86 protein-coding genes, 5 tRNA genes and 1 pseudogene are annotated in these 95,452 nt (G+C 66.8%); 45 read left to right on the top strand and 47 right to left on the bottom strand.

Annotated elements, in window-relative coordinates; genetic code table 11:
* Positions 1–419 precede the first annotated feature (419 nt).
* On the top strand, positions 420–1,064 hold the full coding sequence (locus tag CKJ85_RS09555) for a DUF1707 domain-containing protein (RefSeq protein ID WP_095545551.1): 645 nt from the start codon (positions 420–422) through the stop codon (positions 1,062–1,064).
* Here CKJ85_RS09555 and CKJ85_RS09550 read toward each other — a convergent pair.
* Positions 1,061–1,813 carry a hypothetical protein gene (locus tag CKJ85_RS09550; protein ID WP_095554175.1) on the bottom strand — a complete coding sequence of 251 codons (753 nt, stop codon included), beginning with the start codon at positions 1,811–1,813 and terminating at the stop codon, positions 1,061–1,063. The genes CKJ85_RS09555 and CKJ85_RS09550 overlap by 4 nt on opposite strands.
* A 245-nt stretch (positions 1,814–2,058) precedes the next feature.
* Between CKJ85_RS09550 and CKJ85_RS09545 the strand changes: the two genes are divergently transcribed.
* From CKJ85_RS09545 to CKJ85_RS09530, 4 genes are all read left to right on the top strand, one after another.
* A complete protein-coding gene (locus CKJ85_RS09545; protein ID WP_095554174.1) occupies positions 2,059–3,024 on the top strand; it encodes a methylenetetrahydrofolate reductase in 966 nt (321 codons plus the stop codon).
* Positions 3,025–3,068: 44 nt separating this feature from the next.
* Positions 3,069–5,339, top strand: a complete 2,271-nt coding sequence (gene metE / locus CKJ85_RS09540) for a 5-methyltetrahydropteroyltriglutamate--homocysteine S-methyltransferase (protein ID WP_095554173.1) — start codon at positions 3,069–3,071, stop codon at positions 5,337–5,339.
* 104 nt (positions 5,340–5,443) lie between these two features.
* On the top strand, positions 5,444–5,968 hold the full coding sequence (locus CKJ85_RS09535; protein WP_095537976.1) for a peptidylprolyl isomerase: 525 nt from the start codon (positions 5,444–5,446) through the stop codon (positions 5,966–5,968).
* A 63-nt stretch (positions 5,969–6,031) separates the two neighbouring features.
* Positions 6,032–6,685, top strand: coding sequence for a rhomboid family intramembrane serine protease (locus tag CKJ85_RS09530; RefSeq protein WP_095535823.1), 654 nt, complete (start codon positions 6,032–6,034; stop codon positions 6,683–6,685).
* Positions 6,686–7,037: 352 nt separating this feature from the next.
* On the opposite strand, the gene CKJ85_RS09525 is transcribed toward CKJ85_RS09530, so the two are convergent.
* The 9 genes from CKJ85_RS09525 to CKJ85_RS09485 form a co-directional block, all read right to left on the bottom strand.
* Positions 7,038–8,483, bottom strand: coding sequence for a hypothetical protein (locus tag CKJ85_RS09525; protein ID WP_095554172.1), 1,446 nt, complete (start codon positions 8,481–8,483; stop codon positions 7,038–7,040).
* 317 nt (positions 8,484–8,800) lie between these two features.
* Entirely contained in the window at positions 8,801–9,073 is a 273-nt protein-coding gene (gene crgA / locus CKJ85_RS09520; RefSeq protein ID WP_095275316.1) for a cell division protein CrgA, read from the bottom strand.
* 11 nt (positions 9,074–9,084) lie between these two features.
* On the bottom strand, positions 9,085–11,256 hold the full coding sequence (gene pknB / locus CKJ85_RS09515) for a Stk1 family PASTA domain-containing Ser/Thr kinase (RefSeq protein ID WP_095554180.1): 2,172 nt from the start codon (positions 11,254–11,256) through the stop codon (positions 9,085–9,087).
* A complete protein-coding gene (locus tag CKJ85_RS09510) occupies positions 11,256–12,845 on the bottom strand; it encodes a serine/threonine-protein kinase (RefSeq protein WP_095554171.1) in 1,590 nt (529 codons plus the stop codon). The genes pknB and CKJ85_RS09510 overlap by 1 nt, the downstream gene beginning before the upstream one ends.
* A 54-nt stretch (positions 12,846–12,899) precedes the next feature.
* Complete coding sequence (locus CKJ85_RS09505; RefSeq protein WP_095554170.1) at positions 12,900–14,345, bottom strand: penicillin-binding transpeptidase domain-containing protein; 1,446 nt, start codon at positions 14,343–14,345, stop codon at positions 12,900–12,902.
* Complete coding sequence (locus tag CKJ85_RS09500) at positions 14,342–15,706, bottom strand: FtsW/RodA/SpoVE family cell cycle protein (protein WP_095554169.1); 1,365 nt, start codon at positions 15,704–15,706, stop codon at positions 14,342–14,344. The genes CKJ85_RS09505 and CKJ85_RS09500 overlap by 4 nt, the downstream gene beginning before the upstream one ends.
* Position 15,707: 1 nt before the next feature.
* Positions 15,708–17,096, bottom strand: coding sequence for a PP2C family serine/threonine-protein phosphatase (locus CKJ85_RS09495; RefSeq protein ID WP_095554168.1), 1,389 nt, complete (start codon positions 17,094–17,096; stop codon positions 15,708–15,710).
* Positions 17,093–17,542: an FHA domain-containing protein gene (locus tag CKJ85_RS09490; protein ID WP_095275311.1), complete on the bottom strand. Its 450-nt coding sequence runs from the start codon at positions 17,540–17,542 to the stop codon at positions 17,093–17,095. The genes CKJ85_RS09495 and CKJ85_RS09490 overlap by 4 nt, the downstream gene beginning before the upstream one ends.
* 25 nt (positions 17,543–17,567) lie before the next feature.
* Positions 17,568–18,476, bottom strand: coding sequence for a DUF3662 and FHA domain-containing protein (locus CKJ85_RS09485; protein WP_095535829.1), 909 nt, complete (start codon positions 18,474–18,476; stop codon positions 17,568–17,570).
* A gap of 171 nt (positions 18,477–18,647) precedes the next feature.
* On the opposite strand from CKJ85_RS09485, the gene CKJ85_RS09480 reads away from it, so the two are divergent.
* Positions 18,648–18,732, top strand: a tRNA-Leu gene (locus CKJ85_RS09480).
* A 306-nt stretch (positions 18,733–19,038) separates the two neighbouring features.
* Positions 19,039–19,662: an NYN domain-containing protein gene (locus tag CKJ85_RS09475; RefSeq protein ID WP_158221636.1), complete on the top strand. Its 624-nt coding sequence runs from the start codon at positions 19,039–19,041 to the stop codon at positions 19,660–19,662.
* A 124-nt stretch (positions 19,663–19,786) separates the two neighbouring features.
* Here CKJ85_RS09475 and CKJ85_RS09470 read toward each other — a convergent pair whose 3' ends face one another.
* Both CKJ85_RS09470 and CKJ85_RS09465 read right to left on the bottom strand, forming a co-directional pair.
* Complete coding sequence (locus tag CKJ85_RS09470) at positions 19,787–20,683, bottom strand: FAD-dependent monooxygenase (RefSeq protein ID WP_095554166.1); 897 nt, start codon at positions 20,681–20,683, stop codon at positions 19,787–19,789.
* 76 nt (positions 20,684–20,759) lie between these two features.
* A complete protein-coding gene (locus CKJ85_RS09465; protein WP_095545542.1) occupies positions 20,760–20,924 on the bottom strand; it encodes an NAD(P)-binding protein in 165 nt (54 codons plus the stop codon).
* A 563-nt stretch (positions 20,925–21,487) separates the two neighbouring features.
* Between CKJ85_RS09465 and CKJ85_RS09455 the strand changes: the two genes are divergently transcribed.
* The 10 genes from CKJ85_RS09455 (at position 21,488) to CKJ85_RS09410 (ending at position 34,461) form a co-directional block, all read left to right on the top strand.
* Positions 21,488–24,835 (top strand): SdrD B-like domain-containing protein, encoded by a 3,348-nt coding sequence (locus tag CKJ85_RS09455; RefSeq protein WP_143340194.1) that lies wholly within the window; start codon positions 21,488–21,490, stop codon positions 24,833–24,835.
* A gap of 107 nt (positions 24,836–24,942) precedes the next feature.
* Positions 24,943–25,683, top strand: a complete 741-nt coding sequence (locus CKJ85_RS09450; RefSeq protein WP_233127029.1) for an NUDIX hydrolase — start codon at positions 24,943–24,945, stop codon at positions 25,681–25,683.
* 5 nt (positions 25,684–25,688) lie between these two features.
* On the top strand, positions 25,689–26,930 hold the full coding sequence (gene nadA, locus CKJ85_RS09445) for a quinolinate synthase NadA (RefSeq protein ID WP_095554162.1): 1,242 nt from the start codon (positions 25,689–25,691) through the stop codon (positions 26,928–26,930).
* A complete protein-coding gene (gene nadC, locus CKJ85_RS09440) occupies positions 26,924–27,817 on the top strand; it encodes a carboxylating nicotinate-nucleotide diphosphorylase (RefSeq protein ID WP_095554161.1) in 894 nt (297 codons plus the stop codon). The genes nadA and nadC overlap by 7 nt, the downstream gene beginning before the upstream one ends.
* Positions 27,814–28,932, top strand: coding sequence for a cysteine desulfurase family protein (locus tag CKJ85_RS09435; RefSeq protein WP_095554160.1), 1,119 nt, complete (start codon positions 27,814–27,816; stop codon positions 28,930–28,932). Before nadC ends, CKJ85_RS09435 begins: the two co-directional genes overlap by 4 nt.
* A complete protein-coding gene (locus tag CKJ85_RS09430; protein WP_095554159.1) occupies positions 28,929–29,930 on the top strand; it encodes a S66 peptidase family protein in 1,002 nt (333 codons plus the stop codon). Before CKJ85_RS09435 ends, CKJ85_RS09430 begins: the two co-directional genes overlap by 4 nt.
* Before the next feature lie 89 nt (positions 29,931–30,019).
* Positions 30,020–31,405, top strand: a complete 1,386-nt coding sequence (locus CKJ85_RS09425) for an MFS transporter (protein ID WP_095554179.1) — start codon at positions 30,020–30,022, stop codon at positions 31,403–31,405.
* Positions 31,406–31,597: 192 nt separating this feature from the next.
* Entirely contained in the window at positions 31,598–31,924 is a 327-nt protein-coding gene (locus CKJ85_RS09420) for a hypothetical protein (protein WP_095554158.1), read from the top strand.
* Between the two features lie 37 nt (positions 31,925–31,961).
* A complete protein-coding gene (locus tag CKJ85_RS09415) occupies positions 31,962–33,266 on the top strand; it encodes a copper oxidase (protein ID WP_095554157.1) in 1,305 nt (434 codons plus the stop codon).
* 115 nt (positions 33,267–33,381) lie between these two features.
* Positions 33,382–34,461 carry an HNH endonuclease signature motif containing protein gene (locus tag CKJ85_RS09410; protein WP_095554156.1) on the top strand — a complete coding sequence of 360 codons (1,080 nt, stop codon included), beginning with the start codon at positions 33,382–33,384 and terminating at the stop codon, positions 34,459–34,461.
* On the opposite strand, the gene CKJ85_RS09405 is transcribed toward CKJ85_RS09410, so the two are convergent.
* Together CKJ85_RS09405 and CKJ85_RS09400 are read right to left on the bottom strand one after the other, a co-directional pair.
* The gene (locus tag CKJ85_RS09405) at positions 34,400–35,599 is read right to left on the bottom strand and encodes a multicopper oxidase domain-containing protein (RefSeq protein WP_095554155.1); all 1,200 of its coding nucleotides are present in this window, start codon (positions 35,597–35,599) and stop codon (positions 34,400–34,402) included. The genes CKJ85_RS09410 and CKJ85_RS09405 overlap by 62 nt on opposite strands.
* The gene (locus CKJ85_RS09400) at positions 35,596–36,651 is read right to left on the bottom strand and encodes a beta-carotene 15,15'-monooxygenase (protein ID WP_143340193.1); all 1,056 of its coding nucleotides are present in this window, start codon (positions 36,649–36,651) and stop codon (positions 35,596–35,598) included. The genes CKJ85_RS09405 and CKJ85_RS09400 overlap by 4 nt, the downstream gene beginning before the upstream one ends.
* A 96-nt stretch (positions 36,652–36,747) precedes the next feature.
* Here CKJ85_RS09400 and CKJ85_RS09395 point away from each other — a divergent pair, with 96 nt between their 5' ends.
* Positions 36,748–37,428 carry a metalloregulator ArsR/SmtB family transcription factor gene (locus CKJ85_RS09395; protein WP_095535842.1) on the top strand — a complete coding sequence of 227 codons (681 nt, stop codon included), beginning with the start codon at positions 36,748–36,750 and terminating at the stop codon, positions 37,426–37,428.
* Here CKJ85_RS09395 and CKJ85_RS09390 read toward each other — a convergent pair whose 3' ends face one another.
* From CKJ85_RS09390 to CKJ85_RS09380, 3 genes are read right to left on the bottom strand one after another with little or no spacing between them, the layout of a single operon-like run.
* Positions 37,429–38,601 carry a globin domain-containing protein gene (locus CKJ85_RS09390; RefSeq protein WP_095554153.1) on the bottom strand — a complete coding sequence of 391 codons (1,173 nt, stop codon included), beginning with the start codon at positions 38,599–38,601 and terminating at the stop codon, positions 37,429–37,431.
* Between the two features lie 52 nt (positions 38,602–38,653).
* The gene (locus CKJ85_RS09385; RefSeq protein WP_095546915.1) at positions 38,654–39,136 is read right to left on the bottom strand and encodes a hypothetical protein; all 483 of its coding nucleotides are present in this window, start codon (positions 39,134–39,136) and stop codon (positions 38,654–38,656) included.
* Between the two features lie 6 nt (positions 39,137–39,142).
* Complete coding sequence (locus tag CKJ85_RS09380; RefSeq protein WP_095535845.1) at positions 39,143–39,355, bottom strand: helix-turn-helix transcriptional regulator; 213 nt, start codon at positions 39,353–39,355, stop codon at positions 39,143–39,145.
* Between the two features lie 128 nt (positions 39,356–39,483).
* Between CKJ85_RS09380 and CKJ85_RS09375 the strand changes: the two genes are divergently transcribed.
* Positions 39,484–41,151, top strand: coding sequence for a glutaminase (locus CKJ85_RS09375; protein ID WP_095554152.1), 1,668 nt, complete (start codon positions 39,484–39,486; stop codon positions 41,149–41,151).
* Positions 41,152–41,155: 4 nt separating this feature from the next.
* Here CKJ85_RS09375 and CKJ85_RS09370 read toward each other — a convergent pair whose 3' ends face one another.
* Positions 41,156–41,749, bottom strand: coding sequence for a TetR/AcrR family transcriptional regulator (locus tag CKJ85_RS09370; RefSeq protein ID WP_095554151.1), 594 nt, complete (start codon positions 41,747–41,749; stop codon positions 41,156–41,158).
* An 87-nt stretch (positions 41,750–41,836) separates the two neighbouring features.
* Between CKJ85_RS09370 and CKJ85_RS09365 the strand changes: the two genes are divergently transcribed.
* Positions 41,837–43,012: an alpha-amylase family protein gene (locus CKJ85_RS09365; RefSeq protein WP_095554150.1), complete on the top strand. Its 1,176-nt coding sequence runs from the start codon at positions 41,837–41,839 to the stop codon at positions 43,010–43,012.
* Here CKJ85_RS09365 and CKJ85_RS09360 read toward each other — a convergent pair.
* Entirely contained in the window at positions 43,009–43,578 is a 570-nt protein-coding gene (locus tag CKJ85_RS09360) for a hypothetical protein (protein ID WP_095554178.1), read from the bottom strand. The genes CKJ85_RS09365 and CKJ85_RS09360 overlap by 4 nt on opposite strands.
* 50 nt (positions 43,579–43,628) lie before the next feature.
* The gene (locus tag CKJ85_RS09355; protein ID WP_095554149.1) at positions 43,629–44,951 is read right to left on the bottom strand and encodes a M20/M25/M40 family metallo-hydrolase; all 1,323 of its coding nucleotides are present in this window, start codon (positions 44,949–44,951) and stop codon (positions 43,629–43,631) included.
* Between the two features lie 228 nt (positions 44,952–45,179).
* On the opposite strand from CKJ85_RS09355, the gene CKJ85_RS09350 reads away from it, so the two are divergent.
* Positions 45,180–45,764, top strand: coding sequence for a TetR/AcrR family transcriptional regulator (locus tag CKJ85_RS09350; protein WP_143340192.1), 585 nt, complete (start codon positions 45,180–45,182; stop codon positions 45,762–45,764).
* Between the two features lie 22 nt (positions 45,765–45,786).
* Entirely contained in the window at positions 45,787–46,380 is a 594-nt protein-coding gene (locus CKJ85_RS09345; RefSeq protein WP_095546911.1) for a TetR/AcrR family transcriptional regulator, read from the top strand.
* On the opposite strand, the gene CKJ85_RS09340 is transcribed toward CKJ85_RS09345, so the two are convergent.
* Both CKJ85_RS09340 and CKJ85_RS09335 read right to left on the bottom strand, forming a co-directional pair.
* Positions 46,361–47,242 (bottom strand): hypothetical protein, encoded by an 882-nt coding sequence (locus CKJ85_RS09340; protein ID WP_095554147.1) that lies wholly within the window; start codon positions 47,240–47,242, stop codon positions 46,361–46,363. The two genes, CKJ85_RS09345 and CKJ85_RS09340, sit on opposite strands and share 20 nt — an antisense overlap.
* The gene (locus tag CKJ85_RS09335; protein ID WP_095546909.1) at positions 47,239–48,231 is read right to left on the bottom strand and encodes an App1 family protein; all 993 of its coding nucleotides are present in this window, start codon (positions 48,229–48,231) and stop codon (positions 47,239–47,241) included. The genes CKJ85_RS09340 and CKJ85_RS09335 overlap by 4 nt, the downstream gene beginning before the upstream one ends.
* 20 nt (positions 48,232–48,251) lie before the next feature.
* On the opposite strand from CKJ85_RS09335, the gene amn reads away from it, so the two are divergent.
* From amn to CKJ85_RS09320, 3 genes are read left to right on the top strand one after another with little or no spacing between them, the layout of a single operon-like run.
* Complete coding sequence (gene amn, locus CKJ85_RS09330; RefSeq protein WP_095554146.1) at positions 48,252–49,643, top strand: AMP nucleosidase; 1,392 nt, start codon at positions 48,252–48,254, stop codon at positions 49,641–49,643.
* A 26-nt stretch (positions 49,644–49,669) separates the two neighbouring features.
* Positions 49,670–50,575, top strand: a complete 906-nt coding sequence (locus CKJ85_RS09325; RefSeq protein ID WP_095554177.1) for a Sir2 family NAD-dependent protein deacetylase — start codon at positions 49,670–49,672, stop codon at positions 50,573–50,575.
* Positions 50,576–50,631: 56 nt separating this feature from the next.
* The gene (locus CKJ85_RS09320; protein WP_095554145.1) at positions 50,632–51,549 is read left to right on the top strand and encodes a hypothetical protein; all 918 of its coding nucleotides are present in this window, start codon (positions 50,632–50,634) and stop codon (positions 51,547–51,549) included.
* Positions 51,550–51,552: 3 nt separating this feature from the next.
* On the opposite strand, the gene CKJ85_RS09315 is transcribed toward CKJ85_RS09320, so the two are convergent.
* A complete protein-coding gene (locus tag CKJ85_RS09315) occupies positions 51,553–52,839 on the bottom strand; it encodes a dicarboxylate/amino acid:cation symporter (RefSeq protein ID WP_095554144.1) in 1,287 nt (428 codons plus the stop codon).
* 164 nt (positions 52,840–53,003) lie between these two features.
* On the opposite strand from CKJ85_RS09315, the gene CKJ85_RS09310 reads away from it, so the two are divergent.
* A complete protein-coding gene (locus CKJ85_RS09310) occupies positions 53,004–53,534 on the top strand; it encodes a gamma carbonic anhydrase family protein (protein WP_095554143.1) in 531 nt (176 codons plus the stop codon).
* On the opposite strand, the gene CKJ85_RS09305 is transcribed toward CKJ85_RS09310, so the two are convergent.
* On the bottom strand, positions 53,490–54,560 hold the full coding sequence (locus CKJ85_RS09305; protein ID WP_095554142.1) for an ROK family transcriptional regulator: 1,071 nt from the start codon (positions 54,558–54,560) through the stop codon (positions 53,490–53,492). The two genes, CKJ85_RS09310 and CKJ85_RS09305, sit on opposite strands and share 45 nt — an antisense overlap.
* A 169-nt stretch (positions 54,561–54,729) precedes the next feature.
* Here CKJ85_RS09305 and CKJ85_RS09300 point away from each other — a divergent pair, with 169 nt between their 5' ends.
* Positions 54,730–56,433 carry a DUF885 domain-containing protein gene (locus CKJ85_RS09300; RefSeq protein ID WP_233127028.1) on the top strand — a complete coding sequence of 568 codons (1,704 nt, stop codon included), beginning with the start codon at positions 54,730–54,732 and terminating at the stop codon, positions 56,431–56,433.
* On the opposite strand, the gene CKJ85_RS09295 is transcribed toward CKJ85_RS09300, so the two are convergent.
* A complete protein-coding gene (locus CKJ85_RS09295; RefSeq protein ID WP_095554140.1) occupies positions 56,430–57,443 on the bottom strand; it encodes an AbrB family transcriptional regulator in 1,014 nt (337 codons plus the stop codon). The genes CKJ85_RS09300 and CKJ85_RS09295 overlap by 4 nt on opposite strands.
* Positions 57,444–57,469: 26 nt before the next feature.
* On the opposite strand from CKJ85_RS09295, the pseudogene CKJ85_RS09290 reads away from it, so the two are divergent.
* Together CKJ85_RS09290 and CKJ85_RS09285 are read left to right on the top strand one after the other, a co-directional pair.
* A pseudogene (locus tag CKJ85_RS09290) lies at positions 57,470–58,144 on the top strand (TSUP family transporter).
* Positions 58,145–58,166: 22 nt separating this feature from the next.
* On the top strand, positions 58,167–58,769 hold the full coding sequence (locus tag CKJ85_RS09285; RefSeq protein ID WP_095535862.1) for a TetR/AcrR family transcriptional regulator: 603 nt from the start codon (positions 58,167–58,169) through the stop codon (positions 58,767–58,769).
* Here the strand turns inward: CKJ85_RS09285 and CKJ85_RS09280 are convergent.
* Both CKJ85_RS09280 and CKJ85_RS09275 read right to left on the bottom strand, forming a co-directional pair.
* Positions 58,762–60,225, bottom strand: a complete 1,464-nt coding sequence (locus tag CKJ85_RS09280) for a basic amino acid/polyamine antiporter (RefSeq protein WP_095535863.1) — start codon at positions 60,223–60,225, stop codon at positions 58,762–58,764. The genes CKJ85_RS09285 and CKJ85_RS09280 overlap by 8 nt on opposite strands.
* A 34-nt stretch (positions 60,226–60,259) precedes the next feature.
* Positions 60,260–62,431, bottom strand: coding sequence for an ATP-dependent RNA helicase (locus tag CKJ85_RS09275; protein WP_095554139.1), 2,172 nt, complete (start codon positions 62,429–62,431; stop codon positions 60,260–60,262).
* 25 nt (positions 62,432–62,456) lie between these two features.
* Here CKJ85_RS09275 and thpR point away from each other — a divergent pair, with 25 nt between their 5' ends.
* Positions 62,457–62,999, top strand: a complete 543-nt coding sequence (gene thpR, locus CKJ85_RS09270; RefSeq protein ID WP_095275281.1) for an RNA 2',3'-cyclic phosphodiesterase — start codon at positions 62,457–62,459, stop codon at positions 62,997–62,999.
* Here thpR and CKJ85_RS09265 read toward each other — a convergent pair.
* The 3 genes from CKJ85_RS09265 to CKJ85_RS09255 all read right to left on the bottom strand — a co-directional run bounded on the left by CKJ85_RS09265 (position 62,987) and on the right by CKJ85_RS09255 (position 66,120).
* A complete protein-coding gene (locus CKJ85_RS09265) occupies positions 62,987–64,270 on the bottom strand; it encodes an esterase-like activity of phytase family protein (RefSeq protein ID WP_095554138.1) in 1,284 nt (427 codons plus the stop codon). The genes thpR and CKJ85_RS09265 overlap by 13 nt on opposite strands.
* 84 nt (positions 64,271–64,354) lie before the next feature.
* Positions 64,355–65,701: an HNH endonuclease signature motif containing protein gene (locus tag CKJ85_RS09260; RefSeq protein ID WP_095554137.1), complete on the bottom strand. Its 1,347-nt coding sequence runs from the start codon at positions 65,699–65,701 to the stop codon at positions 64,355–64,357.
* Positions 65,702–65,817: 116 nt separating this feature from the next.
* Entirely contained in the window at positions 65,818–66,120 is a 303-nt protein-coding gene (locus CKJ85_RS09255; RefSeq protein WP_095538008.1) for a hypothetical protein, read from the bottom strand.
* Between the two features lie 168 nt (positions 66,121–66,288).
* On the opposite strand from CKJ85_RS09255, the gene CKJ85_RS09250 reads away from it, so the two are divergent.
* Genes CKJ85_RS09250 through CKJ85_RS09235 form a run of 4 tightly spaced genes read left to right on the top strand, consistent with a single transcriptional unit; the run spans position 66,289 to position 68,351 of the window.
* Positions 66,289–67,002, top strand: a complete 714-nt coding sequence (locus CKJ85_RS09250; protein ID WP_095554136.1) for an SDR family oxidoreductase — start codon at positions 66,289–66,291, stop codon at positions 67,000–67,002.
* A gap of 19 nt (positions 67,003–67,021) precedes the next feature.
* Positions 67,022–67,315: a heavy metal-binding domain-containing protein gene (locus CKJ85_RS09245; RefSeq protein ID WP_095554135.1), complete on the top strand. Its 294-nt coding sequence runs from the start codon at positions 67,022–67,024 to the stop codon at positions 67,313–67,315.
* Positions 67,308–67,601, top strand: a complete 294-nt coding sequence (locus tag CKJ85_RS09240; protein ID WP_165765822.1) for an RNA-binding S4 domain-containing protein — start codon at positions 67,308–67,310, stop codon at positions 67,599–67,601. The genes CKJ85_RS09245 and CKJ85_RS09240 overlap by 8 nt, the downstream gene beginning before the upstream one ends.
* 24 nt (positions 67,602–67,625) lie before the next feature.
* Positions 67,626–68,351, top strand: a complete 726-nt coding sequence (locus tag CKJ85_RS09235; RefSeq protein ID WP_095546895.1) for a VOC family protein — start codon at positions 67,626–67,628, stop codon at positions 68,349–68,351.
* On the opposite strand, the gene CKJ85_RS09230 is transcribed toward CKJ85_RS09235, so the two are convergent.
* The 7 genes from CKJ85_RS09230 to CKJ85_RS09200 are packed head-to-tail and all read right to left on the bottom strand — an operon-like array spanning position 68,340 to position 78,424.
* Positions 68,340–69,071: an alpha/beta hydrolase gene (locus CKJ85_RS09230; RefSeq protein WP_233127027.1), complete on the bottom strand. Its 732-nt coding sequence runs from the start codon at positions 69,069–69,071 to the stop codon at positions 68,340–68,342. The genes CKJ85_RS09235 and CKJ85_RS09230 overlap by 12 nt on opposite strands.
* The gene (locus CKJ85_RS09225; protein WP_095554133.1) at positions 69,035–70,885 is read right to left on the bottom strand and encodes a M13 family metallopeptidase; all 1,851 of its coding nucleotides are present in this window, start codon (positions 70,883–70,885) and stop codon (positions 69,035–69,037) included. The genes CKJ85_RS09230 and CKJ85_RS09225 overlap by 37 nt, the downstream gene beginning before the upstream one ends.
* Positions 70,886–70,903: 18 nt before the next feature.
* Positions 70,904–71,773, bottom strand: coding sequence for a cutinase family protein (locus CKJ85_RS09220; protein ID WP_095554132.1), 870 nt, complete (start codon positions 71,771–71,773; stop codon positions 70,904–70,906).
* Positions 71,774–71,778: 5 nt separating this feature from the next.
* The gene (locus tag CKJ85_RS09215) at positions 71,779–75,126 is read right to left on the bottom strand and encodes an arabinosyltransferase domain-containing protein (protein WP_095554131.1); all 3,348 of its coding nucleotides are present in this window, start codon (positions 75,124–75,126) and stop codon (positions 71,779–71,781) included.
* A gap of 28 nt (positions 75,127–75,154) precedes the next feature.
* On the bottom strand, positions 75,155–77,098 hold the full coding sequence (locus CKJ85_RS09210; protein WP_095554130.1) for a galactan 5-O-arabinofuranosyltransferase: 1,944 nt from the start codon (positions 77,096–77,098) through the stop codon (positions 75,155–75,157).
* Between the two features lie 31 nt (positions 77,099–77,129).
* Positions 77,130–77,783 (bottom strand): response regulator transcription factor, encoded by a 654-nt coding sequence (locus tag CKJ85_RS09205; protein ID WP_095554129.1) that lies wholly within the window; start codon positions 77,781–77,783, stop codon positions 77,130–77,132.
* Complete coding sequence (locus tag CKJ85_RS09200) at positions 77,780–78,424, bottom strand: sensor histidine kinase (protein ID WP_369825038.1); 645 nt, start codon at positions 78,422–78,424, stop codon at positions 77,780–77,782. Before CKJ85_RS09200 ends, CKJ85_RS09205 begins: the two co-directional genes overlap by 4 nt.
* 141 nt (positions 78,425–78,565) lie before the next feature.
* Between CKJ85_RS09200 and CKJ85_RS09195 the strand changes: the two genes are divergently transcribed.
* The 3 genes from CKJ85_RS09195 to CKJ85_RS09185 are packed head-to-tail and all read left to right on the top strand — an operon-like array spanning position 78,566 to position 81,002.
* Positions 78,566–79,231: an ABC transporter ATP-binding protein gene (locus CKJ85_RS09195; RefSeq protein ID WP_095554127.1), complete on the top strand. Its 666-nt coding sequence runs from the start codon at positions 78,566–78,568 to the stop codon at positions 79,229–79,231.
* A complete protein-coding gene (locus CKJ85_RS09190) occupies positions 79,228–80,601 on the top strand; it encodes an FtsX-like permease family protein (RefSeq protein ID WP_095554126.1) in 1,374 nt (457 codons plus the stop codon). The genes CKJ85_RS09195 and CKJ85_RS09190 overlap by 4 nt, the downstream gene beginning before the upstream one ends.
* 11 nt (positions 80,602–80,612) lie before the next feature.
* A complete protein-coding gene (locus tag CKJ85_RS09185; protein WP_095535880.1) occupies positions 80,613–81,002 on the top strand; it encodes a hypothetical protein in 390 nt (129 codons plus the stop codon).
* Positions 81,003–81,047: 45 nt separating this feature from the next.
* Here the strand turns inward: CKJ85_RS09185 and CKJ85_RS09180 are convergent, their stop codons facing one another.
* The 3 genes from CKJ85_RS09180 to CKJ85_RS09170 all read right to left on the bottom strand — a co-directional run bounded on the left by CKJ85_RS09180 (position 81,048) and on the right by CKJ85_RS09170 (position 83,551).
* Positions 81,048–81,812, bottom strand: coding sequence for a decaprenylphospho-beta-D-erythro-pentofuranosid-2-ulose 2-reductase (locus tag CKJ85_RS09180; protein WP_095275263.1), 765 nt, complete (start codon positions 81,810–81,812; stop codon positions 81,048–81,050).
* A gap of 13 nt (positions 81,813–81,825) precedes the next feature.
* Positions 81,826–83,205, bottom strand: a complete 1,380-nt coding sequence (locus tag CKJ85_RS09175; protein WP_095538021.1) for an FAD-binding oxidoreductase — start codon at positions 83,203–83,205, stop codon at positions 81,826–81,828.
* Positions 83,206–83,314: 109 nt separating this feature from the next.
* A complete protein-coding gene (locus CKJ85_RS09170) occupies positions 83,315–83,551 on the bottom strand; it encodes a hypothetical protein (RefSeq protein ID WP_095538022.1) in 237 nt (78 codons plus the stop codon).
* A gap of 44 nt (positions 83,552–83,595) precedes the next feature.
* Here CKJ85_RS09170 and CKJ85_RS09165 point away from each other — a divergent pair, with 44 nt between their 5' ends.
* Both CKJ85_RS09165 and CKJ85_RS09160 read left to right on the top strand, forming a co-directional pair.
* Positions 83,596–84,357, top strand: coding sequence for a hypothetical protein (locus CKJ85_RS09165; protein ID WP_095554125.1), 762 nt, complete (start codon positions 83,596–83,598; stop codon positions 84,355–84,357).
* A gap of 11 nt (positions 84,358–84,368) precedes the next feature.
* The gene (locus tag CKJ85_RS09160; protein WP_233127026.1) at positions 84,369–84,800 is read left to right on the top strand and encodes a GtrA family protein; all 432 of its coding nucleotides are present in this window, start codon (positions 84,369–84,371) and stop codon (positions 84,798–84,800) included.
* Here CKJ85_RS09160 and CKJ85_RS09155 read toward each other — a convergent pair.
* Positions 84,797–85,711, bottom strand: coding sequence for a glycosyltransferase (locus CKJ85_RS09155; RefSeq protein WP_369825037.1), 915 nt, complete (start codon positions 85,709–85,711; stop codon positions 84,797–84,799). The two genes, CKJ85_RS09160 and CKJ85_RS09155, sit on opposite strands and share 4 nt — an antisense overlap.
* A gap of 157 nt (positions 85,712–85,868) precedes the next feature.
* Between CKJ85_RS09155 and CKJ85_RS09150 the strand changes: the two genes are divergently transcribed.
* Positions 85,869–86,759: a Fic family protein gene (locus CKJ85_RS09150; RefSeq protein WP_095554124.1), complete on the top strand. Its 891-nt coding sequence runs from the start codon at positions 85,869–85,871 to the stop codon at positions 86,757–86,759.
* Here the strand turns inward: CKJ85_RS09150 and CKJ85_RS09145 are convergent.
* Together CKJ85_RS09145 and CKJ85_RS09140 are read right to left on the bottom strand one after the other, a co-directional pair.
* Entirely contained in the window at positions 86,756–87,550 is a 795-nt protein-coding gene (locus CKJ85_RS09145; protein WP_095554123.1) for an ABC transporter ATP-binding protein, read from the bottom strand. The two genes, CKJ85_RS09150 and CKJ85_RS09145, sit on opposite strands and share 4 nt — an antisense overlap.
* Before the next feature lie 37 nt (positions 87,551–87,587).
* Entirely contained in the window at positions 87,588–88,436 is an 849-nt protein-coding gene (locus CKJ85_RS09140) for an ABC transporter permease (protein ID WP_205691161.1), read from the bottom strand.
* A 168-nt stretch (positions 88,437–88,604) separates the two neighbouring features.
* On the opposite strand from CKJ85_RS09140, the gene CKJ85_RS09135 reads away from it, so the two are divergent.
* Positions 88,605–89,816 carry an aminotransferase class V-fold PLP-dependent enzyme gene (locus CKJ85_RS09135; protein ID WP_095554122.1) on the top strand — a complete coding sequence of 404 codons (1,212 nt, stop codon included), beginning with the start codon at positions 88,605–88,607 and terminating at the stop codon, positions 89,814–89,816.
* Positions 89,817–89,831: 15 nt separating this feature from the next.
* On the opposite strand, the gene CKJ85_RS09130 is transcribed toward CKJ85_RS09135, so the two are convergent.
* Entirely contained in the window at positions 89,832–90,794 is a 963-nt protein-coding gene (locus CKJ85_RS09130; RefSeq protein WP_095554121.1) for an NAD(P)H-quinone oxidoreductase, read from the bottom strand.
* A 54-nt stretch (positions 90,795–90,848) separates the two neighbouring features.
* Between CKJ85_RS09130 and CKJ85_RS09125 the strand changes: the two genes are divergently transcribed.
* Positions 90,849–90,936: transfer RNA gene (locus CKJ85_RS09125), tRNA-Ser, on the top strand.
* Positions 90,937–90,942: 6 nt separating this feature from the next.
* On the opposite strand, the gene CKJ85_RS09120 is transcribed toward CKJ85_RS09125, so the two are convergent.
* Positions 90,943–92,070 carry an aminotransferase class V-fold PLP-dependent enzyme gene (locus CKJ85_RS09120; protein WP_095554120.1) on the bottom strand — a complete coding sequence of 376 codons (1,128 nt, stop codon included), beginning with the start codon at positions 92,068–92,070 and terminating at the stop codon, positions 90,943–90,945.
* Between the two features lie 47 nt (positions 92,071–92,117).
* The gene (locus CKJ85_RS09115; protein WP_095554119.1) at positions 92,118–92,534 is read right to left on the bottom strand and encodes a hypothetical protein; all 417 of its coding nucleotides are present in this window, start codon (positions 92,532–92,534) and stop codon (positions 92,118–92,120) included.
* A gap of 83 nt (positions 92,535–92,617) precedes the next feature.
* Between CKJ85_RS09115 and CKJ85_RS09110 the strand changes: the two genes are divergently transcribed.
* Positions 92,618–92,709: transfer RNA gene (locus tag CKJ85_RS09110), tRNA-Ser, on the top strand.
* Positions 92,710–92,711: 2 nt separating this feature from the next.
* Positions 92,712–92,787 (top strand) — tRNA-Arg (locus CKJ85_RS09105).
* Between the two features lie 44 nt (positions 92,788–92,831).
* On the opposite strand, the gene CKJ85_RS09100 is transcribed toward CKJ85_RS09105, so the two are convergent.
* Positions 92,832–94,880: a right-handed parallel beta-helix repeat-containing protein gene (locus CKJ85_RS09100; protein WP_095554118.1), complete on the bottom strand. Its 2,049-nt coding sequence runs from the start codon at positions 94,878–94,880 to the stop codon at positions 92,832–92,834.
* A gap of 274 nt (positions 94,881–95,154) precedes the next feature.
* On the opposite strand from CKJ85_RS09100, the gene CKJ85_RS09095 reads away from it, so the two are divergent.
* Positions 95,155–95,227: transfer RNA gene (locus CKJ85_RS09095), tRNA-Arg, on the top strand.
* Positions 95,228–95,452: the final 225 nt, after the last annotated feature.

Below are 95,452 nucleotides of genomic sequence, written 5' to 3'. Positions count from 1 at the left end.
TGCGCATCGGAAGCATCGGGAGATGATGTTGGCGGATTCGCTTACGTGTACGTGGAAGGATTGTGATGTGCCGGCGTCACAGTGCGATGCGCATCATATGGTGGAGCATCAGCATGGGGGTGAGACTGAGGTGGGGAATTTGGGGTGGTTGTGTCGGTATCACAATTATCAGGCGGGTAGGCCGTCGCGTGGGCGGACGCAGCGTCGGGATGGGCGGATTGTGTGGGTCTCGCCGTCGGGTCGGGTCACACCGACTGGGGCGGATCACGCCGCGCGGGCGCCGTTTCGTACCCCGGACCCGCCGGATGAAGGGTAGCGTGTCGTCGCTTTCGAGTTAGCGCCAGTGCCCCTGGCGCCAACACGCATGCCTGCCTGTGAAAACGGCCGCAGAAGACGGCGCCGGGCGTTAGAATCAAGGTATGAGCATTCGGTGTAACCACGACGACCGCAACCGCACGGCCGAGGTCCTGTCCGCTGCGCTTGGCCAGGGGCAGATTGACGTGAACGAGTTCGAGGAGCGTTCCTCGAAGTGCGAGGCGGCCACGACTCGCGACAACCTCGTGGCCCTCATCGCCGACCTTGTCGATGACCCCCAGAACCGCCTCTTCGGCCACCGCGAGCCGGCGCAGATCCCGGGCGCCGAGCTCGCCCCGCCTGTTGAGGCTGCGCTCGCACAGGTGCAGGCGGTCGAGCGCGGTCGGAGCGTCTCGCTCGGCGTGTTCGGCGGGTCGAAAGTCCGCGGCGACGCCATCGCGGCCACGCACACGGCGGTGGGCGTCTTCGGCGGCGTAGACATTGACCTGCGCGGTGCGCAGTTGGCGCAGCCGGTGACCACCATCAATGCGGTCGGCGTCTTCGGCGGTGTCGACGTGTACGTGCCCGAGGGCTTCCGCGTGCGCGTCAACGGGGTCGGGCTCTTCGGCGGCCACGACATGCAACTGGCGCCCGGCGTGATCGACCCGGCGGACCTGCCGGATTCCGCGCCCGAGATCGTGGTGCGCTGCTTCAGCCTGTTTGGCGGCGTCGACGTCCACGTGGTCAGGCGCGGCGACCCGCGCCTTTAGTCCTCGCGCAGCGAGTGGCGGCTCTTGCGGGTGGAGGTGCCGCGGGTGGCCTTGCGCTGGTCGTCCTCGAGCGTGTCCAGGGTGGACAGGCCCTCACCGGTGCCCTCGGTGTGGTCGCGGGTGCCGTCGAGGCTGGTGGTCAGCACGGTCGAGCCAGTCGAGCCGGCGGAGTCCTTCGCGTGCGCGCCGGTGGCGGTGTCAGGGGAGTACACGCCGGTGCTCTCCTCGGCGTGCAGGTCGTCCTCCGTGGTGGTGGAGTAGACCAGCTTCGCTTCGCCGGTGCTGGTGCGCGGCTGGGGGGCGGGCTCGGGGGCGTCGTTAAGCTTGTCCTTGAGCCAGAACTGCCAGCACGCCCAGCCGGCGCCGGCGAGCGCCGCGAGGCCGAAGATGCCGGCCGCGATCTTGCCGCCGTTGCCCTTGGCCTTCTTCTTGTGCTGCTTCGCCTCGGCCTTCCAAGCCTTGCGCTGCTCCTCGCGGGCCGGCAGCGCGGCGTTGAAGGCGGCGCGGCGGCGGTCCAGGCGTTTGTGGGCGGCGCGGGTGACGTCGCCGGCTTGGGTACGGGCGGCGTCGTAAAGCTCCTCGAGCTGCTCCTTGTCCGCAAGGTCGTGCAGGGAGTCGATGTTGTTGTTCTTCAGCGTGTCAACAAGCGAATCGTACAGCTCGCGCTTCTTCTTCTCGTCCTGCCCGCGCAGGTACTTCACGGTGTCGGAGATGCCGGTGAGCAGGACCTGGAAAATTTGCGTGTTCATTGTCGCTCCTCTGTGTAGGGGGTCGAGGTCGGTTCGCCCCAAGGCTACCCAAACCGCCGCCGCGCGTGCCCGGACCAAGCGTTACGCAAAAACATACCAAGCTGTTCATTTCTGCGATTAATATTCACGAATTTAACGCGCGTGGCCTGCCCGGATGCGCCCCCTCGTTGTGCCCCGAAAAACCGGCCCCTAGATTCTTGGACACCGTTGAAAAACGGCCCCAACACAGAGAAAGGCGGAAACCAATGCGCGGCACTTTTGCACCGACGCGGCTGTCTGCCTCCGCGCCGATCGACCGCGTCGGCGAGGACACCACGCAGCAGCGGCGGCGCACGCGCACCGCGTTGAGCTTCGAGCTGATCCCGCCCCGCCACGGCGCGGACGAGGGCAAACTCGACGAGCTCATCGCCGGCCTCGCGGCCTACCGCCCCGACTACGTCTCCGTGACCAGCTCACGGCGCAGCGACTGGCTCACCGGCACGGCCGCGCTCATCGCGCGCGTCGCCGAAACGACCAACCTGCGCCCGATCGCGCACCTCGCCTGCACCGCGGGCACGCGCGAGGAGCTGGTCACGTGGATTCGCACGCTCATCGACGCCGGCGTCCGCGGCTTCCTCGCCCTCCGGGGCGACCTGCCCGAGACCGGCATGCCAGCGGACCACCTCCAACACGCCACGGACCTGCTCAACCTGATCCAGGACGTGGAGGACGAGGAGGCGTTCCGCCTGGCCGCCGGCAAGCTGGCGCTGTCGGTGGCGTGCTACCCGTCGGGGCACGCGGAGTCCAAGAACTTCGACGAAGACCTGGACGTGCTGCTGTCCAAGCAGCGGCTGGGCGCGGATTTCGCCATCACGCAGCTGTTTTTCAACGCGCAGGACTACCTCGACTTTGTTGAGGTGGCCCGACTCGCCGGGGTCCGCATCCCGCTCATCCCCGGCATTATGCCCATGACCAGCCTGAAGCGTGTGCAGCGGATGGGCGAGCTCTCCGGCATCGAGGTGCCGGAGCGCGTGGCCCGTACGCTCGCGCAGGCCACGACGCCGGAGGAGGAGTACGAGCTGGGCATGCAGATGTCCGCGCGGCTCGCCAACACCATCCTGGACGCCGGCACCGGCGGCCTGCACGTGTACACGCACAACAACCTCGCTGTGACCCAGGACCTGTTGTCCCGCATCGGGATCCCGCAGCGGGCAGACCACTCACCCCAATAAACCCGAATTACCCGACCCACCCGTTTCCATTGAAAGGACCTACTGTGTCATCCTCGTCACCGTTCCCCAAGGCCACAATCGAGGGCTACCCGCGCATCGGCGCGAACCGCGAGCTGAAGCGCGCGCTGGAGAGCTACTGGGCGGGCCGCATCGACGCGGACACGTTCCGCTCCACCACGCACGCGCTGCGCATTGACAACTACAACCACCTGCGCGACCTCGGGCTCACCGAGGATTACGCCATCGCCGCCGACGTGGCCTACTACGACCAGGTCCTGGAGACGGCGCTGACCGTCGGCCTGATCCCGGGCGGCACCGACCTGGACGAGGAGTTCGCCCTCGCCCGCGGCAACGACACCCGCGTCCCGCTCGAGATGACCAAGTGGTTCGACACCAACTACCACTACCTCGTCCCGGAGATCGCCGCTGGCCAGGACATCGCGCCCGCCGCGGAGCGCATCGTGCGCATCTTCGAGGAGGCCAAAGAGGCCGGCCACACGGTCCGTCCGTTCCTGGTCGGCCCCGTCACCCTGATCGCCCTGTCCAAGCCGGCCGAGTGGTCGCTGTTGCCCTCGCTTATCGACGCCTACGCCACCGTCCTCGCAGCCCTCAAGGACGCCGGTGCCGAGTGGGTCCAGCTGGCGGAGCCCGCCCTGGTCGCCGACCTGTCCACCCCGGACGCGGAGCTGGCGCAGCACCTGCGCGAGGCGTACACGACACTCCTCGGCGCGGACAACCGCCCGGCCGTGTACCTGACCACCCCGTACGGCGCGACCCGCGAGGCGCTGCCGGTCCTGGCGGAGCTCGCCCCGGAGGCGCTGCACGTGGACCTGGCGCCGTGGACCCTTGACCAGGACGCCGACTACCCGCAGCGCGTGGCCAAGGCGATCCCGGCGGAGACCCACCTGGTGGCGGGCCTGGTCGACGGCCGCAACGTGTGGGCCGCGAACCTGCGCGAGCGCACCGAGGTCCTCGAGGCCGTGGCCGCCGGCCGCGACGCCGTCTCGGTCTCCACGTCCACCTCGCTGCAGCACGTGCCGCACACCCTGAAGGCGGAGAAGAACCTGCCCGTGGACGTCGCGACCTGGCTGTCGTTTGCCGACGAGAAGGTCGCCGAGATCCAGGCGCTCGTCGCCGGCCCCGAGGCCGCCGAGGAGGCGTTCGCCCAGTCGGATCGTGCGGTCCGGACGAGGGCTGAGAGCGAGAAGATCCACAACGCGGGCGTCGAGAAGCGTGTGCAGGCGCTCCCCGAGGGAGCCGTGCAGCGCCAGCCGGAGTTCTCCGCGCGCCAGGCCGCGCAGCGCGAGGCGCTCGGCCTGCAGACGCTGCCCACGACCACGATCGGCTCGTTCCCGCAGACCCCGGAGATCCGCAAGGCGCGCGCCGACCACAAGGCGGGCGAGCTCGACGACGCCGCCTACCAGGAGGCGCTGCGCACCGAGATCAAAAACGTCATCGAGCTGCAGGAAGAGATCGGCGTCGACGTGCTCGTCCACGGCGAGGCCGAGCGCAACGACATGGTGCAGTACTTCGCCGAGCTGCTCGACGGCTTCGTTGTCACCGAGAACGGCTGGGTCCAGTCCTACGGCTCCCGCTGCACCCGTCCGCCGATCGTCGTCGGCGACGTCTCCCGCGCCGCCGCGATGACGGTCGAGTGGGCGAAGTACGCGCAGTCGCTGTCCGACAAGCCGGTCAAGGGCATGCTCACCGGCCCGGTGACCATCCTGGCCTGGAGCTTCAAGCGCGACGACGTCCCGCTCGCCGTCTCCGCCGACCAGATCGCGCTCGCGCTTGCCGACGAAGTCCGCGACCTCGAGAACGCCGGCATCAAGGTCATCCAGATCGACGAGCCCGCGCTGCGCGAGCTCCTCCCGCTGCGCGCCGACGAGCGCGCCGCCTACCTCGACTGGGCCGTCCGCGCGTTCCGCCTGGTCGCCCTGGAGGCGCAGCCTGCAACCCAGATCCACACCCACCTCTGCTACTCCGAATTCGGGCAGATCATCGACGCCGTCGCTGCCCTCGACGCCGACGTCACCTCCATCGAGGCCGCGCGCTCCAAGATGGAACTGCTGGAAGACCTCGACGAGTCCTTCCACTCCGAAATCGGCCCGGGCGTGTGGGACATCCACTCCCCGCGCGTCCCGTCGCAGGAGGAGATCGCGGGCCTGCTGCGCGCCGCGCTGCAGCACGTGCCCACCGACCGCCTCTGGGTCAACCCGGACTGCGGCCTGAAGACCCGCGGCTACGCCGAGGTCGAGCCGTCACTGCGCAACCTGGTCGCCGCGCGCGATGAGGTCGTCGCTGGCCTGAAGTAGGCGCCGCGCCGAACACGCGACCCGGTGGTGTGGGAACGCACCCCGGGTCGCTTTCGTGTGCCACCCTCCGCCACCCGCGCGCGAAAATGCGTATCCTTGGACCCATGACTGATAAGACGCAGACGATGACCCTGCACACCAACCACGGCGACATCGTGATTGACCTGTTTGGCAACCACGCGCCGAAGACCGTGGAGATCATCACCGGCCTGGCCAAGGGCACCCAGGAGTACTCGGCGGCCAACGCCTCCGGCTCCAACGAGGGCCCGTTCTACGACGGTGCGATCTTCCACCGCATCATCCCCGGCTTCATGATCCAGGGTGGCGACCCGACCGGCACCGGCACCGGCGGCCCGGGCTTCAACTTCGCCGACGAGTTCCACCCGGAGCTCACCTTCGACCGCCCGTACCTGCTCGCCATGGCGAATGCGGGCCCGGGCACCAACGGCTCCCAGTTCTTCATCACCGTCGCCGAGACCCCGTGGCTGAACAACCGCCACACCATCTTCGGCGAGGTCACCGACGAGGCTTCGCGCAAGGTCGTCGACGAGCTGGCGAACGTGCAGACCGGCCGCATGGACCGCCCGGTCGAGGACGTCGTCATCAAGTCCGTCGAGGTCTCCGAGTAAGACCGCTTCGACCCTTGCCCCCGCTCAGTGCAGCGGGGGCACTTTTGTATTTGGAGGCCTGACATGCAGAAGATTGCCCAGCAGTTCTTCCGCGGCGCGCCCGTGAGCGTGGCCATCACCGCGCTGTGCACCCTCGTGTACGCGGTGATGGCGGTGCAGTCGCGCTCGCTGGACAGCGTGGTGTGGGATTCGGTGGGCGCCGAGCTCGTGCTGTGGGGGCCGGAGACGCGGGGCGCGGGGCTCGTGCGCGCGCTCACAGCCGGGTTCGTGCACTTAAGCGCCACGCACCTCGTGCTCAACATGCTCATGCTCGCCGTGATCGGCACCGAGGTCGAGCGCGCCGTGGGCAGCGGCCCCTACGCGGTGGCGTACGCGGCGGGGATCCTGGGGTCCTCCGCCGCGGTGCTCCAGTTCGCGTTCCTCACCCCGACCGCGGGGGCGTCGGGCGCGCTCTACGCCCTCATGGCGGTGTTCGTCGCCATCGCCTATCGACGCCACGTCGACCCCCGCCCCGCCCTCATCCTCCTCGCGGGCAACGTGGTGTACACGCTCGTCGCCTCGGACGTAAGCGTGTGGGGGCACGCCGGCGGGCTGGTTGCGGGGGCGCTGATGGCGTGGCCACTGACGTCGCCAAGCGTGCGTACGCGGTGGGTGGCGGCGTGGGTCGCGCTGGCGGTGTGCACAGTGTGCACAGTGAGCGCGGGGTACGCGGGGTAGCTGACTTGGGGATTGTGGAGAAGTGCGGCGTGTTGTCCACCGGTTATCCCCATGGGGAGTTTTCCACAGATCTATTCACATTGTGGATAGTTACGGGCGTGTAATTCCTCGAACTGGGGGCGGGGTGGCGTCGATTAGCGAGGGCAAAGAGCGTTCGAACAGCCACTTTGTTCGGGTTGTGGAAGTAGTGCACAGGTTTATCCACAGGCTGTGGAATGTGGGGTATGCACAGAGGGATCCACAGCCTGTGGATAACTTCGCCGTTGTGGGCGCAGCAAGAAGCCCGGGCCTCCGTGGTGGAGAGCCCGGGCGGGAGAAGAAATTTCGAAGCGGAACCGCTTAAGCGGTCAGCTTAGAAGGTGCCGTCCAGCTTGCGGCCGAAGTCGGTGACGGTTGCCTCGCGGGAGTCGACGTCCTGGTCGTTGTCGTCGGACTCGTCGCCATCGAGACGGCCGGTCTGGGTCGCGGTGATGTAGTTGTGGATGCGGCCCTCGGAGGTGTTGCCGTCGCCGAAGTTGAAGGAAGCAACTGCAACCTCCTCGCCGGACTTGATCGGGTTAGCCAGGGTGACCTCGAAGGTGCGGACGCCCTTCTTGCGGTCGAAGCCCAGGTCGCGGACGTGAGCGCCCTTGTGGCTGTTGGCGGTGATCAGGCGGTCGACGCCCTCCGGGCCCTCAGCGGTCTTGACGTCAACGCGGAAGGTGACAGCCGGGAACTCGCCGTAGTAGCGGTCCTTGCCAACGTTCTTGATGCGCAGCGCGGTGGTGCCAGCGAAGCCGGAGGACTTCCAGGAAGAAGAGGTGAAGTACGGCTCGAGGTCCAGGTCCTGCTGCTCGCGGTCAGCAGCGTCCTCGGCGGTCTCGCCCTCGGTCTCGGTCTCCTCGATGGTCTCCTCGACCTCGGTGTTCTCCTTGTCAGCAACCTCGGTAGCCTCGTCGTCCTCGACGACCTCGGTGCCCTCGTCGGTGATGTCCTTGTTGGTGACGTCAGCGGCCTCGTCGTCGTTGACCTTGGTCACGTCCTCGAGGTCCTCGCCCTCGCGGAGCTTGTTGACCTCGTCCTCGAAGTTCGGGTTTGCATCGTCGACAGGCTTGGTGACCTGTGCGCCCTTGTTCGGAGCCCAGGAAGCAGCCGGGGTGTCGTAGTTCTTGACGCGGACCTCGTTCTTGACCGGCATGTTTGCGATCCACGCGGTCGGGGTCGCCCAGGTGCCGTTCGGGCGGCAGCGCTGCTGGGTACCGGTCATGGTGACGGTGCGGAAGCCGTAGGTAGCCTCGCCGGTGTTGCCGGCCGGAACCTCGTACGGGCCGATCTTCTGGCCGACGGACCAGGACAGGGAGCCGGAGACGTCCCAACCGAGGGACTTGGCCAGGGTGTAGCCGATGGTGCCCTGCAGGCCGTCCTTGGAGCCGGTGCCGCCGATGTTCAGGGTCTCCGTCTTGGAACCGTTGACGGATGCGGAGATCTGCTGGGTGCGGGACAGGTCCTGGGTCAGGTTGACCGGGCTGTCAGACAGGTTAGTGGTGGAGATGGTGCCGACCGGCAGGAAGTTGTCGGTGACCTTGTAGACCACCGTGCGGTAGTCCTCGGTGGAGTTGCAGACCGGGCGAGCGTTGAGCACGTTGGCCTTGATGTGGTCGGAGCCACGGTAGGTGTGGATGATCGGGAGGGAGTCGTTGGTTGCCGGGGTCTCCGGGCGGGACTCCTCGTTGGTCATTGCGTGAGCGGGGGCGGTCAGTGCGCCACCAGCGATGGCGACGGTAGCCACTGCGGCGAAGGCGGTACGGAAGGCGCGCATGTGGTTTTCCTTTCTGAGATTCGAAGTAAGTGCGATTTCGACGCGGTTGACGTCCTGGTAAATATTTATAGCGACTAAACTGAGATTGCGCTTAATATAGTACGAATATACCCCCAACCGGGGGTGGCGAGGACTTGTAGAAACATCCATAGGAATACTAACTGTGCAGGTCAAGGGATTTTCGGGAAAATCCGCGAATATTAATGATCACCGCGTTTGCTTACCTATCAATTACTCAAATTCTCAGGTTCGTGCTGAAGGCGAGCAAAAAAGAAGCGGATACCCGCGAGGGGTATCCGCCTGCAGCGTGGCGTCGATTAGCGCCAGCCCATTGTCATGAGCAAACCGACGATCATCCCGGCGAAGCCGATGGCGTAATTCCACGGGCCCAGCTCCGCGAGGAACGGGATCTGGTCCGCGGCAAGGTAGAAGACGATCAGCCAGGCCAGGCCCAGGATCATCAGGCCAAACATGATGACCTTGTACCACATCGGGGTACCGCCGGTGTTGATCTTGACCGGGGTGCGGGTGGCGCCGGAGGAAGCGGTAGTGACCGGCTTCGCGTCCTTGGTGACTTTTGCTTTCGGCATATTCTTGCTCCTTACAGGCCGAGCCCGCGGATTGCGTCGCCCAGCTGGTTCCCGTTGGCGTTCTGGGGCGATACCTTACCAGGCGACTGCGAGGCGGCATTATTGTTCAGCGGGTTGAGCTGGGCCGCGTCGAACTCCCACAGGTTGTAGCCGATGGCCTGGTCCTTGCGGATCGTCTCACCCGCGCCCACGCCTTGGTGGCCGATCATGCCGGCGTCCACCATCGCGCCCGTGGGCACCGGCGGGCCGGCGACGAGGCGGCCGTTCCAGCCGGCCTCGCGCAGCTTCTCATCAGCAGCGTTGACGTCCAGGCGCGTGATCTCCGGCATGGTCATCAGCATCCCGTTGGACACGCGCAGCTCCACGGTCGTGCCCGCGTTGACCTCGGTGTTCTCCCCGGCTACGGCGAGGACCTCGCCGTCGGGGCGCTCCGAGTCGATCTTGGTTACCGTTGCGCGCAAGTCTAACGACGACAGCGTCGCCGTCGCCTGGTTCACGTCCAAGCCCACCAGCGACGGGATCTCCACCTGCTTCGGGCCCGAGGACACGGTGATGGTGACCTTGCTGCCCTTGGACAGCTGCGTGCCCGCGGCCGGGTGCTGGGAGATGATCGCGCCCTCCGGGACGTCCTCGGACGCCTCGTGGCGGATCTCCTCGTTCAGCTCCAGGCCGCTCTCCTCCAGCAACGCCTGCGCCTCCTGCGGCGCCATACCAGTGAGGTCCGGCACGTCCGTGACCTCCTTGCCCGTGGACACGCTCACCGTGATCAGGGTGCCGCGCTGCAGCTCGGAGCCGGCGGTGGGGTTGGTGCCAATCACGTCGCCGCGCGCGAAGTCCGGGCTCGGCTCGTCGCTCACAGCGACCTGGAAGCCCAGGCCCTCGAGCTCGGAGACGGCCTCGTCGCGGTGCTTGCCGGTCACGTCCGGGACCTGCACCATCGACTCCTCCACCGGGGCGTCGGACGAGGTGTCAGACGTGGAGAAGTACTCGTACGCCAGCCAGGACGCGGCGCCGAGCAGGATGAGGCCCAGCAGGGCGGCGATCCACTTCATCCAGGAGATGCGGCGCTTCTCGAGCGAGCGGCGGTGGTCCTCGTAGCGGGTCGTGCCCTGCGGGCGCGGCACTGCACCTTGCGGGCCCTGAGGGCCCTGCGGCGACTGGGGAGCGTGAGGGCCGGGCACGGCCGTCGCGCCGACGACGGTCGCGTCGGCGGCGTGCGCGCCAGGCTGCTGCTGGCCCAGGTCGTGCTCGGCCGCCGCCAGGTGGGTGCGCGCGGCGTGCGTGACACTGCCGCGCTCCAGCAGCGTGAGGTCCTCGCACATCTGGGTGGCGGACTGGTAGCGGTCGGCCGGGTGCTTCGCCATCGCGGTGAGGATGACGGAGTCGAGGTTCACGGCTTCGTCGTCAGTCAGCGCGTTCGCGGCGTCGGCCGCATTGGCCACGGTGCCGTGCGCGCCGTTGGTGCGGCCCAGCGCGGCGAGGCGCTCGCTCGGCGGCTCCGGGTCCTCCTGAACGTGCATGTACGCCACGCCAAACGGGGACTCGTTCTCAAACGGCGGGGTGCCGGTCACGGCCTCGTACATCACGCAGCCGAGCGCGTAGATGTCGGAGCGGGCGTCCACCGGTTTCCCGCGCGCCTGCTCGGGGGAGAGGTACTGGGCGGTGCCGATCACCGCGGAAGTCTGCGTGTGGACGGAGGAGGAATCGTCCACCGCGCGCGCGATGCCAAAGTCCATCACCTTCACCTCGCCGGTGTTGGTGACCATGATGTTGGCCGGCTTGATGTCGCGGTGGATAATGCCCGCGTCGTGGCTGGCCTGCAGGGCGCGCGCCACCGGGATCAGCAGCGACGCCGCCCGATTCGGCGGCAGCGGCCCGTCCTCGCGCACGATGTCGCGCAGGTTCCGGCCGTTGACCCGCTCCATCACGATGAAGGGGACGGCCACGCCGTCGACGTTTTCCGCGCCCGTGTCGTACACCGCCACGATGTTCGGGTGGTTCAGGCGTGCGGAGTTCTGCGCCTCCAGACGGAAGCGCTCGCGGAAGCTCTCGTCCCGCGCCATGTCCATCTTCAGCATCTTGACCGCTACGCCGCGGCCCAGCACTGTGTCGGTCGCCGCGTAGACATCGCTCATGCCGCCGGTGCCAATTACGTCACCGAGCTCGTAGCGATCCGCGATCATCATTGCGCATTACCTCCGAGGATGGAATCAAGGTCAGGCAATTCTATCTCACCTGCGCCGCTGTCCGTTCCGGTGTCGGTGCCTGCGGACGGGGCGGCGGGTGCCGATGGCGCCGGCGTCGCCGCACTTGGCACCTCCTGCGCGCTCGTCGGCGCGTCGGCCGTCTTCGAGCCCTGCGGCACCGACGGGCGCGCCGCCGAGGTCGGGGCCTCCCGAGAGTGCTTCGGCTGCGTGGGCTCGTCGCTAATGGTCAGCGTCTCGGGGCTCCGCTCGTGGCGCGTCACAGTCTCGCGCTCGCGCGTCGTCGTGTCAGTCTCCGTGTCCTCGTCCTCGCTGGGCGACGGCGTGGATTCCACCGTCTCCGTCTGCGTGACCACGGTCGGGGCCGTGGAAGAGCTCGACGACGCGCCACCGCCGATGCCGTCGAGGACGCCGCTGGTCATCGCCCACGCCGCCGCGCCGCCGACGAGTATCAGGCCGAGGATGCCGGCCACGATCGGGCCGGCCTTGGAGGACTTCTCCGGCTCCCGCGCCGGGGCGGGCGCCTCCCGGTAGGTGCCGGCGCGGGAGGAGGCGGGGGCAGGGGGGCGTCGAGAAGCGACTGCTCGAGCGGCGGAAGGCGGGTACGCACCCGCGGGACGGGTGGTGCGCTCCTCCGCCACGTCGGCGAGCATTTGGGTCGAGGCGGTGGGGGAGGGCTCCGTGGCGATCACCGCGGTCTGGCCGCCCGGCTGTGCGGGGCGCAGGCCCTGGCGGACCTGCTCGACGGCCAGCTGCATCTCGTTGCCGTCGCGGAAACGCTGGCGCGGGTCCTTGCGCAGCGCGATCTCGATGAGCTCGCGCGCCGGGGCGGAGACGGCAATCGGCAGCGCGGGCGGCTCCGCGGACACGTGCGCGAGCGCGACGGACACGGAGGAATCGCCGGTGAACGGGCGGTTGCCCGAGAGCATCTCGTAGCCCACCACGCCCAGCGAGTACACGTCGGAGGCGGCGGTGACCTTCATGCCCTGCGCCTGCTCCGGCGACACGTACTGCGCGGTGCCCACGACCATGCCGGTGCGGGTGAGCGGGACCGCCGCCGCGGCTTTCGCGATGCCGAAGTCGGTGATCTTCACCTGCCCGTTCTGCGTGATCATGAGGTTGCCCGGCTTCATGTCGCGGTGGACCAGGCCCATGCGGTGGATCACGGCGAGGCCGTGCGCCGCCTGCTCGAGCACGTCGAGCGCCAGGTTCTCGTCCAGCGCGCCCTCGCGCGCGATGAGGTCCGCGAGCGACTCGCCGCGGATGTACTCCATGACGATGAAGCACATCTGCGCGCCGCTCGGCGACTCCAGCTCGCGGTAGTCGTAGGTGGCCACGACGTTGGGCGAGTTGATGCCTTCCGCCGCGAGCGCCTCGTTGCGGAAGCGGGCGAGGAACTCGTCGTTGGAGCTGAACTCCGGCCGCAGGACCTTGAGCGCCACCTCGCGGTCGTGCGCGGGGTCGTCGGCAAGCCACACCGTGGACATGCCGCCGTGGCCGATTACCCACTGCAGTTGGTAATCGTCGCCGATGAGCGACTGCAGTGCTTCGCGGTTCTCAGTGTTCATCGTTCGTATCCTTCTGCTGGGTTGTATTGCTTATCGACGCTACGCAGCCATCCATCACTGCCCCTCCTCCGGAGCCGGCGCCGCGGGTGCCGCGCGCAGGACCGCGCGCCCGAGCGGGCCGGAGACCTGGCCGCCTGTGGCGCCGTTGCCCAGGTGCCCGCCGTTCTTGACCACGACGCCGACCGCGACGTCCTTCGCCGGGTCGAACGCCACGTACCACACGTGCGGGGCGGCGCCCTCGGCGTGCTCGGCGGTGCCCGTCTTGGAGGCGAAGCTGTTGCCGTCGTAGCCCCAGGTGGCGCGCTCGGAGGCGTACATGAGCTCCGTGAGCGTGCCCGCCTCCTCGGGGGTGAGCGCCTCGTTGAGCAGCTCCGGTTTGGTCTCCTCCACGGTGCGCAGGTCCGGGGTGACCACGCGGTTGACCACGTACGGCTTCATCCGTTTGCCGCCGTTGGCCACCACGCCCGCCATGACGGCGGCCTGCAGCGCGGTCATGGTGACGTCGCGCTGGCCGATGGCGGACTGGCCCAGCTCGGCGGCGCCGGGGATGTCGCCCAGCGAGCCGTCCGCGTTGGGGATGCCCAGGTCGTAGTGCTCGCCCACGCCGAAGTCAGCGGCCGCCTTGCGCAGCGGGTCCGTGCCCATGTTCAGCGCCATCTGCACGAAGGCGGTGTTGCAGGACAAGGAGAACGCGGTGGTCAGCGGCACCTGGCCGCCGCCCGCGCAGGCCTGCCCGCCGTAGTTGGTCAGCGGCACGTTGGTGCCCGGCAGCGTGATCTGCGCGTCGCCGGTGAGCATGGACTGCGGCGTGTAGCCGGAGCGCAGGCCCGCGGCGGTGGTGATGATCTTGAAGATGGAGCCCGGCGGCAGCTGCTCCTGCGACGCGTGGTCCAGCAGCGGCTGGCCGGGGTCGTTGGTGAGCTGGGCCCAGGCGTCGTTCGCGGTGGCCGGGTTGGCAATCTGGTTCGGGTCGAACGAGGGCGTGGACGCCATCGCGAGCACCTGCCCGCTCGAGGGGCGCAGCGCCACGATCGCGCCGTTGTAGCCGTTGTTGGACAGCTGCTCGTAGGCGAAGGCCTGCAGATTGGGGTCCATGGACAGCTCGACGGAGTTGCCCACGGCGTCCTCCTCGTGGCCGGTGCGCATGAAGCGGGAGTTGCCCTGGCCGTCGCCGGTCAGCGCGCCGTTGTAGGCGGACTCGACCTGCGAGGTGCCGTAGGTGTCGGACACATAGCCCACGATCGGGCCGAACGAGTACGGCATGTTGGGGTAGGTGCGCTGGTAGAAGCCGTTGTCGTCGCGGTGGGACTCGGCGAGCACCTGCCCGCCCGCGCTGATCTGGCCGCGGTTGATCTGCTTCAGCTCCAGGAACGTGCGGGAGTTGTGCGGGCTCTGCGCGTACTCTTCCTCGCGGAAGTTCTGGACCACGGTGAAGTTGACCAGCAGCGCCACGGTGAGCAGGAGCGAGAGGATCGCCCCGTATTTCAGTGACTTGTTCATCGGGCGCTCACCGCCTCGGCCACGCCGGTGCCCGGGTGGGACGCCACGGCGGAGGCGTCGTACTCGGTGGGCGTGTTCGCGCTGTTGGAGATGCGCAGCAGCAGCCCGACCAGGATGTAGTTGGCCATAATGGACGACCCGCCCGCCGACATGAACGGCGTGGTCAGACCGGTCATGGGCAGCATCGCGGAGATGCCGCCCGCCACCACGAAGATCTGGATGGCCAGGGTGAGCGCGAGTCCGGAGGCGAGCAGCTTGCCGTAGGAGTCGCGCAGCTGCATCGCGGCGCGGAACCCGCGGGTGACCAGCACGGCGAACAGGCACAGCACGGCGGCGATGCCCACGAAGCCGAGCTCCTCGCCCAGCGCGGCGAGGATGTAGTCCGAGTGCGCGACGGGGACGAGCTCGGGGTGGCCGTAGCCCAGGCCGGTGCCGGTCATGCCGCCCCAGCTCAGGCCGATGAGCGCGTTGGCTGGCTGGTTGCCGGCGCCGTCGAAGTCCTCGAACGGGTTGATGAAGTTGGTAAAGCGCGTCTGGATCTTCTCGCTGACCTGGTAGACGGCGTAGCCGCCCACGGCCACAAGCCCCAGGCCGATGACCAGCCAGGACGTGCGGCCGGTGGCAAAGTACACCATCCCCAGCACGGTGGCGAACAGCAGCAGCGCCGGGCCGAAATCGTTGGACACGCCCATGATGAGGATGGCGATGGCCCACACCGCCAGAATCGGCGCGAGGTCGCGCAGGCGCGGGAACGTCATGCCCAGGAAGCGCTTGCCCGCCACGGTGAACAGGGCGCGCTTCTGCGCGAGCAGCTGCGCGAAGAAGATGAGCAGCAGGATCTTGGAAAACTCGCCCGGCTGGATGGAGAACGGGCCCAGCCACAGCCAGATGCGCGCGTCCGCGTAGCCCTCCGGCTGCGGCCACACGAGCGGCAGCGCAAGCAGGATCAGCCCGGCCAGGCCGAGCAGGTAGGAGTAGCGCGACAGCGACTTGTGGTCGCGCACGATCGCCAGCGTCAGCACCATGAGCACGACGCCGACCAGCGACCACAGCACTTGCCGCTCCGCCAGCGGCCCGTAGCCTGGTCGTTCCGCCAGGTCGAGGCGGTAGATGATGACCAGGCCGAGCGCGTTGAGCAGCGAGACCACCGGCAGCATCACCTGGTCGGCCCGCGGCGCGAGCAGCGTGAGCGCGACGTGCGCGATCGCGTACACGCCGACGAAGCCGCCGACCAGGTAAAGCATGTCCTTCGACAGCGTCCGCCCCTGGCTCATCTCCAGCCCGAACACCATGAGCAGCAAAAGCCCCGCCGAGCACAGCAGCAGGAGGAGCTCGAGGTTTCGCGAGAATAGCCGCTTCACGTCAGCTCACCGTCCTGCAGGTCTCGGGGTCTTCATGCTTATCGACGCACACCGGCAACGCCTCACCCGCCATGCGATAAAGCAGGCCGAGGACGTCGTCGTAAGTGCCGCCGCCAAAGTTCTCCGGCACGGAGCGCTGGCTCTCGGGCAGGTCGGACTGGTTGAACACGTGGCAGTCCTCCGGCGTGGAGTCGGCCGAGACGATGCGCAGCCGGTTCCGGTTGTCCAGGCAGGCCTGCTGGATCGGCGCCCGGTCGTCGCGGGAGCCGTGCTCGATGACGTAGTGTCCGTCGCTCGCCGCGGAGACGAAGTACTGGTCAGTCGCGCGGTGCTGCACGAACATCAGCCCGGCAGCCACGAGCGCGATCGCCAGCACGAGCGCGCCGACTACCCACGGCCAGACGGTTCGTTTGCCTCGAGGATGATCCTCCTCGTCGGCATCTTCGGCACCGTCGGAGCCGCCAGCGCCGCCGGAGCCTCCTGCGCCGCCGCGGTCGCCCGCGCTGCCGGCCATCTTGGTGGCCTCGCGGTGCTGGTTCGGCGGGATGGTCTCGGACTTGCGCATGATCGCCGCGGCGCGGCTCGCGGACGAGTCCGGGTGGGACTGCTCGAAGTCCGGCGCCAGCGCGCCGGCCTGCACGGGCGCGGTCGGCAGCTCGGGCGCGTCCTTGTCGTCGGCCGCGACGACGTCCGCGACAACCACGGTGATGTTGTCCGGGCCGCCGGAGCGCAGCGCTAGCTCGATGAGCCGCTGCGACGCGACCTCCGGGGTGCCCTGCCCGAGGGCCACCGCGATGGTCTCCGGGGTGACCGGGTCGGACAGGCCGTCGGAGCACAGCAGGACGCGGTCGCCCGGCTGGGTGTTGATCATCTCCAGGTGCGGCTCCACCGGGCGCCCGGTGTACGCCTTCAAGATCAGCGACTTCTGCGGGTGGCTCGACACGTCGGCCGGGTTGAGCTTGCCTTCGTTGACCAGCGACTGGACGAATGTATCGTCTTCGGTGATTTGGGTCAGCGTGCCGTCGCGAAGCAAATAGCCCCGGGAGTCGCCCACGTGGATCATGCCGAAGCCGAGGCCGTTGAACATGAGCGCGGTGAGCGTCGTGCCCATGCCCGCCTGCTCCGGGTGGTGCTTCACTGACTCGGCGATCGACGCGTTCGCGTCCTCCGCCGCCGCCCCGAGCAGGGCGAGCATGTCCGCGTCGCCGGGGTCGCGGTCCAGGTGCTCCATGTGCTCGACCATGAGCTGGGAGGCGACCTCGCCCGCTGCGTGGCCACCCATGCCGTCGGCAAGCACGAGCAAGTTGGGGCCCGCGTATGCCGAATCCTCGTTGTTGCCCCTGACCAGGCCGCGGTCGGACGCGGCGACGTAGTTTAAGCGCAAACTCATGGCATCAGCCTCACAATCGTGCGTCCCATCTTTATATCCGTGCCCACAGACACCCTTTCCGGCTGGTCAATGCGTGTGCCGTTGACAAACGTGCCGTTGCGCGAGTCCATGTCCTCGATGAACCACTCGCTGCCGCGGCGGAACAGGCGCGCGTGCGTGGAGGACGCGAAATCGTCGCCGAGCTGGAAGTCGTTGTCACCGGCCCGCCCGATAGTTAAGTCCTCCAGGCTGGCAATTTCCATGTGGGAGCCTTTGAGGGGCCCCTCAACTACCGCAAGCTCTCGTGCCTTCTCGCGGCGGATGGGAGCGGAGCTCTTCGCTTGTCGACGCACCGCCCCCGCAGCCCGCACCACATCCTTCCGCTGCACCCACAGGACGAGCAGGATGAACACCCACAGCAGTGCGAGCAGGCCGAAGCGGGCGCTGAGAATCACAGCGGAATCCATGGGGCTCCTTTACGGGGTTGCGGTGTTAGGGGCGGAAGAACTCGGTGCTCGGGTGGGCGTCCACCTGGGCCTCCGGGACGTCCTGGTGCGCGTCCGCGGCGGCCGCAGCCTGCGCGAGCGGCTCCACGATGCGCACCTCGATGTGCGAGTGGCCCAGCGTAATCACGTCGCCGTCCGCGAGCATCCAGTTTTCCACCGGTTCCTCGTTGACGGTGGTGCCGTTGGTGGACTGCAGGTCCACCAGGACGGCGACCTCGCCGTCCCACGTGATCTCCGCGTGCTGGCGGGATACCCCGGTGTCCGGCAGGCGGAAGTCCGCGTCGTTGGAGCGGCCCAGGATGTTGGAGCCCTCGTGCACGAGGTAGGTGCGCGAAGACCCGTCCTGTAGCAGCAGGCTCACCGTCGGGGTGCCGCCGGTGGCGGCGGCATCTGTCGTCGGCTCATTCATGTGATCCTCCTGATGGTTGTGATCCGTGGGAACCTGGCTGGCTGCGTGGCGGCGCCGCTTCTTTTTCGGCTCCGCCACGATCGCGTCGAAGCCGCTGACCACGTCGGGCTCCTGGTCGATGTAGGACGACACGCGCAGCTGGCCGGTCCGCAGCCCAGACTCCTCGGCGATACGCACGACGGCGGGCCCGTCCAAAAACCAGCCCAGGTTGCGCACGTACCGCATGAGTTGCTCTGCGAGGTCCGCGGGCAGGTCGCGCTGCTGCGACAGGTTCTCCAGGTCCTTCGACGACACGCCCACCGCAAACACGTTGGGGGAGACGTACTCGTCGCGGTCCGTGACCACGACGGAGTCCTGCGCCTCCTGCTTCACCAGCTCTTCAATCTCGGCCGGCACGACCTTGCCGCCAAACAGCGCGGCCATGGAATTGTCCAGGCCACGCTGCATGGATGAGTCCAGCTTGGCCAAACGATCCATGACACCCATACTGCCCGCACCTCCTTCCCAGCGGCTCTCATTTTGTTCTCACTGATGTCCTATAACCAAGCAAGTATAAGTGCGCAGCGCCCGCAGACCTAGTTCAAAACGCGAAAATGCGGTGTGAACTGGCGATTTGGAGGTATGTTGGGGCGTGGTGTTATATTAATCAAGTCGCCCGCCCGGGTGGCGGAATTGGCAGACGCGCTGGCTTCAGGTGCCAGTGTTCGATAAGGACGTGCGGGTTCAAGTCCCGCCCCGGGCACAACCGGAAGGCCCCGCGAGAGCGGGGCCTTTTCGCTTGTCGACGTCTGCGTGGGGGATTCGCCGCGTCCCCGGGATCTGTCTCCTGGATCCGGTCCGAATGGAGCTAGCTCCGTTTAGGGGTTCCGGATTCCCGCGACCTGGGGTTTGTCGGTACGGGGAGGTCTACATGGAGCTAGCTCCGTTTGGGGCAATCGCGTAATGCGGTGGGGGTGCTGGTGCCGCTGAACTCACGATGGCGGAGGGGTACTCCAGGCTGAAAATTGCGGCTCAGATCGAAGTGCCTCTTCCTCGGTATATTGGCCGCATGGCTACAAATGTGTATATAGACGGCTTTAATCTTTACTATCGCGCATTGGCTGGAAAGGCTGATAAGCGCTGGCTAGATCTTCAGAGGCTTTGTGCTGAGTGTCTACCACGTGAATCGATCAACCAAATTCGATATTTCACCGCCCGGGTTTCGGCCCGGTACCCCGGTGACACTGATCCTCAACGCCAAGAGCTCTATCTCAGAGCGCTAAGCTCAATACCAAATCTCACCGTTCATCTGGGAACCTTCCTTACAAACACAAAGACGATGAAGAACGCTTCACCCCCTCCTGATTTCGTGACGGTTTTGAAAACAGAGGAGAAGGGCTCAGATGTGAATCTGGCAAGCTATCTACTTCTCGATGCTTTCCAAGGCAATGCAGATACTTTCGTCGTGGTGAGTAACGACACTGACCTAGTGACGCCACTCAGGATGGTTCGTGAAGACCTTGGTCAGCGCACCGGCGCTCTTTACCCGCATCAAAGTGCCTCGGGAGCGCTCTACCAGGCGAACCCGTCATTTTCCCGTGTGATTAACCCCGGTAGAATTTCAAAATCACAGTTCCCTAACGTTGTCCCTCTGCCTGATGGTAGCCAAGTGGAGAAGCCACAAAATTGGTAGCGGAATCGGCAGGTAAGGCGTGTCGGTTGCTTTCTTAAACTAACTCGTGTAAATATATCTTCTACCGAACCGATTCCCTTCGAGGGTCGGCCTAGAGCCCCGCTTCATGTGGGGCTCTAATTTTTTAACGCTTCTTGCCGCACACACCCCCCAATTCCGGCACCTCCCACGCAGTCACCGCTTGTACCTGCCTGTCGGATACCGCATCCGGCACGTGCTTGAGTATCCAGTTGCGGGCGGTGCCCACACGCTTGCCGCCGAAATGTAGCGCGCGCCCGATGAGCCGCGACTGGCGCGCAATCTGTTGGCTGCGGCGGTGCCGGTGGACGTCGTAGATAGCGAAGTCCGTTACCCCTGCGCGTAGCAGCCGCGCGAGCACCGCGGCGTCTTCGAGACCCTGGCACGCGCCCTGCCCGATGTTTGGCGTCATGGCGTGCGACGCATCCCCAACCAGCACGACCTTGTCGCTGTAGTAGCTCGCGAGCGGTTTCGCCAACTCGTGGATGGGAAGGTACTGAACCGAGTCCTCTGGGGTGGCGCGCAGCAGCGCGGGGATCGGGTCGTGCCACTGCTCGAAGGTCGCGTGCAGCTGGTGGAGCGCTTGGGCTCCGGGCTGGGCTACTGGGCCGGAGGTGACGGCGAACCAGTAGGTGTGGCTGTCGTGAAGCGGGACGGCCCCGAAGCGGGCGTGCGCTCCCCAGGTCTCGAACCCGGCGTCAAGCGGTACCCCTTCGGTGATTGCGCGCCACGTGTTGTAGCCGGCGTAGGTCATGCCGGGATCGTCGAAGCAGCTGGCCCGCACTGCGCTGCGGATCCCGTCCGCGCCCACCACGACGTCGAAGCGCACTTCAGTGCCGTCGGCGAAGGTGACTGTGCCGGATCTGGCGTCGACGCCCACCGCTTCCGCCGAGGTGTGGACGCGGGGGCCCGGGATGCCTGCGAGCAGCAGCGAGTGGAGTGTGGTGCGGTCGAGCGCGAGGGTTAAGCGCGCGTGATTTCCGGGGAGATGCGCGTGAGCCAATCTCCCCGTGGGTTACGGATCCCGCCTTGCAATGGCGCTTGTTGCTGCTGCAGCGCGCGGAAATCTGCGTCTATACCTAAGGCGTCGAGGGCGGCAAGATCGTTCGGCGCGAGCGTGTGCCGGCGCCTCCGCTGCGGATCTGCGCATGCTCTTCGTAAACCTGCACGTCCATGCCCGCCCGGTGCAGCGCCGCCCCCAGCGCGAGACCGGCAATGCCAGCGCCGATGATGCCTATCCTCATGGGCTACGAGCCTAGTGGCCGTGGAGCGGAGTCCGCGGCCGCAGACTATTCACACGCGAATCAGTTTGCATGGATGCTGGTTGCGGATGCTAAGCACAGATTCTCGATACAAAAAGGTGCGCCTTTCGTGAATGCAGGACAATTAGGTCCGCTGTGAGGCTGATTGGGAGACGTAAGCCTGTCACGCCCGACGTGTTCGTCAAATGTGCCGCGGTAGGCTCGGGCGAGGTGATTGAATTGTGCGTTCACGCCGATTTCCAGCCTGTTTATGCTCTTCAATGGCGTTGCATCGATAGCGCATCCAAATACCTGAAGTGGTGGATCTTCGCGACGGAGACCGTGGAACTTAGTTTCAGCGAATACTTTTCTGCTCTGTCTCTGGGCAGGGCCGGGAATCTATAATCAAACGCACACGTTTTGTCTCTCGCCCCTGGAATACGTGGGTTTCTGAATGTGTCATGCGGAGAGTTGTACTTTTAATTACTCTGATCTTTGTCTTGAAAAGCTTGGAATTTCGCTGTGAATCCCTTGTTAGGGTTTGGATGGATCGAGAGGACATATACATGAGTACATCGGGAAATGAGCGCCGGGGCTTCCGTCGGAAGCTGATTGCCGCACTGAGCACTGTGACGCTTGCGGTAGCGGGGGGAGTTGCGCCTCACGCGCACGCCTACGTTGTGAAGGATGATTCCTTCCTCAACGGCAACCCCGACAATAAGAATCAAGAGCTACAGCCGAAGGTGTCGGTCAACGTTACTCCGACCGACAAAGAGGTGGAGCCTGGGGAAACGGTGGAGCTTGAGTTCACCGGTTCCTTCGAGGCTCCTTTCCCACCTAGTGGTAACCAGCTGGGGCCGGGCGAGTCTGACGTCAAAGGGGCGACAATCGCCCTGCAGTTTTCTGACCAGCTTGAAGCGGAACCGCAGATTGACCCGTCGGCGTTTGTTTGGAAGAGCGGCGAGAAGCGGAACGCTGAGGTGAAGCCCGCAGGCGGAGGCTACATCGTAGACTTTGGTTACATCAGCGCGAATGACTCCTTCACTTACAAGGTGCCGGTCAAGGTTTCTGAAGACATTGAGCCAGGCACAGAGTTCTCCCCTGCGACGATTGAGGCTACGGCGCGTATCGCGCCCGAGAACCAATTCCCAGACCGGAATGATGCCCGTTTTATCGCCGACCCGAATGACCGCTGCACACTCATTTCGAAGTCCTCTTACGTGTCTCAGAACGGCAAATATGGTGGGTGGCTGAGTGACCTTTGGCTTGGGACTCGCTCCCCGAATGCGGAGCTCGGCGAGGCTGAGTTGAAATTCATCGTGGATGGCCAAGACGTTACTTCCCAGATTATGAAGCGCGCTCAGCTTCATACTCCGGACTCACCCGAGCACCAAGACATGCCGCAAATTGTTGAGGCGCGTGACGCGGGATTGCCGGGCCGCGACTGGCGTCAGGTGTACGACTGGGGTTTGAAACCAAGCGACGCCGTCGTCCCCAAGGATTGGCCCGGTGAGTTCTTCCTGCCCAGCGGTACTATTGTTGAGGTCACCCAGCCGGTGAAGGATACTTCTCCGCAGTGCGCGGCGGGTGCAGACCCGGTTGTTACTCACGACGTCTATATCGGCCAGGTAGTCACTGACCAGGTGGCTTTGGTCGAAAAAAGCAACACGCTTCGCGTGGTGGAGCCGGATGAAAAGCCGACCCCTCAGCCGGAACCGACAACGTCGACGTCGACGGAAACCACTACGGAGACCACCACCGAAACGACCACTACCACCGAGACTTCGACGACCACCGCAGCGACGACCACGGTGACTCCGACGGAGACTGCCTCCACGGTTACGACGACGCTGACAAAGACCGCCCCGGCGGTCACGAGTACGCCGACTGAAACGGCCCCGGCGGTCACGACTACGCCGACTGAAACGGCCCCGGCGGTCACGACTACGTCGACGGAGACGGAGTCGGAAAAGACCACGACCACCGCGACCTCCACTGAGACTGAAACCGCGACCTCCACTGAGACTGAAACCGCGACCTCCACTGAGACTGAAACCACGACCGCCACTGTCACCGAAACCGAGGGCTGCGACTGCGAGCCGACCACGGTGACGGAGACGACCACGGTGAAGGAGCCGGTGGCACTGGAGCGCGGCACCATTGGTGACCGCGTGTGGCTGGATGAAAATGGTGATGGCAAGGAGGATTCGGGCGAGAAGACTGGTGTCCCTGGCGTCACGGTGGTCGTTACCGATAAGGACGGCAACGAGGTCACTCGTACTGTTTCGGACGAGGACGGCAATTGGAAGGTTGACGTTGATCCGGGTGAGTACACCGTCACTTACAAGCCGGGCAATTACGTCGCTAGCGACGAGCGCCTCATCGAGCGCACCGTGAAGATTGAGCCGGGCGAAGAGAACTTCGACATTGACCTCGGCGTGCTGCCGGGCGGTGCCATCGGCGACCGCGTCTGGAACGACGAGAACGGCGACGGCGTGCAGGACGAGGGCGAGAAGGGCGTGCCGAACGTCATCGTCGAGGTCTCCCGTGAGGGTGAGTCGGCCCGCACTACCTACACGGATGAGCAGGGCGATTGGCGTATCGACGGCCTGACCCCGGGCGTGGACTACGAGGTTCGCTTTATCAAGCCGCAGGGTTGGGAAGTCACCGGCAAGGTGCCGGGTGCGACCGACGAGGAGGGCCTGGTTGCAAAGGCAACCCTGAAGCCCAAGGAGTATAACGACACCTATGACCTGGGCCTGAAGGCAGTGAAGCCGGATTGCGACTGCGAGCCGGAGACTCCGGGCACCATTGGTGACCGCGTGTGGCTGGATGAAAATGGTGATGGCAAGGAGGATCCGGGCGAGAAGACTGGTGTCCCTGGCGTCACGGTGGTCGTTACCGATAAGGACGGCAACGAGGTCACTCGTACTGTTTCGGACGAGGACGGCAATTGGAAGGTTGACGTCACTCCGGGCGAGTACACCGTGGAGTACCTGCCGGGCGATCACACCCCGTCGGATCCGAGCCAGGTGAAGCGCACTGTCACGATCGAGAAGGGCGAGAAGCGTCTCGACGTTGACCTGGGCGTCCTGCCGAAGGGCACTGTTGGTGATCGCGTCTGGAACGACGAGAACGGCGACGGCGTGCAGGACGAGGACGAGAAGGGTCTTTCCGACGTCACCGTGCAGGTCATTCGCGACGGCGAGCCGACCCGCACTACCACGACTGACCAGAACGGAAACTGGTTCATCGAGGGGCTCGACCCGAACAAGGAGTACGAGGTCCGTTTTATCAAGCCGCAGGGTTGGGAAGTCACCGGCAAGGTGCCGGGCGCAACCGACGAGGAGGGCCTGATTTCCAATGTCACCCTGAAGCCGGGCGAGCGCAACAACTCCTACGACCTTGGCCTGCGCAAGACCAAGAAGATCGTGGAGGAGGAGCCGACGGTGCCGGCCACCCCGACTCCGGGCGTGCCGTCCGCGCCCGGCGGTGTGCTTGATCGTTGTGTGGCCAACGCGGTCGCCTCGCCAATTCTCTACCTGGTGCCGGTCGCACTGCTCGCGGCAGTAGGCGGCCAGGTGGGTGCGCCGTACATGGACGCGATCAACCAGCAGGTTGCCAAGATCAACGCCGAGATCCAGGCGCAGTTCAGCCGCAACACCCCGGACTGGGGCACTGGCAACCGTGGCAACGACAATGACCAGTTCGGCGAGCTGCGCGCGCAGATCGACGCTGCAAACCGCCAGCTGCAGCAGCTCGCAGCCGACCCGAACGTTCGACAGGTCGGCACCATCGCCGCCGCGATCCTGGGCGTAGCTGCCCTGGGCGGCGTGCTCTACGACTGGTGCTCGAACGAGAAGGGTGAGGCCTTTACCTCGCTGAAGGGCTCCTCTGCTGGCAAGCAGGACTAAACCGTTCCTCCCCAAACCGGCCCGGTGCGCAATGCACCGGGCCGGTTTTGCGTGAAACCAGTGCTTGCCTGGACCCGACACCTCGCCTAAGCTCACTTAAAGTCATCATGACTATAAGTGACGCGGGAGGTGAGTCCATGTTCGGCTTGCAAAGGCTCAACGTGGCCGAGCGCCAGAGGCTCGGGCCGATGGTGGCGGTGTCCACAGTCGCGTTTGCGCTGCACAACCCAACTGGAACACCCACTGAACTCAACGCAGACAGTGGGCTGTGGATCCCGCTGGTGCGCCGCGTGCGCGACCCGTTTTACGGTGCGTGGGCGCTGCCCGGCGGGCCGACGCAGTGGAACCAGACGTTGGGCGAAACCGCGCGCGAGACGCTCGTTGCGGCCAGTGGTGCCACGCCGAACTACCTGGAGCAGCTCTACGCTTTCGGTTCTGTGGAGCGCTCCGCGGAGGCGCAACGCATGGTCACCATCGCGTACTGGGCGCAGTTTCGACCCCAGGATTTCGCTGGCACCGAGCTTCCCGACGACCCGAACATCGCCTGGTGGAACACGCGCGAGCTGCCGGAGCTGGCCTTCGACCACGCGGAGATCATCCGCGCCGGGATCACGCGCCTGCAAAAGCGCGCAGAACAAACCCTGATCGCCCACCGCTTCCTCGAAGAGTCCTTTACCCTCACGCAGCTGCGCCGGGTGCACGAGGCGATCGGGGGGAAGGGGCTGGATCCGGCGAATTTTCGTCGGCAAGCATTGGCGGGCGGAGAGCTCGAGGCCACCGGCACCACCGAAGCCGGTACCAAGCACCGACCGGCGAAGTACTACAGATTCATTAGCGAGAAAGAGTAAGAACCATGCCTTCAGTTGCCGATTTGATCACGCAAAAGGCGGCCCAGGAAGCCACCTGCGACACGGAGCTGCCCGCCGAGCCGTGGCAGACCGCCCAGAACGCCTCCTACGGGCCGGGCGCCTCGCGCGGCGACACGTTCGCGCCGCTGCCCACACCGCAGGCACCGCTGCCTGCACGGTATACGCAGGCGGGCCCGGAGGAACTCGACGCGATGATCACCGCGGCGAAGGAGAAGCTGGGCGAGCGGGTGAAGATTCTGGGGCACTTCTACCAGCGCGACGAGATCGTGAAGTTTGCGGACTTCATCGGGGACTCTTTCAACCTCGCCCAGCAGGCGAAGGCGCACCCGGAGGCGGAGGCCTTCGTCTTTTGCGGGGTGCACTTCATGGCGGAGACCGCCGACATCCTTTCCGGGGCGGACCAGGCCGTGGTGCTGCCGAACCTGAACGCCGGATGCTCGATGGCGGATATGGCCAACCTCGCGCAGGTCGAGGCGTGCTTCGACCAGCTGCACGAAGCGCTGCCCGGCGAGCAGATCGTGCCGGTGACGTACATGAACTCGGCCGCCGACATCAAGGCCTTCTGCGGCCGCAACGACGGCGTGGTGTGCACCTCCTCGAACGCGGCGACCGTGCTCAAGGAGGCGTTCGAGCGCGCCGAGCGCGTCGTCTTCCTGCCGGATCAGCACCTAGGCCGCAACACGGCGCGCGCGATGGGCATTACGGACGAACAGATGTGCATGTGGAACCCCAACGAGCCGCTCGGCGGCAACACCGCGCAGCAGCTCGCGCAGGCGAAGGTGATTCTGTGGAACGGCATCTGCTCCGTCCACCGCCGCTTCACAGTGGAGCAGATCGAAAAGGCGCGCGCGGAGTACCCGGGCGTGCACGTCGTGGTGCACCCGGAGTGCCCTGCGCCGGTTGTCGACGCCGCCGATTCCTCCGGTTCCACCGAAGTCATCCGCCGCGTGGTGGAGAACTCCGCACCCGGCGATGTGATCGCCATCGGCACCGAGATCAACATGGTCAACCGCCTCGCACAACAGTACCCGGATCGCACGATCTTCTGCCTGGACCCGGTAGTGTGCCCGTGCTCGACGATGTACCGCATCCACCCGGCGTATCTGGCGTGGACGCTCGAGTCGCTGCTCGAGGGCCGGGTGGAAAACCAGATCGTGGTGCCGGAAGCCACCGCGTCTGACGCACGCGTGGCGCTCGAGCGGATGCTGGCGGCGAAGCCATGCTGACTCCGGAACTCATCAACGCCGCTGTCTGCGCCGCGCTCGCAGAGGACATGCCGTGGGGTGATGCGACCGTTGAGGCCGCGATTGCTCCCGACGCCCGCCTGCGCACCGCGCTGGTGGCCCGCGAAGAGGGCGTCTTCGCCGGGGGAGAGGTGGTCCGCGCGGCGTTCGCGGCCGCGGATCCCCAGATCACGGTCACCGAGCTTTCGCCCGAGGGCACGCATTTCGACGCCGGCCAGCGCCTCGCGCTCATCGAGGGCCCGGCCCGCGGCATCTTGAGCGCGGAGCGCGTCGCACTGAACTTCGCGCAGCGGATGTCGGGCATCGCCACGCTGACAGCCCGCTACGTCGCCGCGGTCGAAGGCACCGGCACCCGCATCGTGGATACGCGTAAGACCACCCCTGGCCTGCGCGCCTTTGAGAAGCACGCGGTGCGCGCCGGCGGCGGCCACAACCACCGGTTTAGCCTCTCGGATGCGGTGATGATCAAGGACAATCACCTCGCCGCGCTCGGCGCCACGGGTCCGCGCGGGATCACGGAGGCGCTGCGCACGATCCGCGCTCGCGTCAGCCACACCACGCACATTGAGGTGGAGGTCGATTCGCTTGCGCAGATCGAGCCGGTGCTCGCCGCGGGCGTGGACAGCATCATGTTGGATAATTTCTCGCCCGCCGAGTTGCGCGAGGCAGTCTCGTTTATTGACGCCCACGTGCCCACCGAAGCCAGCGGCAACGTCAACCTCGACACCGTCGCCGAGCTCGCCGCCTGTGGGGTGGACGTGATCTCGGTGGGCAAGCTCACCCACAGCGCCCGCGCGCTCGACCTGGGCCTCGACAGCGTCGATGAGGTCGATGAGGTCGATGAGGTCGATGAGGTCGCAGACGAGTGAGCGCCTACCTCGACGCCGCCGCCACCGCCCCGCTTCTGCCCGAGGCCCGCGCCGCGATGCTGCAGGTCTATGATGCGGCCTGCGCGAACCCCTCGAGCGTACATTCCGCGGGCGAGCGCGCCGCGAACGTCCTCGAGTCGGCCCGCGCCACGATCGCCGAGGCCTTCGGCGTGCACCCGGCGGGCGTGGTGTTCACCTCCGGCGGCACCGAAGCCAACACCCTCGGCATCATCGGTCGCGCCCTGGCCGCCCCGCGCGGCCGCCACATCATCACCTCAGCCATCGAGCACTCCTCGGTCCTGCAAAGCTGCGCCGCACTCGAGCGGATCCACGGCTTTGCGGTGGACTACGTGCCCGTCGACAAGCATGGCCGGATCGCACAGACCGACCTGGACCGGCTTTTGCGCCCGGATACCACGCTCGTCGCGCTTGGCCTGGCCAACAGCGAGGTCGGCACGGTCGCCAATGTGCCCGAAGTCCCCGCGCAGGTGGCGCTGCACCTCGACGCCGTGCAAGCCGCCGCGAACTTGCCGGTCGATCTCTCCGCGGGCGGCTGGCCCGGTCCGCGTGCGACCACGGTGGCGCTGGCCTCGCACAAGTTCGGTGGCCCGGCCGGTGTCGGCGCGCTGCTTCTGCCGCGCGACGTGCCGCTCGAACCCGTCATCTACGGCGGCGGACAGGAGGGTGGGCGCCGCGCCGGCACGCAGAACGTGGCGGGGATCGCCGGGTTCGCCGCGGCGGTACAAGCGCAGCAGGCGCGCGCCGGGCAGCGCGCGCTGGAGGTGATGGCGTCGCGGGATGCGTTGATCGTGGGCGTCGAAAAGCATGTGCCCGGCGCACGCCTGACCGGGCACCGCACCGAGCGGCTGCCCAACCACGCCTCATTCGTCGTCGAAGGCATCAGCGGCGAGGCACTGCTCATCGCGCTCGACGTCGCGGGGTTTGCGGCAAGCTCCGGCTCGGCCTGCCGGGCGGGCAGCGCGGAACCCTCGCCGGTGCTCACCGCGCTCGGCTACTCGCCTGAGCTCGCCCAGTCCGCGCTGCGCTTCAGCCTGCCCGCGCCACTTCCGTCAGACACGATCGACGCGATCGTGCGGGTAATGTCGGAGCAATGACTCTCTACCCGCGACCTTTGCAAGCGGGCGACACCATCCGCGTGGTCGCCCCGTCCCGTTCGCTCGCGTACGTGGAGCAGGGCGAGGCCGGGCGCTACGTGAAGCAGTTGGCGAACGCGCGGCTTGCGGACCTTGGCATTAGCGTCTCGTTTGGCGAGAATGTGCGCGAGTCCGACATGTTCTGGTCCTCTTCGGCGGAATCGCGCGCCGCGGACCTGCACGACGCGTTCGCGGACCCCGAGGTGGCGGGCATCATGAGCGTGATCGGCGGGTTTACCAGTAATGAGGTCCTGCCGCACCTGGATTTCGACCTCATCGCGGCGAACCCGAAGTTCATGTGCGGCAACTCGGACATCTCCGCGATCGCCAACGCGGTCTACGCGCGCACCGGCGTGGCCACCTACATCGGCCCGCACTGGTCCACGCTGGGCATGCGCGACCACTCCGAGGTCACGCGCGCCGGGTTCGAGCACGCCGCGTTCGGCCTTGACCCGATCGAGTGGCAGCCGGGCACCTGGTTCACCGACGACGACTGGTTTATCAACCAGGACAATCGCACCCGCGAACCCGATGACGGCTGGTGGCCGATCCAGTCGGGTACGGCGCACGGCGTGGCGCTCGGCGCGAATCTGGGCACGTTGGGCCTGCTCTCGGGCACGGAGTTCATGCCGTCGCTCGAGCGCGCGATCCTCTTCGCCGAGGTGACGGGCAAGTACAGCGTGATGGATTTCCGTCGCGAGCTCGTCTCGCTGCTCCAGATGCCGGATGGCGAGGGCATCGAGGGCGTGGTCATCGGCCGCTTCCAAACCGCCAGCCGCGTCACGCGCGCGATGCTCGAGGAAACGATCGCGTCGATCCCGGAGCTCGAAGGCAAACCCGTGGTGGCCAACGCGAGCTTCGGCCACACGAACCCGCTGCTCACGTTCCCCGTGGGTGGGGAGGCGCAGGTGCGAGTGCTTCACGACGCCTCCATCCGCTTCCCCCGCCTTGAAACCTAAACGGACGGTCATTACAGTTTCGGCGCGTGACACATTCCGCCTCCGCCCAACGCTGGACCTTCTTCGCCGTCGTCTCCACGGGCCTGCTCATGATCGGCCTGGACAACTCGATCCTGTACACCGCGCTGCCGGCCTTGAGCGCTCAGCTGCACGCCACGCCCGCGCAGTCCCTGTGGATCATTAACGCGTACCCGCTGGTGCTCTCCGGGCTGCTGCTGGGCACCGGCACGCTTGGCGACAAAATCGGCCACCGCCTCATGTGGCTCATCGGCCTGGGCATCTTCGGGGTGTCGTCGCTGGCCGCGGCGTTCGCGCCGGGCGCGTGGTGGCTCGTCGCGGCGCGCGGCCTCCTCGGCTTCGGCGCCGCAGTGATGATGCCCGCCACGCTCGCGCTGATTCGCCTCACCTTCCCCAAAGAGCAGGAGCGCAACACCGCCATCGGCATCTGGGCCTCCGTCGCGGTCGTCGGCGCCGCGCTCGGGCCCTTGGTCGGCGGCGCGCTGCTCGAGCACTTCTGGTGGGGCTCCGTCTTCCTCATCAACGTGCCGATCGTGCTCGTCGCGCTCATCGCCACGTTCGCCCTCGCGCCGGAGAACGTGCCCAACCCGGAGAAGCACTGGGACATCGTCTCCTCCGTCTACGCCTTGTTCGCGCTCTCCGGCCTGACCATGACCATCAAGGGCGTGGCCAACCCGGACCGCTCGGCGGCGCTGGTCAGGGGCGCGGTCGTCGTGTGCCTGCTCGCGGGCTGGCTGTTCGCGCGCCGGCAGCGCGGGCTGGCGGACCCGCTGCTCACCTTCGACATCTTCCGCTCCCGCCTGTTCTCCGGCGGCGTCGTCGCGGCGGCCGGCGCGATGTTCGTCCTCGCGGGCGTGGAGCTGATGACCTCGCAGAAACTGCAGCTGGTCAGCGGCTTCTCCCCGCTGCACGCGGGCGCGGTGATCACGGCGATGGCGGTCGCGGCGATCCCGGCCTCCGTGGTCGGCGGCGCGAACCTGCACCGCATCGGCTTCCTCCCGCTCATCGGCGGCGGCTTCCTTGGCGCGGCGGCGGGCACCGCGCTGCTCATCGCCGGCGACTCCGCCGACGGCCTCGCCCTCGAGCTCGCCGCGCTCGTCCTCCTCGGGTTCTCCGCCGGCTCGGTGATGTCGGTGAGCTCGATCGCCATCCTCGGCGCCGCGCCGCGGCACCGCTCGGGCATGGCCGCGGGCGTCGAGGAGGTTTCGTACGAGTTCGGCACTCTGCTCACCGTCGCCGTCACCGGCTCGCTCCTCCCGCTGTGGCTCGAGCGCCGCTTCCCGCAGGGCATGGAGGCGCTTTATGGCGGCCCACCCACCCCCGCAGCCGCCACCGCCTACGTGGACGCCTACCACGCCGTCCTGCTCCTCCTCGTCGCCGCGGCCCTGGCGTTCGCCGCGGCGACCTGGTGGTGCTTCCGCGACAACCCGAAGTCTGGAGAGCTCCATGCCGCGTAAAAGCAAGCGCGCCGAGATCCTGCGCGCCGCCTACGCCATCGTCGCCGGGCCGGGCGGTATCGAGGGGTCACCTACGACCGGCTCGCCGCCGAGACGGACCTGTCCAAGTCCGGCCTGCTCTACCACTTCCCGTCGCGCCACGAGCTCCTCGTCGGGCTGCACGAGTACACCGCGGGCCTGTGGGAGGACAAGGTGCGCGCCCGCGCCGGCGGGGACGCCGCCGACCTCGCCCCGCGCGAGCGCTACCGGGCGATGCTGGTGACCATGAGCGAGCACGAGCCGCTCGCCGAGCTCCTGGTCACCCTCCACGCCCACACCCACCCCGACTACACGCGCCCGTGGCTGGAGGTGGAGGACCGGTGGCTGCCGCGCCCCGACGACACGGCCACGGACCCGGACCTCCTGGCGGCGTCGGTGCTGGCGTCGGGGCTCTGGGCGCACGACCACATCTACGCGAGGCCGCTGGCGGAGGGGAACCGGGCGGTGATCGTCGAGAAGCTGCTCCAGCTCCTCAATTAAATACAACTTTAGTTGGAGTAAATGTTAGGTTAGTGCCATGCCGAAGAAATGGAGCCCGCACGCCTGGCACCGGCGCGCGTCCAGGCCCGTGATGGTCTGGATGGTCGTGTTCATCGTGATCGGGCTTGCGCACCCGCTCGTGCCCGAGCCGCGGTGGCTGCTCATCCACGTGTTCACGCTGGGCATCCTGACCAACTCGGTGGTGCTGTGGTCGCAAAACCTCACCGAGCGGTTCCTGCAGCAGCGGCTGCCCGACAGCGCCCGGCCCGCACAGCTGCGCCGCACCTGGGCGCTCAACGCGGGCGTCGTGTGCGTGCTGGTGGGGCAGTTCCTCGCCGGGTGGTGGCGCGGGCACTACGCGCTGACCTGGGTCGGCGCCGCGATCGTCGCGGGAGTGCTGGGCTGGCACTCGTGGCAGCTGTACGCGCAGGTACGGCGCGCCGGGCGCGACAAGCGGCTCCGTCCGGTGGTGCTCGGCTACGTGGCCAGCGCGGTGTTTTTGCCCGTCGGCGTGGCGTTCGGCTCCGCGCTGTCGTTCGGGCTGCCCGGCGACTGGCAGGAGCGCGTCCGGCTCGCGCACCTGGTCACCAACGTCGGCGGGTTCGTGGGGTTGGCGGCGCTGGCGTCGCTGACCGTGCTGTTCCCCAGCATGTGGCGGGTCAACGGGATGCACGACCGGGCGGGGGTCTCGGTGCCGCTGGCGGTCGCGGGCGTGATCGTGGCCAGCTGCGGCGCGCTCGCGGGGCTGGACCTCCTGGCTAGCGCGGGCACGGTTGTGTACGTCGCCGCGTGGCTGTGGACGTTCCACGGCTTCCTGGTCAACGTCCTCGACGTGCTTCGCGACCCCCGCGGCCGCGTCACCTACGCCGGCCTGAGCGTCTTCGCGTCGCTGATCTGGCTGATTGTCACGCTCATCTGGTTCGCCGTCCGCCTCACCACGCCGGACCTGCCGACGCTCGCGCTCATGCTCGGCTTCGCCGCCCAGCTCCTGATCGGCACGATGAGCTACCTGCTGCCCACGACGATGGGCGGCGGCCCGCGCGCCGTCCGCGCCGGCCTGGCGGAGCTGTCGCGCGCCGCGTACTTCCGTATCGTCCTGTTCAACGGCTCGCTCGCGTGCTGGCTGGCCACGGACAATTCGTGGCTGCGCGTGGCGATGAGCGTCCTCTGCTTCGGCGTGCTCGTCGCGTTTTTGCCGCTCATGGCCCGCGCGATCCGCGCGCAGGTTGGGGTGCTCAAGGGTAAGGATTCGCTTATCGACGCCACACCCACCCAACACCCCGCCACCCAATCCGCCGCCGCGCTCGTCGTGTTGGGCGTGCTCATCGCCGTGCTGAGCTGAAAAACCCCAAACCGTATTAGACGCAGCAACCCGGCCCCCGGTTCCATTTTTGCGGGAACTGGGGGACTTCTCACATTTCCGCATTTTCGCTGCTGTTTCGGATATTGTTGCTGCCATGAACGCACTCGCACAGCTCGCCCGGTTTGACCGCAGCGGTTTCGACTTCGTCGCCGCCGCGGCGGGCAAGTCTGCCCGCGAGGTGCGTGACGAGGGGGTCCAGTACGACCGCGCGAAGCAGCTGGTCGCGGCGGCGCGCACGCTGTGCGGCCGGACGTCCCACTCGCGCTACCAGCAGCGGGCGCACGACGGGGCGCGGGAGCACGGGCACCGGATCGAGACGCTCGCGTACATCGCGCGCACGGCGAACGGGATCAAGGACGCGACGAAGCGGTGGCGCTACATCGACACGCTGTGCAACACGCCGGGGGACCTGTCGCTGATCCGCAAGCGCGCGACGGAGCTGAAGGAGGAGCTGCAGCCACGCGCGCCGCGCACCGCGTGCGCGCGCGTCACCCACCACGGCGACGGCCAGGCCACCCTGCGCGTGACCGGCCCCGCGCTGGACGTCCAGGCGGCATATGACGCTGCGAAGAACGACGTCGCCGCCTGGCTCGACCAGGACTGCCCGCGGGCCGACTACCTGCTCAAGCTCAGCGTGAACCTGGACCTTGGCGACTACGTCCGGATCGTCTCCGGCGCCGGCGACGACGTGCAGGTCCGCTTCGCCAACGGGGTGGTCATGTCCGGCGAGGAGTTCGTGCGGCAGCGGCTCTCGCAGTTCGGGCACATCATCCTCGTCGGCGCGATGGACGGGCCCGTCAACGCCTACGACATGCGCCTGGCCACGCCGAAGCACCGCGAGATGATGCTTGCGGACTCAGCGACGTGCACGTGGAAGGACTGCGACGTGCCGGCCTCTCGCTGCGACGCCCACCACATGACCGAGCACCAGCACGGCGGCGAGACCGCGGTCCACAACCTGGGCTGGCTGTGCCGGTACCACAACTACCAGGCGGGCCGCGCCTCCCGCGGGCGAACGGAGCGGCGGGGCGGGCGGATTGTGTACGTCTCGCCGTCGGGAAGCGTCACGCCCACCGGCGCGGACCACGTGGCCCGCGCGCCGTACCGCACCGTCACGGACGGACCACAAACTGGCCGCGCTGGCCCTTCTCCGCATCCGTCATCTGGTGATTGACAAAGCTGTAGGTGCCCGGCTCGTCGAAGGTGAACTCCACGAACCCGCCCTGTGCGGCGAGGAGGTCGAGGGCTTGGGAGCCGGTGTCGTGGGCGTCGCGAAGCGAATAGGCGCCTTCCTTGTACACGGTGTCGAAGATTTCTCCGACGACGTGGAAGCTGACCGGGTTGTCGGGCCCGACGTCGAGGACCCAGACGCGGACCGTGTCGCCGACGTGCGCCTCAATCGGGTGCTCGACGTACTGGTTCGGCGTGCCGTTGAACGCGGTGGCGTCGTACTCGCCGGCGGGGACGCTGTCGTCGTCGTGGTAGATCTCGTGCGCGACCAGCGCGTACTCCGCGTCGACGGGGCTGAGGTCCGGCGGGTCGATGATGAGGGCGCCGGCCATCCCCTTCGCGATGTGCAGGCTCATCGGCATCGTGCCGCAGTGGTACATCCAGATGCCGGAGCGCCGCGCGGTGAACTCGTAGACCACCTTGTCGCCCGGCGGGATCTCGCGCATCACCTCGTCGGGGCTGACTTCGCCGGCGTGGAAGTCGATCGAGTGGCTCATCTGCCCGTGGTTTTCCACGGTGATGCGGAACCGGTCGCCCACCTTACCGCGCAGCGTTGGCCCGGGCGCTTGGTTGGCGAAGGTCCAGGAGTCGCCGTCGTCGTGCATCACCCAGGTCTCCTCGTGGAGTTCGCCGCTCGCGGGCTGCAGCGTGGCGTCGCGGGCAGTGCCTATCGACGCCTCCTCTTCTCCCTTCCCGCTCGTCACCACATCAAAGGTCATGCCCATGGCTTTGTGGCCCGCGATCGTGCACCAGCCCTGGGTGTCCTCGGTGAAGACGCCGAAGTCGTGGGTGACGGTCTCGCCGGGGTCAATGCGGCCGCTGTGCTCGCCGCCGAGCTTCAGGTCGTGCTGCTGCGTGTCCGAGTTGGTGATGTTGAGGACGAGCCGGGTGCCCGGCTCCACCGCGACGCTCGCGGGGACGAACGACATGCCCTGGATGTCCACGTCGATGGTGGTGGCGTCCTCGCTGCTCACCGCCTGCGTGCTGGTGGTGTCGGAGCCGCTGAACGCGAGCGTGAGCCCGACGACGACGGCGACCACGAGGGCGATGAGCCCCCAGGCCAGGGATTCGGTTCGTTTCATGGGACAGCTACCTTTCTTGCGTGGAGCGCGAACCCTACTCCCAGTATGGCAAGCCCGATCCGCGGGCTGACCAGGGCGACGAGCGCGCCGCCGTTGACCACGCCGACTTTGATGAACCCGTTGTCGGGCTCGCGCGCGCCGCGGGCGAGGACCGGCAGCAGGTGGCCGATCGCGCCCGCCACGACCTGGGCGAGCCCGGCGGCGAGGAGGAACGTGAGCAGGTTTGCGGGGAAGCGGACGGCACCGGTGGCGAGTGTTGCGGCGTCGGCAAACATGGCGCCGAGCAGCCACAGCAGCCCGGCGGCGACGCTCACCGCGGGGGCCGACAGCCCGGGCGTGAACAGCGCGCCGGCGAGGACGGGCTGCAGCGCGTAGGACCACGCGAGCGCGCACACCGCGAGCGCCACCGCGGCGAGCGGCGGGCTGGCCAGGGCCGCGGCGGCTGCGGCCGGCAGCGCGATGCAGTGGGCGAGCAGCGCGCGCGGGAGGCGGGCGCGGGCGGTTGCGGAGGCGCGGTTGCCCGTCATGGTGGGGAGCAGGGTGATGACGGTGCCGGCGATGGTGGTCCACGCGAAGCCCCAGACGGCGAGGCGGGAGTGGGCGGCGATGGTCGCGTCGATAAGCGAGGGCCCCACGTGCCGCGAGCCCACGGCGACGGCGGCGGCGAGGGCGAAGAACGCGGCGGCGACGACGTAGCAGCGGGCGGTGCTGGCGAACGGGCTGGTGAGGCCGCGGCGCAGCTTGCGGGCGATGGACACCCCGTGCCAGCACAGCGCGGCCGCAGCGACGGCGGCCGGAATGGCCAGCGGCGCGCCCAGCAGCAGCGCGACGAGCGCCAGGTTGACCGCCGCGATGCGCACGGCCAGCCCGGCGGGGCGGGAGGCGGTGCGCGTGAGCGCGTCGGCGAAGTGGGTGGAGTAGGCCTGGATGGCGGTCGTGACCACGCCGAGCGTGAGCGGGTGGATCACCGTCCAGCGCGACGCGCCGGCGAGCGCGGCCGCGAGCGAGACGGCGGCCCAGCATGCCACGAGCACGCCCACTACTTTTTGCACAGTAATAATCGTACTAAGCTGGGAGGGGTCAAACAAGGCGGTCAGGGCGTGGTTCATATAATGAACGCACGCAACTGTCCAAGAAAGGTGCGAAGCATGGACCGACACCGGACGCCGCGCCCCACTTCCGATCTCACCACCGCGGCCGCGGAGCTGAGCGCGAAGCAGCGCGAGGTCTTCGGCGCGCTGCAGCAGTTCCCGCAGGGCGCGCAGGTGACGGAGCTGGCGAAGGAACTGGGCATGCACATCAACACGGTCCGCGGGCACCTTGACGAGCTCATCGCCCACGGGCTCGTGGTGCGCAGGCAGGCGCGCACGACCGGGCGGGGGCGGCCGTCGCACATCTTTACCGCGCGCGTGGCGCGGAACGCGGACGTGACCAGCGAGTACGTCGAGCTGGTGGACATGCTGGCCACCGCGATCGCCGGCGACGACCTGGAGCGAGCGCGCGAGGTGGGGCGGCAGTGGGCGAAGGAGGCGTCGTCGAGGCACGGCGGCACGCCGCGGGATCTGGACGAGGCGACCGAGAAGGTCGCCCGGATCCTGCGGGATATGGGGTTCGACCCAGCGCTTCGCGACGATGCCGCCACCGACACCTCACGCGAACTCTCCCTCAAGGCGTGCCCGTTTGTCACCGACCCCGGCAGGGCGCCGAGCCCGGCGGTGTGCGCGCTGCACGCCGGCTACGTGGACGGCAAGGCGGGCCGCATGCAGGTGGAGCTTCTGCCGTTCGACCGGCCTCACGAGTGCGGGGCCCGCATCACCGAGGTGGAGTAGCTAGTTGATCAGCCAGTCGTTCGGGCTGAACAGCTCGAAGTAGACGTTGGCGGGCGCCTTGTCGGCGGGCAGCGCCGCAATGTCGTCGCGGATGCCCTGGAGGAAGTTCGCGCCGCCGCAGAGGTAGACGTCCGCGCCGGCGAGGTCGGCCTCGGCGACGTTGATGCGCTGGTCCTGGCTGCGGAAGGTGGCGGTGACGTTGGCGTCGGCAAGCGCTTCCGCGAGGGCGCGGGTCTCGGCCTGCTGCGCCCAGGAATCTTCGGAGTTGTCGGCGTGGAGGTAGGTCACCTTGCGGTCCGAGTGGGTGCGCGAGAGGTGGCCCAGGATGCCCACCATCGGGGTGGAGCCGATGCCGCTGGAGATGAGCACGACCGGGTTGTTGCTGTCCTGGAGGACCAGGTCGCCGGCGGCGAGGGTGGCGTCGACGGTGTCGCCGACCGCCACGTGGTCGCGCAGGAAGGTCGAGACCTCGCCGTCGGTCTCCACGGCGATGCGGTAGGAGTGCTCGTCGCCCTCGATGATGGAGTACTGGCGGAGCTGGCGGGCGCCGTCGTCAAGCGTGACGCCCACGGAGGTGTACTGGCCGGGGCGCGGCGCGGTGAAGTCGCCGGTGAGCGTGTACGCGAAGACGGAGTCAGTGAGCTGCTCCTTGGCGGTGACCTCGGCGCGGCGGAAGACGTCGCCGTCGGTCACGCCGTCGGATTCATAGAGCTTCGCCTCGTGCTTGATCAGCACGTCGGCCATGAGCCAGTAGACGGCGTCCCAGGCTTCGGCGACTTCGGGGGTGACGGCGTCGCCAAGCACCTCGGCGATCGCGGCCATGAGGTTGTCGTGCACGATCTGGTACTGGTCCTTGCGGATGCCCAGCGAGACGTGCTTGTGGGCGATGCGGTCCAGCATCATGACCGGGTCCGGCGCGTTCGGGTCCACGAGCTGGGTGGCGAAGGTCGCGACCGAGGCCGCGAGCGCCTTCTGCTGCGCGCCCTGCTTCTGGTTGCCGCGGTTGAAGGTGTTGGCGATGAGCTCCGGGTGCGCGGTGAACATCTTGTTGTAGAACGTCTTCGTGATGGTCTCGATGTTCTCACCCACCGGCGGGAGCGTGGCCTTGATGATCTCGGCGTGCTCCTCGCTGAGGTAGTTGAGCTTCGGGTCCGGCTTTTCCTGCAGGTACATGCGGTGTCCTTTCGTGTCGCTGAACAATTAACACCGACTGTACCCGTCAAAACTAGTCCTCGAGGTCCGTGGCGAGGCGCTCCTCGTCGTCGCGGCGCTTGTGGCGCTGGAAGCGCGGGGCGAAGATGGCCGCCGCGCCGCCACCGATGAGCGCGCCGATGACCATGCCGATGGTGCCGCCGCGGTCGCCGTCGAAGTCGGTGAAGGCGATGCCGGCGAGGGTGATCGCGAAGAGGATCCAGATGGGCAGGGTGGACAGGGTGAACATCTTGGGCGGGCGGGGCCGCGGGGCGTAGTTCTGCATCCACAGCGCGCCGGCGGTTTGCGCGAGCGTGACGGGCAGCAGGGCCAGCAGCGAGTAGATGGCGGCGCCGTCGGGCAGGACCCACGCGAGGATCGCCATGATGAACGTGGTCGTGTACATGAGCGTCTCCGAGGTCACAGTGCTGGACTGGTGGAGGATCTGCTGCTGGTATTCGTCGTCGGTGCCTTGGTTGGCCAGGGCGACTTTCTTGTCGCCGTACTGCTTCAACATGGGGAGTTATCCTTCCTGGTCGTCGCCGAAGAGGGCTTCGACGGTTTTGCCGAGGGTGTGTGCGATGTCGAGTGCGAGGTGGACGGAGGGGGAGTAGTTGCCTTTTTCGATGTTGGCGATGGTCTGGCGGGACACTCCCACCTGCGCGGCGAGGTCGGCTTGGGAGAGTTCCTGCCACCGCCGCCATTTGCGGACCATGTTTTCGTGTGTGTCTGGCATCAGCGCTCCTTTCGTGTCTCGTAAGCGCCTACGTCAAACTATAAACCAAACACGCCACGATGTAAAGGAAACTAGACAAAAAGGAAATGGGGGAGCGTCGATAAGCGAAAGGCTCTAGACTGGCGCGCATGCCGACGCCAGTGCCTGCCTACCTTGACCGCATCCTTGAGCTCGTCCGCGACGACAACAGCGGCGAGGTCGCCGACTACATCGAGGAGCTGGCCGTCGCCGACCCCGATAAGCTGGGCGTGGCGCTGTGCACGACCTCGGGAAACCTGTACTCGGTGGGCGATGACGACTACGAGTTCACCATCCAGTCGATCTCTAAGCCGTTCGTGTACGCGCTCGCGCTGGAGGAGCTCGGCGCGGCGGAGGTGCACAAGTACGTGGGCGTGGAGCCGTCGGGCGAGGCGTTCAACGCGATTTCGCTGGAGGAGGACACGCACCGCCCCGCGAATCCGATGATCAACGCGGGCGCGATCGCGGTGAACCAGATGATCAACGGCGCCGAGTCCTCGGTGGAGGAGCGGGTAGAGAAGATCCGCGCGTACTTCTCCCGGCTCGCGGGCAGGGAGCTGCGTATCGACGAGTCGCTGGTCCAGTCCGAACTCGGCACCGCCCACCGCAACCTGGCCATCGCGCACCTGCTGCGGGAGTTCGGCATGGTCCAGGACCAGGCGCACGACGCGATCGACTCGTACACGCAGCAGTGCTCCGTGCTGGTGACGGTGCGCGACCTGGCCACCATGGCGGCGACCCTGGCCAACGGCGGCGTGCAGCCGATTACCGGCGAGCGCGTCCTGTCCGCCGGCTCGTGCCGGATCACGCAGGCGGTGATGACGTCGGCCGGCATGTACGACGGGTCGGGGCAGTGGATGGTCAACGTGGGGATCCCGGCGAAATCCGGCGTCGCCGGCGGGTTGATTGGGACGATGCCGGGGCAGTTGGGGTTGGCGTCGTTAAGCCCGCGGCTCAACGAGCAGGGCAACTCGGTGCGCGGCGTGAAGATCTTCCGCGAGATGTCCGCCTCGCTCGGGCTGAACCTGATGGGCGCGGACTTCTACGCCGCGCCGGGCATTCGGTCGGTGGAGCGGCGCGAGGACTGCACCGTGGTGGAGCTGCAGGGCATGATCAACTTCACCGCCGCGGAGAACATCCTGCACGACCTGGCCAGCGAGCGCATCGTGGGCGGCACGCTGGTGCTCGACGTGTCCAACGTGACCAGCTTTAACAAGGCCGGGCGCCTGCTGATCAAGGAGGGTATGCGCCACCTGCGCGACACCGGCCTGGACGTGCGCATCTACGACCCCGACGGCGCGATGCCGGACTACGAGTTTTCCGACGGCACGAAGGTCCCCGCCATCAAGGACTTCTCCACCACCTTTACCGTGCCGGGGTCGCGCACCGAGGTCTTCCGGGCGATCTCCGCTCCGCAGGAGTGGTGGGACGAGCACGTCGACCACATCGAGGGCTCGGCCTCCGAGCAGGGCGGCGAGTTCCACTTCGACACCGACGACCAGTACGCGGAATTCCGCGTCGAGGAGTCCGAGGTGGGCGACCGCCTGGTCTGGCACACCGAGACCACGGGCAAGGACAAGGAGGACCGCGACTGGGACGACACCTCGCTCATCTTCGAGCTCAGCGACAGCGAGCAGGAGGACGGCGAGACCCAGGTCACGTTCACCCACCGCGGCATGCACCCGCACGGCGAGGGCTACAAGGAGGCCGTGGAGGCGTGGCGGGAGCGCATCCAGGAGCGGCTCGAGCCGCTGATCCGGCACCGCGGCGAGCGGTAGCGCGCTAGAGCGCCGCGAGGAAGGCGGCGGAGGCGGTGCTGATGAGCAGTTCGCGCTGCTCGGCGGGGCAGCCGTCGTCGACCCAGTCCAGCGCGATGGCGTCGATAAAGCCGATGAGCCCCGAAACGGCGATGCGCGCGCGGTCGTCGCTGCGGCCGAGGAAGTCGCACAGCGCCTGCACGGTGGTGTCGTGGCGCTCGATGCGCAGGTGGATCGCCTCGATCGGCTCCTCGCCGCCGCGCTTGCCGGTGGACCACACGAACGGGTGCGTCTCGATGTAGTTGAGGTAGATGTCCAGCCCGCGGCGCACGATTTCCTCGGTGTCGGAGGACTCGAGCCCCTCAGCTGCGGCGATCTGGGCGTTGTGCAGGTTGATGGCCGTGCGCTCGAGGAAGGCGGTGTACAGGCCGGCCTTGGAGTCGAAGTAGTGGAACACCAAGCCTTGGGACACGCCGCAGTGATCGGCGATACGCTGGGTGGGGACCTCGCTGTAGGGCGTGGTGGAGAAGATCTCCGTGGCAGCGTCGAGAATTTCCTGGCGCCGCTCCTCCACGCTCAGGCGCCGCTGTGGCGCGTGCGTCGTGTGGCGTTCTGTCATGCGCTACATCGTACACACGCACAAGTTTTACATGCATTGAATATCAATATAATTCTGAACGTTGTCCGCTGACGAAAGGGAAATACTGTGAAACAGCAGCTCACAGACGTTATTTGGTGGCACGTCTACCCCCTCGGCGCGACGGGTGCCCCCATCCGCGACGCGAAGGACGCCGCGCACCGCCTCCCCCGCCTCGAGGCGTGGCTGGACTACCTCATCGAGCTCGGCTGCAACGGCATCCTCCTCGGCCCCATCTTCGAGTCCGTCGCGCACGGCTACGACACGCTCGACCACTACCGCATCGACGCCAGGCTTGGCGACGACGCCGACTTCGACCACTTTATCGCCGCGTGCCACGAGCGCGGCATCCAGGTCATGCTCGACGGCGTGTTCAACCACGTCGCGCGCACCCACCCGTGGGTGGCCGAGGGGCTCGCCGGCGGCACCGACTGGGAGGGCCACGAGGAGCTGGCCACCCTGCACCACGACGACCCCAGGGTCCAGGACGCGGTAACCGACATCATGCTGCACTGGCTGCGCCGCGGCATCCAAGGCTGGCGCCTCGACGTCGCCTACTCCGTGCCCGCCGAGTTCTGGCGCACAGTGCTTGGGCGGGTACGCGAGGAGTTCCCCGACGTGTGCATCCTCGGCGAGGTCATCCACGGCGACTACGCCGAGATCGCCGAGGCGGGCACGCTCGACTCCGTCACGCAGTACGAGCTGTGGAAGGCTCTCTGGTCCTCCATCTCAGACACCAACTTCTGGGAGCTCGACCACGCGCTGGGCCGCCACCGCGACATTGCTAAGCGGACGCTTCCCAACATCTTCATTGGCAACCACGACGTCGACCGCATCGCCTCCAAGGTGGGTCAGGACGGGGAGATCGTCGCGCTCGCCCTGCTCATGAGCCTGCCCGGCATGCCCAGCATCTACTACGGCGACGAGCAGGGCTTCGAGGGGGTGCGCGGCGAGGGCTTCGCGGCTGACGACGCCATCCGCCCTCCCCTCCCAGCCTCCCCGGCAGAACTCTCCGAGCTGGGCCAGTGGGTCTTCGAGGAACACAAAAAGCTGATCGGCGTGCGCCGCCGCAACCAGTGGCTCACCCACGCCGACGTGGAAGTGCTTGACAAGGAAAATGCCACGATCTCCGTGCGGAGTCGTGGCGAAAACGGCGAGGAGATCCAAACCGACGCGTGGCTCGAGCCCGCGCCGGGCGTGCGCATCCGCGCAGGCGCCGAGGTCCTCTACGAGTGGGGGAGTTAGCGCGGCAGGGAGGAACCCTGCGCGTACTGCGCGAGCAGCTGCTGGACGATCGCGCCCAGGTCCGGCAGTCGCACGGTCGCGACGTTGGCCACCGGCACGTCGATGGTCGGCGCGCCCTGCGGGGCGAGCACGATCACGTTCTGGGGGTTCTGCTGCGCGGCCGGTGCGGGCTGGGCGGGCTGCGCGGCCGGTGCGGGCTGGGCGGGCTGCGTGGCCGGCGCGGGCTGTGCCGGCTGGGCCGGCTGGGCCGGTTGCGCCGGCGCAGCGTTGCTGGTGCCGCCGTTGGTGCCCTTGAGGCCGCAGCGGTTCGCCGCGTTCTCTACGCGGGCGAGGGCGTCGAGGATCTGCGGGCCGCGGCTGTCAAAGCGGGCGATGGTCTGGGCCTGGCGGACCTTGGCGTTGTAGTCGGCGTCGTTGGTCCAGTACTTCTCGGCCTGGGCGCAAGAGATTTCGCCGGCGGGGAGCTTGGCAAGGGCGTCGTCAATCGCGTCGGCGTGGGCGGCGGCCGGGGCCGCGGCGAGCGTGCCCGCGACGGCGGCGGTCATGGCAAGGGAGCGGAGTTTCATGACCGCCAGTATGTCACGGATGTGACGCATGTGAAAGGGGAGCGCGCAAATTACGCGTTCACCATGCGGCGGATCAGGCTGCGGTAGGCCTGCGTCGTGAGCTCCACGTCGGCCAGGTCGACGTACTCGTCGTGGCTGTGCAGGAGGTCGAGCACCTTACCCAGCGTGTTCTCGCGCTTGTGCATGGCAAAGCCGTAGCCCACGCCGCCCTTGCGGCGGGCAAAGCGCAGGTCGGAGCCGCCCGCGGCGAGCGTGGGGACCACGGCCGCTTCGGGGAAGAACTCGGCGAAGGTGTCCACGATGGCGTCGTAAAGCGGGCCCTCGGTGGGGGAGACGGTGGCGTCCTCGGTGATGAGGTGGGTGATCTCCACCTCACTGGCCAGGTCGCCGAGCGCCTCGCGCAGCAGGTCGTCGATGTCCTCCTGGCTCTGGCCCGGCAGCTGGCGGATGTCCAGCTCGATCGAGGCCTCGGACGGCAGGACGTTGATCGCGCCGCCCGCGCGCAGGACCGTCGGCGCCACGGTGAGGTGGCTCATCGCGTGCGAGTAGCGCTGCAGCTCGCCGAACGCCTCGTAGCCCTCGCCGCGCAGCAGCGCCTGCTCGGTCTCGGGGTCGAACTTCCAGGCGCGCACGTAGCCGGGCCACGGCTCCTCGGAGCTGACCTCGGGCGTCAGGGCGGCGATGCGCTCGGCCACCTTGCCAATCTTGGCAATGGTCAGTTCGCGCCCGTGCGGCGTGGAGCCGTGCCCGGCGTCGCCGTGCACGGTGAGGCGTCGCTGCGCCGCGCCCTTTTCGCCAATAACGACGACCACCGCATCCGACCCGTCCTGCACCGGCAGGTGGGAGCCGCCTTCCTCGGACAGGCAGTTCTTCCAGGAGAACGCGTCCGGTGCGTGCTCCGCCAGCCAGCCCACGCCCAGGCCGCCGCGGGCCTCCTCGTCGGCGCAGCCCACGAAGGTGAGGGTGCCGGTGGGCTGGGTGCCGGACAGGGCCACGTCGCGCACGGTGGCCGCCATCGCGGCGGTGATGTAGAGCATGTCGGTGGCGCCGCGGCCGTACAGGTGGCCGTCGATAATCTGCGCCCCGAACGGGTCCTTGGTCCACTTCGCCTCGTCGACCGGGACCACGTCGGTGTGGCCGAGGAGGGTGAGCGGCTCGGCGGAGGGGTCCGAGCCCTCGATGGTAAACGCGATGGAGGTGCGGCCTGGGTGGGGCTCGAAGCGCTCGACGCGCACGTTCGGCGCGTCCGCGAAGAAGCGCTCGAGGACGTCTGCGGCCTTGGATTCCTGCCCGGAATCGGGGGTGAGATCGTTCACGCAAGAAATTTGGACGAGTTCTTTGAGCAGCGTAATGGTAGTGTCCGCTAAAGTCATACAAATCAACTTTCTTAAATTTGGCGGATGCGGTAATTTACATCTGTTGCGGTCTAATGTGAAGACTGAACGATATTGAGCAGCGCTGAACCGCACGGTACGGCGCAATATTTGAGGATAACGCGAGACCTGGCCTCACTGAAGAAATCAGGAAAGCTGAGAATTTAAATCAGAACCTGAGTGATCCTGAGGGCGAGGCGAGCAGAAACCCGGGAAGAGGTGGAAGCGGTGGCCCGTAGAGAAGGCAGCATGGACCCGAGGGCGATTCGTACGCGCAACGCCTTCCTGGACGCGACGGAGACGCTTCAGCGCGAAAAGAAGACCGAGGACATCACGGTGTCCGCGATCGTGGGCCTGGCGGGCATGAGCCGGCAGGTGTTCTACGAGCACTTCGACGGCCGCGACGCCGTCGTCGGCGCGCTCATGGAGCGCACGTTTCGGCCGCTGCTTCAGGAATACGTGAAGACCTACGAGCGCACCGGCGACCCGGAACAGGCCATCGAGGGTCTCGTGGCCGGCATGTACAAGGAGCGCGACCTGCTGCTCAACGTCGTCGGCGGCCCGGCGCTCACCTACACCCTCAAGCTCTTTACTACCCCGGAGCAGCCGATGCTGCGCGGAGTGGTGGACGCGATCCTGGAGCGCCAGGGCGAGCTCGAGCCGAGCCTGCTGGAAGGCGTGGAGGACTTCCTCCGCGCCGGCGCCTTCCGCCTCCTGGTTGCCTCGGTGCGCGAGGCGGATTCGGCAGAAGACGCGGCGAAGCACGCCAATAGCGTGCTTGGACTCTTGCGCGCGTCGATCGTGGGCAGCTAGCTCCGAAGGAAGATGAATTGTTATGGCACGTCGTGAATCGAGCTCCGACCCCCGCGCGGTACGCACTCGCGAGGCGTTGATCTCCGCCACCATCGCGTTGCTGGTTGACCACAAGGTGGAAGACCTTTCCGTCTCCGGCATCGTGAAGGCGGCGCAGGTGAGCCGCCAGGTGTTCTACGAGCACTTCCAGGACCGCGACAGCGTGGTCATCGCCGCGGGCGAGGCGGTCCTCGGGCCGGCGTACCGCGACTTTGCCTACAACTTCGACGGCGATACGGACTACGCCACGCAGGTGCACAAGCTCGCCGAGATGCTCGAGCCGCACGAGTGCATGATCCGTCACCTCATCGACTCGCCCGTGCACGGCAAGCTCAACCAGACGATCTGCGAGCTCATGTTCCCGCCGATCCGTGCGAACCTGTGGAAGTCGCTGGAGCGCGGCGGCATCCAGGCCACCGACGAGGTCATCGATGATGCAGCGATGTTCATCGTGGCGGGCACCCAGCACCTCTTCGTCACCGCGTACCGCGATGAGATCGCCGTCGGCGTGACCGCCGAACGCGTCGACCGGGTGCACGACCTGATGGGGCAGCTGCTTACTCGGAAGCGGGGCTAACGCTGGCGAGTGCCTCGGCGAGCTCGTCCAGCGCGTCGGTGGTGTCCTCGAAGGAGCCGTCCTCGCTGATCGCGGCCATGGAGACACCGTAGCGCTTGTCGGCGAACTGCCCGAAGCCCAGCTGCCGCGACTGCCAGGAGCCGTCGGTGTCGTCGCTCCACCCGCCCTTGAACGGGATGCCCAGGGCGCCGAGGCCCCAGGACTGCGACTTATCCACGTGCACCATCTTGTCCAGGACCGCGTTGTCGGGCTCCCGGTCCGAAAGTTCCGCCAGGTAGTGGGCGTAGCGCGCCTGGGAGTTCAGCGACCACTCGCTCGTGCCCCAGGCCTCCTCGAGCGTGGCCGTCGCGTCCGCCTTGGCCAGCTCGTCGGCGACCAGTTCCTTCGCGCCGCCCGCGGCCGCCAGGCACATCCAGAGCTGGTCCGCCGACCCGTTGTCGGAGACCTCGATCGTGGAGGTGATGAGGGTGTCCAGCACTTCCTCGCCCGCGTCGCAGTGCTCGGTGGCGGCCATTGCGACCGGCACCTTGATCGTGGACCACGCCGCGAGGCTGGTGACGTCGCCTGCGGTGACGGCGGCGTCATCGTCGTCGATAAGCACGATGCCCATGCTCGTGTCCGTGTCCGCCTCGATCCTTTCCACCTCTGCCTCGAGCCAGTCGGGGTCAACGCCGACGGTGTCGTCCACCTCTGCCTCGAGCCAGTCGGGGTCAACGCCGACGGTGTCGTCCACCTCGGTGAGCCGGCGCGAGAGCGCGTCCGAGTCGGGCTCGGCGGGGGTGTGCGCGATGCGCACGAACGACGCCGCGACCAGCAGGATCACGACGCCGGCGAAGGCGAGGGCGAACGGTTTGCGGCTCACAGGTGCCGGTATTCCTCGAGCAAGTCAAAGCCAGTGTGGCCGTGGATCGACTTAATGGTGCGGTAGTTGCCCGGCTGCGAGATCGTGGTGGTGGTGCCGTGGGCCAGCATGTGCTCGGAGCGGCTGAGCTCGCGGATGGCCACGAGCCGCACGCGGTCGGGGTGCTCCTGCACCAGGTCGGAGTAGAGCATCGGGTCGTGCTGGCCGTCGTCGCCCACCAGCGTCCAGCGGATGTTGGGGAAGTCCACGATGAGGTTACGCAGCGCCACCCGCTTGTGCTCCTTGCCGCTGCGGAACAGACCAGTCGGGGTGGGGCCCCAGTCCGTGAGCAGCAGCGGGCCGCGCGGCAGCTTCTCGCGCGCGATGAAGTCGGTGAGCGTGTCGTAGGTGTTCCAGGCGCCCGTGGAGACGTAGAAGGTGGGCTCGTCGGGGCCGAGGACCGCGCTGTAGAAGTCGTCCATGCCCGCGATCGGCTGGCGGGTGTTCGTCTTTTTCACCCACGAGTTCCAGGCGGCGAGCATGGCGCGCGGCAGCATGGTCACCATGATCGTGTCATCCACATCGGAGATCAGGCCGTGGGTGACGTCGTCCGAAATGATCTGCACCTGCGCTTCGCTCGGCTCCGCGCTCAGCGGTGTGCGCACCGTGGCGGTGTGCCAGCCGGGCTCCAGCCCGTGGTCCAGGATGAGGACCTCGAGGTAGCCGTTGCCGTTCGTCTGCGCCGTGACGGTCTGCGCGCCCAGCGTGACGGTGACCTCAATGTCGGGCACCTGGGTGGTGAAGAACTGGCGGTAGCCGCGCTCCACCTCCGTTTTCGGTTCCCGCTCCGGGTCCGCCATGAGCACGCGCCCAAGCACGCGGGCGCGCTCGGAGTTGCCGTAGCCGGTAAAACCCGTGACCTGTGGCGCCCAGCCCCGGCGGGCCTTCGCTTTCACGTCCGCGTTGTTGATGCGGTGCTCCGCCCAGCGGACCACGTCTGAAAATCCCATAAGCCAGTAGTCTAGGCGCTATGGACAGAGTCGAGAGTGCGCACGTGGCCGTCGAGAAGCTCATTGAGCTCTACACCGCATCGTGTGAGCTCGCGCGGGACGCGCTCACCAGCGGCGACTACGCGCGCTACAAGAACGTGTACTACCCCAAGCTCTCCGTGGAGATCGGGCAATGGGTGCCAGTGGACCGCTCCGAGCCCTTCGGCTACGTCGACGAGGCCGGCACCTACTCGGCGGTGCTGTCGCGGCCCGACCTCATGGCGCCGTACCTGCGCTCGCAGCTCGAGGCGCTGACCGCCAACTACGAGTGCGAGATCCGCGTCGGCTACTCGGAGACCCGCATCCCGCCCGAGTACATCCGCGGCACCGGCCCGCGCCCCGCGAACACGGAGAACGCAGTGTTCGTGCCTCGCCCCGCCCTCGACGAGGTGCACGACGCAATTATCGACGGCCACTGGGACGCCTTCCACGGCGAAGAGAAGCCCCTCTTCCACTTCGGTCCGCAGCGCTTCGACCTCGCGCTGGCCCGGCTGGAGCACTACACAGGCATCCAGGTGGAGTCGCTGCAGAAATTCATCCTGTTTACCAACTACGCCATGCACGTCACCGAGTTTGTGCGCTTCGGCGTCGCGGAGCTGGCGCGCGAGGGCTCGCGCTACACGCGCCTCGTGCTGCCCAGCGGCGAGACCATCTCCGACACGGTGGCGGTGGAGAACCTGGAGCTGGGCTCGAAGTTCCAGATGCCGCGCTACGACCTGGTCACCGAGGACGGCGACGGCATCACCATGATCAACATCGGCGTCGGCCCGTCGAACGCAAAAACAATAACGGACTCGCTGGCGGTGCTGCGCCCCGAAGCGTGGATCATGATCGGCCACTGCGCCGGCATGGACGCGCGCATGCGCATCGGCGACCTCATCCTGGGCAACGCCTACGAGCGCAAGGACAACGTGCTTGACGAGCACATCCGTCCCGACTCGCCCATCCCCGCCGTTCCGGAGATCCAGCGCACCCTGGAGAAGGCGGTGGCGAAGATCTACGGCGACGACACCTCGCTCATGCGCACCGGCACCGTCCTTTCCACCAGCGACCGCAACTGGGAATGGAAGGCGCCGCGCGATCTGTGGGAGTGGCTGCGCGGCTCCACCGCGGCGGCCGTGGACATGGAGTCCTGCACCATCGCGGCCAACGGCTACCGCTACCGCGTGCCCTACGGTGCGCTGCTCGCGGTCTCCGACCTGCCGCTGCACGCGGTGCCGAAGCTGCCCGCGGCCGCCCAGACCTTCTATTCCAACTCCAAGGAGGCGCACGTGATGTGCGCGGTGCGCGCGATGGAGAAGCTGGCCAAGAACCCGCAGCGCCTGCGCACCCGCAAGCTGCGCCGCACGATCGGAGAGCTCCCATTCCGTTGAGCTCCTTCGACGATCCGGCCGTGCAGATGGCGCACCGCAGCGCCGTGCGCTCCATCGAGCGAGTCGTCCACGAAACCACCGCGCCCACCGACCCGGACCTCGCGCTCGAGCGCGTCGTCGCGCAGCTGCGCCGCGGCAACGTCCTGGTCATCACCGGCGCGGGCGTGTCCACCGACTCCGGCATCCCCGATTACCGCAGCGCCGGCGGCCGCCTGACCAAGGGCCGCCCGATGACGTACCAGGAGTTCGCGCACTCGCCCGCCCAGGTCCACCGCTACTGGGCGCGCGCCTTCGTGGGTATGCAGTTCATGCGCGCCGCCGCGCCCAACCGCACCCACTTCGCCCTGGTCGAGCTCGAGCGCGCCGGGCTGCTCACCGGTATTGTCACCCAGAATGTCGACGGCCTCCACCTCGCCGCCGGCTCCCGCGACGTCATCGCGCTGCACGGGGATATGGAGCACGTCGTGTGCCTGGACTGCGGGGCGCGCCACGCTCGTTCGCTTATCGACGCCCTGCTTTCCCAAGCCAACCCCCACTTCTTCGAGTCAGTGCAGATCACCGGCAGCATGATCAACCCAGACGGCGACGTGGAGCTGCGCGCCAGCGACGTGGAGCGGTTCCACATGATCGCCTGCCCCGCGTGCGGCGGCCAACGGCTGAAGCCGGACGTGGTGTACTTCGGTGAAAATGTGCCGACGGGGCGCAGACAAGCAGCCCGGGCGTGGCTGGACGAGTCCGCTTCGGTTCTGGCGCTGGGCACGTCGCTGGCGGTGATGAGCGGGTACCGGTTCGTCCTGGACGCCCGCAAACAGGGCAAGCCCGTCGCGGTGGTCAACGGCGGGCCGGGGCGCGCCGACCCGAAGGCCACGACGCTGTGGCGCACCGGGGTCGCCGACGCGATGGACGCAATTCTGGACGAGCTGGATCTCTAGGAGTTGTAGGGTGAAGGGGTAACTTTTGCCCGAAAACTTGCTGAAAGGCCCCTGACATGCGTTTTCGTTCCCTCGCAATCGCAGCGTGCGCCGCGACCGCCCTCGTTGTCGCGCCCGCTGCTTCCGCCGACCCCGCTCCTGTCACCGGCGTGGAGCTGAACCAGCCCGCCGACCAGGTCGTCACTTTTGAGGCAAAGTTTGACCTCACCCGCGACAACGAGATCGCCCTGCAGAAGGTGCGCGAGCTGCGCGCCGACATGTGGGACCGCAACGTGCCGTTCAACGGCGAGACCCTGCAGTACGCGGCGAAGGTGAACGGTCTGAAGACGAAGGAAGCGTACGTCAACGACGTGAGGATCGACCACGGCTACGCGCTCATCGCCCTGCAGCGCGCGCTGGAGGAGGTCGGCGGGATCGACCACGAGCGCCCCTACAACGGGACCTGCACCAACGAGTGCGGCTCGCTGTGGACCGCGACGATTCAGGGCGAGCAGCCGTTCGGCGAGAACCTCTCCGGCGAAGAAGACATGGCGAAAGCCATGCACGGTTGGGGCTACGACGAGCTGGACGCCCTGTACGACTCGAATGGCCAGTTCAACAACGCCAACGGCCATCTCTACAACTTGATCAACCCGGACCGCACGTGGTTCGGCGTGGCGTCGGTGTGGACGGCCGAGGGCACCGCCAGCGCGTGGGAGGCCGCGGGCAAGGCCTCCGGCGTGACCGCGTTCCCCGAGGGCGCGCGCACCGAGGCGCTGGCGCGCCCGGCGAACAACGGCGAGACGCCGTCGACGAAGGCGGTTCCGTTGCCGAAGAAGAGCACCCCGAGTAACCAGGGCGCTCAAGGCACTGTGTCGCTCGGCGGTGGTACCGAAACCGAGAAAATCATCGGCATCATTTTCGCCATCATCGGCGTCCTGGCCGGCATCTACTCCTTTGTGAAGCAGTACCTGCCGGACGCGCTGCCGAAGTAGGGGCTACGCCGCTGCGGGCGCGGCCTCCTTGCCCGCGTCCCAGACGTCCTTGTCCAGGATCTTCTCGCGCGTGGACACCACGGCGGCCACGACGGCCTGGCCGGTGACGTTGACGGCGGTGCGGCCCATGTCGATGATCGGCTCGATGGCCAGCAGCAGGCCGACGCCCGCCAGCGGCAGGCCGAGGGTGGACAGGGTGAGCGTCAGCATGACGGTCGCACCGGTGGTGCCCGCGGTGGCCGCGGAACCCAGCACGGAGACGATGACGATGAGCAGGTAGTCCATCATGCCCAGGTCAACGCCGTAGAACTGCGCGACGAACAGGGCGGCGATGGCGGGGTAGATGGAGGCGCAGCCGTCCATCTTGGTCGCCGCGCCCAGCGGCATGGCAAAGGACGCGTACTCAGAGGGCACGCCCATGGACTGCTCGACGGTGCGCTGGTTCACCGGCATCACGCCCATGGAGGAGCGGGTGACAAAGCCCAGTGCGGTGACGGGCCAGACGCGCTGGAAGAACTCAACCACGTTGATCTTGTTCACGGCCAGGACGATTGGGTAGAGCACGAAGATGACCAGGGCGAGGCCGATGTAGATGGCCAGGACGAACTGGCCCAGGTTGCTCAGGGCCTCCCAGCCGTAGGTGGCGACTGCGTTGCCGATCAGGGCCGCAGTGCCGATCGGGGCGAGGCGGATGACCCACCACAGCACGACCTGAACCACCTTCAGCAGCGACTCGGAGAACTTGATAAACGGCTCGGCGGACTTGCCCGCCTTCACGGCGGCGACGCCGATGAGCAGGGAGACCACGAGGATCTGCAGCACGTTGAAGTTCACCGACGCGCCCGACTCGGTGACCTTGGCGGTCAGACCAAGGAAGTTCGACGGGACGACGGAATCCAGGAAGCCCATCCAGGAACCGGTGGTCGACGGCTCGGCGGCCTCGGCCGCGTCCACGGTGGAGTTCGCGCCGGGCTTGAGCACGGCGCCGACGACGATGCCGATGATGACGGAGAAGAACGCGGTGATGGCGAACCACACCAGCGTTTGCACGGCCAGGCGGGCCGCGTTGGAGACCTGGCGAAGGTTGGCAATCGAGGTCACCACAGCGGTGAACACCAGCGGCGGGATGAGCAGCTTGAGCAGCTGGACGTAGGTGCCGCCGACCCAGTCGAGCAGCCCGGAGAGCCACTCGACGTCGCTACCTGCGGCGATGAAGCCGAGGATGAGGCCGATAATCAGGCCGTAAATCACTTGGGCGCCAAATCCGGTCGCCCACTTTGGAAGAGACATGCGCGCTCCAATGCGTTGAAAGAATCTATACAGGTCTGTACTTACTCAACGCAGAGTAGCAGCGTGTCGCCTAAAAATTAATTCGCTCAACAGACAGACAGGACGGTCTACCTGGGCGTTTTGACTACGCTCGGAGGGCACACCCAACACAGTGAGGAGCACCAATGTCCGGTATCTACTCGTTCGAGGGGAAGACCCCGCGCATCCACCCCAGCGCCTACATCGCCCCCGGGGCCACCATCATCGGCGACGTCACTATCGCCGAGGACGTCAATATCTGGCCGGGCGCGGTGCTGCGTGGCGACGTCGGCGCTATCGAGATCGGGGCGCGCTCCAACGTCCAGGACGGCTCGGTCATCCACGTGGAGACGGGAAGCACGACCGTCCTCGGGGAGGACGTCACGGTCGGGCACATGGCAATGGTCCACGGCTGCACCGTGGAGCCGGCCTGCCTGATCGGGATGAGCGCGACGGTGCTCTCCGGCGCGCGCGTGGGCGCGGGCAGCATCGTCGGCGGCGGGGCGGTGGTCCTGGAGGGGCAGGTCGTCCCGCCATTTTCCATTGCGGCCGGGGTGCCAGCGAAGGTGCGCAAGCAGCTGGACGCGGAAACCCGCGAGCAGCGGGTGCGCCACGCCGCGGGCTACGTGGAGCTAGCTCGCCGCTACCGTGAGGGGCTCGCGGAGCACGAGGTCTAGCGCGGCGGCGCGGGCAATGTCGCGCACCACCTCGGCGTGGGTGGGGATCATGCGCAGCTCGGGCGCCTGCTCCATTTCTGCGCGCACGGTGCGGGCGAAAGGAGCGGGGGCGTGGGGGTCGTCGATAAACGCGCTCCCCGCGATGACCACCGTGGACGGCGCGTGCTCGGTGCTGAGCTTGGCCACCAGGCTGCCCAGGTCGCGGGCGCGTTCGTCCAGCGCGGTGCGGGTGTCGGGGCTGGAATCCTGGACGGCGTCGAGCAGCGTGGCAAGCCCCGGCTTGTGAATGCGCTCGAGCAGGCCGCGCGTGGTCAGCTCGTGCCGCTTCACGCGGATCGGCTGCACGCCGTCGCCGGTGGACACCGCGCAGCCGATCGAGTCGTCCGCGAACAGCGCCATGATCGGCCCGTCGCCAAGGTCCAGGTTTGACTGCATCTCGGAGCCGATGATCGCAGCGCTAATCGACGTCACCTCAACCGGCACAGAAAACTGCTCCCGCAACTGCTCGGCGAGGTCCACACCGTCCCAGCCCAGGTTCACGGCGATGACGGTGCCGTCCTCCGTCACGGTGCCCGACGTGGTCACGCCGAGGGCGGCGAGGCGCCGCTGCATGCCCGCGGTGAGGCGGTTGAGTGCGGCCATGAGGTGCTGGATGACGTCGTCGGGCGTCATGCTGGCGACGGGCAGCTCGAGGTCGACGCAGCGCAGGGTGCGACCGCGCAGGTCAAAGACGGCGACGTAGGTGAAGTCGGTGCCCACGGCGATGCCGCCGTAGATGGGGTCGGGCTCGGCGAGCTCCAGGGGGATCGTCGGCCGACCGCGCCCGGTGGAGCGGGTGAGGTCGGTTCGCTCGTTGACCAGCCCGGCCTCCGTGAGCGCGGCGATGGCGCGCGTGACGGTCGGCTGGGAGAGCCCGGTGGCTTGCACGAGTTCACTGCGGGACGTGAGGTCCTGCAGGCGAATGAGGTGGAGACACTTCGCCGCGGGGGTCGTCGGGCGAGTGAACGGCAATGTTGTGCAAGTCATGTGAATATATTTACTCACTGGCAGACTGCTTTGTCCAGTCGCCGCCCTAAAAATGGCCGAAAAATGCCGTCTCACCATATGAAAACGTGTGCTCTGAGCGGGACAGACAGCTTGGTTCAAAAGATTTCCGATCGCAGGAAAATTCGCAGGTGGGTTAGAATCCCCAATCATGACGTCAGTTCTCCCGACCGAGCCCACACCCGAGCACGCGCCAGGTGCGATGCCTGGCCGAGAGCCATCGCTTCTCGACGCCACGTGTGAGGACTTCGTCTACGACTACGCCCAGCTCACGCCCACCCTGGGCACGCAGATCGGGCTCGAAGGCTTCGACGCCGACCTCCAGGACTTCAGCCCCGAGTACTGGGACGCGACGGCGGATCGCATCCGCGACCTCATCGCGGACGTCGACGCGCTCAATGACTCCACTGACGCCTCCGACGACGAGGATGACTTCGACGAGGTGGACAGCCTCACCGCCACGATCCTGCGCGACCGGCTGGCCTACCACCTGGAGCTGCACCACCAGGGCGAGTTCCTGCGCCGGCTGAACAACATCGAGTCGCCCGTCCAGACGATCCGCGACTCCTTCCTGCTCATGCCCAAGGTGACGGAGGAGGACTTTGACAACGTCGCGGCCCGCCTGAGCAAGGTGCCCGACGCGCTGTGCGGCTACACCGAATCCCTCTCCGAGGCGGCGAACACCGGCAACGTGGCGTCGCACCGCCAGATCGACGCGGTGATCAACCAATGCGAGACGCTCGGTGAGTCCGGCTCAACCCTGGACTACCTGGGCCTGCCGCCGGAGTCGAAGGTGGTAGAGGAAGCCAAGGAGGCGTTTGCCAAGTTCGCGGACTGGCTCTCCACCGAGCTGTCGCCGCAGGCCAACCACGAGGACGGGGTGGGCCGCGACCGCTACGAGCTGTTCTCCGAGTACTTCTTGGGCCGCGAAGTGGACCTCGATGAGGCGTACGCGTGGGCGGAAGACGAGTTGCGGGTGACCGTCGATAAGCAACAAGCCCTGGCGCGACAGCTGTACGGCGCGGAGACGAGCGTGCCGGCGGCGTACCGGCGCCTCAACGAGGATGACCGGTACACGCTGCACGGCACCGACGCGCTGCTGGAGTGGCTGGACAAGGTGAACGCGGAGGTCGTCGAGTGCTTCGCCGGCAGCGAGCTCGACATCCCGGAGGACATGCCCGGGGTGAACACCGCGATCGACCGGGCCGGGTCCGGTGGCGTCTTCTACACCCCGCCGAGCGACGACATGCTGCGCCCCGGCACCATGTGGTGGTCCGTGCCGGAGGGGCAGGAGACCTTCCACACCTGGCAGGAGCTGTCCACCGTGTTCCACGAGGGCATCCCCGGCCACCACCTGCAGCACGGCGCGGCGCTGCTCAACCGCAACGAGCTCAACCTGTGGCGGCGCTCCGTGTGCTTCAACTCCGCGCACGGCGAGGGGTGGGCGCTCTATGCCGAGCACCTCATGGAGAACTTCGGCTGGTTCGAGGACCCCGGCTACCTGATGGGGCTGCTGGACTCGCGGCGCCTGCGCCTGGCCCGCGTGATGGTGGACATCGGCGTCCACCTGAGGAAGCTCTCGCCGGACGGCAGCGGCACCTGGGATGCCCAGTACGCGAAGGCGTTCCTGCGCGACAACTGCGCCATGCCGGAGACGCGCATCTCGTTCGAGCTGGACCGCTACATGGGGTGGCCGGGGCAGGCGCCGTCGTACGCCATCGGCTACCGCGACTGGTGCACGCTGCGCGAACGCGCGCTGGCCCAGGGAATGACTGCCGCCCAGTTCCACACCAAGGCGCTCGGCCTGGGGTCAATGCCCATGGACATGCTCGCCCACGAGGTGCTCAACCACTAGCGCGAAAGCTTCCGCAGCAGGTTGGGCAGGTAGCCGGCGACGATGAGGATGCACACCAGCCGGATGATCTGCAGCGACACCACCGCCGGGCCCGCGCCGCCCTCCGCGGACAGCGCGAGCGCGGTCTCCAGCGCGCCCGGCGTGGTGGCCAGGTAGCCCTCGTAGAGCGAGAGCCCGAGCCACTTGGACATCACCCAGCCGGACGCCGCGCACGCCGCCATGAGCAGCACGATGTAGGCGAGCGTGGCTGGCAACAGTCGGCTGAACTGCCGCAGCGCCGGTACGGAGAGCCCGCCGCCGCACATCCAGCCGAGGCAGAGGAACGCCCCGACCATGAGCGGCTGCGGCGGGATGATCTGGAACGGGGTGAGCGAACCGAGGAGCGCGGTGAGCAGCATCGGGCCGAACACGCTGGAGTTGGGCAGGCGCAACAGCTTGCCCAGCGGCTGGCCCCCCAGCACGATCGCCGGCACGAGCAGCCACATCCACCAGTACGGGTCCGTTTCCTCCGGGGCGTGCGTCTGCGGCGCGCTGAGCAGCCCCGCCACCAGCGGCAGGGTCATGGAGACGACGAGCAGGCGGAGGTATTGCGTGAGCGTCACGTAGCGCACGTCGGCCCCGACGTCCTTTGCAATCGCGGGCATTAACGACGCCCCACCCGCCAGCAATGACAGCACCCCGGTCTCCCGCGACACACCGTGGTTGGCCAGCACGAAGCCGCCGGCGAACGCCAGCACGATCACGAACGCGGCGGCGGCGATGCCGGGAAGGAGAAACGGCAGCAGCTCCCTCGGCGGGATGCCCACCAGCGGCAGCGCCGCCATCACGCCGACGGCGCCGCGGGCGAGCCGGAACACGCGGTCGTCCAGCGGCAGGTCGCTGCCGGTGATCAGCGCCGCGGCACCGGAGGCGATGATGGCGCCGAGGATCCAGGCGGCGGGCACGTGAAGCGCGGAGAGCACCCAGCCCAGCAACACCGAAGCCGGGGCCACAAACATCCAACGCTGCATAGGACCTCATAGTAGCGTTTACTGCCATGGGCACACTTCTCCTGCTCGCGGTGGCGTCGGCGGCGGCCGGGTGGATCGACGCCGTCGTCGGCGGCGAGCGTGCTGGCCACCAACAAGGTCGCGGCGGTGACCGGCACCGCCTCCGCCGCGGCGACGCTGGTGCGCAAGGTTGGCGTCCCGCGGGTGACCTGGGGGTACGCGGTGGCGGCGGGGTGTGCGTCGGCAGGCGGGGCCCTGGCGGTCGCCCTGATCAGCGACTCCGTCATCCGCCCCGCAATCATCGTCCTGCTGCTGGCCGTGGGCGTCTTCATCACGCTGAAGCCCGAGTTCGGGGCGGAGGGGAACCGGCTGATCACCCGGCGGCGCGCGCTCATCGGGCTGGCCATCGCGGCCCCGGCACCGGCATGTTCCTCATTATGGGGTTCACGGCCGTGTTCACCCAGTCGTTCCTGCAGTCCGCCGCGATGGCGAAGGTGATCAACACCGCGACGAACACCGGGGCACTCGTGGTGTTCATCGCGGGCGGCTTTGTTGAGTGGAAGTTAGCGCTCGTGCTTGCTGCGGCGAACGTGGTGGGCGCCCAATTGGGGGCAAGGACCGTATTGAGCGGCGGTTCAAAACTCGTGCGTATCGCGCTTTTGGTGCTCGTTGTGGTGCTCTGCCTGCGCCTCGGGTGGCAGGAACTGCTGACACGCTCCTAGGGATATGCCAGAATATTGACGTATGGCACACATTGATCGTGACGCAAAAGGAGACGGTTCCGCCAAGAAGCTCACCACCGAGGAGCGGATCTACGCATCCGTGCTCCGCATCGCGCAGCGCGAGGGGTTTAGCGCAACCTCCATCGACGCGGTCGTCGCCGATTCCGGTGTGGCCAAAACGACCATCTACCGTCGCTACGCGGACCGCAAAGAGATGCTGGTCGACGCGCTGGACAACATCGCCATCTCCATCCCCAACATCGTGGACTACTACTCCGAGGATGACGCGCTGACCAAGGAGGCGTTCCGCGAGTACATCACGGAGCTCGGTTCCTTCATCGAGGACAATGTGGGCACCCGCGTCTTCGGCTCGCTCATCGCCTCTGCCGACCCGCTCGTGGTCGCGTGGCGCGAGCGCTTCGAAGAGGCGTTCTACGACAGGTTCATCGAGGACATCGAGGACGCCCAGACGAAGGGCACCCTGCGCCCCGAGGCCGACCCGGGCGTCGTCGGCGCGATGGTCGTCGGTGCTGTGATTCTGCGCTCCACTTTTAACGTGGGCAGCGCGAAGCTGCAGGCCAAGCGCATCACCGAGGTGTTGTGGCCGGTGATTGGCGTTAGCTGAGGGTGAGCGTGCCGTCGATAAGCCTGAGCACCGCGAACGCGGCGCCGACGACAACGATGGCGACGACAACCCACTCGAACGCATTGAACAGGCGCTCCTTGTTGTGCAGGCGCGTCCACACGTACGGCACGATGCACGGCAGGACCGCGAGCGCGCCCAGCAGCACGTAGACCGGGTCCGCGGCGTAGACGAGCCACAGCGAGTAGACGAACCCGACCACGCCGATGATGAGGCTGCGGCGGTCGTCCGCGCGGGTGGTGGACGGCCCGGAGTCGTCGAAACGCTCGCCCGCGTGCGGGTGGCTCAGGCCCTTGCCGCGCGAGGCCAGCAGGATCAGGTACAGCGAGGAGAAGATGTAGGGCAGCAGGTACATGATGGTGGCCAGCTGCACCATCGCGTTGTAGGAGGCCTCGTTGGAAAAGAAGATGATGACAAAGAGCTGGATCACCACCGTGGAGATGAGCTGCGCGCGGAACGGGGAGCCCTCGTTGTTTGTTTTGCCCAGGGCCTTCGGCAGCAGGCCGTCGTTGGCCATGAGCACGATCGGCTCCGCGCACAGCATCTGCCACGACACGTAGGCGCCGAGCACCGACAGACACAGGCCGATGGAGATGAACACGCCGCCCCACGGACCGACGACCGCCTCGAGGACCGCGCCCATCGAGTTTTCCGGCAGCGCCGCCAGCTCCGGCTGGGTGAGCACGCCGTAGGACAGCGTCGACACCGCGACCAGCAGCAGGAGGACGGAGAGGAAGCCGATGATGGTGGCGCGGCCGACGTCCGTGCGCGTGCGCGCCTGCTTGGAGTACACCGAGGCGCCCTCGATACCGATGAACACCCACACCGTGTACAGCATGATGCCCTGCAGCTGCTGGGAAAACGGGATCGAAGAACTTTCGCCCCAAAAGTCCAACGTGAATTTGTCCCAGGAAAAGCCGAGGAAGGCGACGAGGACCACGAAGCACAAAATCGGCACCAGCTTGGCCACCGTGGTGATCACGTTCATCACCGCGGCCTGCTTCACCCCGCGCGTGAGCATGGCAAAGATCGTCCAGGTCAGGACGGTCACCGCGCCGGCGAGCACCCAGTCGTTTTTAAACGCGGGCACGTAGTAGCCGATGGTGGAGAAGAACAGGGTGGCGTAGCCCACCTGCGCCATCACGGAGCCCAGCCAGTACCCTAACCCGCTGGTAAAGCCGATGAAGTCGCCCAGGCCCGCGCGCACGTAGGAGTACACACCGGAGTCCAGGTGCGGCTTGCGACGCGCCAGGATCTGGAACACAAACGCGACAGAGAGCATGCCCACGCCGGCGATCACCCAGCCGATCAGCATCGCCCCGGGGCTGGCCACCGAGCCGATGTTTTGCGGCAGGGCAAAGATGCCGGAGCCGATGGTGGAGCCGATGATCAGGGAGACCAAAGTCCACATAGTTACAGTGTGGGCGCGGGTAGTCATGGCGAATAAGTTACCCGGCGAGCCCCGAAATCTGTTAGTTTTGGTGCTTTTTTGTGCGCGCAGTCGGCGTCGCGCTCCACGGGTCCTCCGGCCACGGGTGCTTGGGGTAGCGGCCGCGCATCTCCTTGCGCACGTCCTGATACGGGCCGTCCCAGAAGCTGCGGAGGTCGTCGGTGACGGCCAGCTCGCGCCCGGCCGGCGACAGCAGATGGAAGAGGAGCTTGCGCCCCGCGATCACCGGCGAGTCCGCCAGTCCGAACGCCAGCTGCAGCTTCACCCGCACGAGCGGTCGCCCCGTCGAGTAATCGATCCTGCCGATCGGCAGCCGCTCCGGCGCCAGCTCGTCCAGCTTCGCGGCCTCCGGCCAGGGCAGCTGCCGCATCAGCGCGTTGCGCATGTTGAGCTCGCTTATCGACGCCCCACCCGCCAGCTCGCCAACCTCCACCGAATAGTCGCCACGCGACACATCGGGCCACGGACTGCCAAGCGCCTCGTGCAGGAAGTCCAGCCGCTGCTTGAGCTTCTGCGCCGCGTCGTCGAGTTGGAGATCCTCCAGGGAAATCCCTTTGAGCGCCCCCTGCGCCTCTTCCGGCGACAGTTTCACTGGCGTCGACGACAGCTCGATCGCGCCGACCGCCCGAACTTTCCTGCCGCGAACCTTCCCGTTGTGCAAGGTTGCTCGGACGGTCTCCTCGATCCGCGCTTCCGGCAGGTGGTACGGCGCGGCCTCGCGGATGATGGCGCCGCGGGACGTCCTCTGCACCTCGGCGGCGGCGATCCACTCTTCTTTTCCTGCAAAAGTTGCGCGGGTGCCGCTGGCCAGCAGGTACTCGTCGCCGACCCGCTTTGCCACCCACTGCGGGAACGCAGTCGCAATCACGTCGCCGTCGGGGACCTTTGGGGTTTTCGGCACGAGCCGGGCGAGGCGCTTCGCGTCCATGTCGCCGAGCCTGGCGACGCACTCCGCTGCCCCCGACCCGTACTCCAGCAGCGCCGCCCCGAGCCGGGGGTCCAGCGGCAGGCTCACCAGTTTTCGGCCAAAAGTGGTGATGGCGTTGTCGGCGTCGAGGGCTCCGAGTTGGCGGAGGGTGGTGTGGGCGTCGGCAAGCGACTGCTCCGACGGCTGATCGAGCAACGGCAGGTCGGGGGAGCCCCACGCCGCGATGGCGAGCGCGGCGCCGGTGAGGTCGCTGGTGGCAATTTCCGGCGAAATGTCGGCCGCGAACTTCTGGAAGTCCTCGCGGGAAAATGCTCGAATGACGTGCCCCGGCCCGAGCCTGCCCGCGCGACCCGCCCGCTGCTCCGCACTCGTGACGGCCTCCGAGACCGTGACCAGGCCCGTCATGCCGCGGTTGTCGCGCTTGGGCACGCGCGACAGGCCCGCGTCGACGACCCGGCGCACGCCCGGCACTGTGATCGAGGACTCCGCAATACTCGTCGCGACGACGACTTGGGAGCTTCCGTTCAGCGCCTCGTCCTGCTCGGCGGAGGAAAGCCGCCCGTGCAGGGGTTTTGCGTCCTCACACGCGCCGCACACCAGGTCCACCTCGCGCGCGCCGGGGACGAACACGAGGGTGCGCGTCGCGCTGGCCTGCGCCAACTGTGCGACGTGCCGGTAGAAGTCACGCGTGCCCTGGATACGCTCCGGGTGCGGCGCGTACTCGATGTCCAGCGGGTGGGTCACCGCTTCCGTGGACATGACGCGCGCGCCCATGTGCTGGGCGAACGTGCCCGCGTCGAGGGTGGCGGACATGGCGGCGAGGTAGAGATCGTCGCGAAGCACGGCGACCTCCATGCACATGGCCAGCACCAGGTCGGTGTCCAGCTGGCGCTCGTGGACCTCGTCGAGGATGACTGCATTGACTCCCTCAAGCCCCGGATCCTTGAGCAGGCGGTTGAGGAGTACGCCCGGGGTGACGAACTCGACGAGGCTGCCGTCGGCGTGCTCGCCGCGGATGGAGTAGCCAACTTTTTGGCCCAAAGCTGAACCGTCCAGGTGCGCCAGCCTTCTCGCCGCCGACCGCACCGCGACTCGCCTCGGCGCGGTGACGATGGTCTTGCCAACCTTGTTTGCAATCGCCGGCGGCAGCAGCGTCGTCTTACCCGTTCCGGGCGGGGCCTGTACGACGAGCGGGCCGGAATCGGGCAGCTGGTCCAGGGAATCCGCTACTGGCAGACCCTTTCCGATTTTCGCAAGGTCAAACATGAGTTTCCAGGGTAGCGTGAGGGGCATGAGACGTCTCTTCGCAGCGATCGTCCCACCGGCCGAGGTCACGGAGCACCTCATCACTGCCCTGCGCCCGATCCGGGAGTTCTCCGGCACGGAGGTGCGCTGGACGGACCCGGACAACTGGCACATCACGTGCGCGTTCTACGGCAGCCAGCCGAACGACGCCGCCGCGGTGAGCGACCACCTTTCGCAGGCGACGGCGTTTACCCGTCCGCTGCGCCTGCATCTGCGCGGCGCCGGCTGCTTCGACCGCCGCACGCTGTGGATCGGCGTCGGCGGGGACAAGGCGCCGCTCAAGGACCTCATGGCGGACTGCCAGCTCGACCCGGAGCAGTGGCGGCGTCAGCGCGCCCACCTGTCCGTCGCCCGCAGGGGGACGAGGACGCGGGACATGCTGCTTCTCGACGACCACGCCCACGCCCTCTCCATCTACTCCGGCCCCGACTTCACCGTCGACGAGGTGCTCCTCATGGAGTCGCACCGCGGGCAAGGTCGAAGCGGCGGCCCGAAGTACGAGGTCGTGGACCGGTTCTACCTGCGGTAGGAGAAGATGAGCATCTCGGTGTCATCCGGCTTGCCGCGGTAGCGGCCGTCGTTGCCCGGGAAGTTGTTGTCCAGGGCAGTGAGGTAGCGGCCGTCCTTGAGCTGGACGATGGTTTCCACGCTGACCAGCGGGAAGGAGAAGGGGTCGCCGACGCCGTACGCTCGGGCGTCGGACACCATGCCGATCTTGCCCGGGTTTGCAATGTTGAGCAGGTCCACCATCAGGTTCTTCTCCAGGGTGCTGCCCGGCTCCGCATCCTTGAAGCCCTTGACCTCGAAGACCTTCTTCAGCTTTGCGTCGGAGCCCAGGTTGTCGTCGCGCTCGAGGACGAGGAGGCGGCCGTCCTCGGTGAGGAAGGCGTCGCCCAGGTTTGCGTCCTCGGTGTCGGCGACGTAGTTCCAGGTCTTGCCGGTGTACTTGCCTTCCTCGGTGTCGAACTGGGAGACGACGCGGACGTGCTTGTCGGTGGCGTCGTCGAGATAGCCCTCGAAGATGGGGTAGAGGTAGCGCCCGTCGGTGGCCATGGACTCGAAACCCTTGGAGTTACGCAGGTTGGGGGTTTCCCCGTCCTTCAGGGCCGGGTTGGACGGGCTGGTGACGCCGGGGTAGGGGAACGGGGCGTCGAGAAGCGTGCCGTCCTTGTCAAGGTGCAGGATGTACGGGCCGAACTCCTCGCCGACCCAGAAGGTGCCGTCCTCGGCCTGGACGAAGGATTCGGGGTCGAAATCCGCACCGGTGAGGAGGCGGTCCTCCGTGTCGTTGTTGACGATCTCCCACGGGATCTTGTGGTTCGGGTCCTTCATCCCGGCGAAGTCGAGTACCTCGACGCCGCCGACGCCCTGCGGGTCCTTGGCGGTTTCCGCGGTCTCCCAATTTGGCCTGACGTGGTAGATGCGCAGCAGGAAGTCGGAGGAGTTGTCCTTGGCGCCGAAGCCGTTATCGGGCAGGCCGTAGAAAGAGCCATCGCCGATCTCGATCATGCCGGAGAAGCCGGGGATCACCTGGCCCTTGAACGGGTGGGTCTGGCCGTTGTCGTCGAACGCGTCCTTACCGGAGTCCGGGCCCGGCGCCTGGTAGAGGGCGTCGAGCTTCGCGCGGGCTTCCAGGGTCGGGCCGGTGGTGGTCTCGGTGGTCTCGGTGTTCTGGGTGGCGATCGCGCTGATCGCGCCGCCGACGAGTCCGCCGGCCACGAACACGCCGGCGATGGCGGCGATGACCTGCTCGAGCGTGGCGTCCTTGACTATCTGGTTCAGGGGAGCGGGGAGTTGCATGTGGTGCTACCTCGTTTTCGTTGCATGGTGGGTCGTGCCCAGCGAAGTTTAGGGCGCGTATTCACTTCGCGCTCGGTGAAAGGACTAGCTCGGGAATGTCATTCCGTACTCCCGCTCGAGCGCCGCGATCCGCGCGTGAGCTTTCTCCTCGTCGTGGTCGCGGTCGAGCTCGTCCAGGATCGCGTGGCCCTTCGCGGCGAACTCGGCGGCGCGCGCCCGATTCCTTCGCACGCTGTCCAGGCTGGACCTCCATCGCGGGTGCGTCGGCACGGCTTCCTGGTTGAGGAGCCCCTCGGACTCGGCGAACTCGTACGTCCCGTCGGCGAACAGCCAGACCACCTCACCGGTCACCCGGTCGACCAGGTACGTGGCCCGCTTATCGGTTTTCAGGTTGTGATGGTGCTGGCAGAGCGCGAAGAGGTTGTCCGGCGTCGTCGCGCCACCCCGGTCGAAGGGGATGCGGTGGTCCAGTTGACAGTCCGCCGCCGACCGATGGCACCCCGGGAAAATACATGTGCCGTCGCGCGCCACGACGTAGCTGCGCATCTCCGCGGTCGGCGTGTAGCTCTCGGTACTTTTCCGCGAAATCTCGTCCAGGTCCACCTCGCGCGCACCGGCCCGCGCGATCCACTCGTCCAGCGCCGCCGTCGCCTCCGGCCCCGTCCACCCGCTCCCGGGCAGCTGCACCGGGTCGCCCGCCGCGCGCCCCTTCGGCGCGTAGACGTGGAGCACCGGGCTTACCGACGCCACCACCTCCCCCGTCAACAGCCGCACCACCGTCTCGGCCAACGTCAGCTTCTGCTCGCGCGCCACACGGAGAATGCTCTTCTTGCACCGGGCCGCGGTCACCTCGTCCGCGTTGAGCTGGACCACGGACTGCGACACCCCGCCCAGGACAAAGTCTGCGAACGTGACTGATGGTCCCGCAGTGGCTCGCTCCCGGCGGCGCTTCGGGTCGTAGGCGCGCTCCGGGTCGATCTGGCGGATAAGCTCGCGGATGCGTCTGGTGACGGTGTGTCTCCGGGGCATGTGCTGATCGGTTTTGGAGGGCGTGAAGAGGGCGGCCAAGGTGTCGTCGATAAGCGCGAAAGCCTCAGGGTCGACCTCCTCCCCGAGCTCGGCGAGCACCCGCTCGATGGCGGTGAGGTGCGACATGTCGAGCAGCTTCGTGCGGCAGTGGAGCTCCTGGAGCTGGGGGAGGTGCCGCAGTGTGGCGTAGGCGAAGATGCCGTGTTCGACGAAGCCCTTGGACCACCCGGTGGCCTGCTGGATTTGGGTAACACGCAGGTCGAAGTCCTCAATGTCGCCGTCGATGTACGGGGCGAAGACGGCGAAGTGGGCCTCGCGGGTGGTCTGGGCGGCGGAACTGAGTGGGTCGTCTGGTCGTTGGGTGCGGAAGTAGGTCGGTGGCGATGCGGTTGCGGTGGTCATGGTGTCCCCAATCGAAGTGAAGTTTCCATCATGCTACCGAACGCACATACGACACGCAAGGGTTTTAGTGTGGCGAATCTGGCGACCAGGCAATATAGTGTTCGAAATGGTGTGGATTAGATGTTGCGTTTAACAGTTGCGAGCACACCCGCCACGAGGGAGTCCACGGTGATGGGCTGGCAGCCGGGACCGAACAGGGTGCGCGCCCCGATGTCCAGGATGGTGCAGTTGAAGTTCATGTAGCAGTCCGGTCCGAAGTGCGTGTTCGTGCCGTACTCCAGGTGGATCGCGGCCCACACGCTGGGGGTTTCGCCGTTAGGGAACAATTCGGCCAAAAGTTCGCGGGCGCGCTTTGGGTCGGTATTGCTCGGCGCATTAAAGTCGCGGACCAGCGCCCAACCTGGCCCGTGGTCGGGCATATCTTTGGGGGTGGTGCCAGTCTGGATCGCGGCGATTGCCAGCCCTGTTCCAGCGCATCCGGGTGGGGACGAAAGATCGGTGCGCTGGGAATCATGGCGGGCAACACGGCGCGTACCTCGCCTGGATGATTTTCAGTGGGGCGAAATCGATCCTGTTAGGCTGATCACATGGGAGAGCAACGGGTTGCAGTAGTTACTGGCGGTTCCGCGGGTATTGGCGCGGCGGCGGCCCGCGCGCTGGCGAAGGACGGGTGGCGCGTGGTCGTCGCGGCGCGCCGGCTGGACCGGTGCCGAGCGGTCGCCGCGGAGATCGGCGGGGTGGCGGCGGAGTTGGATGTGACGGATCAGGGGAGCGTCGATAGGCTTGCGGCCCAGTTGGAACGCGTTGACCTGGTAGTCAACAACGCGGGCGGCGCGAAGCAGCTGGACTATCTCAGGGACGCGAGCGATGCGGACTGGGAATGGATGTTTGCCACCAACGTGATGGGCACGATGCGTGTCACCCGCGCGCTGTATCCGCAACTCAGGGAGTCTGAGGGGCTGGTGATCAACATCGGGTCGGTCGCGGGCACGGACGCCTACAAGGGCGGCGCCGGCTATAACGCGGCGAAGTACGGCCTGCGCGGCGCCACTCGCGCGTTCCGGCGCGAGGAGGCCGACCAGCGCATCCGCGTGACCGAGATCGACCCCGGCCGGGTGAAGACGGACTTTTCACTCAATCGATTCGCCGGTGACCAGGAGAAAGCCGACGCGGTGTACGAGGGCAAACTCAATCTGTCCGCCGAGGACGTCGCGGAGGCGATCCGCTGGGTGGCCAGCTTGCCGCCGCACGTGAACATCGACAGTCTCAACATCATGCCGGTGGATCAGGCCGAGCGCTGACCTCGGCTAGAATGACTGCATGATCTTGACTACGACTCCGACCGTTGAAGGTCGCACCATCAGTGAATACATGCGCGTGATTGGCGGCGAGACCGTCATCGGCATCAACCTCTACCGCAGCATGAACGCCGGCTACAACCGCCCCGTGGAGATCGCACAGGCCCGCGACGCCGCGCTCAACGAGCTGTGGAAGCGCGGCGAGGAGCTCGGCGCCGACGGCGTCATCTCCGTGGCCATCGACTACGAGCCGCTCGGCCCGGACGGCGGCGCCATGCTCGTCTCCGCGACCGGCACCGCGGTGAAGCTTGCCTAGTATGGACGTTTCCATCTCCGGCGACTCCATCCGCCTCGGCCAGTTCCTCAAGCTGGCCAACCTCGTCGAGTCCGGCGGCCACGCCAAGGAGGCCATCGCTGCGGGCGACGTCGCCGTCAACGGGGAGGTGGTGACGTCGAGAAGCCATTTGCTTTACGACGCCGACGTGGTCTCCCTCGACTCCACCACCGCCACCGTTGTCTGCGGCGGGGAGGAAGACGACTACTTCGACGAACGCACCGCCAACGACGACTTCGACCCGGAGAAGTGGCGCAACCTCCCCTAACCCGAACCTGCAAAGGAGCCTTGCATGCCCGCTTTCAGCGCGGAACCCGGTATGCCGTACTGGCAGGACCTGCTCACGCCTGACGTGCAGAAATCTACCTACTTTTACTCCAAACTCCTCGGCTGGGAGACCTCCGGCGAGGACTACCTGGTGGCCAAGAAGGAGGGGCTCCCGGTCGCGGGCATCGTGCCGGGCGAGAAGCCGGCGTGGGTGACCTATTTCCTGGGCGGTGCCCCGGTGGAAAAGTTTGGCGGAAAAGTTGTGGCGTCCTCCGAGGTCTCCCTGGGCCGGATGCAGGTGTGCCAGGACCCGGCGGGCGGCCTGTTCGGTCTGATCGACCCGGCCGGTGAGGAGCAGTTCGTCGCTGCCGGCGAGCCGGGCGTGCCGGTCTGGTACGAGTACAGCGCCCCGGATCTCGCGGCGATTGACTTCTACGGCGACTTGTTTGACTGGGAGATCAAGGAGTCGGACGGCTACTACCTGGCGCTCGCGGAGGGCGCGCCGTTTCTGGGCATGCGCGTGCAGGAGCAGCACGCGGGCTGGCAGAGCTTCTTCGGCGTGGCGAACATTTCGCAGGCGCGCCAGGAGGTCGGCATGCTGGGCGGGGAGGTGCTCGCCGGTCCTGGCGACAGCCCGTTCGGGCCGATGTTGGCTATGCGCGACTCCGCCGGCGCCGCCTCCTTCCTCGTCGAGGCCCCCGAGCCCGCCCCGGAGGACTTCAGCGAGGCCGACTCGGTCCTAGAGCTCTAGTGCTCTCAAGAACTCCGCGAGGTCCCGGACGCGCCGCCGGGCCTCAGCCGGTGTCTGGATGTAGTGCGTGGAGTGGTACTCGTGGGCGTCGGAAATCCTTGCCCCGAGCTCGTCCTTCGTCCCCACCTGGATAAACGTGGGCACCCCCAGGTCCGCAACTTTTGTGGGAAAAGTGAGGGCTAGGGCATCGACGTCGCGCGGCAGCCGCTCGCTGCCCGTGGAAAACGCCCACACCGCGACCGTTTCCGCGCCCTGCTCGCGGGCGAATGCCACCGCGTCGTCAGGCCGGTCCGACACCAGCACGGTGGCGCCCGACAGCTGCGCCACCGCCGCTGCCTCCGGCCGGAACCAGTGCTCCATCGCGCTGTCCGGGCCGTCCCACAGCGCGATCACCCAGGTCGCGGCGTCGTCGCCGTACAGCTCGCCGAGCGGGCAGCTTCTCGACGCCACCTCGCCCGTATACGCAACGCCCGGCATCGTATGGTCCACCGCGGACCCCAGCATGAGCATGGCCGCGTGCGTGATCCTGTCCGGCAGCAGCGCCAGGTACTGGGGCGAGTCCGGGTCGTACGTCGCCTCGATGTAGGAGACGAGCTGCTCCAACTGCAGCGCGTCCGGCAGCGGGCGGTCCACGCCGCCGACGTTGAAGTCCGGGTCGCCCTGGACGTTCTCCGGGTACTCGTCTACCAAATCTTCACCCTGTCCTCGGGGGCGATCCACATGGCGGAGCCCTCCTCGACGTCGAAGGCCTGGTAAAGCTCGTCGATATTTGCGGCGATCACGTTGCAGCGGAACTCGTTCGGGGCGTGCGGGTCGATGGCCAGCAGCTGCGCGGCCATCTCCGGGCGGGTCTTGGAGCGCCACACGCGCGCCCACGCCTTGAACAGCGCCTCGAAGTCGGGGTTCTGCTCGTAGTTGCGGTACGCCACGACGGCGATGCCGAGCCCGCCGAGGTCCCCAATGTTCTCGCCGAGGGTGAACTCGCCGTTGACGCCCTGCGTCTCGGTCCCCTCGAGCACGGACGGTACGAGGCCGTTGAACTGCTCGACCAGCTTGGCGGTCAGGGCCTCGAAGGCCTCGCGGTCCTCGTCGGTCCACCAGGAGTTGAGGTTGCCCGCGCCGTCGTATCGCGAGCCCTGGTCATCAAAGCCGTGGCCGATCTCGTGGCCGATTACCGCGCCGATCGCGCCGAAGTTCTCGGCCGCGCTGGCGTCCGGGTCGAAGAAGGGCGGCTGCAGGATCGCGGCCGGGAAGGTGATGTCATTGACCACCGGGTTGTAGAAGGCGTTGACGGTCTGCGGGGTGGTGACCCACTCGTTGCGGTCCGCCGGCTTGCCAATCTTGCCCAGCTGGTAGTCGTGCTCGAAGGCGGAGCCGCGGCGCACGTTGGCCACCAGGTCGGCGCCGCTGGTGGAGAACTCGAGTCCGTCGAAGCTGCGCCAGTTGTCGGGGTAGCCGATCTTGGCGGTGAACTGGTCCAGCTTCTCCAGCGCGCGCTCGCGGGTGCCTTCCGTCATCCAGTCCAGCGCCGAGATCCGCTCGCGGTACGCGGCGACCAGGTAGTCCACCAGCTTGAGCATGTGCTCCTTGCTGGAGGGCGGGAAGTGCTTCTCCACGTAGCGCTGCCCAATCTCCTCGCCCACGAGGGACTCGGCCAGGCCGACGGCGCGCTTCCAGCGGTCCCGCTGCTCGGTCGCGCCGGAGAGCGTGGTGCCGTAGAACTCGAAGTTCGCGGCGCCGATCTCCTCGGTGAGGAGGCCAGCGCGGGTGCGCAGGATGTTCCAGACGGCCCACAGCTGCCAATCGGCGAGCGTTTCCGGGCGCAGCATGCCCTCGAGGTCCTCGGTGTAGGACGGCATCATGTTGATCACGGTGCCGTCGGGAAGCCCGGAGGCGCGCAGCAGCGCCTGCACGTGGGCGGGCAGTGCGTCGAGCGTGGTCGGGTTGTAGGTGGCCATGGCGTCGCGGGAGCGCACCACGTCCCAGTGGCTGCCCGCCAGCTGCGTCTCCAGGTTGAGGATGCGCTCGGCCGCCAGCGCCGGCGTCAGGCCGAGCAGGTACTTCGGGTCCAGCACGCCGAGCATGCGTGCCACGTGCTCCTTGTACGCGGCGAGCGTTTCGGCGTGTTCCTCGGAGCGGTAGTAGGCCTCATCGGGCAGTCCCAGGCCGGACTGGATGAGGTACGGCACGGAGTCCTCGCCCTGCGAGTCCTTCGCTACCCAGTAGGTCAGCGGGCCGCCGACGCCGCTGCGCTCGAGGGCGCCGAGCGCAGCGACGAACTCCTCGACGGTGGTCACGGACAGCGCGTCCAGGTCCTCCTGGAGCGGGGCCGTGCCAGCGGCGTTGATGGCGTCGGTGTCCATGAAGGAGGTGTACAGGTCGCCCCCGCGGCCCGCGCCCTCCTGCAGCAGCGCGTGGACGTCCTCCTCCGACTTGTCGCGCAGCGCGTAGAAGGATCCGTCGATGCCGCGGTCGGCGGGGATCTCGTGCTCGCGCACCCAGTCCCCGTTGACTAGCTCAAATAGGTCATGCATGCCCCCACTGTAACGGGTTTAGGCGTGCGAGATGATCCAGTTCGACGCTTCCTGTTGGTCCGCCAGCGTGTACTGGCCGTGGGCGCCCATGCCGGTGAACACGCCCAGCGCGCCGATGCCCAGGTTGCTCAGCAGGACGTTGAACTTTTTCAGCGGAAGTTTGCCGGCGCGCAGGTCGGTGGCCAGTGCGGGCTCGACAAGCGGGCGGTACTGGGCGTCGGTGGAGCAGACGATGTCGCGCGGGTTGCAGATCTCCAGGACCCGCTCGCCGAGCTCGCCGTAGCCGCCTTTGAGCTCGCCGAGCGCGCCGCGGGACTCGGGGGCCGTGATGCGGGAGAGCACCGCGCCGTTGCCGCCCTGGTACGGGTTGGCAAACAGGGCGGCGGAGTCGACCCGGTCCGGGGTAATCGGGCCGTTGCCGTGGGCGATGTCTCGCAGGAGGCGCGACGCAATGTCCGCGCCGAGCGAGTAGCCGGTGAAGCTGAAGGTGGCGCCCGGGCAGGAGGCGGAGAGGCGCTTCACGGTGCGCACCGTCTCGTTGTACCCGTCCGCGGAGGACGCGTAGTAGTTGTTCGCCGCAAACGGGGTGGCGCTGTAGGACACCCACAGCGGCTGGACGCTTCCGCCCGTCCCCAGCTGGGTGAAGATGCCGGTGAGGAACACGTTGCCGCCGTGCGGCACCGCGTTGGGGATGCCGGGGGCGGTGTTGGCACCGCCCGGGATGGCAATGAGGTACTGGTCGGTGCAGCCCTGCTGCTCCACCAGCTGGCCCGCGTTGTCGGATGGCTGGATGGGCGCGGGGACCGCCTGCTCATCGGCCTCGGCGGCGGTCGGCGCCAGGGCGATGAGGGCAGCGGCAACTGCGGCAGCGAGACGGGAACGGCGCATTCGTCTTACTCTTCCGGGTCACGGATCTTCATCGGGCCCGGAGTCCACCAGCCCGATCGGACGGTCTCATCGTAATCTATCTGCGCGTTGTTTGGGACATCGCCGACGGAGTTCGTCCTGCGCTCGTACTTCGCGGCGGAACCCCAGTCGCGCTGCCAGTCGTTGCGCAGGTAGCCGGGGATCTCGTAGGAGTAGTTCACGGCCTCCGCGGTGGACAGCGCGCCGCCGCCCAAGAAGTCCATGAAGCCGGACAGCTGCTGCTTGCCCGGGGCGTCCGGCATGATGCGGTACTCCGGGATCTCGGTCACGCCGGCGTAGTGGCTAAACGTGCGCTGGCACGGGTACTGGAAGGCGACGGACCAGTCGAGCAGGCCGGGGGTGTTGCCGTCGAAGCGCTCGTTGAGCGGGGACAGGTGCGGGTTGCGCAGCGGGGTGATGGCCAGCCAGTCCTCCTCGGCAAGCGAGGCGTCCTCGGCCACCAGGCGCGCCACGTCCGCGTCCTCCGGCAGGTCCGCCAGCGGCAGGCGCAGGTTGCGCCACAGCGGGGTCGGGCCCTGGTCCAGCATTTCCTTCTCGCCCAGCTTGGTGATGCTGCCGTCGTCGGCGCGCTTGCCGTACTCCAGGACCAGCTCGGTGCCCTCCTGCTCGACGCCGTTGATGTCGTGGTGCTTGATGCGGCCGGCGACGGAAGTGACGAGGAGCGGGGAATCGTCGTGAAGCTCGGGCAGCTCGTACCAGGAGGTCTTGATCTTGGCGGACGCCTTCGGCTCGTCCTCGAAGGTGCCCAGCACCGGCACGCGCGTGTAGTCCAGGTTGAACGGCAGGCGGACGGTGGAGCCGTTGATGCCGCGCATGGACTTCGGGCGGTTGCCCTGCGTGTGCGTCGTGGTGGTGGATTGCGCCTCCTCGGTCAGGTCCTTGGCGTCCGGCGCGTCCTCCTCCGTCTCCGTGCCGTCGGTGCCAGCGCTTGTCGACGACGCGTCCTTCTCCACCGCCGACGCCTCCGAGCGCGATTCCTGCTGCGTATCGGAGGAGTTCGCGTTCTCGCTGACGATGAAGGCCGGCACGCCGTCGGGCGTGAACCCGCGGTTCTCGTCGCCGGAGTCGAGCGACTTGCCCAGCGGGACGCCGTCGGCCGGGGTGAGGAAGGAATCGTTGGTGTCGTCCTCCAGCAGTACATCGTTTGCAAGCGCGCAGGTGTCGCCGGCGAACGACTTCACGTTGCCCATGCCCACCGAGTAGGCGGGGGCCTGGGACGCGAACGCCTTAGCAAAGGTGAGGCAGGAGAAGGCGACCATCGCCACCGCCATCACGGCGATGGGGGCAGCCATGATGCCGGTCCAGGCCCCGCCGACGCGCTTCTCGGTCTGGTCCTTGCGGAAGGACTGGACCACGCCCACCAGGGCGACGAGCAGGGCGAGGATGAGCATGACCTTGTTCGCCTCGACCGCCTTGAGCTGGACGGTCTTATCCCACCACGGGACGCCGAAGGAGGAGACGTACCACCAGGCGTTCCAGCCGGCGAGGGTGAGCGCCATGAGGAACAGGACCGCGGCGATGGCGAAGGTGCGGTTGCGCTTGGACTGCAGCGCGATGTGGGAAAGTACCACGGCGCCGAGCGCGGCGACAGCGCCGCCCAGGCCCGCGTAGATGCCAAAGTGGTGGGTCCACTTCGTCGGCGTGAACATGAGGAAGAACGTGGACAGGCCCACGATCAGCAGCATCCGCAGCGTCACGTCCTTGGCCACCCCGGGCACCTTGCCAAAGCGGGCGACCGCCCAGGAGATAAGGATGAGGCAGAAGAAGAACACGAACATGGGGAAGCGGCGCGACATCGCGCCGTCCACGGACTGCTGGAAGAGCGTGCCGTAGCGGACCCACTCGGAGAACCACTCGAGGGCCGGACCGACCTGGCTGCGCACCGACGTGGACTCGAGCACGGTGGCCAGCGTCTGGTCCTTGAAGATGGGCACGAACACCGCCAGGCCGGCGCCCAGGAACACGGCCACGTAGGCCAGGCCCGGGGCGATGTGGCGGCGCCGGTTCATGATGCGGAACACAGCCGGCAGGCTGACCAGGAAGATGCCCACGGCGGCGAGGCCGGTCGGGCCGCAGGCCAGGGTGATCGCGGCGGTCACCGTGCCCCACGCGGCGGGGGCGAGCCGGTCGGAGGCGATGGAGCGCTCAAACATGGCCCAGGTGGCAATCACGCCGAGCGCGATGATCGGCTCCGGGCGCAGCCCGTTGTTGTACGGCAGCCAGAACGCCAGGAAGACGAAGGCGGCGGTCCAGTGGGCCACCTTGCGGTCCGCCACCACCGAGCCGAGGCGCGGGAGGATCTCGCGCGAGAGGATCCACCAGGTGAGGACCGCGGCGAGCAGCGTGGGCAGGCGCATCCACATGGACGCGGTGGTCACCTTGGACAGCAGGGCGAGTACGTCGTAGAACGGGGAGCCGAACGGGGCCTCGGGCACGCCGTACCAGCGGTAGTAGTTCGCCATGTAGTCCGAGTCGTTGGACACGCGGGCCATGGTGAGCAGGAAGCCGTCGTCGGAGGTGTTCGCGCCGAAGACGTGCCAGAACGCGAGGATGGCGAGCACGACGGCGTCGAGAAGCGTGAAGGTGCGCCAGCGGGGGCCGAAGGCGGGCAGGTGCTTCCCGTCGTAGCGGTCCAGGCGGCGCAGGGCCCACAGGCCGATCAGGGCGGCGACGAGGCCGCCGACCATGCTGAGCAGCTTGACGGTGGTGGGGGAGGAGGTGAAGCGAGAGTTCACGTCGACGGTGGCGGTGAGGCCGGCGTCGATAAGCTTCTGCGAAGCCTCGGGCTTGAGCTCGGTGTACAGGCCGGTGAGCTGGGGCCGGTAGTCATCGTCCGACTCCTCCACGAAGGTGGTGCCGGGGATGGCGGCGGTCATGCCCTCGTCGGTCTGGCGGATCTCCAGGCGCGCGTCGGCGGGCAGGGAGCGGACCTCGTCGGGGCTCAGCTCGAAGACGACGTCATTGAGTGAGGAGACCACCAGGCCGCCCTCGGGGGCGGTGATGAACAGGCCGCGGTCCGTCGCCTCCTTGGAGGATTCCGGGAGGGTGGACAGGATCGTGGTCTGGTCATCGCGCAGCTCGTCGACCGCGCTGAGCGGGATGGTCAGCGACACGTCCTGCGGCGCGAGCGAGATCAGCGGCGCGTTGACGGAGGCGACGCTGCCCTGCTGCGGCCAGGAAATCTTCGACTGCACCTGGTTGACGGGCAGGAAGGGGGTGAGGACCAGTAGGACGAAGGCGATCAGACCGGAAACGATCGCGGTGTAGACCAGCGACTTCGGAGCTTTTGGTTGAACATTTGAAACGGTTGCCACGAACAGTCACCTTACTGTGACTGACGCGCTATGTACGCACCACTACCGCGAACGGGCCGATCTGCTCCACGTCCCAGTCGCCGCCCTCGAACGCCTTCGGGTTGAAGAAGATGCCCTCGTAGCGGACGTTCGGCTGATTGGGGAAGATGTCGTGCGCGATGTGCGTCTTGAACCCGGCCTCCGGGTCGTCCACGTCGCCGCGGAAGATGAAGGCGGCGGGCGGCTCCCACTTCGCGCCGTCGATGGCCGCGGTGAGCTCCTCGGGGTGGTCCCAGGACAGCTGCGACCAGGCGGACAGGGCGTCGTTGCGCTGGTCGTACTCGCCGAGCGGGTTGGCGTAGTGGCTGGTAAACGCGTTGAAGCCGAAGAAGGGGTGGAACGCCATGAAGTTGATCTCATCGGTATAGACCACCGTCTGGTTGGGGGCGTGCCCGTGCGACTCGATCAGCTCCGAGATCTCGCCGTAGTACTTCGCCGCGTTCGGCGGGAAGCGGTCGGCGCGCTCGCCGAAGCCGTCAGTGTCCGCGTAGGCCTGGTCGATGTGCGACTCGTTCTCGGCCGGGATCTGCTGCACGTACGCCAGGCACGCGCCGGCGAGCACGACCATGACGATGGCCATGATGCCGCGGATGGACTCCGGGGAGAACCGCGCCGGGTAGAAGTAGTCCAGCCCGACCAGGCAGGCGTCCATCACGCCGATCACGCCCGCGGTCGCGAACACCTCGATCACCAGCACCTCGATGCGGAACCCGAGCAGTGAGGTGCCCACCAGGGTGGCGGACATGGACGCCAGGCACCAGGCGTAGCAAACAATCGCGGCAATGCCTAACGACGCCACCTCTTTGTCCACCGCGCGCACCACCAGAAAGATCAGACCGAAGAAGGAAAGGACGCCGATAACGGAGAAGGACAGGAACGGCAGCGGGTAGGCCGTGCCTTCCTCCGGCAGGAAGTGGTTGGCGGTGGACTTCACCTCGTAGTCGCCGAACAGCACGTTGTAGAGGTACGGTGCCCAGCTCAGCAGCGCGATGACCATGGAGCACACGCCGATGACGCACAGCCTGCCGATCACCCGGAAGTTGCGGTCCTGCATGACGCACTCCACCCCCGCGAGCACGACCACCAGCAGCGCGGCGACCGCGGTGAACAGGGTGTAGAAGCAGGCGGAAAGGCCCAGGTAGAGCACCATGAAGATGATGGCGTTGCGGGAGCCGAGGAGCGCGCGGCGGGCGATGATGGCGGCCGCGGGGAAGAACATGGCGACGATGGCCGCGTACGGCTCGTCCGGCGTCTCCGTCAGGACGATCGCGGTGGTGACGGTGGCGATGGTGCACGCGACCGGCAGCGAGCCGGTGATCTTCTGCCAGATCGGGGTGAGCATGGCCGCGCCCGCCGCCAGGGTGATCAGCGCCCAGGGCTGGAAGACCTCCCAGCCCGGGATGCCCAGCAGGTCCGCCACGCGCCCGCCGGCCCAGAACCAGCCCATTGGGTAGAAGGTGGGCAGGTCCTTGTAGTTCATGTCCGCGTTCGCCGCGGTCTCCGCCATGCGCGACAGGAACTGGGTGCGGAAGCCCTGGTCCACCTGGATGCCATCCAGCCACAGGCGGGTCGCCGCCAGCGGGATGGCCAGCGAGGTAATCACCAGCGCTGGGGCAGTGACATACATCATCACCGCCTTCGGCCAGGTGCGCTTGCCGCGCAGCCAGCCGATGCAGCAGACCAGGGTGGCGCCGAGGATGACAAACGAGCCCGCCGTGGACAGCGCGCGCGTGGACATGGACCGGTTGAACGCCGGCAGGGAGATGGAGTGGAGCACAAACCAGGCGAGTGTGGTCACCGCGGCGGCTGCGAACGCGGCGGCGAGGGTGAGGATGAGCGTCTTCCGCGCGGAAAGTGCGTCGGGTTCATAGCCGGTGGTGCGCAGCCCAAACGTGGGGTCTACCGAAGTTTCAGGTGCAACTGTCGTGCTCATGCCCTCTAGTTTCGCACAAACCTGGCGGGTGCTACTCGACACCTCGCTCAGACAGGAACATCAAGATGGCGCGCACCCGTCGATTGTCCTCGTCCGGGGTGAGACCCAGCTTGGAAAAGATGCTGGAGACGTGCTTCGCCACCGCCGCCGACGAGAGGAAAAGTTTGGCCGAAATTTCGGCGTTGGACAGCCCTTCCGCCATGAGCTCGAGGACCTCGAGCTCGCGCGGGGTCAGCGCGCGCAGCCACGGGGCGCTGGCGTGCATGAGGGAGCTGGCCACCTCCGGGTCGATGACCACGCCGCCGCCGGCGACGGTTTCGCAGGTGGTGATGAAGTCCGCCACCTCGGCGACCCGGTCCTTGAGCAGGTAGCCCGTGCCGCCGCCGAACTTTTGGCCGAAAAGTTCGCGGGCGTACGGCGCGGCGACGTATTGGGACAGGACCAGCACGTTTAGGCCCGGGTGGCGCTCGCGGAGCTCCAGGGCGGTGGTGAGTCCGTCGTCGCGCATGTTCGGTGGCATGCGGACATCGGTGATGAGGAGGTCGGGGAGGGGTGTGGCGTCGATAAGCGAGGTGAGCTCCGTCGCGCTTGAGGCCTGGCCGACGATGTCGTGGCCGCGCCGGGTGAGCAGGCCGGCGACGCCCTCGCGGAGCAGCGCGGAGTCGTCCGCGATCACGAGCTTCACGCGCCCACCCCGCTTTCGCCGCGGAAGAGCAGCAGTGGGATGCGCGCCGCGACGGTGGTCGGGCCGCCGGCCGGCGAGTTCAACTCGACGTTTCCGCCGAACGCGGCGACGCGCTCGCGCATCCCATCGAGGCCGCCGCCGGGAAGGAAGTTCGCGCCGCCGTCGCCCTGGTCAGTGACTATGACGTTGAGCGTGTCGTCGCAGGTGATAAGGATGTGGACGGGGTGCCCTTTCGCATATTTCGCCGCATTCGTGAGCGCCTCGGTGGCGAAGAAGTAGGCGGCGGCGAGCACGGATGCGTCAATGGCGGGCAGTGGGTGCGGGGCGCGGACCCGCACGTGGGGGCCGTACTGGGAAGCTGCAGTCTCCACTGCCGCGACCAGGCCCCGGTCGGTGAGCTCGCTGGGGTGGATACCGCGGACGGTGCGTCGCAGGGTTTCCAGGCCGCGCTTGAGGTCGGCCGCGGCGTCGTCGAGAAGCGCCCGGGTGTTCCCGTCGGTGTCGAGCTTGGCCTCGCCCACCTTCATTGCAGCTGCGACGAAGTGCTGTTGCGCGCCGTCGTGCAGGTCGCGCTCGATGCGCAGCCGCTCAACCTCGTAGGCCTCGGCGATCCTGCGCCGAGACGCCGTGAGCTGGTGCACGCGATGCGCCGCTGACTCCTCGTTGCTCGCTTGTTTCCTCCACCTCATACCTGCATACAGTAGCGAGGTAGTGCTAGCACTACCCGAATTTTGGGCGCGAGCACCATGGTGAAACTTTTCGGCCAAAAGTTGAATGGAGACATGCTCACTCTCACAGACATCACAAAATCATTCACCCGGCAGCGCGTCCTCGAGGGCGTGAGCCTTCAGGTCCAAGCCGGCGAATCGCTCGCCGTGATGGGGCCGTCGGGCTCCGGCAAGTCGACGCTTTTGCACTGCATGTCCGGCGTGCTCACCCCGGACTCCGGCGAGGTGGTCTTCGAGAGCACCAACATCGCAGCGCTTGACGACGCCGCGCGGTCCTCCCTCCGCCTCAACCACTTCGGCTTCATCTTCCAGGACGGACAACTTTTGCCGGAGCTCACCGCCACCGAGAACGTGGCGTTGCCTCAGATCATGCGCGGCGTATCCAGAAAAGAGGCCCACGCACAGGCGGACGACATGCTCACCCGCCTGGGCTTGGGGAACTTCACGAACAGATTCCCAGGCCAGCTCTCCGGCGGGCAAGCGCAGAGGGTCGCGATCGCGAGGGCGCTCGCTGGCCCGCCGAAGGTGGTCTTCGCCGACGAGCCGACCGCGGCGCTGGACCAGGCCACCGGGCATGAGGTGATGCAGGAGATCGTGGCGGTGGCGCAGAAATTCGGCGTCACCCTCGTCCTGGTCACGCACGACCCGAAGATCGCGGCCTGGTGCAACCGGCGCATCGAGATCCGCGACGGTCTCATTCACTCGGAGGTGACGGCATGAGCGCGACCACACTTCTCAAGGCGACCAACGTGCAGTCGAAGGGTGCGCTGTCCCAGAAGCATTCCGGCGAGCGCTGGGTGCGAACCCTCTCCGTGGCCGCGCTGACGGTAGCGACGTGGATGCTGTGCACACTCGCCGGCGGCACGTGGATGTTCGTTCAGCGCGACAGGCAATACCCGGACATCGGCGGCGACATCGACATACCGCTGCTCTACATCGGGCTCGCACTCTTCGCGTGCGCGCTGCTCGTCCCCACCCTGCTCACCCTGCTCACGCAGGCGGCGCGGGCAGACCTGAGCGGGCGCGAGCAACAGCTAGCGGTGTTAAGGCTTATCGGCGCGACCGCAGGTGAGGTCCGCGGCATGATGATCCTGGAGGCGCTACGCAGGGCCTTCGTCGGGTTGAGCATCGGCACGGCGGCTTACGTAGCGAGCGTGCCAGCCTGGTCAGCGCTTTCCTTTCAAGGAGCACAGATCGGCACCTGGGAAATGTTCACCTGGTGGGTCGTGCCGATCGCGTGGACGGCCATCGCGCTGCTCGCCGCGGGTTCCGTGTGGCGCGCGCTGCAGCAGGTGGCGGTGACGCCGCTGGGCGTGACCAAGCGCGTGCCGCACCCCGGGCAGAAGGTAATCACCACGGTGTGCGCTGTCGCCGCAGCAATCGCGCTGTACATCTGGCTTGCTCGGCACCCGGTCGCGCCGGAGGCCGATTTCGCGGACATCCTGGTGGCACTCGTCGTCTTCATCGGGTTCTTGGTGGTGAATACGCTGATCGCCGTCGGAGTGATCCAGATTGTGGCGCGCTTAAGCTACCGAATCCCAGGCGCGTACAACTACGTAGCGACGCGCCGAGTGGGCCGCGGCGCAAAGAACACATGGCGCAGGTGCAGTGCGCTGTTCTTTGTCGCGTTTACCGCCGGGGTTGCCGGGGCGTTCCAAGGCATCGCGGAAAGTGAGGTGGCCCCCGAGGAGGCGCTCATCGTGCAAGACCTGCCCAAGGGCATCGCCATCACGGTGCTCTTCGGCGCGATCTTGCTGGTGCTGTTCACCCTGCTTACGCAGACGCTCGCGGTGGTGGAGCAGAAGCAGCTGACCAAGTCGCTCCACTTCATCGGTGCGGCACCAACTTTTCACACAAAAGTTGCGGTACGCGAAATTGGCGTGCCGATGGTGGTCGCAGCGCTGCTGGGATTTGGCCAAGGCGTGCTCGTCGGCCTGGTCATGGTCGGGGCAACGCCCGACGGGATCGCAACCGTACTGTTTTTCGGCGCGCTCATCGCGCTCGCTCTGGTCGGCTGCCTTGGTGCCGTGGTTGCCACCGGCCGTCTCCGCGCAAAGGTGCTCGCGGAAACCGGCAGGGCAAAGGACTAGTATCGGCGCGCATGAGTAAGCAAAGCCAAAATTTGACCGCAATCGCCCTCGGGTCCGCCATGACGTTCGCGGGTATCTCCCACCTCACCTTCAATCGCGAAGAGTTCCAGGCACAGGTGCCCAACTGGTTCCCCATGGACAAGGACGCCGTGGTCCTGGGCTCGGGCGTGGCAGAGATCGCGCTTGGCGCGGGGCTGCTCGCGTGGAAGAAGCGGCGCCGCGAGGTGGGCGTCGCGCTCGCCGCGTTCTATGCGGCGATCTTCCCGGGCAACATCGGCCAGTACGCCGAGCGTCACGACGGGTTCGGGCTGGACACCGACGGCAAGCGCCTGGCGCGCCTGTTCTTCCAGCCGGCGCTGATCGCCGGGGCACTCCACGCCGCTGGCCTGCCCGAGAAATAGGAAAAGTCCTGCTCCGAAACCGGGGCAGGACTTTTCGCCGAAAAGTTAGAAGTTCAGCTTGCGCATGATCGGGGCCGGGATGGCCTTGAGCACCATGGAGATCGGGCCGAACAGCTTGTGCACGAACACGTTGGACTTGCCACCAAGCGCAGCCTCGACGGCGGCCTCAGCAACGTCCTCCTTGTTCACGGTCAGCGGCGCCTCGTCGAGGCCCTCGGTCATCTTGGTGCGGACCTGGCCCGGGCGGACCACGGTGACCTTCACACCGCTGTCGCGCAGTGCCTCACCGAGCTGGGTGTAGAAGCCGTCCATGCCGGCCTTGGATGCGCCGTAGACAAAGTTGGAGCGGCGCACCTTCTGGCCCGCGACCGAGCTCATGGCGATGATGTGGCCGTGACCTTGGGCTTTGAACTTTTGGCCCAAAAGTACGCCGACCGAGATCGGGGCGGTGTAGTTCGTCTGCGCGGAGGCGACGGCGGCGGCCTGGTCCTGCCAGAGCTGCTCCTGGTCGCCGAGCGTGCCGAACGCGACGACCGCCACGTCAACGTCGCCGTCCTCGAAGGCGGCGTCGATCACGCCGGGGTGGGCGTCGAAGTCGGTGGCGTCGAAGTCGATGAGGCGCACCTTGGAGGCGCCGGCGGCGGAGACTTCCTGCACCGCGGCGTCGATACGCGAAGAGCCCTTGCGCGCGGCGAGGGTGACGGTGGGGTTGCCGCCGCGGGAGGCGAGCTCGGAGACGATCGCGAGACCGATCTCCGAGGTGCCACCGAGCAGCAAAATGTTCTGGGCTTGGCCTACTGCATTCAGCATTGGGGATTCCTTTCTAGTGCAGCTCGAGGCGGCGGGACATGTCGGAGGCGAAGACGCCGGTCGGGTCGATGTCGTGGCGGGTCTTCAGCCAGCCGGGAAGCTCCGGGTACATCTTGTGGAACTTCTCTGCGCTGGTGCGGGACTCCTTCGCCAGGTAGAGGCGACCACCGAACTCCATGACCTGGTCGTCCAGGCGGTCGAGGAACTCGTTGAGGCCCGGACGGATCGGGAAGTCCACGCACACGTTCCAGCCCTTCATGGGGTAGGACAGCGGCGCGCGGTTACCCTCGCCGAACAGCTTAAACACGTTCAGCGCGGTGTAGTGGCCGGAGGACTGGATCTGGTAGATGATGTCCTTGAACGGCTCGACCGCGTCCGTGGGCACCACGAACTGGTACTGCAGGAACCCCTTCGATCCGTAGCCGCGGTTCCACTCGCCGATCAGGTCGAGCGGCTGGTAGAACTGCGTGAGGTTCTTGATGTCGTTCTTGCTGGGCGCGCCCATCATGTAGTAGGCCTCGCCGATCGCCGACAGGGTCAGCTTGTTCATGGTCCAGGACGGGAAGATGTCCGGCACCGTCATCAGCTGCGGTGCCTTGAACTTCAGCGGGTCCTTGGCCAGCTTCGGCGCGAACTCCTTGAGCTGGTCCAGGGTGGCCAGCGAGCCGCGGGAGATGGTGGAACGGCCGGTCTTCGGCGGTGCGGAGATCGCGTCGAACCACGCGGAGGAGTAGGTGTAGCCCTCCTCCTGGCCGTGGGAGTGCTCCTCGATCGTCTCGTCGAGGGTCGTGGTGCGCACCGTGTCGGAGATGAAGTAGGCGGTCTCCGTCTTCGTCATCTTGATACGGGCGCGCAGGATGATGCCGGTCAGGCCCATGCCGCCGACGGTGGCCCAGAACAGTTCGCTGGTCTCGCCCTCCGGCTCGAGGTGCAGCACGCGGCCGTCGGCCACGAGCAGCTCCATGGAGACGACGTGGTCGCCGAAGGAGCCTGCGGAGTGGTGGTTCTTACCGTGGATGTCCGGGCCGATGGCGCCGCCGATGGTGACCTGGCGGGTGCCGGGCAGGACGGGGACCCACAGGCCGTAGGGCAGAGCAGCCTTCATCAGCTGGTCCAGGGTCACGCCAGCGTCCACGTCCACGATGCCGGTGTCCGGGTCGATGGAGTGGATCTGGTTGAGCTCCTGCATGTCGATGACCAGACCGCCACCGTTTTGGGCGGGGTCGCCGTAGGAGCGGCCCATGCCGCGGGCGATGACGCCGCGGCCGCTTTCGGCTGCCACCTGGACGGCCTTGGCGATGGTGTCCACGTCCGGGGTGGACAGCACGTGCGCCGTGGACGGCGCGGTGCGGCCCCAGCCGTAGAGGGATTTCAGTTCGGTGTGAAGTTCCATGTCTCCGCTTCTCTTCATACAACTAAAGGTGGAAAAGCTTGCGTTCTTCGAGCCTACTCACAACAGGCCGAACTTCCCTCATTGAAAGGTGTGATCTATTTCTCGTGTCTTAGAGGTCCATGATCTCGCGGATCTCCTGTGGCAGTTCCTCCTGCGACGTGATAGTCGGTTTACCTGATGCTTTGTGCTCTCGGAGGAGCTCGTAGATGCGCCCGCGGCCCACGGAATCCACAAAAGGTAGCTCTTCCGCGAAGACGCGGACCATGAAGTCGGACAGGGGCACGTCGACACGCTGTGCCGCCTCGTGGATCGCGTTCGGGTCGTCGCCCTTGTAATGCTTCCTCATGCCATTCACCCTAGCGGGTGCCAAAAACCTCTATTGTGGGCGCCATGGGCAGCACGCTGTACTCCGAACACCTGGCGCCGGTGATTCAACTTTCCCCCGGCGCCACGTTCATGGTGCGCGTGGCACTCGCCTCGGATGAAGAGGTCTACCGCTGGGTCGGCCTGGACTCCACCACCACGATCGACGAGTGCCGGGAAATCATCGCCGCGCTCTTTGGCATCGAGGAAAAGGTCGGCACGCCAGAGCAGGGCATGCTTATCGACGTCCTCTCGTCCCCCGGCGACACCGCCACCTTTACCTGGGGCCTGTGGCAGTTCACCATGCAGCTCGCCGACATCTACCCCGGCACCAGCGACGGGCCCGTCTGCGTGGCGGGCGAGGGCGCGTTCGGCGGTGCCGACCTGGACCTGGACGCCGTGCGCCAGCAGCTGGCGGCGAGCCAGCTGCGCCCCGAGGTACGCGAGGTGATCCACCGCGCCGAGTCCTTCGACTTTGTGCCGCTCCTCCAGGTGATCGCCGACGGGGAGCCCTCTTTGCCGGCGCAGGAGCGCGCGAGGCTTGCATCCCTGCTCCCGGAATCGGCGGGCAAGACGAGCGATGCCTTCTGGGTCCACGTGCTGGTGATGGCGTGCTTTGCCGATGAGCCGACGACCCGCAAGCTGGCGCTCGGGCTCATGCGCGCACTCGGCTGGGAGGACACGGACGCCGACGAAGTGTTCACGTTAAGCCGGGCCGGCGAGGCGTTCGTGGGCGATCTCTCCGCCGTGGATCGCCTGGAAATTCTTCGCGAGCTGCTACACGGGTAGACTTGTCCGCCGTGTCTTCCACATTTTTCAAACAGTTGGTCCCGTTTCTGATCATCGGAATCGGCTGCGCGGTCATTGACTTCGGCATTACCTACCCGCTCGAGCTCGTCGGCACCCAGCGCGACCTGGCTAAGGCCGTCGGCTGGATCTTTGGCACGCTCATTGCGTACCTGCTCAACTCCAAGTTTGCGTTCCAGGCCGAGGTGAATGCGAAGAAGGCCGGCGCGGTGTTCATCCTCTACGCCGTGACGTTCGTGGTGCAGATCCTGCTCTACCGCTGGACCGAGGGCCCGCTCATCTCGATGGGCCTGGTCAACCCGTGGAAGGACGGCGTCTCCTTCGTCATCGCTCAGGGCGTGGCCACCGTGACTAACTTTGTGCTGCAGCGCCGCGTGATCTTCCGGGAGGAGACGAAGATCATCGCGCAGCAGGACCCGATTTAGGGTCGGCGGAAGTCCTCGCGGGCGCCGCGGCGCAGCAGCTTCAGCCACTGGAAGAACTCGCGGGGGCTCTTGCGCTCGAGCAGGAAGAACCAGCCGAAGCGCACCACTTCCTGCAGCTGCATCTTCTTCATCCCGCGCTGGTTAATGATGTAGCCGCGGTTGCGGTACGTGAAGTAGCGCTTCGTGGGGTTATCCGGCCACTGCGCGTGCGCGCGACCGCCCATGATGGGGTGGAACTCGCTCGACCCGTCCGGGTGCAGGTAGCTGGTGGTCAGCGCCGTGCCGTACTTCAGGCCCGACTGCGCCAGGCGACGGTGGTACTCCACCTCGTCGCCGCGGATGAACAGGCGGTAGTCGGGCACGCCGATGCGTTCCATCGCTCGCGCGCTGATCAGGGCGCCATTGAACAGCGAGGCGTATTGGGGTAGGAAATCGCCGGTCAGCTCGTCGACTCGCCGGTGCCAGACGGTGCCCTGGCGCAGCGGGAATGCGAGGGCTTCGGGGTCGTTGATGTTGGCCACGATCGGGCTGACCTCGTGCAGAGCGTGCGCCTCTGCCACGCGGTAGAGCTCGCCCAGCACGTGCTCGTCGGCGGGGCGGCCGTCATCGTCCGCGCACCAGATCGCGTCCGCGCCGAGGGCAAGCGCGTGCAGGAAGCCGTAGGCGAACCCGCCCGCGCCGCCCAGGTTGGTGCGGCTGGGCAGGTAGACAGCGCGGTCGCCCGCAAGCTCTTCGAGCAGGTCCCTGACCTGGTCCTCCGCGCCGTTGTCCACCACAATCACCCACTGCACCGGGTGGGTCTGGTTCACCACCTGTTCCAGGGAAGCGCGCAAAAGTTCCACGCGCTGGTGGGTGACGATCACAGCGGCCGTTTCTCCGGCCGGGGACAGGGTGGCAGTCATGCCTTCCATTCTGCCACTCAACCACCGAACTGAGGCGTGTGACATGGAGGTGGCGAAGGTTTAGGCGTTGAATCCTGGAATCTTGAGGAAACCGGCTGATCGCAACAGGTTCCGTGAAAACAGTTTATGTTCCATGATTTTTCACGGAAACTTGTAGAATATTGGCATGCTGAACGCGCGGACCACCTCAAAAATCGACGCTCTTCTTGATACGTATGCAGCGTTGCGGGAGGACAACCCCGAGGCCATCGCGGAGATTGCGCGCGCAGAGGTGGCGGAGGCGGTGTATAACTCGAACGCCATTGAGAATTCCACTTTGACTTTGGAAGACACCGAGAACATCCTGGCGGGGTTCACTGCTAGAGCGCACGATGTGCGGGAAGTCTTTGAGGCTAAGAACCTGGCTGAGGTGACTGAGGAGCTAATTCGAGGCGTCGGTAAGCTCGATGCAAACCTCATTCTGCGACTGCATGGCATGTTGCTTCGCGGTATCAACGATGACCGGGCTGGCCGGTTCCGTCGGCGGGGAGAATGGGTACGAGTAGGGGCACATATGGGTGCTAATCCTGAGTACGTAGACCGGCTGGTAGAGACCATCATCACTGAGTACTACGAGGATGAGAACTATTTCATCGATCGCGTCGCGCGGTTCCACGCAGAATTTGAAACCATCCACCCATTCTCAGACGGCAATGGACGCGTAGGGCGCGACATTATCAATCAACAACTCTTGGAGTTAGGGGCGCCGCCCATCATCATTCCGAACAAAGGAAAAGAGCGCCACTACTACCCAGTGTTCCGCGGCTATCCAGTAAGTGGTGATTATTCAGCGCTGAGCACGCTCATCGCGCGGCAACTCATTGAGTCACTGAACAAACGTATTACGCTCATCACCGCGCCGAAGGTGATTCGCCTATCGGAGTGGGCAAAGGTTAACGGTGTTTCTGGGTCTGTCGCCGCCAATAAGGCGGCGAGGGGCACCATCCCGGCATTCCGACAGCGTGGAACGTGGATGATCGACGCACACTATGGCAACGACGCAGAGGGCAGCGTCTAGGCTTCTTCCCCGTGGAAACGCTCCACCAGGTCGGCGACGTACTCGCCGGCTTCGGGGCCCTCGTAGGCGCCCACCACGTCGGAGACCAGGCCTGCTTGCCTGATTTCGCCCTTGTCCACCCACAGGGCGGTGTTGCACAGCTGGGCGAGGAAGTCGTTGGAGTGCGAGGCGAACACGAGGATGCCGGAGCGTTTCACCATCTCGGCTAACCGGACGCGTGCCTTGGCCATGAAGGCGGCGTCGACGGCGCCGATGCCCTCGTCGAGAAGCAAAATCTCCGGCTCAATCGAGGTGACCACGCCGAGGGCCAGGCGGACGCGCATGCCGGTGGAGTAGGTGCGCAGCGGCATGTTGAGGTAGTCGCCGAGCTCGGAGAACTCCGCGATTTCGTCCATCTTCGCCTTCATCTGTTTGCGGGTCTGGCCGAGGAAGAGGCCGCGGATGATGATGTTCTCGTAGCCGGAGATTTCCGGGTCCATGCCCACGCCGAGGTCGAAGACGGGGGCGACGCGGCCGCGCACGTCGGCAACACCGCGGGTGGGTTCGTAGATGCCGGACAGGAGGCGCAGCAGCGTGGACTTGCCGGCGCCGTTGTGGCCGACCAGGCCGACGCGGTCGCCCTCGCGCAGGTGCAGGTTGATGTCTTTGAGCGCCTCGACGACGACGGTGTTGGAGGCGTTCTTGCCAATCTTGCCGCCGGCCGAGGACATGACGGCCTTCTTCAGCGAGCGGGACTTGGCGTCGAAGATGGGGAAGTCGACGCAGGCGTTGTAGGTGTCGATAGAAACCATGGGGAGACTCCTTCCTTAAACCCCGAGTTAGACCCTGTTAGACCCAGTACGGCACGCGGAAGCGCATCTGGCGCATGGCCAGCAGGGTGATGAGCAGGCCGACGACGGTGCAGATGGCCACGATGCCCCAGTGGTAGGCGTCGACAGGCTGGTTGATCATGGGGGCGCGGACGATCTCCAGGTAGTGGTAGAGCGGGTTGATCTCCGCGAGCAGCGCGCGCTGGGCCACCTCGCCGCCCTGCTCCTTGAGCGTCTGCGTGGTCCACACGATCGGGGTGACGTAGAAGAGCAGCTGCACGAGCGCCTCGAGCAGCGGGGCGACATCGCGGAAGCGGGTGGCGATGATGCCGAAGAGCATGGTCACCCACACGCCGTTGAGCACGAGCAGGAGCAGCGCGGGGATGGCCAGCAGTGTCTGCCAGGTCAGCGGGATGCGGAAGATGATGACCAGTAGCACCCAGATGACAATGTTGTGCGCGAAGAAGAGCAACTGGCGCCACACCAGGCGGTACACGTGCACCGACAGGGCGGAGGGCAGCTGCTTGATCAGGCCCTCGTTCTCAATGAAGACGTTGGCGCCGTCCTTAATGCAGCCGGAGATGAACCCCCAGACGATGAAACCGACGGTGACGTGCGGGAGGAACTCGCGCACGTCGATTTGAAACAGCATGGAGTACAGCAGGCCGAGGGCGAGCGCCATGACGCCGGTGGCGATGGTGATCCATAGCGGGCCGAGCGTGGAGCGTCGGTACCGCTGCTTGATGTCCTGCCACCCGAGCTGCAGCCAGAGCTCGTATTGGCTCCAGCCGCGCACGAGGTCGCGGAAGGACATCCCCATCGTCTTGGACTTGGACGGCGGGGTTTCGTGGTCTGCGTCGCTGGTCATGCGCGTGACGTCCGCGCGGAGTTGTTCAAAGTCCTGCACCTTACTCACCCTAGCGTTAAGAGCGCGCTTTGCAGGATTTTGCCCCGGAGCAGGCAGTGTGCGCGGTAGGGGTGGAACGGGCATAATTGGTTCCGATCTCAACCACTGGAGCGAAGTAAGGGGTGTGGCATGGCGTTCGATGTCGCCAGTATTCGTGGTCTGTACACCTCGCTTGGCGACGGATGGACGTACCTCAACGCCCACGACGCGCCCCAAATCCCGGAGCGTGTTTCCGCGGCGGTGTCGCGCTCGTTCCGCCTCTCCGCGTCAGTGGCCCTGCCGGAGCCGGGGGCGGGCACCCACTCGCGCGAGCAGCTGGGCCGCCCGGAGGGCGAGTCGTACGTGCAGCAGGCGCGTTCCGCGGTGGCGGACCTGGTCGGCGCTGCCCCCGGGCGCGTGGTGCTCGGCCCGAGCCTGCCCGCGCTCTACGCGTCGCTGGCGGTGGCGCTGAAGCCGCTGTTCCGCCGCGATTCCTCCCTGGTGCTCAACGGGGTGGACCGCCCGGAGCTCACCGGAGCCCTGGCCCGCATTGACGCCCCCACGAAGTACGCGCAGGCAGACCTGGCCACGGGCGACCTGCCCGCCTGGCAGTTCGGTGACCTGGTGGACGGCGCGACCCGCCTCGTCTCGGTCCCTGCGGCGCACGCGGAGCTGGGCACCATCATCGGCGTCGGCGACGTCGTCGAGCGGGTGCGGGAGCGCTCGAGGGCTTGGGTGCTTGTCGACGTCTCCGCCTACGCCCCCTACAAACCGATCACCTTCGATGCATGGGGCGCGGACATCCTGGCGATCGACCTCGCCGAGCTCGGCGGGCCACAGCTGGGCGCCCTGGTCTTCCGCGACGAAGCCATGTTCGGCCGCCTCGAGGCGCCCGCGCTGGACATGCAGGTGTCCACGGGGCTCGCCGGTGGCGTGCCCGCGGTGGTGGAGCATTACGCCTCCCTCGTGGAGGGCGCGCAGGGCCGCCCGACCCGCCGCAACCGGCTGACGCACTCGATGGGGGAGACCGCCACCTACTTCAACCGGCTGCGCGATGACCTGGACACGTTCCTGGGGACGCTGCCCGCGGTCCACATCGTCGGCGTCTCGGGCGAGGCGGCGGAGGACGCGGCGATTGAGCGCATTCCCCGGCTGATGTTTGGGGTGCGGGGCGTGCCGTCGACAATGGTGCACCAGCGTCTCTTCGCCCACGGCATCGTCTCCACGATGGCGCGGCCGAGCCGGCTGATCAGCGACATGGGCGTCGCCGAGATGGGCGGCGCCGTCACCGTCGGCCTCGCGCCCTTCAACACCGAGACCGACATCGAGCAGCTCATCCGCACCGTTGCGTCGCTGGCGTAACTTTTCGCCGAAAAGTTACTCACCCACCGTGAGCACGACCTTTCCGGTGTGAGCGCCGGAATCGAGGTACTCGTGCGCGGCGGCGGCGTGGGCAAGCGGGAACGTCTTGGTCACGTTGGGGGCGATCTGGCCGGACTCGATGAGCGGCCACACGTGCTTTACGGTGTCTTCCACAATCCGTGCCTTCATCGGGCGCGGCCGGGCGCGCAGGGTGGTGGCGTGCACCGACTGGCGCCGCGGCATCATCCGGCCCAGCGACAGCGTGCCCTTCGCGCCGCCCTGCAGTGCGATGACGACGAGTCGGCCGTCCACGGCCAGCGACTTGATGTTCGCCTCCAGGTACTCGCCGCCCACCACGTCCAGGATGATGTCGGCCCAGCCCTTGAGCTCCTCCTCGAAGTGCTGCGTGCGGTAGTTGATGCAGATGTCGGCGCCCAGCTCGCGGCAGTAGGCGAGCTTCTCGTCGCTGCCCGCCGTGACGGCGACCTCCGCGCCCAGCGTCTTGCACAGCTGGATGGCAAAGGAGCCGATGCCGCCGGCGCCGCCGTGGATGAGCACCTTGTCGCCCGCTTGTAGGCCGGCGACCATGCCCAGGTTGGACCACACGGTGCAGGCGGCCTCTACCACGGCGGCGGTCTCCACCAGGCTCAGGTTGGCTGGCTTGGGCGTGAGCTGGCCCTCCGGCACCGCGACGTACTCGGCGTAGCCGCCGCCCGCGAGTAGGCAGCCGACCTCCTCGCCCTTCGTGCGGCCGGTGGTGCCGGGGTCCACGATCACGCCGGCGCACTCCAGGCCGATGGTGTCCGGTTCGCCCTTCGGCGGCGGGTAGTTGCCCTGCGCCTGGACAAGGTCGGCGCGGTTGACGCCGGCGGCGGTGACGCGGACGAGCACGCAGCCGTGATCAAGTGCGGGCTCGGGCGCGTCGGCAAGAGCGAGGGAGCGGGGATTGTCGGGGTCAGTGAGTGCAATTGCTTTCATGCCCACCCAGGATAACGGAGTCGGTGAGGCCATACTGTAAGCTTTTCACCCGTTGGAGACGTGGCAGAGCGGCCGAATGCACCGGTCTTGAAAACCGGCGAGGGTCACACCTCCAGGGGTTCAAATCCCCTCGTCTCCGCCAAATGTTTTACAGGGCGTCCAGCACGTCGATGAAGCGCTGGGCCGCCGCCTGCGGATCCGCCCACTTGTCCAGGCCGAAGAGGCCGATGCGGAAGGTGGAGAAGCCGTCGCCCTCGCCGATCTGCAGCGGCACGCCGGACGCAATCTGCAGGCCCTTGGGCTTGAACGCGGCGCCCGACTGTTGCTCCGGGGTGTTTGCGTACAGCACGACCACGCCGTTGGACTCGAAGCCGTCCGCGGCCACGGAGCGGAACCCGCGCTGGTAGGCGGCCTCGCGCACGAGGCGGCCGAGCGTTTCCTGGTGCTGCGCCAGCACGCCCAGTCCTACCTTGGCGGATTCGCGCATGATCTCCAGGTTGTGCAGGATCGTGTCCGTGGGCAGGGTGGAGTGGTAGCCGGCCTTGCCGTCGCGGTAGCCGTCGAAGATGCCCAGCCACTTCTTCAGGTCCAGGGTGAACGAGGTGGACTCGCTGGCCAGCACCGCCTCGCGGCCCTTCGGCGAGAGCAGGACGTAGCCCGTCGACGGCGAGCCCGACCACGACTTTTGCGGCGCCGAGACCAGTACGTCGATGCCCTGGGACTCCATGTTGGGGAAGGAGGCGCCCGCAGCGATACAGTCCAGCACGAACAGCGCGCCGTTGTCCTTGGCAATTTCGCCCAGGCCTGCGATGTAGTCGTCCGGCAGGGTCAGCCCCGCCGCGGTCTCGGTGTGGGCGGTCACGATGACGTCGGGCTGGTGCTTCTCGACGATTCCCCGCACCTCCTCCAGCGCCGGCGGCGCGAATGAGGGCTGCGACTCCTGGCTGGTCGGCTGCGCGTTGAGCACGTGCACCGAATCCGTGATCTGGCCGGACTCGATGATCTGGCTCCAGCGGTACGTAAAGAGGCCGGAGCGCAGGATGAGCACCTTCTTGCCCGTGAACAGTTGTCGCGCCACCGCCTCCATCGCGGCGGTGCCGCCGCCGGGGATGAGTGCGGCGGAGTCTGCGCCGTAGGTGGAGGTCAGCAGCGTGAGCATCTCCTGCGTAGCGGAGATGAACTTCTGCGACATGTGGTTCAGGGAGCGGTCGGTGAAGACAACCGAGTACTCGAGCAGGCCGTCAGCGTCGATGTCGGGGCGAGGAAGTTGAGTCATGCCCCACAGCGTAGCCGGAAGTGTGTCGTGGAATACCCGTTTTGGGTTTAGGTCTCCGGGAAAAGCTCCGGGGTGGTGTGGAACTGGATCCGGTCCGCGCTGAGCAAGTCCTTCGCGCGCTTTACGGTCGCACGGTCCGCACCGGCGATGACGACGACGTCCTTCAGCGAGAGTGCGGCGGAGGGGGCAACGGAGGCGTCGCCCGGGTGGCGCGGGTCCACGTCCGCAAGATCCGCGCCCGCGATCTCACCGAGCGGGACGCCGAGGAGGACGGTGGAGGTGGAGAGGCGCTCGGGGGTGGCGTGTTTGGGGGAGAGGAACAAGGGGGCGTCGATAAGCATCTGCTCCGAAACGGCGTCGATGTCCGTGACGGCCCAGACAATCCAGTCGGAGCGGTTGGCGGCGGCGGGGCCGAGGTCACCGCGGGTGGCGACGCCGGCGAGAAGGTCCGAGTTGAGTTTCATGCGCACCACTATACGGATTGGCGGCGCGGTTAGGCAGCGCATTTGGTTGTGTGGCTGCGTGTGGGTAGGATGGGCAAAGGCCTGGAGACGTGCCAGAGCGGCCGAATGGGGCTCCCTGCTAAGGAGTTGCCCTCTTTGCGGAGGGCCGCAGGTTCAAATCCTGTCGTCTCCGCCACCGCGCCCGTAGCTCAACGGATAGAGCATCTGACTACGGATCAGAAGGTTGGGGGTTCGAATCCCTCCGGGCGCACCAAGAAAACCCCAGCTCAGAGAGCTGGGGTTTCGTGCTTTCCGTTCCTAGTCGGTCTTCACCACCGGTGCGACCGTGGAGGTCGTGGACGGGGTCTCGCCGGAGCCGGAGGAACCGACGGTGATGTCCACATCGCGGACGCTCGGGACGCAGGTGCGCGCGCCGACGATGGCGAGGACGGCGGTAGCCAGGCCGATCACGCCAGCGCCGGCGGCGGTGAGTGCCTCGGGCTGGACGCCGAAGTTACGTGCGGCGTCATTGAGCGTGCGGGTCAGCTGGGCGCCGACGGACTCGAGGCCGGGCACCGTCAGCTGGGTTGCCAGCGCAAGCGGGATGATCGCCAGGATCGGCACCGCCAAGCCGGCGAGGGTCGCCGCGCAGCGCGGGTCGGAGGAGCCGCCCTCGACGCCCACGTTTGCGCCAACCTCCGGGCCCTCGCCCTCCTGGCCGAACGCGGAGGAGCCGCCGCCGGAAGACGCTGGAATGCCGTCCACCTTGCCGTTGTCCGTGACCTTCACATCGGGGTTGCCGTTGTCCGTGACATTGACGTCCGCCTTGGCGTTGTCGGTGACCTTCACGTCCGCCTTGGCGTTGTCGGAGATCTTCACATCGGGGTTGCCGTTGTCCGTGACATTGACGTCCGCCTTGGCGTTGTCGGTGACCTTCACGTCCGCCTTGGCGTTGTCGGAGATCTTGACGTCCGGGTTGCCGTTGTTGGACAGGTTGTCGCGCGGGTTGGCGTTGTCCGTGATCACCACGGTCGCCTTGGCGTTGTCCTTGATGTCTGCCTTGGCGTTGTCCGTGATGACGACGGTGGCCTTGGCGTTGTCGGAAATCTTCACGTCCGGGTTGCCGTTGTTGGACAGGTTGTCGCGCGGGTTGGCGTTGTCCGTGATGACCACGGTGGCCTTGGCGTTGTCGGAAATCTTCACGTCCGGGTTGCCATTGTTGGACAGGTTGTCCTTGATCTCAACGGTTGCCTTCGCGTTGTCCGTGATCACCGGGTTGCCGTTGTTAGACAGATTGTCCTTGATCTCGGCCTTAGCGTTGTCCGTGATCACCGGGTTGCCGTTGTTGGACAGATTGTCCTTGATCTCGGCCTTAGCGTTGTCGGTGATCACCGGGTTGCCGTTATTGGCCAGGTTGTCCTTGATCTCAGCCTTCGCGTTGTCCGTGATGACCACGTTCGGGTTGCCGTTGTTGGACGCGATGTTGATGTTCACACCGCCGCCCTTGCCGTCCCCTGAGCCAGAACCCGTGCCAGAGCCCGAGCCGCCACCGGTCAGGCCGCCGAGCAGCCCGCCACCGGTTGCGCCGCCAACGATGCCGCCGAGGATCTTGCCAAGCACATCTCCGGCAATGCCGGCGACCTCGCCACTCGAGGTCTGCGGGTTGGACGCGTTGATCTTCAGCGTGCGCTTCACGGTGGTAGTGCCGTCGGAGAACTCGACTGGCAGGTCTTGCGTGCCCGCAACGAAGTTGCTCGGCGCGGTGATCAGGACCTTGCCGTCCTTGGTGGACACGCCCCACAACGGCTTGCCCGCACCCTTCTTCACGGTCACGCCCTCGGGCAGCGTGATCTCGTCAACGGTCTTGGAAAGTTTGCCCTCAAAGTCAACGTCGTAGGGGCTGTCCAGGTCCGGCAGGTCCGCCACCCACGCTGCATCGTTCTTGGACACGTTGACCTTGAGCGTCACGTTCTGCTGCTCCTCGCCCGGCAGCGTCACCTTCGCGGGGATGCTCTGCAGTCCGTCCCTGAACGCGACGTCGCTCTGCGGGCGGGTCAGCTCAACGGAGCCGTCCTCGTTTGCGGCCAGCTTCCAGTTGAACAGCGTCGCTGCCGCGGCCTCGATTGTCGAGCCCTCCGGCAGCACAAGACCCTCGACGGTCGCGGGCTCATTGCCGGCAAAGTTCGCGGCGTATTCCTTCTCCCAATCCACGGCACTGTCCGGGGCGCCCGCGGCGGAGGTCGCAGTCGTTTCTGTGGTCGTGGTGTCCTGTGCGTAGCCGTTCGGCACGACGATGGATGGCGCGGTCAGCGCGAGGGACAGGGCGCTCGCGGCGACGAGCGCGCGGCGGCGTGGAGTGTGGGCCATGGAGGTTCCTTTACGGTTGGGTGGGCACGTGCGTGCCCTGAGCTGGCAAGAGTTGGACAGAGTTGCAAGTACCTTAATATTTCTAGCACCGTACTGTCTGCGCGTATAGCGATTCGCGCATTCGCTTCGACCTTCTACATACATTCGGGGGCTATTGCTTATCGACGCCCCACCGCCCCTACGTTCCATCAATCCCCCATTCACCTGGCGTTTTGGTGCTTTGCGAGCAACGGTGTAACGTATCTCTTCGTTGTCAGAGAGAATCTGACAGGACGCGCCCGTAGCTCAACGGATAGAGCATCTGACTACGGATCAGAAGGTTGGGGGTTCGAATCCCTCCGGGCGCACAAGTTGGAACCCCGCTCCGGCGGGGTTTTCTTCTGCCCGGTCAGGCGGGTGGAAACGCGGGGTGTTAAAGGGCGAGGGCACGCACTTATGCAGGTCAGGGTTAAGCGACAAAATGTGTGCTTTTCTCGGCGTGTCGACTTAAGCGACAAAATGTGTGCTTTTTTGGGGGTGGGATGGGTGGTTTTTGGGTGTGTTGTGCTGGGGTTATGTTCGTCCTGCCCAGC

The sequence above is a fragment of the Corynebacterium sp. NML 150383 genome (assembly GCF_002285085.1).
Taxonomy (GTDB): Bacteria; Actinomycetota; Actinomycetes; order Mycobacteriales; family Mycobacteriaceae; genus Corynebacterium; species Corynebacterium gottingense.
Note: the sequence above shows the minus strand (reverse complement) of the source record. Positions and strands in the feature narration are given on the sequence as shown.

Bases quoted from the DNA above. Each gene is read 5' to 3' on its own strand.
- CKJ85_RS09320 (WP_095554145.1), top strand. From the start codon at position 50,632: ATGCGTTTTCGTTCCCTCGCAATCGCAGCGTGCGCCGCGACCGCCCTC.
- nadA (WP_095554162.1), top strand. From the start codon at position 25,689: ATGCCTTCAGTTGCCGATTTGATCACGCAAAAGGCGGCCCAGGAAGCC.
- CKJ85_RS09265 (WP_095554138.1), bottom strand. From the start codon at position 64,270: ATGCAACTCCCCGCTCCCCTGAACCAGATAGTCAAGGACGCCACGCTC.
- CKJ85_RS09275 (WP_095554139.1), bottom strand. From the start codon at position 62,431: ATGTTTGACCTTGCGAAAATCGGAAAGGGTCTGCCAGTAGCGGATTCC.
- CKJ85_RS09390 (WP_095554153.1), bottom strand. From the start codon at position 38,601: ATGTACCTGCAGGAAAAGCCGGACCCGAAGCTCAACTACCTCAGCGAG.
- CKJ85_RS09315 (WP_095554144.1), bottom strand. From the start codon at position 52,839: ATGTCTCTTCCAAAGTGGGCGACCGGATTTGGCGCCCAAGTGATTTAC.
- CKJ85_RS09285 (WP_095535862.1), top strand. From the start codon at position 58,167: ATGGCACACATTGATCGTGACGCAAAAGGAGACGGTTCCGCCAAGAAG.
- crgA (WP_095275316.1), bottom strand. From the start codon at position 9,073: ATGCCGAAAGCAAAAGTCACCAAGGACGCGAAGCCGGTCACTACCGCT.
- CKJ85_RS09325 (WP_095554177.1), top strand. From the start codon at position 49,670: ATGGCGCACCGCAGCGCCGTGCGCTCCATCGAGCGAGTCGTCCACGAA.
- CKJ85_RS09370 (WP_095554151.1), bottom strand. From the start codon at position 41,749: ATGACAGAACGCCACACGACGCACGCGCCACAGCGGCGCCTGAGCGTG.
- CKJ85_RS09310 (WP_095554143.1), top strand. From the start codon at position 53,004: ATGTCCGGTATCTACTCGTTCGAGGGGAAGACCCCGCGCATCCACCCC.
- CKJ85_RS09335 (WP_095546909.1), bottom strand. From the start codon at position 48,231: ATGGGATTTTCAGACGTGGTCCGCTGGGCGGAGCACCGCATCAACAAC.
- CKJ85_RS09210 (WP_095554130.1), bottom strand. From the start codon at position 77,098: ATGAGCACGACAGTTGCACCTGAAACTTCGGTAGACCCCACGTTTGGG.
- amn (WP_095554146.1), top strand. From the start codon at position 48,252: ATGGACAGAGTCGAGAGTGCGCACGTGGCCGTCGAGAAGCTCATTGAG.
- CKJ85_RS09175 (WP_095538021.1), bottom strand. From the start codon at position 83,205: ATGGAACTTCACACCGAACTGAAATCCCTCTACGGCTGGGGCCGCACC.
- CKJ85_RS09280 (WP_095535863.1), bottom strand. From the start codon at position 60,225: ATGACTACCCGCGCCCACACTGTAACTATGTGGACTTTGGTCTCCCTG.
- nadC (WP_095554161.1), top strand. From the start codon at position 26,924: ATGCTGACTCCGGAACTCATCAACGCCGCTGTCTGCGCCGCGCTCGCA.
- CKJ85_RS09495 (WP_095554168.1), bottom strand. From the start codon at position 17,096: ATGAGTTTGCGCTTAAACTACGTCGCCGCGTCCGACCGCGGCCTGGTC.
- CKJ85_RS09165 (WP_095554125.1), top strand. From the start codon at position 83,596: ATGGGCAGCACGCTGTACTCCGAACACCTGGCGCCGGTGATTCAACTT.
- CKJ85_RS09405 (WP_095554155.1), bottom strand. From the start codon at position 35,599: ATGAAACGAACCGAATCCCTGGCCTGGGGGCTCATCGCCCTCGTGGTC.
- CKJ85_RS09355 (WP_095554149.1), bottom strand. From the start codon at position 44,951: ATGACTTTAGCGGACACTACCATTACGCTGCTCAAAGAACTCGTCCAA.
- CKJ85_RS09150 (WP_095554124.1), top strand. From the start codon at position 85,869: ATGCTGAACGCGCGGACCACCTCAAAAATCGACGCTCTTCTTGATACG.
- CKJ85_RS09300 (WP_233127028.1), top strand. From the start codon at position 54,730: ATGACGTCAGTTCTCCCGACCGAGCCCACACCCGAGCACGCGCCAGGT.
- CKJ85_RS09430 (WP_095554159.1), top strand. From the start codon at position 28,929: ATGACTCTCTACCCGCGACCTTTGCAAGCGGGCGACACCATCCGCGTG.
- CKJ85_RS09510 (WP_095554171.1), bottom strand. From the start codon at position 12,845: ATGAACACTGAGAACCGCGAAGCACTGCAGTCGCTCATCGGCGACGAT.
- CKJ85_RS09225 (WP_095554133.1), bottom strand. From the start codon at position 70,885: ATGCATGACCTATTTGAGCTAGTCAACGGGGACTGGGTGCGCGAGCAC.
- CKJ85_RS09235 (WP_095546895.1), top strand. From the start codon at position 67,626: ATGCCCGCTTTCAGCGCGGAACCCGGTATGCCGTACTGGCAGGACCTG.
- CKJ85_RS09250 (WP_095554136.1), top strand. From the start codon at position 66,289: ATGGGAGAGCAACGGGTTGCAGTAGTTACTGGCGGTTCCGCGGGTATT.
- CKJ85_RS09100 (WP_095554118.1), bottom strand. From the start codon at position 94,880: ATGGCCCACACTCCACGCCGCCGCGCGCTCGTCGCCGCGAGCGCCCTG.
- CKJ85_RS09305 (WP_095554142.1), bottom strand. From the start codon at position 54,560: ATGACTTGCACAACATTGCCGTTCACTCGCCCGACGACCCCCGCGGCG.
- CKJ85_RS09485 (WP_095535829.1), bottom strand. From the start codon at position 18,476: ATGGGTGTCATGGATCGTTTGGCCAAGCTGGACTCATCCATGCAGCGT.
- pknB (WP_095554180.1), bottom strand. From the start codon at position 11,256: ATGATCGCGGATCGCTACGAGCTCGGTGACGTAATTGGCACCGGCGGC.
- CKJ85_RS09555 (WP_095545551.1), top strand. From the start codon at position 420: ATGAGCATTCGGTGTAACCACGACGACCGCAACCGCACGGCCGAGGTC.
- thpR (WP_095275281.1), top strand. From the start codon at position 62,457: ATGAGACGTCTCTTCGCAGCGATCGTCCCACCGGCCGAGGTCACGGAG.
- CKJ85_RS09360 (WP_095554178.1), bottom strand. From the start codon at position 43,578: ATGAAACTCCGCTCCCTTGCCATGACCGCCGCCGTCGCGGGCACGCTC.
- CKJ85_RS09245 (WP_095554135.1), top strand. From the start codon at position 67,022: ATGATCTTGACTACGACTCCGACCGTTGAAGGTCGCACCATCAGTGAA.
- CKJ85_RS09140 (WP_205691161.1), bottom strand. From the start codon at position 88,436: ATGACCAGCGACGCAGACCACGAAACCCCGCCGTCCAAGTCCAAGACG.
- CKJ85_RS09545 (WP_095554174.1), top strand. From the start codon at position 2,059: ATGCGCGGCACTTTTGCACCGACGCGGCTGTCTGCCTCCGCGCCGATC.
- CKJ85_RS09455 (WP_143340194.1), top strand. From the start codon at position 21,488: ATGAGTACATCGGGAAATGAGCGCCGGGGCTTCCGTCGGAAGCTGATT.
- CKJ85_RS09505 (WP_095554170.1), bottom strand. From the start codon at position 14,345: ATGAACAAGTCACTGAAATACGGGGCGATCCTCTCGCTCCTGCTCACC.
- CKJ85_RS09260 (WP_095554137.1), bottom strand. From the start codon at position 65,701: ATGACCACCGCAACCGCATCGCCACCGACCTACTTCCGCACCCAACGA.
- CKJ85_RS09395 (WP_095535842.1), top strand. From the start codon at position 36,748: ATGGACCGACACCGGACGCCGCGCCCCACTTCCGATCTCACCACCGCG.
- CKJ85_RS09295 (WP_095554140.1), bottom strand. From the start codon at position 57,443: ATGCAGCGTTGGATGTTTGTGGCCCCGGCTTCGGTGTTGCTGGGCTGG.
- CKJ85_RS09130 (WP_095554121.1), bottom strand. From the start codon at position 90,794: ATGAAAGCAATTGCACTCACTGACCCCGACAATCCCCGCTCCCTCGCT.
- CKJ85_RS09415 (WP_095554157.1), top strand. From the start codon at position 31,962: ATGCCGAAGAAATGGAGCCCGCACGCCTGGCACCGGCGCGCGTCCAGG.
- CKJ85_RS09375 (WP_095554152.1), top strand. From the start codon at position 39,484: ATGCCGACGCCAGTGCCTGCCTACCTTGACCGCATCCTTGAGCTCGTC.
- CKJ85_RS09145 (WP_095554123.1), bottom strand. From the start codon at position 87,550: ATGGTTTCTATCGACACCTACAACGCCTGCGTCGACTTCCCCATCTTC.
- CKJ85_RS09525 (WP_095554172.1), bottom strand. From the start codon at position 8,483: ATGCGCGCCTTCCGTACCGCCTTCGCCGCAGTGGCTACCGTCGCCATC.
- CKJ85_RS09450 (WP_233127029.1), top strand. From the start codon at position 24,943: ATGACTATAAGTGACGCGGGAGGTGAGTCCATGTTCGGCTTGCAAAGG.
- CKJ85_RS09195 (WP_095554127.1), top strand. From the start codon at position 78,566: ATGCTCACTCTCACAGACATCACAAAATCATTCACCCGGCAGCGCGTC.
- CKJ85_RS09410 (WP_095554156.1), top strand. From the start codon at position 33,382: ATGAACGCACTCGCACAGCTCGCCCGGTTTGACCGCAGCGGTTTCGAC.
- CKJ85_RS09465 (WP_095545542.1), bottom strand. From the start codon at position 20,924: ATGAGGATAGGCATCATCGGCGCTGGCATTGCCGGTCTCGCGCTGGGG.
- CKJ85_RS09535 (WP_095537976.1), top strand. From the start codon at position 5,444: ATGACTGATAAGACGCAGACGATGACCCTGCACACCAACCACGGCGAC.
- CKJ85_RS09345 (WP_095546911.1), top strand. From the start codon at position 45,787: ATGGCACGTCGTGAATCGAGCTCCGACCCCCGCGCGGTACGCACTCGC.
- CKJ85_RS09170 (WP_095538022.1), bottom strand. From the start codon at position 83,551: ATGAGGAAGCATTACAAGGGCGACGACCCGAACGCGATCCACGAGGCG.
- CKJ85_RS09120 (WP_095554120.1), bottom strand. From the start codon at position 92,070: ATGACTCAACTTCCTCGCCCCGACATCGACGCTGACGGCCTGCTCGAG.
- CKJ85_RS09155 (WP_369825037.1), bottom strand. From the start codon at position 85,711: ATGGAAGGCATGACTGCCACCCTGTCCCCGGCCGGAGAAACGGCCGCT.
- CKJ85_RS09475 (WP_158221636.1), top strand. From the start codon at position 19,039: ATGGCTACAAATGTGTATATAGACGGCTTTAATCTTTACTATCGCGCA.
- CKJ85_RS09115 (WP_095554119.1), bottom strand. From the start codon at position 92,534: ATGAAACTCAACTCGGACCTTCTCGCCGGCGTCGCCACCCGCGGTGAC.
- CKJ85_RS09385 (WP_095546915.1), bottom strand. From the start codon at position 39,136: ATGTTGAAGCAGTACGGCGACAAGAAAGTCGCCCTGGCCAACCAAGGC.
- CKJ85_RS09530 (WP_095535823.1), top strand. From the start codon at position 6,032: ATGCAGAAGATTGCCCAGCAGTTCTTCCGCGGCGCGCCCGTGAGCGTG.
- CKJ85_RS09490 (WP_095275311.1), bottom strand. From the start codon at position 17,542: ATGGATTCCGCTGTGATTCTCAGCGCCCGCTTCGGCCTGCTCGCACTG.
- CKJ85_RS09180 (WP_095275263.1), bottom strand. From the start codon at position 81,812: ATGCTGAATGCAGTAGGCCAAGCCCAGAACATTTTGCTGCTCGGTGGC.
- CKJ85_RS09425 (WP_095554179.1), top strand. From the start codon at position 30,020: ATGATCGGCCTGGACAACTCGATCCTGTACACCGCGCTGCCGGCCTTG.
- CKJ85_RS09550 (WP_095554175.1), bottom strand. From the start codon at position 1,813: ATGAACACGCAAATTTTCCAGGTCCTGCTCACCGGCATCTCCGACACC.
- CKJ85_RS09255 (WP_095538008.1), bottom strand. From the start codon at position 66,120: ATGCCCGACCACGGGCCAGGTTGGGCGCTGGTCCGCGACTTTAATGCG.
- CKJ85_RS09190 (WP_095554126.1), top strand. From the start codon at position 79,228: ATGAGCGCGACCACACTTCTCAAGGCGACCAACGTGCAGTCGAAGGGT.
- CKJ85_RS09380 (WP_095535845.1), bottom strand. From the start codon at position 39,355: ATGCCAGACACACACGAAAACATGGTCCGCAAATGGCGGCGGTGGCAG.
- CKJ85_RS09185 (WP_095535880.1), top strand. From the start codon at position 80,613: ATGAGTAAGCAAAGCCAAAATTTGACCGCAATCGCCCTCGGGTCCGCC.
- CKJ85_RS09220 (WP_095554132.1), bottom strand. From the start codon at position 71,773: ATGCGCCGTTCCCGTCTCGCTGCCGCAGTTGCCGCTGCCCTCATCGCC.
- CKJ85_RS09135 (WP_095554122.1), top strand. From the start codon at position 88,605: ATGGCGTTCGATGTCGCCAGTATTCGTGGTCTGTACACCTCGCTTGGC.